Source organism: Sporichthya polymorpha DSM 43042, from assembly GCF_000384115.1.
GTDB lineage: Bacteria > Actinomycetota > Actinomycetes > Sporichthyales > Sporichthyaceae > Sporichthya > Sporichthya polymorpha.
This window is the reverse complement of the sequence record NZ_KB913029.1, coordinates 2800574-2915129: the sequence shown is the minus strand read 5'-3', so window position 1 is coordinate 2915129 and position 114556 is coordinate 2800574. Positions and strand designations below refer to the sequence as shown.

Below are 114556 nucleotides of genomic sequence, written 5' to 3'. Positions count from 1 at the left end.
GCCCGCTCACCCCCGCGGACCTGCCGGCCACCGTGAACCTGGTCGTGCTCGCGGCCGACGCGCCCTGGAGCCTCGAGGCCGCGGCCGGCGCCGGCCGCTCGGTGCTGGTCGAGGTCGGCTCCGTCGCCGCCGCCCGCACCGCCGTCGCCGCCGGCGCGACCCGCCTGCTCGCCCGCGGCTCCGAGTCCGGGGTCAGCGGCGAGGCCAGCGCCTTCGTCCTGCTCCAGCTCCTGCTCGCCGCCGACCTGCGCACGGCGTCCGGCGCGGCGCCCGAGATCTGGCTGGCCGGCGGGATCGGCCCACACACCGCGGCCGCCACGATCGCCGGTGGGGCCACCGGGGTCGTCCTCGACTCCCAGCTCGCGCTCGCCCGCGAGTGCGAGCTGCCGCGCGAGGTCGCGGCCGCCGTCCGCGCGATGGACGGCACCGAGACCGCGGTGGTCGGTGGGCACCGCATCTACACCCGTCCCGACCTGACGCGGCCCGACGCGGAGGGCTTGGCGAGCCGGCTCGGCGCGACGCTGGCCGCCCTCCCCGTCGGCCAGGACGGTGCGCTGGCGCGGCCGCTGGCCGACAAGCACGTCACCGCCGGCGGGATCGTCGCCGCCGTCGCCGCCCAGATCGAGTCCTCGATCCCCGCCGCCGTGGCCACCACCAAGCGCGCGGACTGGGCCCCCCGGGTCGTCCAGGGCCCGATGACCCGCGTGTCCGACCAGGCCGCCTTCGCGCAGGCCGTCGCCGAGCAGGGCGGGCTCCCCTTCCTCGCCCTCGCGCTCATGACCGGCGAGGACGCCCGGGCCCTGCTGGTCGAGACCGCCGAGCTGCTCGGCGACCTCCCCTGGGGCGTCGGCATCCTCGGTTTCGTCCCGGACGAGGTCCGGGGCGCCCAGCTCGAGGCCGTCCACGAGGTGGGCCCGAAGTACGCGCTGATCGCCGGTGGCCGGCCGGCGCAGGCCGCCCCGCTGGAGGCGGCCGGGATCACCACGTTCCTCCACGTCCCCTCCCCCGCGCTCCTCGATCGCTTCCTCGCCGAGGGCGCGCGCCGCTTCGTGTTCGAGGGCTCGGAGTGCGGCGGCCACGTGGGGCCGCGTGCGAGCTTCCCGCTCTGGGACGACCAGATCCGCCACCTGCTCGCGTACGGCGAGCAGCACCACTGCCTCGAGGAACTCGACGTCCTGTTCGCCGGCGGCATCCATGACGCCCGCTCGGCGGCGATGGTGGCCGCGGCCGCCGCACCGATCACCGCCGCGGGTGGCCGCGTCGGCGTTCTCATGGGCACCGCATACCTGTTCACCGCCGAGGCGGTCAGCGCGGGCGCGATCGGCCCGGCGTTCCAGCGGGCCGCGATCGCGTGCGACTCGACCGTCCTGCTCGAGACCGCCCCCGGGCACGCCACCCGCTGCGCGCCCACGGCGTTCGTCGACACCTTCGCCTCGATGCGCGAGGCGATGCTCGCCGCCGGCACGCCGCGCGAGCAGGTCTGGGCCGAGCTGGAGAAGCTCAACGTCGGCCGGCTCCGGATCGCGAGCAAGGGCATCCGACGTGAGGGCAACGCGCTCATCCCCGTCGACGAGAACACCCAGGCCCGTGACGGCATGGTGATGATCGGCGACGTCGCGCGGCTGCGGTCGTCGGTGACCACGGTGGCCGAGCTGCACGCGTCGGTGACGAGCGGCGCGGCGGAGTTCCTGGCCGCCCGGGCCGCCGAGCTCGACCTCACCCCGGGCAGCGACGGCGACGCCGGGCTCGACATCGCGATCGTCGGCATGGCGGGCGTCTTCCCGCAGGCCGCCGAGCTCGCCGAGTTCTGGGCGCACGTGCTCGCGAACCACGACGCGATCACCGAGGTGCCGGCCGAGCGCTGGGACCCGAAGACCTTTTACGAGGGCGACGGCGGCACGGGCTCCACCTCCAAGTGGGGCGGCTTCCTGCCCGACGTCCCGTTCGACGCGCTCACGTACGGCATCCCGCCGCAGGCGCTCGCCTCGATCGAGCCGGTGCAGCTGCTGGCCCTCGAAGTCGCCGCCCGCGCGCTGCGCGACGCCGGCTACGCCACCGCGAACGCCGCGGGTCGCGAGTTCGACCGCGAGCGGACCGGCGTCATCTTCGGCGCCGAGCCCGGCACCGACCTGTCGGCCGCCTACAGCTTCCGTGCGCTGTACCCGCAGTTCCACGGTGAGATGCCGGCCGAGCTCGACGCGCTGCTGCCGAAGCTGACCGAGGACTCGTTCCCCGGCGCGCTGGCCAACGTCATTTCCGGCCGCATCGCCAACCGCCTGGACCTCGGCGGCGCCAACTACACCGTCGACGCCGCGTGCGCCTCGGCGCTGGCCGCGCTCGAGGTCGCGTGCATGCAGCTGCGCGGCGGCGGCGCGGACATGGTGTTGGCCGGCGGCGCGGACATCCACAACGGCATCCAGGACTACCTGCAGTTCGCCTCGGTCGGCGCGCTGTCGAAGACCGGGCACTGCAAGCCCTTCGACGCGAACGCCGACGGCATCGCGCTCGGTGAGGGCGTGGCCGCCGTCGTGCTCAAGCGCCGCGTCGACGCCGAGCGCGACGGCGACCGGATCTACGCGGTCATCTCCGGCATCGGCTCCTCCTCCGACGGCAAGTCGCTCGGCCTGACCGCCCCGCGGCCCGAGGGCCAGCGCCGTGCGCTGGAGCGGGCGTACGCGCAGGCGGGCGTCTCCCCGGCCGACGTCGGCCTGGTCGAGGCCCACGGCACCGGCACCGTCGTCGGCGACCGCACCGAGCTCACCGTCCTGTCCGAGGTCTTTTCCGAGGCCGGCGCCGCGCCGGCGTCGTGCGCGCTCGGGTCGGTGAAGTCCCAGATCGGGCACACCAAGTGCACCGCGGGCCTCGCCGGTGTGATCAAGGCCTCGCTCGCGCTGCACACCGGCGTCCTCCCGCCGACCGGGCAGCTCACCACCCCGAACCCCGCCTGGGTCGCGGGCGAGAACCCGTTCGTCTTCGACACGAAGCCGCGCCCGTGGCCGGCCGACCGGCCGCGCGTCGCCGGCGTCAGCGCCTTCGGCTTCGGCGGGACGAACTTCCACACGGTCCTGTCCGGGTACACGAACGGACCGGCGCCGCGATCGGGTCTGGACCAGTGGCCGGCCGAGCTGTTCGTCGCCCGCGGCGCAACCCGGGCCGAGGCCGTCGCGGCGCTCGACGAGCTCGTCGCCCTCTGCGCGGCCAACGACGGCGCGGGCCGCCCGTGGCGCCTGCGTGACCTGGCCCGGACCTTCGACGACTCCTCCGCCGGCGCGGTGCAGGTCGCGTTCGTCGCCACCGACCTCGACGACCTCGCGGCGAAGATCCCCGCCGCGAAGGCGTTCACCGCCGGCCCCGCGGTCTTCGTCGCCGACGGCGAGAAGGCCGGGGAGCCCGCCGGCGAGGTCGCCTTCCTCTTCCCGGGGCAGGGCAGCCAGCGCCCGGGCATGCTCGCCGACCTGTTCACCGCGTTCCCGCGCCTGCAGGACCTGCTCGAGATCGGCGCCCGCTGGGTGCCGACGATGTTCCCGCCCGCCGCGTTCGACGACGCGACCCGGGACGCCCAGCGCGCGGCGCTGACCGACACCCGCGTCGCGCAGCCGGCGCTCGGCATCGCGGACCTCGCGATGTTCCGGACGCTGCGCGCGCTCGGCCTGACGCCGGATCACCTCGCCGGCCACTCCTACGGTGAGCTCGTCGCCCTCTGCGTGGCCGGCGCCATCAGCCCGGCCGACCTGCTGGAGATCTCCGCCGCGCGCGGCGAGGCGATCCTCGCCGCGGCCGGGGGCGACCCCGGCACGATGGCCGCGGTCTCCGCCGGCGAGGCGGCCATCCGCGCCACGCTCAACGGGCAGATGAGCTCGGGCGGCCCTCACGGCGGAGTCGTCGTCGCGAACCTGAACTCCCCCGACCAGACGGTGATCTCCGGCCCGACGGCTGCGGTCGACTCCGCGGTGACCGCGCTGAAGGACGGCGGCATCACCGCGCAGCGGATCCCGGTCGCGTGCGCGTTCCACTCCCCGCTCGTCGCCGACGCCTCGCGGACGCTCGAGGCTGAGCTGATGCGTCGTTCGATCGGTTCGCCGCACCTGCCGGTGTGGGCCAACGCGACCGCCGCCCCGTACCCGCTCGGGTCGTCCGCGGTGCGCGAACTGCTCGCGGAGCAGGTCGCCTCGCCGGTCCGCTTTACCGAGCAGATCGAGGCGATGTACGCCGCCGGCGCCCGCGTCTTCGTCGAGTGCGGCCCGGGCCGCGTGCTGACCGGCCTGGTGGGCGCGATCCTCGGCGACCGCCCGCACGTCGCGATCGCGACCGACGCTCCCGGCAAGCACGGCGTGACCGCCCTGCTCACCGCGCTGGGCCGCCTGTCCGCCGCCGGTGTCACCGTCGACACCACGGCCCTGTACGCCGGACGCGATACCGCCGTCGTGTCCGCCCAGGACGTCCCGCGCCGGCCCGGGTGGGTCGTCAACGGACACCTGGTCCGCACCGCCGAAGGGAAGCCCGTGGCCAACGGCCTCCAGCCGGCTCAGCGCGTCGAGATCTCGGCCGCCACCCCGGTTACGCCCGCCCAGGGGACGCCCGCGCCCGCCGCGCCGGTCTCTCCCGCTGCTGTTGCCGCCCCCGCCGACGGCCGCGAGGCCGTCGTGCTCGAATTCCTCCGCGCCGGCCGCGAGATGATCGCGGCCCAGCGTGACGTCGTGCTCGGTTTCCTCGGTTCGGCCCCCGCCCCCGTGGCGCCGGCCGTTCCGGGGGCCCAGCCGGCTCCGGTTGCGCAGCCGGTGGCTGCGACGGCTCCCACCGTGGAGACCGTCGCCCCCGCGCCGATCGTCGAGCCGGCTCCGGTCGTCGCTCCGGCTCCGGCACCCGCCGAGCCGGTCGTCGTCGCCGAGCCGGCCCCCGCGCCGGTCGCCGCGCCCGCGGACCTCAGCACCGAGCTCACGGCCGACCGGGTCCTCGCCGTCCTGACCGAGCTGATTGCCGAGCGCACCGGCTACCCCGCCGAGATGCTCGGCGCCGACCTCGACCTCGAGGCCGACCTGTCGATCGCCTCCCTCAAGCGCACTGAGATCCTCGGTCTCCTCGCCGACCGCCTCCCCGAGGCCGGCCTCGACGAGGACGCCCAGGCCAAGCTCTCCCGCATCCGCACGATGGCCGGGATGGTCGCCGCGATCGTCGAGACCGCCCCGGCTGCACCCGCGGCGGCGCCGGCTCCGGTTGCTCCGGCCGCGCCGGCTCCCACGCCGGCTCCGGCCGCGGTGGTCGCCCCCGCCGCGGGCCTCACCGCCGAGCGCGTGCAGAGCGTCCTCACCGACCTGATCGCCGAGCGGACCGGGTACCCGACCGAGATGCTCGACGTCGACCTCGACCTCGAGGCCGACCTGTCGATCGCCTCCCTCAAGCGCACCGAGATCCTGGGGCTCCTCGCCGACCGCCTCCCCGAGGCCGGCCTCGACGAGGACGCCCAGGCCAAGCTCTCCCGGCTACGCACCATGCGCGCGATGGTCGACGCGATCGTCGGCGACGCGGCTCCGGTGGCGCCTCCGACCGCGGCTCCGGTCGTGGTGGCCGCGCCGGTCACTCCCGACACCCCGGCCGACGCCCCGGCCGAGCGCGAGCCCGTCCGGCGCTACCGGCTGGAGCTCGTCCCCACGACGCCGCTGACGGCGGACGGCACCCTGCACGGCCGTCACGTCACGATGGTCGGTGGTGGGCTCGGCATCGGCATCGAGCTGGCCGACGCGCTGACCGCACGGGGCGCGACCGTCCGGACCGTCTCCACGGACCCGGACACCGAGCTCGGGGACGTCGACATCCTCGTCCACCTCGGGGCCGCCGGACCGAGCGAGCCGCCGTCGCTGCCGGACGCGTTCGCGGTCCTGCGCCACGCCGTCCTCGGCGGTGCGCGCCAGCTGCTCGTCGTCACCGGCACCGGTGGCCGCATGGGCCACCGCACCGCCACCGACGCCCCGCCGCGCTCGGACGCCCCGGCGGGCATGGGTCTGGCCGGCCTGGTCCGCACGATCGCCCGCGAGTACCCGCACGTCTCGTGTCGGGCGCTCGACATCGACCCGAAGGAGACGGCGGAGCTGCTGACCTCCCGCCTCGTCGCCGAGCTGGTGCACCCGGCCGGCCCCGAGGTCGTCGGGTACGCCGAGGGTGTCCGCTCGACGCTGTCGCTGACGGCGGCGCCGCTGGAGGTCGAGGCCCTGCCGTCCGCCGCCCAGCTCGGGCTCACGCCCGGCGCGGTCGTCCTGCTGACCGGCGGCGCGCGCGGCATCACGGCGCGGACCGCGGCCGGTTTGGCCGGCGTCGCCGGGTGCCACATCGTGCTCTGGGGCCGCAGCCCGCTGCCGGCCGCGGAGGAGGGCCCGGCGACCGCGGGTGCGACCGACGAGGCCGCGTTGCGCCGGGCGCTGATCGCGTCGGGCGTCACCGTCCCGGCGCAGGTCGAGCGTGAGGTCGCCCGCGTGCTGGCGGAGCGCGAGATCCGCGCGACGATGACGGCGCTGCAGTCGGTGGCCGCGTCGGTGACGTACTCCGCGGTCGACGTCCGCGACGCCGCCGCCGTTTCGGACGGCATCGCCGAGGTGATGGCCCGTCACGGCCGCATCGACGGGGTCGTGCACGGGGCCGGCGTCCTCGACGACCGCCTGATCGCCGACAAGTCCGCGGACGGGTTCGCCCGCGTCTGGGAGACCAAGGTCGACGGCGCCCGCGCGCTGGCGTCCGCCCTCCCGGCCGAGCTGAAGTTCCTGGTGCTCTTCGGCAGCGTCTCGGGTGTCTTCGGCAACCGCGGTCAGTGCGACTACGCCGCGGCGAACGACGCGCTGGACTGCCTGGCTCGCGCGTGGGAGACCCGCTTCACCGGACGGGTCGTCAGCGTCGACTGGGGCCCCTGGCTCCCGACCGGCACCGCCGGCGACGGCATGGTGTCGGCGGAACTGCTGCGCAGCTACGCCCGGCAGGGCGTCGGCGCGATCCACCCGGAGGACGGCGTGAACGCGCTGCTCCGTGAGCTCGCGCACGGCGAGGGCCCCCAGGTGGTGTACGTGTGTGCCGAACCGGCGGCTTTCGACGTAGCGTTCAGTGGTGGGCTCGGGGGCTAGCACGACGATGCGTCAGTCGACGACTGACAGCACAGGGGGGACCGCGGTAGCCATCGTCGGGATGGCGGCCGTGCTGCCCGGCGCGCCCGACCTCGCCACCTACCGCGAGAACCTCCGCGCGGGGGTGGACGCGATCTCCGACGTCCCCGCCTCGCGGTGGGACCCGGAGTTCTACGACCCGGGCGCGGCCAAGACGCGCCCCGGCGACCGGATGTACTGCCGACGGGGCGGCTTCGTCGGCGAGGTGACGATCGACCCGATGCGCTTCGGCATCATGCCGATGGCCGTCGGGGACATCGAGGCCGAGCAACTGGTCGCGCTCGCGACCGCCGCCGCTGCGATCGACGACGCCGGCGGGCCCGACACGCTCGGCGACCGGCGCAAGGTCGGGATCGTGCTCGGCCGGGGCGGCTACTTCAACGCGGGCATGGCGCGGTTCGTCGACCGCGTCCGGACGGCGAACCAGCTCGTGGCCACCCTGCGCGAACTGATGCCGGGGATCTCCGACGATCAGCTCGAAGCGGTGCGGGCCTCGTTCTCCGCCCGCGCCGGCGACCTGCGCGAGGAGTCCGGCATCGACCTGATGGTGCCGAACCTCGTCGCGTCGCGGACCGCGAACCGGCTCGACCTCGCCGGCCCGGCGTACACGGTGGACGCCGCCTGCGCCTCGTCGCTGATCGCCGTCGACCACGCGGTTCGGGACCTGGCGTCCGGCCGGTGCGACGTCGTCCTCGCCGGCGGCGTGCACCACTGCCACGACATCACCTTCTGGTCCGGCTTCAACCTGCTCGGCGCGCTGTCGCCGAGCGAGCGGATCCGACCCTTCCACCGGGGCGCGGACGGGATCCTCATCGGTGAGGGCACCGCGATCGTGGTGCTCAAGCGCCTCGCCGACGTGCGCGACGACGAGCGCGTCTACGCCGTCATCCGCGGCACCGGCGTCGCCGGCGACGGCCGCGCCGCAAGTCTGATGGCCCCTCAGTCGAGTGGCCAGGTGGCGGCGATGAACGCCGCTTGGGCGGCGGCGGGCATCGACCCGCGGACCCCCGGTTCCGTCGGCCTGATCGAGGCTCACGGGACCGCGACGGTCGCCGGCGACGCGACCGAGCTCGCCTCCCTCACCGAGGTGTTCGGTCCGGCGTCGGGCGGCGCCGACATCGGCATCGGCTCGGTGAAGTCGATGATCGGGCACGCCATGCCGGCCGCCGGTGCCGCCGGGTTGATCAAGGCCGCGCTCGCCGTGTCCGAGGGCTTCCTGCCCCCCACTCTGCACTGCGACGACCCACACCCGGCGCTGGAGGGGACCCGCTTCGCCCCCGTCACCGCCCGGCGGGAGTGGGAGACCGACGGCCCCCGTCGCGCCGGCGTCAACGCCTTCGGCTTCGGCGGCATCAACGCTCACGTCGTCCTCGAGGATCTCCGCAGCAGCGACTCTTCTGTTTATCTCGTTGCGTCCGAAGATGTGGCTGCAATTGCGACCACATCGTCGGACGCAAAGCCGGAGGCGGCGGCGGAGAAGGTGCTGCTGTTCACCGGAGCGGACGCGGCGGCGATCGCGGCGCAGCTCGACGCCGACGACGACACCCTGCTCGCCCGCGACGACACCTGGGCGCCCCCGGTGGGGGGACCGGCCCGGCTGGCGATCGTCAACCCGGACGCAAAGCGGCTGGCGCTCGCGCGCAAGGTCGTGGCGCAGGGGAAGCCGTGGCGCGGCCGCAACGACGTGTGGTTCTCGACCTCGCCGTTGCTCGGCCCCGGTGGCGGCCGGGTCGCGTTCCTGTTTCCCGGGCTGGAGGAGGTCTTCTCCCCGCGCGTGGACGACGTCGCCGCGCACTTCGGGCTGCCGCCGGTCCGCAGCGCGGCGGACGCCGGGCTCGGCCGGCGCGGGCTCGAGCTCGCCGGCGTCGGGCGGCTGCTGGACCGCGCGCTGCGGGCGATGGACATCCGGCCCGACGTCGTCGCCGGCCACAGCATCGGGGAGTGGAGCGCGCTCATCGCCGCGGGCGGGGCCCCGTTCGAGGAGTTCGCGGACTCGACCCGCGCGTTCGACTCCGGGCCGGGCGTCCCCGACCTGGTGTTCGCGGTGCTCGGCTGCGGAGCCTCGGTCGCAGTCGAGGCGATCGCCGGACTGGAGCGCGTCGTGCTCTCGCACGACAACTGCCCGCACCAGTCGATCATCTGCGGCGAGCAGGCCCAGGTGGACGTCGCGCTCGACCGGCTGCGCGAGCGCGGAGTCGCCGGGTCGCTGCTGCCTTTCAAGTCCGGCTTTCACACCCCGTACCTGGAGCCGTATCTCGGCCCGACGCGCGAGTTCATCGCCGGCCTGACGCTACGTCAGGTCTCGGTGCCGCTGTGGTCGGCGACGACCGTCGCGCCGTACCCGGCCGAGGACGCCGAGGTCCGGTCCCTGCTGCTGCGCAATCTCGTCGAACCCGTGCGGTTCGGCCCGCTGATCCAGCGGCTGTACGCCGAGGGCGTGCGCGCGTTCGTCCAGGTCGGGACCGGCAGCCTCCCCGGGTTCGTCGAGGACACCCTCGACAACCCCGCGACCCCGCACCTGGTGATCAGCGCGAACATCCCGAAGCGAACCGGCCTCGAGCAGCTGCGCCGCGTCGCCGCCGCGCTGTGGACCGAGGGCGCCGCCCCGCGCTTCTCCCGCCTCGCCGCCGAGCAGCCCACCGAGGACCCCGCCCCCGCCGCGCCCGCCCCGCGCCGTCCGGGCCTCGCCGTCCCGCTGCAGCTCGGGTCCCCGCTGCTCCGCCTCGTCGACCCCCCGACCCTCACCACCCCGACACCAACCCCCACTGGAGATGTCATCTCCAGTGGGATCGGCCCGATCGGTGGAGATGTCATCTCCAGTGGGGGTGGGGCGGTCGCGGAGGAGTTCCGCGCCTTCGTCGGCGAGGCGAACGCCGCCGCGGCCGACGTCCTCGCCGCCGCGTCCCCCGAAAGCGCAGCACAGCACCGTCGGCCTTCTCCCGAAAGCGCAGCACAGCACCCCGGAACGCAAAATCGCGGTGCTGGAGTGCGCTTTCGGGGAGAGGGCAGCCGGGGCGAGGGCGGGCCGCGGAGCGCGGTGACGGAGCGGCGGATGTCGCTGCGGAGCGACCCGTACCTCGCGGACCACGCGCTGCTGCAGGCGCCCGCGGAGGCGCCGGCGGAAGCGCGGTACCCGATCGTCCCGATGACGGGGACGATCGCGCTCATCGTCGAGGCCGCGGCGTCACTGGTCCCGGAGCGGCTCGTGACCGGCGTCCGCGGGGTGCGGGCGCTGCGGCCACTGGCCGTCGAGCCCGAGATCGCGCTGCGCATCACCGCGACCGAGCAGCCGCGGGAGGACGGCGGGGCGGACCTGACGGTCGTCTCCGTCGTCGTGGACGGCTCGGTCGGCAACGGCCCCGTCGAGACCTACGCGCGGGCCACGGTCCTGCTCGCCGACGAGTATCCCGCCCCTCCGGCGTTGCGGGACGCCCCGCTGACCGGGGAGCGCGCCCCCGCCACCGACGCCCGCGGGCTGTACTCCGAGCGGTGGATGTTCCACGGGCCGGAGTTCCAGGGCGTCCGGGAGCTGACGGCGATCGCCGACGACGGCGTGCGGGGCGTCGTGGCCGAGCTGCCGGCGCCGGGGTCCCTGCTCGACGCCGCGGGCCAGCTCCTCGGCTACTGGGTCGCGATCCACCCCGAGAACGCCCTCGTGCTGCCCGCGACGATCGGCTCGGTCAGCTTCTTCGGCCCGCCCCCGGCGGTGGGCGCCACGTACGCGACGGTTGTTCGGGTTCGTTCGGCCACCGACGTCGAGGTCGTCGCCGACCTGGAGCTGCGGGACGGGGCCGGGAACCTGTGGTGCCACGTCACCGGCTGGACGGACCGTCGGCTGGAGGGCGACCCGGTCACCGTCGAGGCGTTCCGCCGCCCGGCGAGCTCCACGCTCGCGCAGGAGCAGCCGGGCGGATGGTTTCTGCTCGTCGAACCGTGGACCGACCCGGTCGCCCGGGACCTGGCTCGCCGTCAGTACCTCGCCCCTGCCGAGGAGAGCGAGCTCGCCGGACGGACGCCGCGCGCCGCGCGGCACTGGCTGCTCGGCCGCATCGCCGCGAAGGACGCCGTGCGCGCCCACCGCTGGGCGGAGGGGCACGGCCCGATCTACCCGGCCGAGGTCGGGATCGCGAACGACAGCCTCGGCGCGCCGTACGCGACCGGCCCCGGCGAGGGCGTCCGCCTCTCGCTCGCCCACTCGGGTCCCTTCGCGGTCGCCCTGGCCGGGTCGGGCGACGGCGGGGTGGGGATCGACCTCGAGCTGGTGGCCGACGCCCCGGCCGAGGCTGCCCTGCTCACCGAGTCCGAGCGCGAGCTGCTGGAGACCGTCGCGCCGGCCGGCGGCGACCCGGCCCTCCGGGCGCAGTGGGTCACCCGGTTCTGGACCGCTAAGGAGGCGGTGGCGAAAGCGGCGGGTACGGGCCTCGGTGGGCGTCCGGCCCGGTTCGTGGTGACCCGTGCCGAAAACGACCGGTTGCTGGTCGTTGTCGACGGGAACGGACGCTGGGTGAGCACCCGTTCCGGCGAACTTCCGGTCCCGTACGCCGTCGGGTGGACGAGAGAATCCGACATCCTGGGAACGAACCTGGGATCATGAACTGCCCGCACTTCGAGGAGACGCCATGACAGTCGACGCACGCACCACCGCCGAGGCGGAGGTTCTCGATGTCGTGCGCCGGCTCATCACCGAGACCATCGGCGAGGAGTACCTGCTCGACCTCGAGATCGGCCTGGACACCTCGTTCGAGGACGATCTCGAGATGGAGTCGATCGAGTTCGTGAAGTTCGGCGCCAAGCTGACCGAGCACTACGGCGGCGACGTCGACTTCGCCGGCTTCCTCGCCGACAAGGACCTGGACGAGATCATCGAGATGCGCGTGGGCACCGTCGTCGAGTACGTGCTCAGCGTTCGCAGCTGACGAGCCGAGTTCCCTCCATGCCCGAAGTGATCGCGAACGGGGTGCGGTTCCACGTCCAGCACCTCAACCGCCCGGCCGGCGGTCCGACCGAGCGCACGGCGCCCCCGGTCGTGTTCCTGCACGGCCTCGGCATGGACAACATGGCCAGCTTCTACTACACGGTCGCGGGGGCGGTCGGGAAGACCGGCGCCGAGTGCGTGCTCTACGACCTGCGCGGCCACGGCGACACCGAGCGCCCGCGCACCGGTTACACGATGGAGGACTCCATCGCGGATCTGACCGGGGTGCTCGACGCCCTGGAGATCTCCACCCCGGTACACCTGGTCGGCAACAGCTACGGCGGGACGATCGCGCTCGACTTCGCCGTGGAGCATCCCGAGCGGGTCGCGAGCCTGGTTCTGATCGAGGCTCACTTCAACGTCGACGGGTGGGCCGAGCAGATCGCCGCCGAGCGCCAGCGCGTCGAGGCCGTCGTCGCGGAGATGGGCGAGGAGAACCTTCAGGCCTGGATCCGCCGGTTCGGCCGCAAGGTCGTCAAGATGATGGACGCCCTCACCGACCTCGCGAACCACACGAGCTTCTACCCGGACCTGACCAAGGCCCGCCCGATCGAACGTGACCGGCTCCGGTCCCTGCGCATGCCGATCCGCGCGATCTACGGCGAGAAGTCCGACGTCCCGGACTACCAGCGCCAGCTCGAGGACCTGCTGCCGCACGCCACCCTCACCGTCGTCGAGGGCGTGGGGCACTCCGTGCTGATGGACGCGACGCCGCAGGTGCGGGAGATCGTCGTGGAGTGGTTGGCCGCCCGCGCGGCCGACCCGTGCCTGCGGTAGCGCGCGATGGCTCGCTTCCTCGTCGTCGTCCCTCCGCTGACCGGGCACATCCTGCCGCTGGTCGCGGTGTCCGCGGAGCTGTCCGCGCGCGGGCACGACGTCGCGTGGGCGGGCAACTCGGTCTACCTGGCCTCGGTGCTGCCGCCCGGCGCGCGTGTGTTCGCGGTCGACGACGAGTTCCCCGGTGAGCCGTTGTCCTCCCGCCTCGAGCGCTGGCGCGGCCTGCGCGCGGCGACGGCGTTCCGGTTCTTCTGGGAGGACTTCCTCATCCCGCTCGCGCAGTCGATGGTCCGTGGGGTCCGCGCGGCCGTCGACGAGTTCGGCCCGGACGTGATGCTCGTCGACCAGCAGGCCCTGGCCGGCGCGATCGTCGCGCGCGAACGGGGCCTGCCGTGGGCGACGTCGGCGTCGACGACCGCGGAGCTCACCGGCCAGTACGAGACGATGCCGAAGCTCACGGAGTGGGCCGACGAGCGCATGGCCGACCTGCAGGCGGAGTTCGGCCTGGCCCCGGCGATCGACCTGCGCTTCTCCCCCGAGCTCATCCTCTGCTACTCGACCGAGGGGCTGCTCCGCCCGCCGAACCCGCTGGGCGCGCACATCGCGATGGTCGGGCCTGCGTTCGGCGGCCGCGGCCCCGGGCCCGCGTTCGACTTCTCGTGGTTCGACCCCGCGCGCAAGCACCTGCTGATCTCGCTGGGCACGGTGAACCGCGACTCCGGCGACCGGTTCTTCGCGGTCGCGATGGAGGCGCTCGGGACGCTCGTCGACGAGGTCCAGGCCGTCGTCGTCGCCCCGCCCGCCGGGCTGAACCCGCCGCCGAACGTGCTCGTCGCCGAGCGGGTGCCGCAGCTCGAGCTGCTCCCCCACCTGGACGCCGTCGTCTGCCACGCCGGCCACAACACGACCTGCGAGGCGCTCGCGCACCGGCTGCCGCTGGTGGTCGCGCCGATCCGCGACGACCAGCCGGCCGTCGCGTCGCAGGTGACCGAGTGCGGCGCGGGGATCCGCGTGAAGTTCGGCCGGGTCTCCGCCGCCGAGCTGCGCGACGCGATCGTCGCCGTGCTCACCGACACGTCCTACCGCACCGCCGCCGCGGCGATCGCGGAGGAGTTCGAGGCCGCCGGAGGCGCTCCGGCCGCGGCCGACCGACTGGAGAAGCTGACATGACGCAGACGGCTGACAACACCGTCGACGACCGCGCCTGGTACGCCGCGCAGCTCGCGGCCGGGACGGCGCGGTTCTTCGAGCCGCGGCGTCACGACTGCCCGTGGTGCGGGTCGACGCGACTGACCGTCGAGGTCCGCTCGAAGGAGCTGTACCAGCGCAAGCCCGGCGTCTTCACGCTCTCCAAGTGCCGGACGTGCAACTTCGTCTTCCAGAACCCGCGCCTGACCGGTGAGGGGCTGAACTTCTACTACCGCGACTTCTACGACGGCCGCGGCGCCGCGCAGGCCGACGAGATGTCCTCCTACGGCGCGCCCGCGAACCACGCGCGCGCCCAGCTCGTGCAGCGGCACGCCGGCCCGGACGGCCCGCGCTCGTGGCTGGACGTCGGCACCGGCTGGGGCTACTTCGCCAAGCACGCGGCGGAGATCCTGCCGAACACGGTCTTCGACGGCCTCGACCAGGGCAGCGGCGTCGACCGCGCACTGGAGCGCGGCTGGCTGGCCCACGCCTACCGCGAGAACGCGTTCCCCGAGCTCGCCGACGAGCTCCGCGGCCGCTACGACGTCATCTCCATGCACCACTACCTGGAGCACACGCTCGACCCGCGGGCCGAGCTCGCCGCCGCCGCCCGCGCGCTGGAGCCCGGTGGGCTGCTCGAGATCGAGATGCCCGACGCGGAGTGCGTGCTGCGCCACGTGTTCCGGTCGTGGTGGGTGCCCTACTTCCAGCCGCAGCACCTCAACTTCCCACCGGTCGGCAACCTGCTGCAGGCCCTCGTCGAGCACGGCTTCCGCCCGCTCGAGGTCCAGCAGGCCGAGGCCCACCAGCCGGTCGAGGTGCTGATGGCGCTGGTATTCGCGATGACGAAGATCGGGCCGGACCCGGACCACCCGTGGCGCACGACCGAGGCGTCGGACTTCTCGCGCAAGGTCAACCAGGTCGCGTGGACCAAGGTCTTCCCGAAACTGATCAACCCGGCACTGAAGGTCGACATCCTCGTCAACAAGGCACTGATCTCGCGGTTGTCGCACGGGAATGCGTACCGGATCGTCGCGGTGCGCGAAGGGGGTAAGTGACGATGCCTCAGGTGAGCGAGGCCGAGCGCGCCCGGTACCAGGAGGAGATCGCGCGGGGCTGGAGCCGCTTCTTCGAACCGCGCCGGTACGACTGCCCGTGGTGCGGGTCTCACGACCTCACGCAGCGGCTGCGGACGACCGACATCATGCAGCGCAAGCCCGGCGTGTTCTACATGGACCGCTGCAAGACCTGCAACCACGTCTTCCAGAACCCGCGCCTGAACATCGAGGGCCTGGAGTTCTACTACCGCGACTTCTACGACGGCTTCGGCCGCGAGTTCATCGACGGCGTCTTCTCCTCGCAGGGCTGGCTGTACGAGCCGCGCGCGAAGATCGTCGAGGGTTTCTTCTCACCGGAGGGGCCGAAGAACTGGCTCGACGTCGGCACCGGTTACGGGCACTTCGCCAACGACGCCCGCAAGATCTGGCCGAACACCACGTTCGACGGCCTCGACATGGGCTCCTCGCTGTTCACCGGCAAGGAGCGCGGCTGGCTCGACACGATCTACCCGGGCGAGATCGACGACCACGTCGAGGCGATCCGGCACCGCTACGACGTCATCTCCATGCACCACTACCTGGAGCACGTCCGCGATCCGCGGCACGACCTCGACGTCGTCGCGGACGTGCTGCGCGAGGGCGCGTTCGTCTCGATCGAGGTGCCGGACGCACAGTCCTGGCTGGGCAAGGCGTTCGGTCGTTGGTGGGCCCCCTGGTACCAGCCGCAGCACCAGCACATGCTGCCGCTGCCGAACCTGCTCTCGGCCCTCAAGGAGCGTGGTCTGAACCCGGTGCGGGTGCAGCACCGCGAGGCGCACATCGCCGGCGAGCTGTCGTGCGCGGTGATCTTCTTCCTCACGCACGTCTCGCCGAACCCGGACTCCCCGTGGCTCCCGGAGCGCACGCCGGCCCAGCGCAAGCTGCATGAGGGCATCTGGAAGGTGGCACCGAAGGTGCTGCAGCAGACCTTCAAGGCCGACTTCAAGTACCTCGGCCCGGCCGTCATGAAGTTCGGCGGTTCCAACGCGTTCCGGGTGCTGGCCCGTAAGGAGGGCTGACCCTCCTCATGTGCGACACCTGCGCCCCGCCCGCCCCACCGACCAGCACCGCCGACTACGAGGCGATGTTCGACGCCGCCCGGCCGTACTACCAGGCCGAGATCGCGAGGGGCATCGAGCGGTTCTGGTACCCGCGGCGCCCCGACTGCCCCTGGTGCGCGTCGAAGAACCTCAAGCGCATGTTCGCCGCGCGTGACACCACCCAAGGCAAGCCCGGCCGTTTCGAGCTCAACCGGTGCCGCACGTGCGGGCACGTCTTTCAGAACCCGATGCTCAACCCGGACGGGCTGAACTTCTACTACAAGGACTTCTACGACGGCATCGGCCGGGCGACGATGGAGGCCGTCTTCGACCCGCGCACCGAGATATACCAGTCCCGGGCGCGGATGCTCTCCCCGTTCTTCGGCCCCGGCGAGGGTCCGCGCAACTGGCTCGACATCGGCGCGGGGTACGGCCACTTCTGCCGGGACGCCGCCACTGTCTTCCCGGACACCACCTTCCACGGTCTCGACCAGGGTCAGGGTGTCCTCGACGCGGTCGAGAAGGGGTGGATCTCCCACGCCCACCACTCGTGGTTCCCGGACCTCGAGGCGGAACTGACGGGGCGTTACGACGTCATCTCGATGTTCCACTACCTCGAGCACGTGATGGACATCCGGACCGAGCTCGACCTGACCCACCGGGTGATGCCCGACGGCGGCTACCTGCTGATCGAGGTCCCGAACCCGGAGTCGATCCTGCGTGTGCTCGGCCGCTGGTGGATCCAGTGGTTCCAGCCCCAGCACCTGCACATGCCGCCGCTGGGCAACCTGCTCGCGGCGCTGACCGAGCGGAACCTCAGGCCGGTCGCGGTGCAGCTCGACGAGGCGCACATCCCCGTCGATCTCATCTGCGCCGCCGGCGCCCCGTTCATGGCCTACGCGCCCCACCCGGGGGCCCCGTGGCTCACCCAGCCCCGCACGAAGTGGCGGGAGAAGCGCCACGAGCTCGTGTGGACGAAGGTGTCCCCGCCGTTCCTGAAGTTCGCCTACCGCGCGGACAACTGGCTGGACCCGATCATCCGCAGGACCGGCCAGGCGAACCTCTACCGCGTGCTGTGCCGCAAGGAGGGCCCGAACCCGCTTGCGCGGTGACGCGAGCCACATTCCCGGGCTCGTGAGGCAGCTGGGGCCAGAGATGTGACGCAGGTGCTGGCCCCGTTCGCCCGATTTGTTCTAGATTCCAGCCGAACGACCGCCTATCCGCCCTCCGATCGGAGAACCGTCGGCGACGCTGCTGCGTCAAAGCTGGTGATCATGAGCGAGCACGAGACACCCGCGCGTACCGCGCCGACGCCCCTGCGGGCGGCGGTGATGGTGGTCCTCGTCGGCGTCCTGCTGTTCGCGCTGATCTCCGCGATCGGCGTCGCCGCGACCGTTCTGCTGGCGGGCGTCGTCGGGTCGTTCACCTTCGTGGTCCTCACCGTCGCCCGTCGCCGCCCGATCGAGAACAACTGACCGTTGCGTCAGGCGATCGCGCGGCCCTTCCAGGTGACCGCGTCGCGCTTGCGACGCCGGACCGAGTCGACGTAGAGGCCGACCGACAGGGCTGAGGACGCCGGGTGGAACAGGGCGTCGGGAACGAGGCGGTCGCGGGACGAGATGCCCGAGATCACCCGGCCGGTGACGCCGGCGGCGTAGCCGATCATCCCGAGCTTCGAACCGCGCAGCGCGGCGAGCAGTGGCAGGACGTCGGAGGCGATCACCTTCGCGCAGGTGCTGACCAGCACCCGGTTGTTCGGGAACAGCACCCACAGCCAGCGGGTGTACCCGTCGCGGAGCTCGGCGAAGTTCTCGTACATCCGGCACGACGCGATCCCCGACCCGCGGACCGCGACGCCGCGCGACCCAGTGGCCTTGAGCGTGGCGGCGAGCCAGACGTCGTCGATCATCGCGTCCTGAATCGCCTCGTGCCCGCCGGAGCGCTTGTACGCCGCGGCGTCGACGACGATGAACTGCCCGTTGGCGAGCAGCGAGCCGGGCTCGTGGGAGTCCTCCGCGTGACGCATGTCGACGACGGAGAGTCGAACCCAGCCGTTGACGGGCTGCATCAACCGTTCACCGAAGCTGCCGACGATCTGACGCGGGAACGGCGAGAGGTAGTCGAGGTACTTCTCGCGCAGCAGCGTCACTGCGGAGGCCATGGCGTGCGGCTCGAACTCGACGTCGGCGTCGACGAACACGAGCACGGACCCGGTCGCCGCCGCGGCCAACTGGGCGCAGGCGTGCGGCTTGCCGCGCCAGCCCTCCGGCAGTGGCTTGCCGGTCAGGATCCGCACGCAGGGATCCCCACCGGCCGCCTCGCGGATGACGTCGGAGGTGCCGTCGGTGGAGTTGTCGTCGAGCACGAGTATCTCGAGGTCCTCGCAGCCGGTCTGCGCCACCAGCGAGCGGATCGGCGGCCCGATGCGGTGCGCCTCGTTCCGAGCCGGCATCAGGACCGAGACGCGTTCGGTCACCGTCGGCGGGGCGGGCGACGGGACGTGCTCGAGCCGGGAGTTGCGTGCGATCCGGTAGGCGGTGCGCACCGCCCGCGCCGTCCCCGCGGCGAGGACCGCGGTCCCGACCACCCTGCCCAGCGTCACAGCTCGCGCCCCCTCGAGAAGATGCATCGGCAGGCTACCGGGCCCGGTGCCGCCCTATCCTGATCTTCATGACCGCTGAGGCCAACGCTCCGGAGATGACCCCCGAGCTGGCCGCGCAGATCGCCGCGATCCGGGCCAAGTACGCCGCGGATGTCGCCGGCGGTCTGGACCGATTCTTCGAGGCGCCGCGCACGACGTGTCCCTGGTGCTTCTCGTCGCGGCTGCGCAAGCATCTGACCTCCGGCGACCAGATCCAGCACAAGCCCGGACGATTCACCCTGATGGCCTGCTGTTCCTGCGGCCACATCTTCCAGAACCCGAGGCTGAGCCTCGAAGGCCTCGAGTACTACTACCGGGACTTCTACGACGGCATCGGCGGCGCCCAGGTCGAGGCCGGGTTCGAGCTCGGCCGGGACGGCAACCTCGCTCGGGCCCGACACCTCAAGCAGTTCTTCCCCGCCGATCCGCCGCGCCGGTGGGTGGACGTCGGCACCGGCTACGGCCACTTCTGCCGGGACGCCCGGGAGCTGTGGCCGGACACCCGGTTCGAGGGCCTCGACATGGGTGTCAGCGTCGAGGAGGGCAAGGCACGGGGCTGGCTCGACGAGGCCCACCGCGGCTTCCTGCCCGATCTCGCGCCCAGCCTGGCCGGCCAGTTCGACGTGGTGAGCATGCATCACTACCTCGAGCACACCCGGGATCCGCGCCTGGAGCTCGACAGCGCCGCGATGCTGTTGCGCGAGGGCGGCATCCTCATGATCGAGGTGCCGAACCCGGAGAGCATCTTCGGCCGGGTCGTCGGTCGCTGGTGGTTCCCGTGGCTGCAGCCGCAGCACCTCAACTTCGTTCCGCGCGCGAACCTTCTGCAGGCCTTCAAGCACCGCGGGCTGACGCCGGTGCTGGAGGTCCGCGGGGAGTCGCACATCCCCGTCGACTTCACGTTCCTCGTCGCGCTGCCGATGCTCTGGTTCGCCCCGTACCCCGGCATGCCGTGGATGAGCGAGGACATCGACCCCGACCAGCAGAAGCGCTTCGAGCGGGTGCTGAAGATCGGGCCGAAGCTGCACCGGGCGGTCCAGCCGCTGGAGAAGGCCCGGACCCGGCTCGCCCATCTCACCGACCGGGGCAACACGTATCGGGTGCTGGCGCGCAAACAGGCCTGAGCCGCGACCGCCGCGGATCGCGGTTTGGGGTTCTCAGGACATCTTGCGGTCGCGACGGCCGCCGGCGTTGGGTGACCGGTAGGTCGAAGAAGTACTGCTTGGGGGCGGGGCGGGGCGGGGCGGTTCGGCCTTCGGTGTCGCCTGCCATGCCGCCCAGAGCGTGACGCGGCCCGGGACGCCCTCCTGGGGTGCTCGGTGTTGTAGATCAGGGCGAACGCGTCGACCTGGGCCTGCAGCTCGCCCGCTGTGGCGTCATCGGGCCACTGTGAGATCGGAAGTGCCACCGATGTCCGGAGGCAGAAGCGACACCGACGTCCCGCGACATGCACTTGCGCGTGTCGGCACCAACCTTTATACTCGAACATACGTTCGAACCGATGGGGGTTCCGTGCTGGTCGAGTTGGCGGACCGGGCCGACGAGGGGTGCGAGCCCCCGTGGGTCGATGGTGGCCGCCCGCCCGCGCCCGGGGATCCGGATTACGCCTCCTACCTGGACTTCCTGGCCTACGAGGCGCGGCGGGATGCGTTCTGGTCCGCCCACGCCGCGGGCCCGGTCCTGCCGGTGGATGCGCCGATCGACATGACCGCGGCCCGTTCCGACGCCGAACTGGTCTGGGAGGTCGCGGACGCGGACCGGCTGGAGAACGCCGCCTACGGGGCCAAGTGCCGGGCGGTGTCGAACCTGGCGCTGCGCAAGCTGCGCGACCCGGACTCCGACTACGACCCCGAGTATCTGCGTCGTTCGATCGAGGCCGAACTCGGGTGCCTGCTCAAGCTCTCCCCGGCGGCGGTGCAGAACCTGTGCCACGTGGCGATGGAGCTGACCCGCCGCTACCGGAAGACCTTCGCCGCCCTCGAACGCGGCGAGGTCAACCGCGTGCAGGTGCAGGCCATCGTGGACGAGGGCGCCGATTTGGATGTCGCCCAGGCCGCCCGGCTCGAAGAGGCGGTGTTGCCGGAGGCGCGCGAGCGGGGCGGGCGTTCGTTCCGGGACCGGGTCCGCCGCGAGGTCAAGGCCATCGACGCCGACGCGGTGCGGAAGCGGGAGCAGCGGGCCCGCGAGGAACGCTGCGTCTACATCCGGCCGGAGTATGACGGCATGGCCACTCTGTGCCTGTTCATGCCCGAGGACGAAGCCAAGCGCATCTTCAAAGCTTTGAAGGAACGCGTCCACCACGACCGGGCGGTCCAGAAAGAGCAGGCGGCCGAGGCGCCGTTGGTGATCGCCCGCCGGGACGAGCGCACCATGGCCGCCCAGGAACTGGACACCATCCAGGCCATCCTGGGTGAGGCGCTCGGGCTCGACCCGACCGAGCCGGAGATCCCGGCCTCCTCCGCGCTGTCGGCCGAGGCGATCGCCGAACTGGACCGGCACGCCGACACCTACGCGCCCACCCCGGCGATGAAGACCGCGGTGCGGAACCGGGACAAGCACTGTAGGTTCCCCGGCTGCCGGCACCCGGCCCGCCAGTGCGACATCGACCACTCGATCCCGTTCAAGAAGATCAAGGGCAAAGTCGTCCAGGGCTGGACCCGGTACTGGAACCTCGGCTGCCTGTGCCGGTTCCACCACCAGGTCAAACAGATGCCCGGCTGGCACCTCGAACAAGACCGCGGCCGGTTCATCTGGACCACCCCCACAGGCCTGAGGTTCATCACCTATCCCGGTGCGGACGACCCGGACGCCGAACTACCGGACTTCATCAAAGACCTGACCGCCCCGGTCCCGTTCTGACCTGACGCCGTGTCATCCCGCAGCCCGACGGGGGCTGCGGGGCGGCGGAGTTCGGGGTGTCCTCAAGGAGCGTCAAGCCGACCCGCGTGGCCGAAGGACACGCGAGCAGGACGCGCGGCCGCCGACCGTCACCATGCACCCACACGGCCCGCGCGGCCGGGAGGTCAGCGACGGAGGACATCCCGAACGGAGCCGCGCCGCCTCGCCCCTGGCCCCGCCCTGTCCTGACGGCTCGTCAGCGACTGCGTCGTGTCCGGCGCCCGGGGTGAGTCGATGCTGGTCGTCTGCTTGGATCTCCTATGGCCACCCACGCGTCGATCGCTCCACTGCCGACCAGCCCGCCGGCGCTGCCCGGGGTCGAGCACCGCTGGATCACTACGCCCGGGGGAATCCGGATTCACGTCGCGGTGGCGGGGCCGGAAACCGGTCCCCCGGTACTGCTCGTCCACGGCTTCCCCCAGCACTGGTGGGAGTGGCGGCACCAGATTCCGGCGCTCGCCGCCGACGGGTACCACGTGATCGTGCCCGACCTGCGCGGTGCTGGATGGAGCGACGCCCCGCGCGGGCCGTACCGCAAGGCCGAGATGGGCGGGGACCTCGCGGCGGTCCTCAACGCCCTCGGCGTCGGACCGGTGAAGGTCGTCGCGCACGACTGGGGCGGGCCGGTGGCCTTCTGCCTGCTGCTCGAGCACCCCGAGAAGGTCAGCGGCTTCCTCGGCTTCAACACGCTCGCGCCGGTGCTCACGGTCGACACCGGCCTGCTGCGGCACGCCTGGGCGTTCTGGTACCAGTTCCCGATGCTGACGCCCGGGCTCGGCCCGCGGATCCTGGGTCAGCGCGACGGACGTTACCTGCGGATGCTCGCCCGGTGGGTCGGCGGCGACTTCGACTGGAGCGAGGAGGACACCCAGATCTTCCTCGGCCAGATGCAGGACCCGGCGAAGGCCTACGCGGGGTCCCAGTGGTACCGGACGTTCCAGGCCCGCGAGTTCGCCCCGTGGGTCCGCGGTCGCTACGCGGGGCGGCGGGTTCGGGTGCCCGTCCGGTGGGTGACAGGCCTCGACGATCCCGTCGTGACGCCCGTGCTCCACCGCTGGTACGGCGACCTGCTCACCGACGTCGAGTACGAGCACATCGCCGGCCGCGGTCACTGGATCGTGGAGGAGGACCCCGGTCTGTGCCTGGACCGGATCCGTGGCCTCATGAAGCTGTAGACGGGACCCAGGTCTGCGGGTCGGCGGGGCCCTGCTCCCCCGAGGCCATGTCCTTGACCTCGTGCGGCTTCCCGTCCTCGAACGGCGGGAACCAGAGGTACGGGATCTGCTTGCGGGAGCCGTAGGTCAACTGCTTCTTGAGCTTGTCCGCGGCGTGGTAGGTCTCGACCCGGAAGCCGCGCGACCGCAGGGTCGCCGCGGTCGCGATCGCCTCGCTGCGCCGGTCGTCGGACGGGACGATCACGAGCACCTGGGCCGGCGAGAGCGGTCCGCCGGTGATCGTGCCGTCGCCGACGAGCTTGGCGAAGATGCGCGTCAAGCCGATCGACATGCCGATGCCCGGCAGGTCTCGGCGGATGAACGAGCCCGCGAGATTGTCGTAGCGGCCACCCGAGCAGATGCTGCCGAACCCCGGGGCGTCGGTCAGCGTGCCCTCGTAGACCGTGCCCGTGTAGTAGTCCAGGCCGCGCGCGATCGAGAGGTCCGCGACGACGGAGCCGGCGGGCAGGTCGGCCAGCTCGCGCATCACGAAGGACAGCTCGGCCAAGCCCTCGTCGAGGAGCTCCCCGCCGGAGCCGAGTCGCGCGATCTCGTCGACGACCTCAGCGCCGCCGCGCACCTGGGCGAGGTCCAGCACCGCCTTGACCTGAGTGTCCGTCAGGCTCAGTTCCTCGACGAGCAGCTTGCCGACGGCGTCGGGGCCGATCTTGGCGAGCTTGTCGGCGATCCGGATCACGCCGATCGGGTCGCCGATGCCGATGCCCTCGTAGAAGCCCTGGAGCACCTTGCGGTTGTTGATCCCGAGGGTGAAGCCGCCGATCTCCAGGTCGGTCAGCACCTCGTGGATGATCCGCGGCAGCTCCGCGTCGAACGAGAGCGGCACGGAGTCGACGTTGATGACGTCGATGTCGCACTGAGTGAACTCGCGGAACCGGCCCTCCTGCGGACGCTCACCGCGCCAGACCCGCTGAATCTGGTAGCGCTTGAACGGGAAGACCAGGTCGTTGAAGTGCTGCGCCACGTACCGGGCGAGCGGGACCGTCAGGTCGAAGTGCAGCCCGAGCCGGGCGTCGTTCGCGTCCCCGCCCTGCAGCCGGTTGAGGGTGTAGACCTCCTGCGAGGTTTCCCCCTTCGCCATCAGGACCTCGAGAGCCTCCACCGACGGCGTCTCGACCGAGCAGAACCCGTAGCGCTCGTAGGTCGCGCGGATCCGGTCGAGCCACTGCTGCTCGACGAGGCGGATCTGCGGCAGCCACTCGGGGAAGCCGGAGATCGCGGCGGGCTTGACGATGCGGTCGGAGGACATGGCCTCCGATCCTAGGTCGCGGCCCCGCTACAGCTTCCGGTACATCACGTGCAGGCCCACCGGGCCGTGCTTGGGGTGCTCGAACGCGTCCGGGATCGTCGCGAGGATCTGAAAGCCGAGGCCGAGCCAGAGCGTGACGGCGGTGACGTTCGTCTCCACCACCGCGTTGAACTGCATGGCCCGGAACCCGGCGTCCTTCGCCGCGGCGAGGACGTGCTCCCCGAGCGCCCGGCCCACCCCACGACCGGCGAACCCGGGATCGACGAGGAAGCTCGCGTTCGCGACGGAGGAGGCCGGCCCGTCGAAGTTCCGGGTGAGCTTCGCCGACCCGACGATGCGGCCCTGCGCGATCGCGACGAACACCCGGGCCTCCGGGCGCATCCACCAGGCGCGGGCCGTCTCCTCGTCGAGGTCGCGATCGACGGTGTACGTCTCCCCCGCCGCCACGATCAGCCAGAGGAACGGCCAGATCGCGGGCCAGTCCTCCTCGGTGGCGGGGCGGATCAGAACCGGTGGATCGACGATCAAGCCGGCACCCTCGCGGTCCCCTTGCCACCGGGGTGGGTGGTCACCGGAGGACGTCGCGCGGTGGTGAACCAGGCGCGGGAGCGGTGAATCAGCGACCCGTCCGCCTCGCGGTGCTCGGAGAGCATCGCGTAGACGTCGGCCCGGGCGGCCGGCAGGTGCTCCGGGCGGACCTGGTCGATCATGATCCGCCCGCCGTGCGAGCCGACCCACGCCCAGTACCCGTCGAGGTCGGAGAACACGATGTCGTGCTGCAGCTCGGTGATCTCGATGTCGACGAACCCGGAGTCGGCGAGCATCGCCGTGATCGTCTCGTGCGTGGTGAAGGGCTTGTCGGGGTTGTCCTCCCACGGCGGGCCGATGCGGTGCCGGTAGAGGATGCCCATCGTCTCGTCGAACTTCGGGTCCGACGGGCCGAACGAACTCATCGCGAAGCGGCCCCCCGGGCGCAGCAGCGCGGCCACGCGCGGCAGCGCCTTGCGCGGCTCCGGGACGAAGAACATGACCATGCCGGCGGTGATCAGGTCGAAGTTCCCCGCGGGGAAGGCCGGCTCGGAGGCGTCGCCCAACTCGACGTGCACGTGCGCGAGCCCCCGCCGGGCCGCCTCCGCGGCGCAGAGCTGGACCATGCGCGGCGAGAGGTCGGTGCCGGTCACCGAACCCCGGCTGCCCACCGCCTCGGCGGCCGGGAACAGGCAGTGCCCGCGGCCGCACCCGAGGTCGAGGACGTGCTCCCCCGGCTGCGGGGCGGCTCGGCGGACCAGTTCGGCCCCGAGCGGCGCGAAGAACTCCACGCCGACCTGCTCGTAGGTGTCGGCCGAGTTGTCGAACGCCGCGGCGATGATCGCCTTGGTCTCGGCGTGCTCGGTGTCCGTGCCCGCGGGAGTGTCGGCCGGAGAGGTGTCCGGTCCGGACAACTGCGTTGCGTGACCGCCACCGGTGTCCGTCACTGCTCTCCTCCTCGCCCGACCGACCCGTGCGACGGGTTCCGGGGGTCCGACGCTATCGCCGATTGCGGTCCGGATCGGGGTGATCGCAGACAGTCGGAATTAAGGGTCAAGATCCGGTTTTTGTTACTTCTGGTCATGATCGAATTACTGAGTGCGAGTTTTTTTCACTGCCTTTGTCGCTTTTGACCGCCTACTTGTCGGTCGGTAACCGTTTATGTATTCACAGTCCCGGAGAAGGCGGCAGTCTTAGACGCGCAGTAACCGATTGGTCGCAGAGATGGTTTCACCCGAAACCGATCAAGATCAAATTCGGCCAAAGCAGTCGCTTCGGCGGCTACGAAAGAAATACGAGGAGTGACGCACGGTGGTGCGGCCGGTAATCCCGGCCGAGACCACCGGCGGATCTCCACCCACCCTCACAACAAGGAGAAATGTCATGGGTCTTCTCGGTGGTCTTCTCGGCTCTGTTGGCGCCCTGCTCGGCACGCTGCGCATCCGCATCGGCCTGGGCTGAGCCACGCCTTGAGCTCCTGTCCCTGAGGGGACGGGCGCCGAAATGAAGGATCCCGTGCGGGCGTTTGGAGGTCGCCCGCACGGGATCCCTCACATTATCTCCCCTTCACCGGCAAACCGGGCCAAAAGCTTGGGTTGCTGTCGTCGTCGTGCCCTTCTCGCGGGCCCCACGCCGGGCCCTTTCGCTGACGTCTCGTCTGTTCCGACCGTTCCTGAGGTGACGCGGTGGCCGAAACCGAGCGATTGATCCGGACCGGAGTCCGCTCCGTCCGTGGATCTCTGCTCGTGCTGGTCCTCGCCTCGGTCGCCGTCGCCGGCGCCTCCCTCGTCCTCCCCCACGCGATCGGCAAGGCGCTCGACGCCGCCCTGGTCGACGCCCCCGCGGAGGGCCCGCTCGGCCTGACCTGGACGCAGATCGCGGTCGGTCTCCTGCTCGGGGTCGGCGTCGCCGAGTCGCTGCTCGCCCTGTCCGGCGGGGCCGTGACCGCCGGCGCCACCGCGCGCATCCGGCACCGTCTCCTCAGCCACGCCACCACTGCCGGCCCGCGCCTGACGCGCGCGATCCCGGCGGGCGACCTGGTCAGCCGCACCAGCGCGCACGCCGAGCAGACCGGCGCCGCGCCCGTCCGCCTCGTCGGCGCGTTCGCCGCCGGCATCCCCGCCGTCGGCGCGATGGTGATGCTCTTCCGCATCGACGTCTGGTGCGGCGTCGCGTTCCTCGCCGGCCTGCTGGCGCTGAGCGTCCTGCTCGGCCTGCTGGTCCGGACCGTCACCGACGTGACCGAGCAGTACTCCGCCGCGCAGGGCGAGGTCGCCGGACGCCTGACCGAGGCCCTCGCCGGTGCGCGCACCGTGGCCGCCGCCGGCACCCTCGATTCCGAGCGCGCCCGCGTCCTCGAGCCGGTCGAGGACCTGCGCCGGCACGGGGCGAGCCTGTGGACCGCGCACGCGAGCGCCGTCGGTCAGAGCGCCGCGCTGCTGCCGATGCTCGAGGTCGTCGTCCTCGGCGTCGCCGGGTGGCAGCTCTCGGCCGGCCGGATCAGCGTCGGCGACATGGTGGCCGCCGGCGCGTACGTCGCGCTCGGGGTGGAGGTCGTGAACGCGCTCGCGAAGCTGCTCGCCTACGGCCAGTCCCGCGGCGCGGCCCGTCGGTGCGTGGACGCGCTCGAGGTGCCCCCCACCGAGTACGGCACCGTCGAGGAACTGACCGGGCCCGGCGCGCTGACGCTGGTCGACGTCCGGGTGGGCTCCGGCGAGAACGCGGCACTGCGCGGCGTCACCCTGCACATCCCGGCCGGGGCGTCCGTGGCGGTCGTGGGCCGCTCGGGCTCGGGCAAGTCGACGCTCGCCGCGTTGTTCGGCCGGCTCGTCGAACCGGACTCCGGGCTCGTGTGCATCGACGGCCAGCTGCTGCGCGACCTCAGCCCGGCCGCGCTGCACACCGCGGTCACGTACGCCTTCCCGCGCCCGGCGCTGCTCGGCGGCACGGTCGGCGGGACGATCGCCTTCGGGCACCACCGTCCCGGGCCGGAGACCGTGACCGCGGCGGCGGAGGCCGCGGCCGCCGACGGCTTCATCCGTCGCCTGCCCCTCGGGTACGCGACACCCCTGCCGCAGGCCCCGATGTCCGGTGGCGAGGCCCAGCGGCTCGGCCTGGCCCGCGCTCTCGCGCACTCCGGCCGGGTTCTCGTCCTCGACGACGCGACATCGAGCCTGGACACCGTGACGGAGCTTCAGGTGACGGCGGCTCTGCAGCGCAGCGGCACCGGGCAGACGCAGGTGATCGTCGCGCACCGCGCGTCCACCGCCGCCCGCGCGGATTACGTCGTCTGGCTGGAAGCCGGCCGCGTCCGCGGCTACGCGCCCCACGCCACGCTCTGGGCCGACCCCGAGTACCGCGCGATCTTCGGCACCGGCGCGACCGACCCGTTCGCGATCGAGTCCCTGTACCGCACCGAGCCGACGCCCGACCCGCTGGACGGTCCCGGCACCGTCTCCCGCGTCCCGTGGGGAACGTCGTGAGCACCCCGACGGTGGAGACGGGGACGACCAAGGCGGCCGGCACCCCGACCTCGGCGGTGTGGCACGCCCTGGTCGGTGCGTGCCGCGCGAACCCGCGCGCCGCGGTGATGACCGTCCTCTGGACGGCACTCGCCTCGGTGCCCGCGTTCCTGCACGGCAAGGTCGTGGCCCGTGCCCTCGACGACGGCTTCCTCGTCGGCGACCGCCGCACCGGCCTGACCTGGCTCGCCCTGCTGGCCGCCACCGCACTGGTCGCGGCCGTCGGAGCGGGCAAGGCGGTGAAGTCGGTCGCCGGGCTCGTCGAACCGTTCCGCGACCACCTCGTCGAGTTCGTCGTCGCCGAGACGCTGCAGTCCGCGACGGCCCCGGACGGCCGGCCCGATGCGGGCGCGGTCGCCCGGCTCTCGCAGCAGATCGAGACGGTCCGCGGCACGCTCGGCATGGGCATCCTCGGCATCCTCGCGTTCGTCGCCGGCATCGGCAGCTCGATGGCCGGGCAGAGCACGCTCTCCACCGACGTGCTGATCTTCGTCGTCCCGCCGGTCGTCCTGTCGCTGGTGATCTTCGGCTGTTCGCTGCCGGTGGTCGTGCGACGCGAACGGGCGTTCATCCTCTCCGGCGAGCACGTCGCGGCGAGCGTGACCGGGACGATGGAGGGCCTGCGCGACATCCAGGCCGCGGGCGCCGCGGAGCACATCCGGACCGGCGTCGGCGACCGCATCGACGAGAACGCGCGGCTCGGGCGGGCCGTCGCCGCGGTCACCGCGTGGCGCCTGCTCGTCGTCGGGCTCGGGGCGCGCGTGCCGATCGTCCTCATCGTCCTCGGCATCCCGTGGCTGCTGGACCGCGGCACCAGCCCGGGCGAGATCGCCGGGTCGGTGACCTACGCGGCCGCGGCGATCGCGCCGGCGATGACCGCGCTGACCGCGTGCGTCAGCGACTCGATCATCCCGCTGTGGGTGACGCTCGGGCGCATCCTCGGCGCGGGTCCGACCCGCCCGGCGCCACTCCCGGTGGCGCCGGGCGGCACCACCTGGCGGCCCCACCCGGCGTTGGTGGAGGTCCGGCTGCGGAAGGTCGGGTTCGCCTACGGCCCGCACGCCGAGCCCGTGCTGCGCAACCTCTCGCTGACCGTCGTCCCCGGCGAGCACCTGGCCGTCGTCGGGCCCAGCGGCATCGGCAAGTCGACGCTGGTGAACCTGATCTGCGGGATGCTCCAGCCCGGGACGGGGACGGTGACCGTCGCCGGCACCGACATCGGGGCGCTCGACCCCCAGACCCGGGCGCGCGTGCGCGTGCTGATCCCCCAGGAGGCGTTCGTCTTCAGCGGGACGCTCGGCGAGAACGTCCGCTACCTCCGGCCGGACGCGACGCCCGAGATGGTCGAGTGGGCCTGTTACGCCGTCGGTCTGACGGCCCTGCGGGACCGACTCGGCGGCCTCGACGCCCGCATCGACCCGACCACGCTGTCCGCCGGTGAGCGCCAGCTGATCGCGCTGACGCGGGCCTATCTCTCCGCCGCACCCCTCGCCGTCCTCGACGAAGCGACCTGCCACCTCGACCCGTCCGCGGAGATGATGGCCGAGCAGGCCTTCGCCGCCCGCGGGGGCACGCTCATCGTCGTCGCCCACCGGATGAGCTCGGCCCTGCGCGCCGACCGCATCCTCGTCCTCGACGGCGCCACCGCCGCGCTCGGCACCCACGACGACCTGCTCGCGAGCTCCGCCCTCTACCGCGACCTCGTCGGCCACTGGCAGGGGGCCCCCGCCTGACCGCGGCCCGCCGGACTGTCAGAAAAGGGTGACACCCCTTACTGCGGAGTAAGGGGTGTCACCCTTTTCTGACGACAGCGGGGGCTACAGCCAGCCGGAGTCCCTCACGATGCGGATGGCGTCGATGCGGTTGCGGGCGCCGAGCTTGCCGATGATCTTCGACAGGTAGTTCCGGACGGTGCCGTCGGAGAGGCAGAGCCGGGCGGCGATCTCGCGGACGGACTCCCCCTGGGCGGCGCGGCGGAGGACCTCGAGCTCGCGCTGGGTCAGGGTGTGGGTGTCGGTCTCGAGGGCCGCGATCGCGAGCTTCGGGTCGACGACGCGCTCGCCGCCGGCGACGCGGCGGATGCTCTCCGCGAGCCAGGAGGCGGGGGCGTCCTTGTCGACCAGACCCTGGGCGTGGGCCTCGAGAGCGCGGCGCAGGGTGCCGGGCGTGACGCTGCTGGTGAGCACGAGGACCTTGCAGCGGGGCGCGGCTTCGTGAAGCTTGCGCGAGAGCGCGAACCCGTCGCGGCCGGCGGCGTCGACGTCGACGATCGCGACGTCGGCGCGGGTCCGGGTGACGGCGGCGACGGCGTCGCCGTCGGAGCGGACGGCGGCCACGACCTGGATGTCACGCTCGAACGAGAGCAGTGCGACGAGAGCGCCGCCGTAGAGCGCGAGGCTCTCGGCGAGCACCACGCGGATGACGCCCTGCCGGCGGAGCGCCTCGGCGCGGGCGGCGTTGGCCTCGGCGGCGGAGACCGTGGCGGCCGCGGGCTGGGGCACCACGGCGTACCCGGTGGCGACCTGGGCGCGGGCCGGTACCGAGGCCTGCATCGGAGCACGCATCTGTGCCCCCTCGGACTGGGTCCGGTAGCTCATCGAATCCAACGCTCTTCAGTCCCCCCGTGGCCCACGGAACCAGCGAGCAAGCAGGTCGTTCTTTCGCTTCGAAGATCACGGTACTGAGGCTGGTGTTACTGCAGTTCTGCTTTGCAAATTCCGGCTTCTTCTTTGTGTGGGATCACCCGAATGGGGGAACGCCCCCGGACGTGCCGGAGCGGATTTCCCCGAACTTTCCGGGCAAATCCGCTCTTATCACCTCGACGTGCGCCGCCCCCTGACGCAGCGTCAGACCCTAGCGGTCGGGGCGTTGGTCAAGACGTAGGTACGTCCGTCCGAGTGTCGGAGGGGACGGCTGCCCCGTCCGCCTCGACGGGCGGTAGTTGGCCGACGGGGATTCGCACCGTGAAGACCGTATTGCCCGGAACGCTCTGCACCGAGACGGTGCCGTGGTGCGCGGCCACGACGGCGGCCACGATCGCCAGCCCGAGCCCGGTGCTCCCGGCCGCGCGGGACCGTGACGAGTCGCCCCGGGCGAACCGTTCGAAGACCTCCGGCAGCAGCTCGGGCGCAATGCCCGGGCCGTTGTCGCTGACGGCGACGACCGCCTGCTGCGCCGGCCCCGTCCCCTCGACGCGGAGGCTGACGGTCACCTCGGTCTGCGGCGGGGTGTGGGCGCGCGCGTTGCCGAGCAGGTTCGTGACGACCTGGGTGAGCCGGGCGTTCTCGCCGATGACGGTGACCGGCTCCTCGGGGACGTCCAGCCGCCACACGTGGGTCGGTCCGGCCGCGTGGGCGTCGCCGATGGCGCCGATCAGCAACTGCGTCAGGTCGACGGGCTCGCGGACCAGCGGCCGCCCGGAGTCCAGGCTGGCGAGCAGCAACAGGTCCTCGACGAGCCCGGTCATGCGCACGGCCTGCGACTCGACCCGGCTCATGGCGTGCGCGACGTCCTCGGGCACCGGCTCCTGGCTCCGCCGGCTCAGCTCGGCGTAGCCGCGGATCGCGGCGAGCGGTGTCCGCAGCTCGTGGCTCGCGTCGGCGACGAAGCGCCGCACCCGCGTCTCGCTCGCCTGACGGGCATTCAGCGCAGCGCCGACGTGGCCGAGCATGTTGTTGATGGCCGCGCCGACCTGGCCGACCTCGGTGCGCGGATCGGTGTCCTCCTCGGGGACCCGAACCGCGAGCGCGACCTCACCACGGTCGAGCGGCATCGTCGCAACCTGCGTCGCCGTCGCGGCCACCCGGCGCAACGGACGCAGCGTCAGACGAACGATGGCGGCGCCGGCCGCGGCCGCGAGCGCCAGCCCGGCGAGGGTGACCGCGGTGATGATCGCGGCCAGCCGGAACACCGTGTCGCTCACGTTCGCCATCGGCAGGCCGGTGACGGCGATCGTCCCGTCCGACACCCACTCCGCGCGGACGCGGTACTTCCCGAGGTCGCCGCCGAGGTCGCGCGTGTGCGCGCCGGTCTCGGGCTCGACGGTGAGCAGCACCGACGGGTTGCCGGCGACCTGCCCGGTCTCGCCGCTGGTGGTCAGCACCCGCGGGACCGTCACGAGCTGCCCGTTGCGGACGCGCGCGATCACCGTCCCTTCGATCTGACCCGGGCCGAACAGGCCGAACTGGGCGTTGATCGGAGACTCGATCGAGCGCGTGGTGCGGTCGGCGGCGGCGTCGAGCCGCTCGTCGAGCTGGTCGATGAGGTAGCTGCGCAGCGCGACCACGCTGACCACGCCGATGACGAGGCTGACGACGGACAGCAGCGCCAGGAGCACCGCGATCAGCCGGGTGCGCAGGCTCCACCCGCGCGGGCCCCAGGTGAGCCAGGCGCGGTGCAACCGTGTCATCGACCGGTCACTGCTCGGCCGGCTTGAGGACGTACCCGGCCCCGCGCAGCGTGTGGATCATGGGCGCCCGGCCCGCGTCGATCTTCTTGCGCAGGTAGGAGATGTACAGCTCGACGACGTTCGCCTGTCCGCCGAAGTCGTAGTTCCAGACCCGGTCGAGGATCTGCGCCTTCGACAGCACCCGGCGCGGGTTGCGCATCAGGTAGCGCAGCAGTTCGTACTCGGTGGCGGTCAGATTGATCTCCTCGCCACCGCGACGGACCTCGTGGCTGTCCTCGTCGAGCGTGAGGTCGCCGACCACCAGGAGCGCCTCGTTGCGGGCGTCGGCCGCGCGCGTCCGGCGGATCAGCCCCCGCAGCCGCGCGACGACCTCCTCCAGGCTGAACGGCTTGGTGACGTAGTCGTCGCCGCCCGCGGTCAGGCCCGCGATGCGGTCCTCGACGGCGTCGCGCGCGGTCAGGAACAGCACCGGGATGTCCGGGGTGTCCGCGCGCAGCCGGCGCAGCAGCTCCAGGCCGTCGACGTCGGGCAGCATCACATCGAGCACGACCGCGTCGGGCCGGAACTCGCGGGCGGCCTTCATCGCCGTCGCCCCGTCCCCCGCCGTCCGAATCTCCCAGCCCTCGTAGCGCAGCGCCATCGAGAGCAGATCGGTCAGGCTCGGCTCGTCGTCGACGACGAGCACGCGGACCGGCGACCCGTCCGCACGCCGGAGCTGAGGGCGGGAGTCCGTGCTGCTGTCGGAGGTCGGCATGATCATCATTCTGCCCATCGCTCTGTTCCGAGTCTGTGGCATTTCTGTGCCGCTCCTGTGGAACCCGCCACCCCCGGCGCCGAGCTCATCTGCGCAGCCCAGCCACGCACAAGGTCGCTCCAAGTTTCGTCGCGACTCTGGAGGCATGCCGGGTCCACGCCTGGATCCACACCTCGACCACACCGTCCCGTCCCCCTTCCTGGAGTCCTGATGAAGATCCCGACCACCCTGACCGTCGGCCTCGCCGCGGTCGCCCTCGTCGCCGGCGGCGGCGCCGCCATCGCGGCCGGCCAGCCGAGCACCGACACCGACGCGACCGGCTCGCCGAGCCCCGGCGCCAGTGCCAGTGCCAGCGCCGAGGCCACGGCCACGCCCGGCCAGCGCGCCCACGGTTTCGGCGGGCTGCTGCACAGCGAGTCCGTCGTCTCCGACGGCAAGGGCGGCTTCCTCACGCGCCTGACCCAGATCGGCACGATCGAATCCGTCGACGCCGACCGCCTCACCGTCGTCAGCGAGGACGGCTACCGGCGCTCCTGGACCCGGAGCTCCGACACCGCCGTCGGCGGCGCGGGCTGGAGCGTGACGAAGAACGACGACGGCACCTGGACCGTTCGGAAGGACACCGCCGACCTCGCGACCGGCGACGAGGTGATGGTGGCCGGGACCCTCGCGAAGGGCAGCGACACCGCCGCGGCCGACCGGATCACGACCGTGCCCACGGCGGCCGAGATCCCCGGGACGATCCTGAAGCGTCTCGACGGCGACCTCGGCGGCGACCTCGGTGGCCGCCCCGGCGGGCGGCTCGAGCTGCGCGACCGGCTGAAGCAGCGGTTCGAGGGCGGACCCGGTCCGGAGCTGCGTCGCTTCGAGCTCCGGATGCCGGACCGCGCGGACGCCGTTCCGGCGCAACCGAGCCTGTCCACTTCGCCCGCTTCGTTCACGTAGGCCCCGATTCCGCGCTTAGCATGCGCGCATGCGGACTCACCTCGCGCTCCGGCGCGGCCTGGCCCTCACGCTCTGCCTCGCCGCGGCCGGCGCGGGTCTCGCAACCCCGGCGGCCGCGGCCGCCCGGGCCACCGCGCCGGCGGACGCCGTGGTGCTCTCGATCTTCGGCGAGCCCGGCGACCCGATCACCGGCGGCACCCCGCACGTGTGGCGGTCCGGCGCGGACTCGGTGCGGGTCACGTGGTCCGGCGACGGACTGCGGATCACCACGCAGAACCCGGGGGGCGAGCGGTTCGTCTTCGACCTGATCCCGCCGGCCGGCGAGCCGATGACGGTGGGCACGCACCACGACCCGACGGCGAGGCCGACGCCCGGGCGCGCGGTGCTGAACGTGACCGGCGGGGACCGCTCCTGCACCGCAGGGCAGTCCGGGCGCTTCGAGGTCCTCGACTTCGCCGCGGAGACGGACCGGTTCTGGGCGCTGTTCGAGCAGCGCTGCGCCGGCGCCGGCGGCTCCTACTTCGGGGAGATCCGCATCAACGCCCGGCCGACCCGGGGGCCCCTGATCGCGCCCTCCCGGTTGCAGTTCCCGGCGCGGGCGTTCGGGTCCGGCGCTCTCAGCGTGCCGATCACGGTGGTCAACACCGCGACGGAGCCGCTGGCGTTCGGCACTCCGATGATCGAGGGTCGGCCGGCGAAGTCCACCGCCTCCCGCCTCGGCGACGACGACATCGGCATCGCCGGGACGGTCAGCTTCGCGGTGCGTGAGAGCACCTGCGCGGCCGTCCCCGCCGGGGAGTCGTGCACGGTGTGGGTGACCTACTCACCGCTGTTCCCCGGGCCGGTCGAGGCCTACCTGGTGCTCCCGGACCCGAACACCGGGGAGCGGTACCGGTCCTCCCTCGCGGGCTTCGTCGACTGAGCGCCCTCAGGCCCCGCGGCTGAAGTCGGCGTCGGCGAGGGCCTGCTTGCGGGCCCGCTTCGGCAGCCGGTCGACGTAGACGGTGCCCTCGAGGTGGTCGCACTCGTGCTGGAGGCAGCGCGCGACCAGGCCGGTGCCGGAGATCTCGATCGGCTCCCAGTTCGCGTCGAAGCCGGTGACGCGGGCCTCGCTGACCCGGGCCAGCACCGCCGTCGCCCCGGGCACCGACAGGCAGCCCTCGGTGCGCTCGACCAGCTCGCGGTGGCCGTCGGGCAGGTGCAGCACCGGGTTGATCACGGTGCCGACGACGCTGTGCCCGGTCGGGCGGCCCTCGTCGTCCTGCTCCGGGCAGTCGATGACGAAGATCCGCAGGCCGACGCCGATCTGGTTGGCGGCCAGGCCGACACCCTCGGCGGCGTACATGCTGGCGAACATGTCGGCGATCAGCTGGTCGAGGTCGGGGGTGTCCCGGGTGACCTCGGCGCACGGCCGGTGGAGCACGTCCTCGCCGTAGTAGGTGATGGGTCGGACCTGGCCGACCGGCCCGCCTGCAGTCTCCGCCGTCATGCCCGCGATGTTATTCGGCGGCAGTTGGCAAGATGGGGTCATGGCAGGGATCACCAGACTCGGGTCCGGCGTCGTCGGCATGGCCGGCCGCACCGCGATACCGCCGCAGCCCGTCGACCGTGTGCTGCGCCTCGGCGGGGTGCGCCTGCCGATGCTCTCGCCGGGACGGCTGTACGTCTGCGGGATCACCCCCTACGACGTCACCCACCTCGGTCACGCGGCCACGTTCGTCTGGGCCGACGTCTGCGCGACCGTGATGGGCCTGACCGGGGTCGACGTCGAGGTCTGCCGCAACGTCACCGACGTCGACGACGTCCTCACCGCCGCCGCGGCGACGCGGGGCCGGAACTACGACGAGTTCGCGCTCTCCCAGCAGTTCCTGTTCGAGCAGGACATGAACGCCCTGCGCGTCGCGAAGCCGACGTTCGACCCGCGCGCCCGCCACCACGTCGCGCACGTGATCGCGCTGGCCGCGGCCCTGCTGCACAACAAGAAGGCCTACCACCGCGAGGGCTTCGTGTACTTCCGCGGGGCGCACGTGCCGGAGGAGTTCGGCATCGACCGCGACCAGGCGGTCACGCTGTTCCGCGAGTTCGGCAACGACCCGGACGCCCCGCTCAAGGACGACCCGTTCGACGTCGCCGTCTGGCGACCCTCCGACGAGAACCACCCCGCGTGGCCGAGCCCGTGGGGCTGGGGCCGACCGGGCTGGCACGCCGAGTGCGCCGCGATGGCGCACGCCCACCTGGGCCCGGGCTTCGACGTCCTCGCCGGCGGCGCCGACCTCGTGTTCCCGCACCACGCCTACCAGATCGCGATCGGGGAGGCCGCCTCCCGCATCGGCCACCTCGCGCGGGGCCGTCTCGCCGTCGGGACGGTCAACATCCACGGCGAGAAGATGGCCAAGTCGACCGGCAACCTCGTCCTGGTCGCGGACCTGCTGACGAAGTACCGCGCGGCCGGCATCCGGCTGTACCTGCTCGACCGGCCGTGGGCGAACCCGTGGGAGTTCTCGCACGACGACCTCGCCGCTGCCGACGCCCGGCTCGACCAGCTCTACTCCGCCGCCGGGAAGCCCGGCGGCAACGGCGCGGCCGGTGAGGCGGCGGTCGCCGCGCTGCTCGACGACCTCGACGTCCCCACGGCGCTGAACATCGCCGAGGAGACGGGCGGCGAGACCGCGCGTCAGGTGCTGCGGACCCTGCGCCTCGACGGCGGCGACAGCTAGTCAATCACCGACCGGGCCCGGGACTCAGGCCGGCCCGATCCGGACGCAGCACATCGGCGGCTCCGGGTCGAGCCGCGGCGCGAGGCGGTCGGAAGCCTCAAGCCCGTCGGCGAGCCCGGTGAGCAGGTCGAGGTTCATGCCGCAGATCAACAGGGTGTGACGTTCCATCAGACGATGGAACGGGCAGTTGGCGAGCGCGATCTCGCCCCGGTGCTCGCGGGGTTCGAAGCCCAACTCCCGCAGCGCGGACATCGCCGCGTCGCGCAGCGCGCGCCCCGACGGGCGGCGTGGCAGCTCGGCCCGCGCCGCGGTTCCCACCTCACTGCCCTTCTCCCGGGCGACGCGGGTCAGCGCCTCCCGGACCGGGCATCCCGTCTCGGCGGCCTCGTGAACGGCGTCGGCGAGGATCTCGCCGGCCAACTCGTACTGCCGCTCGGGCACCGAGACCGTGAGCTCGGAACGTGCGCGGCGGTACAGCTTCGCCGGCCGTCCCGCCCCCGGACCGGCCTTGCCCGGCGGACGCTCGTAGCGCACCTCCAGCAGACCGACCTCGGTCAGCTTGTCGAGGTGGAAGGCCGCGACCGACCGCGGCACCGACAGCCGCTCGGCGGCCTCGTCCCGGCCGACCCAGGTGTCGAGCTCGGCGATCAGCGCATAGAGGTCGCGGCGCAGCGGCTGGTCCAGCGCCGCGACGCCGGCGATCTGGGCGTCGCGCGCCGACGAGGTCATGGCCCCACTCTAAAACGAACTCCAGTTGTCGCAAGGAAACCGTTGACCGGCTCCCGGGCCGCCTTCTATCGTCAAAACAAGACACTTTTAGAAGGTGACCCCGATGACCGTGCCCCTCTACGCCGTTCGCGGCGGCCCGACCGTGGACGTGGACGCCGCCGAGCGGGCCGTCGCCGATCTGCTGCGCGCCCTGGGTCAGGACCCGACGTCCGAGCACACCCGCGACACCCCGCGCCGGGTCGCCGCGGCCTACGCCGAACTCCTGACGCCCCGCTCGTTCAACCCCACGACGTTCCCCAACGACGAGGGCTACGACGAGCTCGTCCTCGCCCGCGACATCCCGGTCCACTCCCTCTGCCAGCACCACCTGCTGCCGTTCCTGGGCCGCGCCCACGTGGCCTACCTGCCCGGCGAACGGATCCTCGGGCTCTCCAAGCTCGCCCGGGTCGTCGAGCTGTTCGCCCGCGACCTCCAGGTGCAGGAACGGCTCACCCAGCAGGTCGCCGACTGGCTCGCCGAGCACCTCCGCCCGAAGGGCGTGGCCGTGGTGATCGAGGCCGAGCACCTGTGCATGTCACTCCGCGGCGTCCAGGCCCGTGGCTCCACCACCGTGACCTCCGCCCTCCACGGGCTCCTCCGCGACCAACCCAGCTCACGGGCCGAGTTCTTCGCGCTCGCCGGCATCCGCCCCTGACCGAAGGAGACCGCCATGTCCATCCGGAAGACCCTCGTCGTCGTCGGTGCCGGACTGGCCGGTGCGAAGGCCGCCGAGGGCGCGCGCGAGTACGGGTTCGACGGGCGGATCGTGCTCGTCGGCGAGGAGGCCCGGCACCCCTACGAGCGGCCGTCGCTGTCGAAGCAGGGACTGCGCGGCGAGGAGGACGTCCCCCACTACGTCCACGAGGACCGCTACTACGCCGAGCACGACATCGAGCTCGTCACCTGGAAGCGGGCGGTCTCGCTGGACGTGGCGGCGCACCGGATCCACCTCGACGGCGACGCCCCGCTCGACTACGACGCCGCCGTCCTGGCGACCGGCGCCACGCCGCGCGTTCTCAGCGTCCCCGGGCACGACCTCGAGGGCGTGCACCGGTTGCGCACCGTCGAGGACGCCGTTGCCCTCGGCGAGGCCGTGCGCGGTGCCGTCCGCGACGGGCGGCGCGTGGCCGTCGTCGGCGCCGGCTGGATCGGCACCGAGGTGGCCGCCTCGGCCCGCCAGCTGGGCGCCGAGGTCGTGCTGATCGATCCCCTCGACGTGCCGCTCCAGCGCGTCCTCGGACCGACCGTCGGCACGGTCTTCCGGGACCTGCACGCCGACCACGGCGTCGAGCTCCGCCTGGGGACCGGTGTCGCCGCGGTGCGCGGCGCCGGCCGGGTCGAGGCCGTCGAGCTGACGGACGGCCGGGTCGAGCCTGCGGACGTCGTCGTCGTGGGCATCGGCGTCCGGCCGCGGCTCGAGCTGGCGGCCGACGCCGGCCTGGCCCTCGACGACGGCATCGCGGTCGACGCCCACCTGCGGACCTCGGCCCCGGACGTCTACGCCGCCGGTGACGTCGCCGCGGCCGAGCACCCGCGCCTGCGCCGCCGTGTCCGCGTGGAGCACTGGGCCAACGCGCTGAACCAGGGCCGAACCGCCGGTCGCAACGCCGCGGGCGCCCAGGAGGTCTACGACCGGCTGCCGTACTTCTTCTCCGACCAGTTCGACCTCGGTCTGGAGTACGTCGGCCTCGGCGACCCCACCGACGACGTCGTGCTCTCCGGCGACGTCGCGGCGCGGAAGTTCGTCGCGCTCTGGGTCCGGGCCGGCCGGGTCAGCGCCGCGATGGCCGTGAACACCTGGGACCTGATCGAGGGACTGAAGGAGACCATCGGTCTAAAAGCGGACGACGTTGACGTAACAGCCCTGCGGACCTAGGGTCCGCACCATCTGGCGTTTTCGAAACTGGGCCTCCCCAGCCCCGTGCATTAGCGTCAGGCCGACATTCCTCGTGATGCGCTGGTCCCGGCGCGGCATCGGAGGTTCTACGACGCATGCACCTGTCGCTGCTCGACACGGTCCTGATCGCGGGGTTCGTCAACGCCGGCCTGTACGGCTTCCTGCCGATCTCGATCATCCTGAGCTACCGGATCTCGCGCACGATCGCGTTCGTGCACGGCGGGATCGCCGCGGCCGCCGCGCTCTGCTACTGGCTGCTGTGCTTCCGCTCCCCCGAGTTCCTGCCGGGTGAGGACGTCGTCCCGAACTTCATCGTCCAGTTCGGGTCGGACGCCGACGGCGCGCACCGGTACGGCAGCCGCCCCGAACTCGACCCGTTCGTGGCGCTGCTGCTCGTCATCGTGATGGGCGCGGCGATCGGCGCCGCCTACGGCTGGATCGTCATGTCGCGCCGCATCGCGAGCCTGAACATCATGACGCTGACGATCGTCTCGCTCGGCGGGATGATGGCGCTGATCGGCTTCTTCCAGTACCTCAACGTCCAGCCGGACTCGCTCCCGGACAGCCCCTTCGGCACCCACACCTACGTCTTCCACGACGTCCCGCTGACACGGCACCGGCTGGTGACGCTCGCCATCGTCGCGGTGCTCTCGATGATCCTGGGCGTCCTGCTCACGCGCACCCACACCGGCCTGGTGATCCGGGCGCTCGCGGACGACCAGGAGGCGGGGGTCTGGTGCGGGGTCAAGCTGCGCGCGGTCGGCACGCTGGTCTACGCCGGCTCCGGCGCCCTCGCCGCCCTGGCCGGCGTGCTGATCGCCGTGACCGCCGGGCCGAACCCGGCCGAGATGCTCCTGCTCTTCCTCAACGGCCTGGCCATCGCCGCGGTCGGCGGCATGCGCTCGATCCCCCTGGCCTTCCTCGGCGCGCTGGTGTTCTCGTTCCTGGAGACCGCACTGATCATCGGGGTCTTCGGCACGGTCGACCGGGCCGTCCAGACCCTGGTGCTCTACGGCTCGCTGCTCGCGATCATCGTCGCGGTCGCCCGGTTCCGACGAGAGAACGTCTTCCTCCTGGAGAGGCAGTCCCTGTGAGCGCGCGGGCCGTACTGACGGTGCATCAGTTGGTGGCCGGCTACTCCGGCCAGGCCGTGCTCCACCGGGTCGACATGGAGGTCCGGGGCGGCGAGGTGATCAGCCTGCTCGGCGCGAACGGTGCCGGGAAGTCGACGTTGCTCAAGACCGTCATGGGCACCGTGCCGGTGATCGCCGGTTCGATTCGATTGGGCGAGCAGGACATCACCCGGTGGCCGGCCCACCAGCGCGTCGCGGCCGGGATCGGCTTCTCCCCCGAGGGCCGACGAATCTTCGCCAACCTGACCGTCGAGGAGAACCTCCTGATCGGCGCGACCTCGATGCGCAAGGCGCACCGCCGCGACCAGATGTTCTACGCCGCCGAGTTGTTCCCGATCCTGGGAGAGCGCATCGGCCAGCGGGCAGGCACGCTCTCCGGCGGTGAGCAGCAGATGCTCGCGGTGGCGCGGGCGATGATGACCAAGCCGCAACTGCTGCTCGTCGAGGAACCGTCGCAGGGCCTGGCCCCGATGGTCGTCGACCGCATCTACGAGACGCTGCGCGGCATCGCGGCCGACTCGGGCGTCGCCGTTCTGATCGCGGAACAGTTCCAGCAGGTCCGCGAGGAGTTCAGCGACCGGATCCTCGTCATCGACAAGGGGCAGATCGTGCCGGATGAGGAACTCGCGACCGTCATCACCGGGGAGGCCTCGGCATGAGCCGCGTCCCCCACCTGAACCGCCCGGACGTCCGACGCACCACGTCCCGCCCCGTCCTCACGGCCATGTCCGCCCCCGGCTCGCTGGTGGCGCTCGCGGTGGTGGTCCTCTACGCCGTCACCGCACCGTCCTACAAGGTCTTCACCGTCGCCGGCGCCGTGCCGATCGCACTGACCGGTCTCGGTCTGCTCGTCCTCATCGGCTGGGCCCGTGAGATCTCGCTGGCCACCGCGGGGATCTACGGGTCGGCGATCTACCTGATGGGGTATCTGACCCGGAATCCCGACGACGGCCCCGGCGCCAACGGCCTCGGCGGCGTCGACGGCGGGGACCTGCCCTGGGTGATCGCGGCCGTCGCCGTGATCGCGGGCGGCGCGCTGGCGCTCGCGCTCGTCGCGCTCTCGTCCGCGCGGCTGCCCGGCATCTACCTCGTGGTCCTGACGCTCGGCCTGCAGATCATCATCGAGCGCACGATCTACACCTACGGCGACCTGGCCGGCGGTCTGTCCGGCGGCGACATCCGCGGCAACATCCTGACGATCGAACGACCCGGGTTCTTCGGCCTCGACATCCAGGGCGACACGGCCTTCTACTTCTTCGCCTGGGGCTGGCTCGCGCTCGCCCTCGTGCTTCTGGTGCGGCTGCGCCGCTCGCCCATGGGCCTGGCCTTCCATCTCGTGGGGGCCGACCGCCAGGCCGCGGCCGCCGTCGGCATCAGCCCGCTGAAGTTCCGCGTGCTCGCCTTCGCCGTCTCCGGCGCACTGGCGGGTGCCGGCGGCATCGTGGCCGCCTGGCACCTGGAGTCACCGCCGCCGTTCCCGAACCTGCTCTCGCCGTACTCCCTGGTGCTGCTGGCGATCCCGGTGCTGGCCGGACTGGACTCGATCGCGTTCGTCGTCCTGGTCGCGGTGTCCTTCCAGCTGACCCCGGTCGAGCTCGAGGAACTGCGGATCAGCCCGTTTCTCCTCGCCGCGGTCGGTCTGCTCGCCGGGGCCGTCTTCGGCTCCCGCGGGATGGGTGGCCGGGCCGCCGACGCCTACCGCTACCTCCTCCACGGCGGCCGGCGCACGCGCACCGCCCGGGAGCGCCTGGACGCCGCGATCCTGCGCGGGTCCGAGGGTCTCGGCGCCGAGGGCGACGAGGCCCCGATCGGCATGCTGACCCCGGACGAGCGCGCCGCCGCCCTGGCCGTGCTCGAAGCCTGGCTGCCCCCGCGGCCGGAGATCGCGAACGCGGCCGAGGCCCACGACGTCGTCGTCAGTTTCGGGGCGGTGCACGCCCTCGACGGGGCGACGATCCGGATCCCCAACGAGTCGATGGTCGGCCTGCTCGGCCCGAACGGCGCCGGCAAGTCGACGCTGTTCGACGTGATCTCCGGGGTGCGCCGGCCGGACCAGGGGACGGTGTCGCTGTTCGGGACCGACGTCTCGACCCTGCCGGCCTGGGACCGCGCCAAGCTCGGGGTCGCCCGGACGTTCCAGACCACGCGGGTGATGCCCGACCTCTCCGTCGGCGACAACCTGCTGGCCGGGGCGTACCAGCGCATCGGGATCAACCCCCTGCGGTTCCTCGCGGGCGACCCCCGCGCCGCGGCCCGGCTCCGCGAGGCCGAGGACGCCGCGTGGGCGGCCGCACGCCTGCTCGACATCGACCGCTACTGGAACGAGCGCTGCGGGACGCTGGAGTTCTCCGCCCGGCGGCGCGCGGAGATCGGGCGCTGTCTGCTCTCCGGGCCGCGCCTGCTGCTGCTCGACGAACCGGCGGCCGGCCTGGACCCGGCCTCCAGCGTCGCGCTGTTCAGCCTGCTCAAGCGACTGCACGCCGACCTCGGCCTGACGGTGCTCCTGGTCGAGCACTACGTGAAGGCCGTCCTCGACTCCTGCGACCTGGTCTACGTCCTCGCCGAGGGCCGGATCCTCGCCGAGGGCACGCCGGCCGAGGTCGCGGCCGACCCCGAGGTGCAGGCCCGCTACCTCGGCACCCGGATGCGGTACGTGCCGAAGATCGTCGCCGCGACCGACGCGGCGGCCGCGGCCGCGCGGCCCGAGGACCTCGCGGAGGCGAGCGAGGTCAGTCCGTGAACGCCTCGGTGCCCGGCACCAGGCGCAGACCCTGAATACCGGAGTGCTGCTGGGCGTAGGCCAGCGCCTTCGCCAGGTTGACCACGCCGTTGCTCGCCGGGTGCGGGACGAAGATCAGGCTGGACGCGACGCCGAGCGCCCGGCCGCTCTCGTCGAGCACGCCGCTGCCCGAGTCGCCCGGGATCACCGGGGTGAGGAAGTAGACCAGGTAGGTCCAGTCGTCGTCGGAGCGCTCGACGATCACCCCGCGCTTCGGCGCGAGCAGCCCGATGCCCTGCCGGATGGGCGCGTTGCCGTAGGCGTAGGCGAAGTCGCCGGTGCTCTCCGACCCCGAGCTCAGACCGACCGGGCCGCCGAACCACGGCACGGACGGGTTGAGGACGCGCACCGCGTCCGCGGGCAGCCGCACCAGCGCGAAGTCGTTCGCCCGGCAGGTGACGTGGTCGGACTCCGCGACCCGCTGCATCGTGTTCCACGAGCTGTACGCGAGGACCCCGGTGACGTCCGCCCCGGCCACCCGAACCTCGGTCCCGAGCGGGAGCACCGGGTCGACGCACCCGTTGAAGTTGTCGGGCTCGCCGCGGCTCGCGCAGTGGGCGGCCTGGCCGAGGTAGTAGCGCCCCGCCGCGTCGGTGAAGACGAAGTTCGCGGTGCAGCCCTTGCCGTCGGTCACCAGCACGACGCCGGGGTGGACGGTCGCCGAGCGGATCGGCGCGAAGTCCGGCGGTCCGGCCGGCGGTCCGGCTGACCCGGCCGCCCGCGCCGGCACCGGGACGGCCGCGGCCACGCCGAGGGCCAGCGCGGCGGCCGTGACGGCACGCCGCACCCGGGCGGTACGGCGGAACTGGGGCACGCGCACTCCTCGGGGCTCATCTGGACAACGCCGCGATCGCCCCTTTCGTTACGTGCGCGCCCGGCGGGGGGCGCTGAGGCCTTTGTCACGCACGCGAGAAAAGTAAAACCTTGGGACTAGTGTTACTGGCGTGATTCGAGAGGTATGTCCGGCTTTGCCCCGTCCCGCCGAGCGCGGAGCGGCCGAAATCGCCCCGATCCGTAATCACGGCATCACCCGGCGTGTCGATTCCGGCCCGACACGCCCAAACCCTGTACAACCCGCGCAGCGCCCCTCCAAGCTGACCAATCTGCGAGATTTGGTGACGAGTTGTTGGGGATTGGAAGGGGAATTCCGGGTGATCACGGCACAGAACGGTGCGTGGTCTGGTAGCCCGTTTACCTGGCCCGGGGACGCGCTCGCCCTCCCCACGGTCCCGGAGCGGCCCTGATGGCCAGTTCCGTGCTCTCCCGCCGCCGCTCCGCAGCGTCATCGGTCCGCCGGACCGAGGGTCACGGGCGGTCACGATCCCGGCGCGCCCGGCACCGCGGGGCCTGGTCCCGCTCCGGCTACGGCGCGGTCGCGGTCCTCGTCCTCGTCACCGCCGCCTGCGCCTCCGCGCTGACCTCGTTCTACCTGCTGACGCTGGTCAACTACTGACCTGAGTCGCCCGGCTCCGTGGTCGGCGCCGTGGTCGGCTCCGGGCTCGGGACCGGCGTGGCGGTCGGTGCCGGCGTCGGGACCGGGGTCGCCGGCGGCGGGGCCGCGGGCGCCGGGGCGGAACGCTTGGCCGCGGCCGGCGTCGGGGTCGGGGTCGGCGTGGCCGGCGGGGTCAGGGTGGGCGTCGGAGTCGGGGTCGGGCTGGGGCTCGGGGTCGGCGTCGGGATCGGCGCGAGGGCGCTGTTCCACCACGAGTGCCGCAGGCCCATCCGCGAGGCGAAGCTGGTCCCGGCGACGAGCACGGTGCGGGTCGAGCCGATCAGCCGGACCTGCACCACGCGGCCGCCCCACTCCCCCCGGCCGTCGCGCTTGGTCACGCGCATCGCCCGGAGCTTGCCGATCTCGGGGTACGCGCTCGAGATCGAGGACGCCTTCAGCGTCGCCTTCCACGAGCTCGCGGTGTTGGCGACGACGCCGTCCCACGGGTCGGGCTTCGCGATCAGGTACGGCTTGTCGCCCGGGGTGGAGAACCCGCCGTTGGACGCGGAGAACTCGGTGAGCGCGGGCGCGTCGTTGTAGGTCAGGTAGCGGCCGGCCGTCGCCTTGATCGCCGCGTTGGTGCTCTTGTACTCCCAGTTGCGGGTGACGGTTCCCTTGCCGTTGGCGGTCCGCGCTCCGTGGTAGACCTGGCACATCGTCGTGTCGCAGATGTCCGCGAAGCCGAGGGGCACGTACCGCTTCCGCCACAGCGCATAGGTCCGCGCCGCCACCGACTGCGCCTCCAGCGCCGCCGGCGCCCAGCTCGGGTACGACTCGCTGGGGACGACCGAGCGCAGGTAGTCGCGCATCTTGACCTGGTTGACGACTCGCACGGTGCCGCCGGAGGACATCGCGACGAGCTGGCCGCGGTAGTCGCGCTGCTCGGCGGAGTTCAGGACCAGGCGGATCACGTTCGAGGACGTCGGCCCGACGAAGCGGACCGGGCCGGGGTGCTGGCCCTTGCCGGAGAACGTCAGCGTCCGCCACGTGCCGCCCGCGAGCCCGCGGACGCGCAGCTTGCCGCCCTTGACGCGCTCGACCCGCCAGAGCGTGACGGTCTTGCCGTTCAGCTTCGTGGGCGCCGTCCTCCACGTCGAACCGACCCGAACCCGCAGGCCCTTGCGCGGCCGGACCTCGAGGTTGCCGTTGCGGTCGTCGGTGACGTGGACCTTGATGGCCGAGGTGTCGGAGATCGTGGCCGGGGTGGTCCCCGGGTAGTAGAAGGCGAGAATCTCGGGGTGGCCGATGCCCAGCGTGGCGGCCCCCTGCGCGCCCCATTGGGACATGCCGCGGCCGTGGCCATAGCCCTTGCCCACGAGCTCGAAGACGCCGTTCACCGGCCGAATCTCCGGCTCCTGGGCCCCCTCGGCCCCGGCCAGCAGCGCCGGCGGCACCACCAGTCCGAGGCCCAGCACCACTGCCGCCGCCGTGCGGACGCGTCGCATGTCCCCGCTCCTTGTCCGCTCGACGTCTACCGGTCCGGTCCGGACCCCGATCTCGTCCCGACCCGGGCGCCCGGCCTCCCCTGCCGAATGCGAGCGCCCCCCAGATCTCGAATGTAACAGGAGTGACGTGAGTGACAAGCGAGGTTGATGATTTCGAAATTCAGCATCCTCCCCGGTATCGGTACCCCTCGCCGGGAACTGAACCCGCCGTCGGCGCGACCGGTCAGGGGGAACCGTTGCGCCCGACGGACGTCCCCGAACTGCCCCCGCACCACGACAGGACCCCGATGAACCGCATTCCGGCCGCTGCGGCGGCCCTGCTGCTGACCCTGACCCTCACCGCCTGCGGCGGTGACGACGACTCCGCCGACCACTCCGCTCACGCTGCTCGGACCGCGGGCGGCCACAACATGGCCGACATGAACGGCACAAGCATGGACATGAGCAAGGTCGGTGACGGCACGGCCGCGTCCCTGGGCGGGTACCGGCTCGCCGGTGTGAAGACTCCGACCGAGCCCGGCCGGTCCGGAAAGCTCACCTTCACGATCGAGGGTCCGAACGGTGTCCAGAAGGACTACACCCGGCAGCAGACCAAGCTCATGCACACGTACCTGGTCCGGGAAGATCTGACGAACTATCAGCACATCCACCCGTCGCTGGACGCGAAGAGCGGCGAGTGGAGCATCGACATCACCGTCCCCGAGCCCGGCCCGTACCACCTCGTGACGGAGTTCCAGGCGCTGACGCCCGACGGCGAGTTCGACGACCGCATCCTCGGCACCAAGTTCACCGTGAAGGGGAAGTACCAGCCCGCCACCACCGCCCCGGCCACCCTGAGCACGGCGAGCGTCGACGGCTACGAGCTTCAGATCAACGGGCAGCCCAAGGTGAACGGCGACAAGCTGATGCTCTCGATCACCAAGGACGGCGAGGGCGTGTCGGCGCTGCAGCCGTACCTCGCGTCGTTCGCCCACATCACCGGGTTCCGCGAGGGCGACCTGTCCGCGGTCCACGTCCACCCGGAGGAGACCCCGAACCCCGACGACGCGAACGTCACCGGCGGGCCGGAGCTGACCCTCGCACCGATGTTCACCAAGCCCGGGCGCTACCGGATGTTCATCCAGTTCCAGACCGACGACAAGGTGCACCTCGTGCCGATGGACCTCGAGGTCGCGGCCTGACCGGGCTGACCTGACTGACCTGACTGGGCGTCAGGCCAGCCCGTCGATCTCGGACGTGGCGGCGGTCCGGCGCAGGCCGCGGTAGGCCTGCACCGGGCTGCGGCCGAGGTGCAGCACGCCGTGCACCTCCTGGCAGATCGGGACCGGGACGCCGTGCTCCTCGGCGAGCTCGACCACGACCGAGGAGGTCTTGATGCCCTCGGCAACCATGTTCATCTCGGCGACGATCTGCTCGGTCGTCATGCCGAGCGCAAGCTTCTCCCCCACCATGCGGTTTCGGCTGTAGGGGCTCACGCACGTGGCCATCAGATCACCGAGGCCGGTGAGGCCGGCGAAGGTGCGCGGGTCGCCGCCTAGCGCCTCGCCGAGCCGGGTCAGCTCGGCCAGCCCGCGGGTGATGACCATCGCCCGGGTGTTGTCCCCGACGCCGAGGCCCGTGCCCATGCCGGCGGCGATCGCGATGACGTTCTTCAACGCACCGCCGAGCTCGCAGCCCACGACGTCGGTGTTCGTGTACACGCGGAAGCGGGGGCTTGCGAACACCGTCTGCAGCGACGCGGCGACCTGCTCGTCCGGCAGCGCGATGACGGCGGCCGCGGCGTAACCGGCCATGATCTCCGCGGCGAGGTTCGGCCCGGCGAGCAGACCCGTCGGGTGGCCGGGCAGCAGCTCGTCGATGACCTGGGTCATCCGCAGGCGCGTGCCCTGCTCCAGGCCCTTGGTCAGGCTGATGATCGGGATCCAGGGCCTAACGAAGTCCGCGCAGTCGCTGAGCACCTGGCGCATGCCGTGCGAGGGGATGCCGGTGACGAGCACGTCCGCGTTGTAGACCGCCTCCTCCAGCGAGGTGGTCGCGCGCAGCCGCCGCGGGAGGGCGAACCCCGCGAGGTAGCGGCTGTTCTGGTGCTTCTCGCGAATCTCCTCGACCACCGCCGCGTCCCGGGCCCACAGGACCGTGTCGACGTTGCGGGCGGCGAGGGAGGCGACCGTGGTCCCCCACGAGCCGGCCCCGAGCACCGCGACCTTCACCTGACGCACGGCGCCCATCCTTGCACCGCCTGCGGTACATGTCCCGCAGGCTCCGGGCCCCGGTGCGGCACGTAACCTTCCGGCGCATGGGGGGCGACCGACGCGGCTGGCGTCGCCACGCGATCGACCTGAGCCCCCTGGAGCATCGCGACTACCGCCGGCTGTGGGCGGGCAACGCGATCGCGTTCGTCGGATTCCAGGTCACGGCGGTGGCCGTGCCGGTCGAGATCTACGACATCACCGGCTCGTCGTTCTGGGTCGGGATGATGGGCGCGGTCGGCCTCGTGCCGCTGATCGTGTTCGGTCTGTGGGGCGGGGCCGTCGCGGACGCGCTCGACCGACGGCGGGTGCTGCTCGTCGGCTCGGTGACGATGTGGCTGACGACGCTGGGCCTGCTCGCGCACTCGCTGCTCGACGGCGACAGCGTCACCGTCCTGCTCGCCCTGGTCGCGCTGCAGTCGGCGGCGTTCGCGGTGGTCGGGTCGACGCGCGGCGCGATCATCCCCCGCGTCGTGCCGCCCGAGCAGATCGCGGCCGCCAACACCCTCGGCTTCACGACCAGCAACGTGAGCATGATGGCCGGCCCGCTGCTGGCGGCGCTGATCATCACCCAGGTCTCGCTCTCGGCCGCGTACGCGCTCGACGCCGTGCTGTACCTGGCCGCGCTCTACGCCGCCGTGCGGCTGCCGAGCCTGCCGCCGTTGGGCGAGATCAGCGCGCCGGGGCTGCGGTCGGTGATCGACGGCCTCGCCTTCATCGCCACCCGGCCGGTGCTGCTGGTGTCGTTCGCCGTCGACATCGTCGCGATGGTCTTCGCCATGCCGCGCGCGTTGTTCCCCGCCCGCGCCGAGGAGCTCGGCGGCGACGCCGCGGTCGGTTGGTTGTTCGCGGCACTGGCGATCGGGGCGGTGGTCGCCGGCGCGACCTCGGGCTGGGTCGGGCGCGTGCAGCGGCAGGGCGTCGCGCTCGTCGTGGCGATCGTCGTGTGGGGCCTGGCGGTCGCGGGAGCGGGACTCGCGGGCAACCTCTGGCTGGCCGTTTTCCTGCTCGCCGTCGGCGGGGCCGCGGACCTCGTCTCGGCCGTGTACCGGCAGACGATGCTGCAGACCTACGCCCCCGACGAGATGCGCGGGCGGATGCAGGGCGTCTTCATCGTCGTCGTCGCCGGCGGCCCCCGCCTCGGCGACGTCCGGGCCGGCACCACGGCCGCCGCGGTCGGCGTCCAGGCCTCGTGGGTCGGCGGCGGGCTGCTCTGCGCGGCCGTCGTCCTGCTCGCGCTCGCCGTCCCGGTGTTCCGGCGCTACCGGGCACCCACCGCAACCGATCCGCGACCCTCCGACGATCCGACGTGACAGACCACCCGCTCGCTCGTTAACTCCCGGTACGGCCCTGCGTGGAAGGAACCGCCCCCATGACGCGTGTGTGGACTGCCGGCCTCGTGGTCGCCGCCCTGGTGCTAAGCCCGATGACCGGTGACGGCGGGGCTCAGGCGGCTAGCCCGGACACGGCCGCGGCCGCGGCCGCGCCGGGAATCCTCCCCGCGGCGGTGTCGCACTACGAGCCGTCGACGGAGAAGCTGCCGCTGGCCCCGGACACGGCCGAGACCGTCGCCCGGTGGCTCGGGACCCCCGCCGGGCAGGCGCAGGCGGTCCGGCCGGGGCAGACCACGGCCGGGAAGACCCCGCCGGTCGGCACCAAGCGGATGTGGCCGTCCGTCGACTTCGTCACCGGCCTGCAGTACATGAAGGAGTTCACCCTCCGCGGGGTCGGCGACGCCATCGAGGTCTGGATCGCGTCGGGCTCCGACGGGGTGTCGACGGGCATCGAGCCGCGACCGGGCGACTGCCGCGCGAAGCTGCCGGGCTACACGACGATCACCGACGAGCAGGTCCGGTACCTGATCCGCGAGTACGACCAGAACATCCTCCCGCGGGAGTCCGAGGCCTTCAGCGTCGCGCCGGACCGCGACGGGTCGCAAGCCCAGCAGGACCTGACGACGACGGGCATGGACTTCTCCGGCGACGGCAACAAGGTCGTGACGCTGATCGACAACATCCGGGACGCGTCGTTCTACAACTGGCCCAAGGACCGGTCCGGCGTCGCGGGGTTCTTCAACCCGGCCGCGAACGAGCTGACCGACCGCAACATCATGACGATCGATGCGGAGGACTGGGCCCACAGCCTCGGCCCGAACCCGCCGCACCAGCCGAGCGAGGACCCCTGCCGGAACCGCGACGGCAGCCCGTACTTCTACGAGTCCGTCTTCGCGCACGAGTACCAGCACCTGCTCATGTACTACATCGACGTCGACGAGGTCGACTGGGTCAACGAGGGCCTGTCGATGTACGCCGAGCACGTCACCGGCTACATGGACTCGCGCCTGAGCGTGAACGAGTTCGGTTACAACGCCTACGTCGCGTGCTTCCAGGGCTTCCGGACGCTGGTGACGAAGTACAACCCGGCCCCGGTCCCCTGCGGTGGGCCGGCGAACTCCCTGACGCGCTGGGGTGACCAGGGCACCGCGAAGGAACTGCTCGCCGACTACGGCAACGCCGAGGCGTTCCTGCTCTACCTCGCCGACCGCTTCGGTCCCGAGGTGCTCTCCGAGCTCCACCGCGAAAACGCCCGACGGGGCCTGAGCTCGCTGCGGAACGTCCTGAGCCGCCTGGAGAGCCAACCCAAGGTTCCCCAGCTCCTGCGCGACTACCAGCTGATGAACCTGCTCGACCGTCTGCTCGAGCAGAGGGGCATGCGCCTGTCGGGCGTGAACCGCAAGCTCGTCACGACTCCGAGCCTGCGGGCGGCGGTGAACCTGCTCAACCCGGCGGCGATGAGTGCCGTGGGCGCCGCGTCGAACGGGGCGGACTACGTGGCCCTGCGCGGCCTCGGCGTCGGCCCGCTCGACGGCGCGCAGCTGAAGTCGCTGAGCTTCGCCGGCGACCGGTCGCTGCCGCCGCTGCCGGTGCAGTGGACCGTCCAGAACTCCTACCCGCTGCCGGCGGTCTCGCTGCCGCCGGTGCCGAACGTCCCGTCCCTGCCGACGATCGCGGCCCCGCCGCTGCCGTCGACCCCGCTCGACAACCCGGTCTTGTTCTCCGGCAACACACCCGACACCGACGCGAGCATCGTCTTCCCGGCGAAGGTCCCCGCGGCCAACCCGCTGCTGACGTTCACCACCGTCTACAACCTCGAGCAGGACTACGACTTCGCATACGTCCTGATCTCCACCGACGGCGGGAAGACGTACTCGACGCTGGAGAACGCGTTCACCACCAAGAGCGAGTTCGGCTACGGGTTCACCGGCAGCGTCCCGGTCCCGACGCCCCAGGTGTTCGACCTGTCGGAGTACGCCGGGAAGGACGTTCTGCTCGGGTTCCGCTTCAAGTCGGATCCGCTGATCAACATGGGCGGCTGGGCCGTCGACGACATCGCCGTCGGCGGGCAGCTGATCAGCGACGGGTCCAGCACCGACCTGTTCCGGACGATGACCCAGATCTCCCCGATCCCGGTGAAGGACTGGTCGCTCCAGATCGTCGGCATCGACGAGGTCGGTCGCCGGATTCAGGTCTTCCGCTTCGCGGGCAAGCACTCGGTGACCCTGACGCCGGCTCAGCTCAAGGCCCTGCGCCGGTACCCCCTCCTCGTCGCCGTCGTTGGCTGGGACGACCCCACCGAGAAGGCCACCTTGGAGGCTCCGTACACCCTCCGCGTCAACGGCATCGGCCAGGCCGGCGGCCGCTGATCCCTGACCCGCCGCCCGCGCGCCGACCTGCACCCGGTGCGCAGTTGAGCACCGCCAAACCGCCCGGCACCGGGGCCGATCTGCGCACTGGGTGGAGTTGGGCCCGCGGACGCCCGGCGGATGGCGCTTCGAGGCACCGATCTGACAGATTGCCAGTGTGCCGAGAGCCGAGGGAGGGGAACCTCCGGTCTCGGCCGCCGGCCTGGTTCGCCGCATCGCAGCCCGACTGATCGACACCGCTCTGTGCGCCGGGGCAATCGGACTCGCGGTGCTCGCCGGCGCGGACACCACCGAGTGGACAGTTGTTGGGATCTTGTTGGGAGCGGTGTTCGCCTATGAGGTGGTGGCCGTCGCGCGCTGGGGGACGACTGTCGGAAAGCTGTTGCTCGGACTTCGCGTGCTCCGATTCCACGGCGGGTCCAACCCCGTTCAGGGCGCGCCACGGGGCGGGTCGGTGCTTACTGGCTGATCGGCGCGATCCCCTGCGGGATCGGACCGCTGATTCTGTTGGTGACCACGGCGACGGATCAGTCGGGTTGGCGGCGGGGTTGGCACGACCGGGCGGCCGGCACTGTCGTTGTCGAGCTCGCGCGGCAACGCCCAGAGATCGATGGGTGAGAGGCACTATGACCGTTCCCCCGTGGGAGCAGCAGGGCATGAGCCTCGCCCAGGCGTGGGAGGTCTTCGAGTTCCCGCCCGGCGTAGAGCCCGGTGGCCTGCGCCGCCGTTGGCTGGCCCGACTCGTGGATCTGCTGCTCCTGGCACCGTTCGTCCTTCTCGTCCTGCTCGGCACCGACAGCGACTCCACCGCACAACGAGTCGCCGGGGTGTGCCTGTTGGCGGTCTGGGGCGCCTACGAGATCGGCTCCCTGACGCGGTCCGGCGCCACTTTGGGCAAGCGGCTGCTGCGAATCCGCGTCGCCCGAATGGACACCCTCGCGAACCCTGGGCTCAGCTCCGCCGGGTTGCGATGGCTGTTCCTGGTCTTCTCGCTCGGCGGCTTGCCGCGCCTGCTGCTCACTGCGTTATCGCCACACAGCGACGGCGACGGACGGCAGCGCAGCTGGGCCGACCAGCTGACCGGGACGATCGTCATCAGAGCGCGGTGAGGCGTCGCGCGAGCGAACCCCGCGTCAGGTCAGCAGCAGGTGGACCTGGAGCTCGCCGATGAGGAAGCCGAGGACGCCGCCGACGGCGATGAGCTTCCACTCGTCCTGTTTGAACGCGGGGCGGAGGAGGTTCTCGTACTCCTCGTCGGTCATCGCGGACATCTTGGTGATGATCGTGCCCTGGACGTCGAGGGCCTCCATCGCGTAGGCGCCGACGTCGTCGATGCTGCCCCGCATGCGGGTGACGGCGGCGGCGACGATCTCGGAGCGGAGCTCCTGGTACTTGCGGCCGCCGACGGCGAGGACGACGAGCGGCTTGGCCGGGCCGACCTGGGCGTTGACGGCGGTGTCGACCTCGCGGGCGACGAGCGCGAAGAGGCGGTCGGCCTGCGGGCCGGTGAGCATGGCGTCGATCAGGTTCGTCGGGGTGAGGATCTCCTCACCGAGGACCTTCGCGTAGTCCTCGATGACCTGGGCACGACGACGGTGGAACAGGCCCTGCCAGCGGAAGATCGCGAAGCGGCGGGGCTGGACCGGGCGGAAGATCAGCTGCAGCGCGGCCCAGTCGGAGAGGAAGCCGACGAGGCCGCCGAAGATCGGCACGACCCACTCGTTGTGCGTGGCCGCCCAGACGCCGGCTTGGACGCAACCGAGGACGAACCCGAACGGCGCGCCCACGCGGATGATGAAGTTGAACTCGTTCTTGCCGATCCGCCGGATCAGCGAGACGAGCAGGGCCTTGTCGCGGACCAGCGCGTCGACCGCGACGGCCCGCAGGTCGATGACCGACTCGGGGTCGCGCTTGAGGTCGTCGACGAGGCGTTCGACCATCTTCGGCGCCTGCCGTTGGACGGCCCAGATGACCGCCTTGCGGCCGACCTCGGGCATCGCCTCCCAAACCAGCGGCTGATGGCGCGCCATGATCTCGCGCGTCATCTCGTCGATGGTGGCGCGCATCGGTTCCTGCAACCGAGCGGCCATCTCGCGGCCATCGATGCGGTCGAAGAGCTCCCGTGTCGTCAGCAGTCGGGAGAGCATCAGGTCGGTGGCGATCGCCGCCATGCGCGGCGCGAAGCGCGGGATGACGCCCTGCCACCCGAGGTACGGCGGGATGCCCTTGAACTCAAGCGGCCGCATCATCATCTCGACGGCGACCAGCTTGGTGACGTACCCGATGATGGCGGCGATCAGCGGCATCGAGACGTAGATGGCCCACGTCGGCAGCTCGATGTGCACGCACCCTCCTGATTCGCTGCCCGAAGGGTACGGGTCGGCCCTACTCGCAGGTAGCGCAATCCGCCGCCCGGCCGTCAGGGGCCGTTGTGAGACCTCGCAGGCCCGGATGCTTAGCTGGGATCGTGGCCGCGCCCGACTCGACGTCCGACCAGGACCACCCGCTGCCGCCGGGTCAGAAGGCGCGACCGGACCTGCCGGTCCGCCACTACGGCCCCGTCCCTCGTCGCAAACCTGACCCGTGGCCGATCGCGGTCGGTGGTCAGCTCGCCGACCGCGCCGTGACGACTTCCGTCGCGGAACTGCTCGATGCCCCGGCCACCGGCGTCACCGCCGACCTGCACTGCGCCAGCGGCTGGAGCTGCCTCGACCTGGAGTGGGAGGGCGTGCCGGCCGCGACGCTGCTCGAGGTGGCCCCGCCGCCGCCCGGCGTCACCGACGTCCTCGTCTACGGCGAGTACGGCTACTCGGCGAACGTCACCGTCGAGGACCTGCGATCCCCGCAGGCACTGATTGCCACGACGCTCAACGGCGTCCCGCTCTCGGCGGAGCACGGCGCGCCGGTCCGGCTCGTGCTGCCCCACCTGTACTGCTGGAAGGGTCCGAAGTGGTTCCGCGGCTGGGACTACGTCACGCCGGACACCCTCGGCTTCTGGGAGGCCCGGGGTTACCACCGCGTCGGCAACTGCTGGCTGGAGCAGCGCCACACGCTTCCCGGGCCTCCCAAGGAAGACCTGATCTGAGCGGGTCCTGCCGAGCGGCTCAGCTGACCGTCTGACCGACCGGCTGCTCGGCGCCCAGCGGCGTCAGCACGACCTTCTGCGCGACCCCGTTCGGCGGAGCGATGCGCCCGGCGTGCGGGGCGTAGCCCGGGGCGGACGCAATCACCGCGTACGCCTCGGCGCCGGCGGCCGAGGGCAGGTACGACCCGGTCTCGTCCGCCGTGCCGACCTCGAGCTCACGACCCGACCGACTCAGCAGCGTCACCGACGCCCCCGGAACCGGAGCCCCGTCGACGCCGCGGACCACCAGGCCCGGGCCCACCGGTCGCACGGTGAGCGTCGACGCCTCGGTCGCGGCGGCGGTCGCCTTGCTCATCGTCTCCGGGGAAACGGGAGCCGGCGCGGCCGGCGCGGCCGGCGCCGGCGCCGAGCCCGGCCCGCCGCGGAGCGGGACGTGCTTGATCGCGAGCGCCGCCGGGATCGCGAGGGCCGCGAGGATCGCGGACACCACGAAGACCGGCGAGAGGCCGTCGACGATGCCGTGCTGGATCGCGTCGACGACCTGCTCGGGCATGGTCCGGACGACCTCGGGCGAGAGCTCGGTGCCGTCGCCGACCGGGTTGTTTGGCCCGAGGCGGTCGGTGATGGTGCCGGTGAGCTGGTGCGCGTAGATCGCGCCCAGCGCGCTGACACCCAGCGAGCCGCCCATGCTGCGGACGAAGGTCGCGGTCGCGGTGGCCGCGCCGATGTCCTTCATCTCGACGCTGTTCTGCGCGATCAGCATCGTCGACTGGAACAGCAGGCCCATGCCGGAGCCCATGATGAACATGTAGATGCCGGTCTCGACCTCGCCGGTCCCGGTGCCCATGGTCGCCATCAGCGCGAGGCCGACGGCCATCGCCACGGTGCCGAGAATCGGGTAGATCCGGTACGACCCGGTCTTGGTGATCAGCTGGCCCGAGGTGACGCTGGTGAACAGCGAGCCCACCATCATCGGCATCAGCAGCAGACCGGAGTTGGTGGCGGACTGCCCCTGCACGTACTGCTGGAACTGCGGCAGGAAGGTCATGCCGCCGAACATCACGAACCCGACCGCGAAGCTGAGCACCGCGACGTAGGTGAAGTTCGAGTTGCGGAAGACCCCGAGCGGCAGGACCGGCTCGGCCGCCCTGCGCTCGACGCCGAGGAAGGCGACGAACCCGATCACGCTGACCGCGACCAGCCCGAGGATCGTCGGGGAGCCCCAGCCGTACTCGGTGCCGCCCCAGCTGGTGACGAGGATGATCGCGGTGACCCAGGTGACCATCAGGCCGGTGCCCCACCAGTCGATGGAGACCTTCTTCTTCGGCGGCTTCGGCAGGTGCATGGTCGCCATGACCACGAACAGCGCGAGGCCACCGACAGGCACGTTCACGTAGAACGCCCAGCGCCACGAGGCGTGGTCGGTGATCCAGCCGCCGATGAGCGGACCGGCGATCATCGACACCGGCATGATCGCCATGAAGTAGCCGGCGTACTTGCCCCGCTCGCGGGGCGGCACGATCACGGCCATCACCGCCATGACGCCCACGATCAGACCGCCCGCGCCCAGACCCTGGAAGGCGCGGAACAGGATCAGTTCGGTCATGCTCTGAGCCATGCCGCACAGCGCGGAGCCGACCAGGAACATCACGATCGAGCCGACGAAGATCAGCTTCCGGTCGAAGAGATCCATCAGCTTGCCCCACACGGGGGTCGCGACGGCGACGCCGAGGATGTAGGCCGTGGTCACCCAGGCCAGGTGCTCGAGCCCCCCGAGCTCACCGACGATCGTCGGCAACGCCGGCGCGACGATCATGTTGTCGAGCATCGCGAGCATCATCGCGATCATCAGACCCGACATCACGAGAAGAATTTCGCGATGTGATCGCTGCTCGTACCCGAATTCGTCGACCGGGCGCGAGGCAGGCGGGGCGGCCGGCGCTGCCGGTGCCTCCTGGGACATGCGTGGACTCCTGCCGTTCGGCTGTGCGTTCCCCTCCGGCCACCTAAGCTAACTGACCGGTCGGTAAGCTCGCAACGCATTTGCCGGCGCGCACATTCCGTTCGAGGCAGAACTGGCCGAACGGATGAGGTCTACACCCCCTAGATTTACTCGCAGCCCGCGCGGATGCGACTGGATTTTCGCGACGAACGTTTTCCCAGGAGGCCCGATGAGTGCCGAGCCGGCGCCGCAGGCGCCGACCCCGGGTACCCGTGCCCGCGCGCTCTCGACGGCGCTCGACCTGTTCAGCCGCGACGGCTACGACGGGGTCTCCATGCGCCAGGTCGCCGAGGAGCTCGGCGTCACCAAGGCCGCGCTGTACCACCACTTCACGAGCAAGGAAGAGATCGCCCGCGAGCTCGTCGGGAGCTACCTCGACGCCGTCGAGGAGATCGTGACCTGGGCCGAGCAGACCCGCCCCGACCTCGACGAGCTGCTCGCCCGGTGGGCGGACCTGGTCCGCGCCCAGGGCCTGCAGATCGGCAAGTTCATCAACGCCAACCAGCGCCTGATGCGCGAGCTCGGCCTGGTCTCCGGGGAAGGTCCGCGGCGGGCCGTCGACCGGATCGCGGCGACCGTCGTCGGCCCCGAGGCTCGCCCCGAGCTGCGGCTGCAGGTGCGGATGGCGCTGCTCGCGATGCACATGGCCGCGATCGCGTCCGAGGGTCTGCCGCTCGAGCCGGACGTGGTCTTCCGCATCGCGCGGGACGTCGCCGCCTCGATCGTGCGCAACGCGCAGTCCTGACGCGTCGGTTCAATTCCCGCCATTCACCCGCCAACACCGTCAAGTCGCGGCGCCCACGGACCGACAAACAGGTCACGACGCTGCCGACCGGAGGACGGGACATTGTGCGTGCGCGCTGGTGGCCCGGGTCGGGCTCGGTGTCGAACGGCGGCCCGGCCGAGGTGATCGGCGTCCTCGGCCGTGCCGCCGGTCTGGTCACGATCGGCGCGGACATCTCCCCCGTCGAGGTCGTCGACGAACTCGTCTCGCACGCGCTGACCGACCGCGCGTCGGACATCCACATCGAGCCGCAGGAGTACCGCGTCCGCGTCCGGTACCGGGTTGACGGGGTGCTGCACGAGGTCCTGCAGATGCCGCTCGAGCTCGCCGCCGGCGTGGTCAGCCGCATCAAGGTCCTCGCCGGCATGGACATCGTCGAGAAGCGCCGTCCCCAGGACGGCCAGTTCATCTTCCGGACCGCTGATGCGCGCGGCGAACGCGCGGTGGATGTCCGGGTGTCGACCACCCTCGGGGTCAACGGCGAGAAGGTCGTGCTGCGGCTGCTCGAGTCCGAGCGCCGTCGCGTCCGCTACGCCGAGCTCGGCATGCACCCCGAGACCGCCCGCGCCTGGGCCGCCGCGGCCGCGAACACCTCCGGCATGCTGCTGTGCTCCGGCCCGACCGGCAGCGGCAAGACCACGACGCTCTACGCGACCCTCGGCGAGCTCGACTCCGTCGGCGCGAACCTCTGCTCGATCGAGGACCCCGTCGAGTACGTCGTCGACACCATCACGCAGATCCAGATCAACCCTGCGATCGGAACCACGTTCGCGACCGGCCTGCGCTCGCTGCTGCGCCAGGACCCGGACGTCATCCTCGTCGGCGAGATCCGCGACCCGGAGACCGCGAAGATCGCCGTGCAGGCCGCGCTCACCGGGCACCTCGTCCTCTCGACCGTCCACGCCCGCGACTCGGTCTCCGCGCTGTACCGGTTCCTGGAGATGGGCGTCGAGCCGTACCTCGTGACGTCCTCGGTCCTGACCGTGATGGCGCAGCGACTGCTGCGGCGGACCTGCCCGACGTGCGCCCGCCCCGCCGAGCCCACCCCCGAGCAACGCGCGATCTACCTCCGGCACGGCGGTACCCCGAAGGCCGAGTTCCTCGTCGGCACCGGCTGTTCCGCCTGCGGCGGCACCGGCTACCACGACCGCGTCGGCGTCTACGAGATGCTCCGCATGACCCCCTCGATCCGCGCCCTCGTCGCCGACGGCGCCAACGCCGACGTCGTCCGCTTCGAAGCCATCGCCGAGGGCATGCCCACCCTGATCACCGAAGCCGTCCGCCTCGTCTCCGAGGACCTCACCACCCTCGACGAGGTCCTCCGCGTCATCGCCGCGGAGTGATCATCCCCTGACCCCGTTACGTCCGTGAAAACGGTCGCCCCGACGACCACTTTCCCGGACGCAAGCCAGGTTCAGCGGATCCGGGCCGGCGGGGGCGCGACGTAGGCGTGGCCGAGCTCGGTCGCCAGCCGGGCCAGCAGGGCGTCGCGGGCGGGTTCGAGTTCCGCGACCGCGCGGCGCCACGACCCGAGGTGGGCCTCATCCCGGGCGGCGCGGACGGCGGCGACCTCCTCCTCGGTCTTCGCGGCGTCGACGTAGGTGACGGTGAACCCCGACGGTTGCGCTTGCAACGTCTCGGAACGACGTTGAGCCTCCGCGTCGGCCGCAGTGGCCCAGTCCTCGAAGCGGTCACGCCAGGCTTGGAGGTCGGCGAGCAGCTCGTCCGACAGGCCGAGGGTCGCGGGGTCGACGGGGCGCCGGTCGATCGTCACCTCGACGGTCCGCACCCCGACCCAGAGCCCGACGACCGAGCGCCCGGACGGTTCCGCCCGCGGCCCGGGTGGCTCCGTGTCCATCCCCCGAAGCTGACCCCAGCCGAAACGCGTCTCACAGATCCAGTCGTTGAGGTCGGACACCAACCGTTCCACGATGTCGTCGACGTCGTGGAGGTAGAACCCGAGTGTTCCGAGCCAGGCGGTGTGTTCCTCGCCCTCGATCGCCCGGATCACCAGGTAGAGCGAGTCCGGCTCGTCCCCCGGCCGGGCGGCGTTCGGGTTGTTCGGCCACCGCTTCCAGGCCCAGCGGGTCTCGTCGGTGTCGGGCCAGTCGTCGGCGACGACGAGGTCGGCGGAGACCAGCTCCCCCGGCCGCAGCATCGCGCTCAGCACCGGATCCACGACCCGGCGCCGAACCTCGTCGAGGTCGTTCAGATCGAGGTCCGCGCGCACGCCCCCATCCAACCGCGTTGCGTCCGACGATGTGGTTGCTATTGCAGCCACATCGTCGGACGCACGATCCCCCGCGCCGCCGTCTGACCCGAAGAAGGCGGACAGGTCAGGCGGCGGCAGCTCAGGCGGCGGGTTTCAGCACGTAGCCGGCGCCGCGGAGGGTGTGGATCATCGGCTCGCGGCCGGCATCGATCTTCTTGCGCAGGTAGCAGATGTAGATCTCGACGACGTTCGCCTGGCCGCCGAAGTCGTACTTCCAGACGCGGTCGAGGATCTGGGCCTTCGAGAGCACCCGCTTCGGGTTGCGCATCAGGTAGCGGAGCAGCTCGAACTCGGTCGCGGTCAGCTTGATCTCCTCGCCCCCGCGGCGGACCTCGTGGCTGTCCTCGTCCATGACGAGGTCGCCGACGACGAGGCGGTTCGCGTTGGCGTTGCCGGCCGCGAGCGAGCGGCGGACGAGGCTGCGCAGGCGCGCCACGACCTCCTCGAGGCTGAACGGCTTGGTGACGTAGTCGTCGCCCCCGGCGGTCAGGCCGGCGACGCGGTCGGCGACGGCGTCCTTCGCGGTCAGGAACAGCACCGGGGTGTCGGCCTCGGCGCGCAGCTTGTGCAGAACGGTCAGACCGTCCATGTCGGGCAGCATGATGTCGAGCACGACCGCGTCGGGCCGGAACTCGCGGGCGACGCGGAGGGCGTCCGAGCCGTTGGCGGCGGTCCGGATCTCCCAGCCCTCGTAGCGCAGTGCCATCTGCAACAACTCGGACAGGCTCTGCTCGTCGTCGACGACCAGGACGCGCACCGGGCTGCCGTCGGGGTGGCGCACGATCGGGCGCTCGGCGGGCTCGACGGGGCTGGACGGGTTCGGGATCAACGTCGTCATGCCGATTACTGTCGGTCGGGGGTCTGTCGCAGCTCTGTGCCGACCTTGTGGGTGCGCTGTGACCCCATCAACCGTTGGTGCCGCGGGCCCCCGGCCTGGCAAAAACCGCAGGTCGGAGAGATCCTCGTAGGGAGAACACGCTGTCCCCGGCACGTCTGTGTGACCGCAAAGGAGCTCGACTGATGTCTGCCCCCGCCCCGTCCTACGCCTCCGGCACGTCCGACGTCCCGCTGCTCGGCGAGACGATCGGCGCGGTTCTGACCCGCCGGGCCCGGGACAACGGCGACCTCGAGGCCCTGGTCGACGTCCAGGCCGGCAAGCGCTGGACGTTCGCCGAGCTCGACGCGGACGTCTCCCGCCTGGCCGCCGGGCTGCTCGCCAAGGGCATTCAGGCCGGCGACCGGGTGGCGCTGTGGGCGCCGAACCTCGGCGAGTGGGTCATCACCCAGTACGCGGCCGCGCGCGTCGGCGCGATCCTGGTCGTCGTCAACCCGGCGTACCGGACCCACGAGCTCAAGTACGTGCTCAACCAGTCGGGCAGCCGGATGCTGATCACGGTCCCGTCCTTCAAGACCAGCGACTACCGCGCGATGGTCGGCGAGGTCGCGCCCGAGTGCCCCGAGCTTGCGGACATCGTCTTCATCGGCGACCCGGAGTGGACCCAGCTCTCGACCGGCACCGAGCCCGGCCCCGAGGTGATGGAGCGTCAGGACTCACTGAGCTTCGACGACCCGATCAACATCCAGTACACCTCGGGCACGACGGGCTTCCCCAAGGGCGCGACGCTGACCCACCACAACATCCTGAACAACGGCTACTTCGTCGGTGCCGTCTGCAGATACACGTCCGATGACCGGGTCTGCGTGCCGGTGCCCTTCTACCACTGCTTCGGCATGGTCATGGGCAACCTCGCGGGCCTCTCCCACGGCGCGACGGTCGTCATCCCCGCCCCCGCGTTCGACCCGGCCGCGACGCTGAAGGCCGTGGCGCAGGAGCGCTGCACCTCGCTCTACGGGGTCCCGACGATGTTCATCGCGATGCTCGCCGACCCGTCGATCGGCGACCTCGACCTCACCAGCCTGCGGACCGGCATCATGGCCGGCTCCCCCTGCCCGGTCGAGGTCATGAAGCGCGTCGTGTCGGAGATGGGCATGTCCGAGGTGACGATCGCCTACGGGATGACCGAGACCTCGCCGGTCTCGTGCCACACCCGTACCGACGACGACCTCGAGCGTCGCGTCTCCACGATCGGCCGCGTGCACCCGCACCTGGAGATCGCGATCGTCGACCCCGAGACCAACAAGATCGTCCCCCGCGGCACTCGCGGCGAGTTCCGCACCCGCGGCTACTCGGTGATGCGCGGCTACTGGAACGACCCCGAGAAGACCGCCGAGGCCATCGACGAGGCCGGCTGGATGCGCACCGGCGACCTCGCCGAGATGGACGCTGACGGCTACGTCAAGATCGTCGGCCGCATCAAGGACACCGTCATCCGCGGCGGGGAGAACATCGCCCCCCGCGAGATCGAGGAGTTCCTCTACACACACCCGGACATCGTCGACGTCCAGGTCGTCGGCGTCCCCGACGAGAGGTTCGGCGAGGAGCTCTGCGCCTGCGTCAAGGTCGCCGAGGGCAAGACCCTCGACGCCGCGGCGGTCCGCGAGTTCTGCACCGGCAAGATCTCCCACCACAAGATCCCGAAGTACGTCGTGATCGTCGACGACTACCCGATGACCGTCACCGGCAAGATCCAGAAGAACATCCTCCGCGAGCGCATGGCCCAGCAGCTCGACCTCGCCCCTGGCGAGGACGGCTCGAAGCCGGTCTGACAGCCCGTCTGACCTGTGTCAAGAAAGGGTGACACCCCTTACTGCGGAGTAAGGGGTGTCACCCTTTTCTGACGGGGTCAGGCGAAGGCGGGGCGGACCTCGGCGGCGATCAGTTCGACGTGGTCGAGGTCGGCGAGGTCCAGGGTCTGGAGGTAGACCCGGACGATGCCGGTCGCCTCGAGGAGACGGCCGATCTTGTCGACGACCTCCGCGGGGGTGCCGGCGAGGCCGTTCTCCTTGAGCTCGTCGACCTCGCGGCCGATCGCGGCAGCGCGGCGGGCGACCTCGGCGTCGTCGCGGCCGACGCAGACGACCTGGGCGAGCGAGCGGCGCATCGTCGCCGGGTCGCGGCCGATCGCGCGGCAGGCGTCGTCGACGCGGGCGAACTGCGTCGTCGCGGTCTCCAGCGGCTGGAACGCGACGTTGAACTCGGCGGCGAACTGCGCGGCCAGGGCCGGGGTCCGCTTGGCGCCGACACCGCCGATGACGACCGGCGGGCCGGGCCGCTGGGTCGGCTTCGGCAGGCCGGGCGAGTCGAGCACCTCGTAGTGCTTGCCCGAGAACGTGAAGCCGCCTTCGGTCGCCCACAGGCCGGTGATGACCTCGAGCTGCTCGGCGAAGCGGTCGAACCGCTCACCGGTGTCCGGGAAGCGGAGCCCGTAGGCCTGGTGTTCGCGCTCGTACCACCCGGCCCCGAGGCCGAACTCGACGCGGCCGCCGGACATTCCGTCGACCTGCGCGACCGCGATCGCGAGCGGGCCGGGCTCACGGAACGTCGCGGCGGTGACGAGCGTCCCGAGCCGGACGCGGGAGGTCTCACGCGCCAGGCCGGCCAGCGTGATCCAGGCGTCGGTCGGGCCGGGCAGGCCCTCCCCGTCCCCCATCACGAGGTAGTGGTCGGACCGGAAGAAGGCGGCGTAGCCCGCGTCCTCGGCGGTCCGGGCGACGGCGAGCAGATCGTCGTAGGAAGCGCCCTGCTGCGGTTCGGTGAACACGGCGAATTCGAGAGCAGTCACGCAACGACCTTAGGCCGATCGGGCGAATCGGGACGGACCGGGAACTCGAGGCACCGGGCCGTCGACCTGTTGCAGTAGCGCCTGACACCGATCGCACCAACGACGCCGCGGCGAGTGGACGGGCATCCCGCACCAGGAGGACGCCGATGGCGCTCGACGTCGCGCCCGTCCGGACCGAGACCGGCGGACCCACGCCCCCGCCACCCGTCCTGCCCGGCCCCGGCCCACGCCGGCGCCGCCCGGAGACGACGCGCCTGCTGGTGCGTCTGCACTTCCTCTCCGGCTTCCTCGCTGCACCGATCATCCTGTCGCTCGCGGTCACGGGGATCCTGTTCGCCTGGAACCCGCAGATCGAGTCGGCGCTGCACGACAAGACTCTTAGCGCGTCGTCGGTCGACTGGGCCGAACCCAAACCGCTCTCGGAACAGGTCGAGGCGGCACGTGCCGAACACCCGGGCTGGACGGTCACGGCGGTGACCCCGGCCGCACCGGACGCGTTCGAGGGCCGGGAGACGACCGCCGTCGCGCTGGCGCCGCCCGGCGGCACCGCGAGCGGATTCGGGCACGCGCCCGGCGCCGTGAGTGTCTACGTGGATCCCGTGACCGGCGAGGTCACCGGCGAGATCGTCGAGGACGAACGACCCGGCGAGTGGCTGCGCAACATGCACTCGAGCTGGCGGCTCGGCGACAACATCGCACCGCTGTCCGAGCTCGCCGCGAGCTGGCTGCTGGTCTCGATCCTCACCGGCATCTACCTGAAGTGGCCGACGATCCGCCGCTCGTTCGTCCGCGCCTTCTCCTTTCGCGGCGCCCGGACGCCCTACGCGCGGGCGAACGCGCTGCACACCACACTCGGGCTCTGGCTCACCGTCGCGCTGCTCTCGCTCGTCGGCACCGGCCTGACGTGGACGAACTTCGCCGGCTCCCGCGTCGACGACCTGCGTGCGACGTTCAGCAACTCCGGGCCGTCGCTCGACGCGAGCCTGCCCGGCGGTGCGCCGCTGTCCGCCCCGATCGGCGGGGCGCACAATGAGCACGCCGAGCACAACGGCGGATCTGACGTCCCGTCGGACGCCTCCGGCTTCGACGCCGCGGCCGTCCTGCCGCAGATCGACACCGTCGCCCGCTCGGCCGAGTCGGCGGGACTCGACGGCCTCGTGAAGTACACACCGCCCACCGCTGAGGGCAAGGGCTGGAAGGCCGAGCTCCGGGACACCAAGTGGCCGCTGGAACCGACGACGATCGCCGTCGACGGCAACACCGGCACGGTGCTCGACCGCGTCGACTGGGACGAAAAGCCCTGGATGGACCGCGCGACCTCGGCGGGCATCTACTTCCACCAGGCGACGCTCTTCGGAATCTGGACGCAGCTGTTCCTCACCGCACTGTCGATCGGCGTGATCGTGCTGATCGTCGCGGGCTACCGGATGTGGTGGATCCGCCGTCCGCGCGGCACCCTCGGCGTCCCGCCGCGGGTGTCGGGGCCGCTCTGGAAGACCGTGCCGGTGCCGATGATGGTCGTCTTCGGCCTGCTCGCCTACGCGCTGCCGACGCTGGCGGTGTCGTTCCTGCTCTACCTCGTGATCGAACGCATCTGGCGCTCGGTGCGCCGGGGAAGGGCGGCCACCCATGCATGACCACCACGGCGCCGGCGGCATGAACCTCATGCCGCTGTGGGTGCAGGTGCTCGGGACGCTGGTCCTCACCGTCATCACCGCGACGCACGTCGTCCACGTGCTGACGCTCGGCCCGGACCGGCCGCAGATCCGCGGGTGGCACTTCACCCACCTCGCGATGAACCTCGGCATGGTCTGGATGTTCGCCCCGTGGGCGTCGATGCCCGGCCAGGCGCGTGCGTGGCAGTACATCTTCGGCGCGCTGTCGATCGCGGTCGCGGCGTGGATGCTCGCGCAGTTCCAGCGCGGGGTGCCGGTGAACCTGCTCTGGGTCCCAGCGCTGATCGGCATGGTCGCGATGACGTACATGTGGCTGCAGCACCGCGGGCACGGCGTCGCCGTCGTGACCTACGCGCTGATCGCCTACTACCTGCTCGAGGCCGCGGCCTGGGCGCAGGGCTGGTTCACCGAGCGGTGCGGACGCCGCTCCTCGGCGCTGCCGTACGCGGTCGGTCCGCGCACCGGGACCGCCGCCGAGCTCGCCGGCGCCTGCGGACCCGACGTCCGCATCTCGCAGACCGCGTCGGCGCTGGTGATGGGCTACATGTTCCTCGCGATGGACGGTGGCGCGTCCGAGTTCGTCGAGCAGGCCTTCGGCACCGGCGCCGTGACCGAGCAGACGGTGTGGGCCGTCTCCGGGATCGCCCTGGTGGTGCTCGCCTGCGTCCCGCGCCCGGTCGCCGCCCGCGAGCGGGAGTCGGTCGCGGCCTGACGGTACGTCAGCCCGGCCGTCAGTCGGTGAGGCCCAGCCGCTTCGCCGCCAGCCCGGCGAGGATTTCCGACGTCCCGCCGCCGATGCCGAGGATCCGCATGTCGCGGTACTGGCGCTCGACCTCGGCCTCGCGCATGTAGCCGAGCCCGCCGTGGAGCTGGACGGCCTGGTCGACGACCCACTCGCCGGCCTCGACGGCGGTGTTCTTCGCGAAGCAGACCTCGGTCACGCAGTCCTCGCCCTCGGTGTACCGGACCGCAAGGTTGCGCGTGTAGGTGCGGGCGACGTCGATCCGCCGGGCCATCTCGACCAGGGTGTGCTGCACCAGCTGACGGCTGATCAACTTCTCGCCGAACGTCGCTCGCAACCGGCACCACTCGACGGTCAGGTCCAGGCACCGCTGGGCCGCGGCGTAGGCCTGAACCGCGAGCATCAGCCGCTCGGTGACGAAGTGCTGCGCGATCTGGACGAAGCCGGTGTTCTCGGCTCCGACGAGGTTGGTTACCGGGACGCGACAGTCGGTGAACGCGAGCTCGGCGGTGTCCGAGCACAGCCAGCCCATCTTCTCCAGCTTCCGGGAGACGGTGAACCCCGGCGTCCCGCGCTCGATCACCAGCAGGGAGACCCCGCGGGCCCCGGGGCCGCCCGTCCGCACCGCCGTCACGACGAAGTCGGCCCGACACCCGGAGGTGATGTAGGTCTTGGCCCCGTTGACCACGTAGGAGTCGCCGTCCCGGACCGCGGTGGTCCGGAGCCCCGCGACGTCCGAGCCGCCGTCGGGTTCGGTGATCGCCAGGGCCCCGATCGCGGTCCCGGCCAGCGCGGGCCGGACCCAGCGCTCGATCTGGCCCGGGTCACCGGCCGCGATCAGGTGCGGCACCGAGATCCCGGTGGTGAACAGGCTCGCGATCAGCCCGCCCGCGGCGCCCGCGTAAAGAGCCTCCTCGGTCAGCGTGACCAGGTCGATCGCGTCCCCGCCGCCTCCCCCGGCCGATTCCGGGTACTGCAACCCCAGCAGCCCCACGCGCGCCGCGGCGAGGTGCAGATCACTCGGCAGTTCACCGGCGCGTTCCCAGGAATCCTGGTGGGGCAGTACCTCGTTGACCACGAATGCCCGCACCAGCTGGCGCAGCGCGAGCCGTTCGGGGGTCCGGTACGGATCCATGGAGCTCAAGGTTCCTCCGACATCGCTCGTACGATGGAGGTGCTGCGCTGCCGGGCCAGGCCCGGAAAACGCCCGAGTTAGGACCGAACAATGGCAGATCTGCGTTCCCGCACCAGCACGCACGGCCGGAACATGGCCGGAGCGCGCGCCCTCTGGCGCGCGACCGGCATGACCGACAGTGACTTCGGGAAGCCGATCATTGCGGTAGCGAATTCGTTCACGCAGTTCGTCCCGGGCCACGTCCATCTCAAGGACCTCGGCCAGCTCGTCTGCGCCGAGATCGCCGCCGCGGGCGGCGTCGGGCGCGAGTTCAACACGATCGCGGTCGACGACGGCATCGCCATGGGCCACGGCGGCATGCTCTACAGCCTCCCGAGCCGTGAGCTGATCGCGGACTCGGTCGAGTACATGGTCCAGGCCCACCAGGCCGACGCCCTCGTCTGCATCTCGAACTGCGACAAGATCACCCCGGGCATGCTCATCGCCGCCATGCGGCTGAACATCCCGACGGTCTTCGTCTCCGGCGGGGCGATGGAGGCCGGGAAGGTGGTCGTCAGCGACGGGGTGGCCCGTCCCAAGCTCGACCTGATCTCCGCGATGACGGCGTCCGCCGACGAGAGCGTCTCCGACGCCGAACTCCTCGACGTCGAGCGCTCCGCCTGCCCGACCTGCGGGTCGTGCTCGGGCATGTTCACCGCGAACTCGATGAACTGCCTCACCGAGGCTCTCGGCCTGTCGCTGCCGGGCAACGGCTCGACGCTCGCGACGTCCGCCGCCCGCAAGGAGCTGTTCCTCGAAGCCGGCCGCATCGTCGTCGACCTGTGCCGCCGCTACTACGGCGAGGACGACGCCTCGGTGCTGCCGCGCAACATCGCGACCCGCGAGGCGTTCGCCAACGCGATGCGCCTCGACATCGCGATGGGCGGTTCGACGAACACCGTCCTGCACCTGCTCGCCGCGGCGCGCGAGGGAGAGGTCGACTTCGACCTCTCCGAGATCGACCGGCTCTCGCGCTCCACCCCGTGCCTGAGCAAGGTCGCGCCGAACACGCCGAAGTACCACATGGAGGACGTCCACCGGGCCGGCGGCATCCCCGCCCTGCTCGGCGAGCTCGAGCGCGCGGGTCTGCTCGAGCGCAACGTCCACACGATCCACTCGCCGGACCTGGAGTCCTGGCTCGCGGCCTGGGACATCCGCCGCGAGAACGCGAACCCGAAGGCGTTGGAGCTGTTCTCCGCCGCCCCCGGTGGTGTGCGCACCACCGAGGCGTTCTCCTCGACGGCACGCTGGGACAGCCTCGACACCGACGCCGCTGACGGCTGCATCCGCGACGTCGAGCACGCCTACTCCGCCGACGGCGGCCTCGCCGTCCTCTACGGCAACCTCGCCGAGAACGGCTGCGTCGTGAAGACCGCCGGCATCGCCGCGGACCAGCTGTACTTCAAGGGTCCGGCCAAGGTGACGGAGTCTCAGGAGGACGCGGTCTCCGCGATCCTCGGCGGGAAGATCGTCGCCGGTGACGTGGTCGTCGTCCGGTACGAGGGTCCCAAGGGCGGGCCGGGCATGCAGGAGATGCTCTACCCGACCTCGTTCCTCAAGGGCCGCGGCCTCGGCCCGTCCTGCGCGCTGATCACCGACGGCCGCTTCTCCGGCGGGACGTCGGGTCTCTCGATCGGCCACGTCTCCCCTGAGGCGGCCGCGGGCGGCACGATCGGTCTCGTCGAGGAGGGCGACCTCATCGAGATCGACATCCCGACCCGGTCGATCCAGCTGCTCGTCTCCCCCGAGGAGCTGGCCGCGCGCCGGGCCGCCCGGGAGAAGACCGGCTGGCAGCCCGTGAACCGGGAGCGTCCAGTCTCCGCGGCGCTGCGCGCCTACGCCTCGATGGCCCTGTCGGCCGACCAGGGCGCCGCCCGGCTCGTTCCCTGACCCTGCCTCTGCGGGATGACGTCCCGCACAGGGCCCTGTCGGCCCGTACGAGGGCTGACACCCGGGTCGTGTGGGACGTCATCCCGCCTGGGGTGGGCGGTCAGGCGGCTTTCGCCACCAGAAAGGGTGACACCCCCAGTGAAACTGCCGAGGCGGGAGAGGAGGTAGGGACGGATGAGGACGCCGACCCGACCCCCCTCGTCCTCGCGGTGCTCGCGCCCCTGCCGGGCGGACTCCTGCTGACGGTCCGCCGGGACCGCACTCCCGCCGAGGGCGCACGTAACACCGCGATCGACCACATCGCCGGGTTCGCCGCCGACATTTCCGGCGCGCGCGCGTAAGAATGACCGGCGTGACGACGCAACCCTCGGCCGAGGGAACCACCGAGAGTACCGACAGCGCTGCCGATCGCCCCGTCATCCTGACCATCGACGACGACCCGTCAGTTTCGCGTGCCGTCGCCCGCGACCTGCGCCGGAAGTACGGGGAGCGGCACCGGATCGTGCGGGCCGAGTCCGGCGCGGACGCGCTCGCGGCATTACGCGAGCTGAAGCTTCGCGGCGGCCGCGTGGCCGTCCTGCTCGCCGACTACCGGATGCCGGAGATGAGCGGCATCGAGTTCCTGGAACAGGCGATGGACCTGTTCCCCCGCGCCCGGCGTGCCCTGCTCACCGCATACGCCGACACCGACGCCGCGATCGCGGCGATCAACGTCGTCGACGTCGACCACTACCTGCTCAAGCCGTGGGACCCGCCGGAGGAGAAGCTCTACCCGGTCCTCGACGCGATGCTGGAGAGCTACTCCCGCGAGCCGGACGCGCCGGCCACCGAGGTGAAGGTCGTCGGCCACCGCTGGTCGCAGCCGTCGTTCACCGCGCGCGACTTCTTGGCCCGCAACGCGGTCCCCTACCGGTGGTACTCCGCCGACTCCCCCGAGGGTGAGCGGATCCTCGCCGCCGCCGGACAGGACGGCGCGACCCTGCCCGTCGTGGTGACGCCGGACGGACGGGCGCTGGTCGAGCCCGCGATGGCCGACCTGGCGAGCGCGGTCGGCCTCGCGACCGCACCGGTCGACGAGTTCTACGACCTCGTCGTCATCGGCGGCGGTCCGGCCGGGCTGGGGGCCGCCGTCTACGGCGCGAGCGAGGGCCTCCGGACCCTGCTGGTGGAAAAGCGCGCGACGGGCGGACAGGCCGGCCAGTCCTCGCGGATCGAGAACTACCTGGGCTTCCCTGACGGAGTGTCAGGTGCGCAGCTCGCGGATCGGGCCCGGCGGCAGGCCGTGAAGTTCGGGACCGAGATCCTGACCGCGCGGCACGCCGCAAGTCTGGCCCCGCGGGGCTCGGCGCTGTCCATCGGCCTCAGCGACGGGGTCGAGGTCGGCGCCCACACCGTCATTCTCGCCACCGGCGTCTACTACCGCGAACTCGACTGCCCCGGTGCGCGCGAGCTGACCGGCCGCGGCGTCTACTACGGCTCGGCCTCCACCGAGGCCGCGAGCTGCGAGGGCCGCGACGTGTACATCGTCGGGGGCGCCAACTCCGCGGGGCAGGCGGCGGTCTTCTTCTCCGCCCGCGCGAAGTCCGTCACGCTCGTCGTCCGTGGAGCCGGGCTCGAGGCGAGCATGTCGCACTACCTGATCGAGCAACTCCGGGCGATCGAGAACGTCAGCGTCCGGACGCACACCGTCGTCGAGCAGGTCCACGGCGAGGGCCACCTGGAGTCCCTCACCCTGCGCTGCACCGAGAGCGGCGTCGCCGAGGAGGTCGAGGCCAGCCACTGCTTCGTCTTCATCGGCGCGCAGCCGCGCACGGACTGGCTCGACGGGACCATCGCCCGCGATCCCCGCGGTTTCCTCCTCACCGGGCCGGACCTCCTCGTCGACGGTCAGCGTCCCGCCGGCTGGTCGCTCGACCGCGACCCGTGGCACCTCGAGTCCAGCGTCCCCGGCGTCTTCGTCGCGGGCGACGTCCGCAGCGAGTCGGTGAAACGCGTCGCCTCCGCCGTCGGCGAGGGCGCGATGGCAGTCACCCTCGCCCATCGATTTCTGGCGGGACCATGACCGACATCGTGATCGACACGGGTGTCCGCCTGACGCCCGATCAGGTGGGCGACCTGTTCCTCTTCGAGCACCTCACCGAGGAACAGCTCGCCTGGGTCACCGAACGCGCCTGGGTGGCCGAGGCGTCCGCGGGCGAGACCCTGCTGCGCGAGGGCGACCCCGCCGAGGTCTTCCTCCTCCTGCTCGACGGCGAGATCCGCCTGTGCCAGCGCGTCGGCCGCGACGAGGTCGAGGTGAACCGCAGCAGCACGGTCGGCGCGTACGCCGGCGCGATGCGCGCCTTCGTCCGGGACGAGACCGCCCAGCGGTACACGGTGTCGGTCCACGTGGTCCAGGACGCCCGCGTCCTCGTGATGCGCGCCGCGACGCTGGTCGAACTGATGCAGACCTGGTTTCCCATGGCGCTGCACCTGCTCGACGGCATGTTCATCGGGATGCGCAACAGCCAGGAGCGGGTCGGACGACGCGAGCAACTGCTCGCGCTCGGCGCTCTCTCCGCCGGCCTCACGCACGAGCTCAACAACCCCGCCGCGGCCGCGGTCCGCGCGACGGCCGGGCTGCGCGAGCGCGTCGGCACGATGAGGCACAAGCTGGCCAAGCTCGCGGACGACCAGATCGACCGCGACGTGCTGCGGCTGCTCGTCGAGACCCAGGAGGAGGCCGTCACCCTCGCCGCGAAGGCGCCGGACCTCACGGCGCTGGAGGCGTCCGAACGCGAGGACGAACTCTCCGACTGGATGGACGAGCGTGGCGTCACCAGCGGCTGGCAGCTCGCGCCGATCTTCGCCGCCGCCGGCACGTCCAACTCCTGTCTGGCTCGGATCCAGGGCGGTGTGCCGGCCGAGATGCTCGAACCGGCCCTGCACTGGCTCGCCTCCGCGCTGGAGACCGAGACGCTGCTGACCGAGATCACCGACTCCGTCACGCGCATCTCCACCCTCGTCGGCGCCGCCAAGCAGTACTCGCACATGGACCGCACCCCCTACGAGCGCGTCGACATCCATCTCGGGCTGAAGAGCACCCTGATGCTGATGGCCGGCAAGGCCGAGGGCATCCAGATCGTCAAGGAGCTCGACCGCGACCTCCCCCCGGTGCCGGTCTACCCGGCCGAGGTCAATCAGGTCTGGACGAACCTGATCGACAACGCGCTGCAGGCGATGAACGGCGAGGGGACCCTGACGGTCCGCAGCTGTCGGGACAACGACTTCGTCAAGGTGGAGATCTGCGACACCGGCCCCGGCGTCCCGCCCGAACTCCAGCTCAAGATCTTCCAGCCGTTCTTCACCACCAAGCCCGTCGGTCAGGGCAGCGGGCTCGGCCTCGACATCTCCTACCGCATCGTCGTCGAACGCCACGGCGGCGATCTCACCGTCTCCTCCGTCCCCGGCGACACCCGCTTCATCGTCCGGCTTCCGTTGACGGAGCGCGGGCCGTAACGTCAGCGAGATCGCGCGCTATAGCGCTCGATTCCGCTGACGTTACGGTCAGTGGAAGACGACGGTCTTGTTCCCGTGGACGAGGACGCGGTCCTCCAGGTGCCAGCGGAGGCCGCGGGCGAGGACGACCTTCTCGATGTCACGGCCCTTGAGGACCATGTCGGCGACGGCGTCGGAGTGGTCGACGCGGATGACGTCCTGCTCGATGATCGGGCCCGCGTCGAGCTCGGCGGTGACGTAGTGGCAGGTCGCGCCGACCAGCTTGACGCCGCGCTCGGCGGCCTGGTGGTACGGCCGGCCGCCGACGAACGACGGCAGAAAGCTGTGGTGGATGTTGATCGCCCGTCCGGCCCAGCGCTCGCACAGCCAGTCCGGGACGATCTGCATGAACTTCGCGAGCACGATCGCGTCCGGGTCCTCGGCGTCGACCAGCCGGCGGACCTCCTCGAACGAGGCGGTCTTGTCCTCGCCCGGGCCGGGGAACGGCACGTAGTGGAACGGGATGCCGTGCGCGGCGGTGATCGACTCCAGGTCCTTGTGGTTGCCGATGACGGCCCGCACCTCCATCGGGAGGTCGTTGCCCGCGTAGCGACCCAGCAGGTCGTACAGGCAGTGGCCCTCCTTGGAGACCAGGATCACGACCCGGCCCGGCTGCGTGGTGTCGCTGACGCGCCAGTCGGCGTCGGCGCCGAGCTCGGCGGCGAGGGTCGCGAAGCGGTCGCGCAGCTCCTCCAGACCGAAGGACAGAGAGTCTGCGCGCACCACCTGGCGGGTGAAGAACCAGTTCGTGTCGGGGTCGGCGTGGTAGGCCGCCTCGGTGATCCAACCGCCCGCATCGGAGAGGAACGAGGCAATTCGGGCGACGATGCCGGTGCGGTCGGGGCAGCCGAGAGTAAGGACGTAGTGCGCGCTCATCCGAGCATGATCCCTCAGAGGGCCTTCGCGAACAGCGCAGTGGTCCGTTCGAAGCTCACCGTGGCGGCCTGCTCGTGGTAACTGGGGTGGTCGGGCCAGGTGTAGCCGTGGTCGGCGCCGTCGAAGACGACAAGGTCGACCAGACCGGTCGGGAGCGCCGCGTCGAGGAACGGCTGCTGCTTCTCCTGCGGCTGGATCTGGTCCGCGCCGCCGATCCCGATGTACAGCGGACGGGTCAGCTCGGCGCCGCGCCGGTGCGGGGAGGTATCGGCGTCGTCCGCCAGGAACGACGGGTGCCACAGCGCCCCGGCGACGTACCGCTCGGGCCGGGTCAGCACCGCACGGGTGGCCGCGCGAGCGCCGAGGCAGAACCCGATGGTCACCACGGGCTGCGCCGGGTCGACACCGGCTGCGGCGAGCGCGGCGTCCATGTCGGCCTGGATCCCGTCGTCGGTGAGGCTGCGGACCATGCCCATCATCCGCTCGCCGATCGACGGGTCGGCGGCGCGCTGGGCCGGCTCGAAACCGATCAGACGGCCGTGGCGGTGGAAGAGGTCGGGCACCACGACCTGGTATCCCGCGCCGGCGAGCTTCTCGGAGAAGACGTGCGTCGCGGTCCGGATGCCGGGCCCGTCGTGGAACATCGCGACGGTCGGGAACTCCCCCGCGGCCGGGCGCTTGACCAGCACCGCCATCGGGCCGTCGGGCGTTTCGGTGTCCAGGATTGCGCTCGGAATCTCCACGAGAGCACGCTAGAACACCCACCGACGGGAGATCACCGTGACCACTGCCCCGCTCGACCGCGCCCACGAGGTCGCGGACGCCCTGCTCGAGAAGAACGCGGGGACGTTCGGTCCGACGCTGCCGATCTACCGCGGGCACGTGCACCGCGTCATCGGGCTCGTCGGTCTGCAGACCGAGGTCCGTCCGGACACCGCCGACGCCCTCGGCGTCGCGGCGTTCTTCCACGACGCCGGAATCTGGTTCGACCGGACCTGGGACTACCTCCCGCCGTCGGCCGCGCGCGCCGTCGAGGAGCTCGGCGGCCCCGGCGCACCCCAGGCCGACCTCGTCGCCGCGATGATCACCGAGCACCACCGCATCCGGAAGGCCCGGCACGACGACCCGCTGGTCGAGGCCTTCCGTCGCGCCGACCTGACCGACGTCGCCGCCGGGCTCATCAACGTCCCCGGCGCCCGCCGGTCCGACTACCGGGCGCTGACCGCCACCTATCCCGCCCGCGGTTTCCGACCACTCCTCGTCCGCGCCGCCGCCCGCGGGATCCGCGAGAACCCCCTGCGCCCCGCCCCGATGCTGAAGTTCTGATCTGCCGTCAGTCCAAACTTCGAGGCCGTCACACGGAGGCTTCGTCGTCCAAAGTGACCGTTCGGTCCTCGAAGTCGGCGACAACCCGCAGCTTGCCGCCGAGCGCCTCCACGTAGGCCTTCAACGTCCCGATCTCGGTCCGAGAGAGCTCACCACGTTCGATGGCGGAAATACGGGGCTGGGAGACCTTCATCTGAGTGGCCAAGGTCTCCTGAGTCACGGCGCGCAACCTGCGGACCTCGCGCAACGCGTATGCCTTCTCCAGCGCAACGTGCACGTCGCGGGCCCGGGCGACGCCTTCCTCCGTGATCTGACCTCGGCGCAGGGCCTCCTCTCGCACGGCAGACCACGCGCGAGCCGGGCGCTTCTTGCCGCTCGTGTCACTCATCGTCGTCTCCGTACTCTCCAGCGAGCCAAGCTGCGTGACGTCGTTCAGCCGTCGGGATCGCGTCCCGATACCACTTGCTCCAATTGTTGACCTTGTCTCCGGCGACCAACAGGACGGCTCGTCGCGCCGGATCGAAAGCGAACAGGATCCGCAGCGCGCTCCGCCTTCCGGTGACCGGACGCAACTCCTTCAAGTTGTGAACCTTGGAACCCTTGATGCTGTCAACCGTCGGCCGCCCGCACCCGGGCCCCTCTTCCGCCAACCGCGCGATTGCACCGGCCACCCGATCGGCGAGATCCGGCTCCAACTGCTCGAACCAGTCCTCGACCTCGGGCAACAGACGAACTTCCCACCGCTCCACCCAGCATAACCCCAGCGTTCTATAGTGTCTATGTTCTACATAGTGTGCTCCAATCGCATTCTGGGCGGCGCCACCCACAACCCAGCTCACCCGCGCGGCGGGGCGCCGCGTTCAGCGCTCAGGCCCTGAGCTGACGCTTGATCAGAAGGGGCACCACGAGCCAGGCGGTGCCGAAGAACGCGAGGGCGAGGCAGCCCGCGGTGATGCCCCAGGCGGTGCCGGCGACGATGCCGAAGGTCAGGGTGAGGACGGCACAGACAGCCGCGCCGAGGAGGGCGATGCCGGCGAGGGCGAACTTCTGGGCGACGTTGACGAGCTGGGGTCGGGCGCCCTGGCGGAAGAGCAGCCGGTGCATGGCGACCGGTGTGATCAGGCAGCCGGTGGACGTCACCGACAGCGCGACCGCGACGAGGTAGAGCCCCCGGGACCGGTCGCTGAGCTCCCAGAACCGGTCCTGGAACGGGAGGATCAGCAGGAACGCCGTCAGCAGTTGGACGCCGGTCTGGACGACCCGCACCTCCTGCAGCAGTTCGGCCCAGTGCCGATCGAGGCGCTGCAGCGGGGTCTCGTTCCGATCGAAGACCGGGCCCTCGATGCTCACCCGGTCAAACTACCCAGCCGACGCGCTGACCCTCATCGCGGCGCCTTGCCCAGGACGGTGAGGTCGACGCGCTGCTTCATCGCCTCGGCCAGGGCCGCGAGCGAACGCAACGGACGGATCATCACCTCGAACCGCTCGATGAGACCGTCGGCGTCGTAGCCGATGAGGTCGACGCCCTTGAGCTCCAGTTCGCCCACCTTCGCGGAGAACTCGAGCGTGATGTGGTGACCGTCCTCGGTGGCGAACTGCCGATGGTAGGTGAAGTCGGAGAAGACCGAGATCGCGGTCTGCAGCACGTGCGTCACCGCGGCCGAACCGGTGTAGGGGCTCCAGTAAGCGGGCGAGGAGAAGGTCGCGTTCGGGTGGATCAGCGACTCCAGGCCGGACAGGTCCTTGGTCGCGACCATGTGGTGCCAGGCCGCCAGGCCCTTCGCCACCGCCGGGGGGAGATTCAGGAGTTCGCTCACAGCGCCGCCGCCAACGTCGTGCCCTGCGCGATCGCGCGCTTGGCGTCCAGTTCGGCGGCGACGTCGGCCCCGCCGATCAGGTGCACCGACACCCCCGCCCCGACGAGGTCGTCGTACAGGTCGCGTCGCGGCACCTGTCCTGCACAGATCACCACGTGGTCCACCTCCAGAGTGAGCGGTCCGTTGCCGGTCTCGATGTGCAAACCCTCGTCGTCGACGCGGCGGTAGGTCACGCCGGCGACCATACGCACGCCGCGGCGCGCGAGCTCGGTGCGATGGATCCACCCGGTGGTGAGACCGAGCCCCTCCCCCGGCTTGCTGCTCCTGCGCTGCAGGAGGTGGACCGTCCGCGCGGAGTGCGCCGGGCCAGCGTCGACCAGGCCGCCGGGGGCGAGGAAGTCGGGGTCGACGCCCCAGTGCTGGAAGAACAGTTCGACGTCGGTGCTGACCGACGGTCCGTCCTGGGTCAGGAAGGCCGCGACGTCGAAGCCGACCCCGCCCGCGCCCACGATCGCCACGCGCGCGCCGACGGTCACCTCGCCGCGCAGGACCTCCAGATACCCGACGACCTTGGGGTGGTCGATGCCCTCGAGCTCGGGGACGCGCGGGTCGACCCCGGTGGCGAGGACGACCTCGTCGAACCCGGTGAGGTCCGCCGCCAGCACGCGCCGGCCCAGCTCCAACCGGACGCCGGCTGCGACCAGCTCGGCCGCGAAGTAGCGCAGGGTCTCGGCGAACTCCTCCTTGCCCGGGATCCGCCGGGCGAGATCGAACTGACCACCGATCACGTCAGCCGCGTCGTGCAGGACGACCTCGTGCCCACGCCGGGCCGCCGTGAGCGCGGCGGACATCCCGGCCGGACCGGCCCCGACGACCGCGACGCGCTTGCGCAGCCGGGTCGGGGAGAGGTCGAGCAGCGTCTCGTGGCAGGCACGCGGATTGACCAGACACGAGGTGATCCGGCCGTCGAGCGTGTGGTCGATGCAGGCCTGGTTGCACCCGATGCAGGTGTTGATCCGCTCGGCCTGACCGGCCTGGGCCTTGACGACGAAGTCCGGGTCGGCGAGCAGCGGCCGGGCCATCGACACCAGGTCGGCCACCCCGTCGGCGAGGAGGAACTCGGCGACCTCGGGAGTGTTGATGCGATTGCTCGCGGCGACCGGGATGCCGACGCCGGTGCGCAGCCGCCGGGTCACCTCGGCGAACGCGGCCCGCGGGACCGGGGTCGCGATCGTCGGCACCCGCGCCTCGTGCCAGCCGATGCCGGTGTTGAGGATGTCGACCCCCGCGGCCTCGAGCTCCTTGGCGAGCTCAAGGGTCTCCGCCAGCGTCGATCCCCCCGGGACGAGGTCGAGCATCGACAGCCGGAACAGGAGCAGGAAGTCGGACCCGACCCGATCACGGGTGCGGCGCACGATCTCCAGCGGGAAGCGCATGCGGGCCCGGGCGTCGCCGCCCCACTCGTCGGTGCGCCGGTTGGTGCAGCCGGCGAGGAAGGTGTTGATCAGGTAGCCCTCGGAACCCATGATCTCGACGCCGTCGTACCCCGCCTCGCGGGCGAGCTCGGCGGCCCGGGCGAAGTCGTCGACCGTGCGGTCGACCTCGTCGGTCGTCATCTCACGCGGCGTCAGGTGGTTGATGGGCGCGCGGATCGCGCTCGGTGCGACGAGGCCCTCGTGCTTGGCGTACCGCCCGAAGTGCAGCACCTGCATGACGATCCGGCCGCCGGCGGCGTGGACGGCTTCGGTGACTATGCGGTGGTCAAGCACGTCCGCGGCGGAGGTCATCGTGGCGCCGCGTTCCATCGGCCGGCCGACCTCGCTGGGCGCGATGCCGCCGGTGACCATCAGCGCCACGCCGCCCCGCGCACGCTCGGCGTAGAACGCCGCCATGCGCTCGAAACCACCGGGGGCCTCCTCCAGCCCGAGGTGCATCGAGCCCATCAGGACCCGGTTGGGCAACGTCAGGTGTCCCAGCGCGAGGGGGGTGAACAGGTGGGGGTAGTTCACGGGTGCTCCGTCTCCATGCGGTCCGGCGTGCGCCCCGAGTCCAGGACGCCGCAGCGGCCGGCGAGCGCGGCGGCCTGCACACGGTTCGCCACGCCGACCCGCTGCAGCAGCCGGGCGACCATCCGCTTCGCGGTGCGCTCGGAGACGCACAGCCGACGGGCGATGACGACGGTCTCGTGGCCCTCGGCGACCATCCGCCACAGCTCGAGGTCGGCCCGGCGCAACTGGGAGAGCACCGCGTCGGCGGGTCGGCGGCGCAGCAGGCTCGCCAGCACCGCGGGGGGTGCCACGGTGCCGCCACTGGCGATCGCGAGCAACTGGGTCGCGACCGCCTCGGGGTCGGCGTCACGCAGCAGCACGCCGTCGGCCCCGGCCGCGAGGGCGGAGACGGCGACGTCGGTGGCCTCGGCCTCGGGCGCCATGGCCGCGAAGCGGACGCTCGGGTACCGGCGCCGCGCCGTCGACAGCGCGGTGAGCGCGTCGGGCAGGCCGAGGTCGACGATGACGACCCGCGGGCGGTGACGCCGGATCAGATCGCACACGCGCGGCACGGTGTCGCCGGTGCCGAGCACCGAGACCCGCCCGAACGAGGCGTCCTCCAGCGCGGCCTCCATCCCCCGGGCGAACAGCCGGTGTCGGTCGATGATGACGACCCCGACCGTCGTGGTGGTTACGGGCGGCGGCGAGAGTTCGGTGACCGTCACGGCGCCACCTCCGTCAACCGGGCGCGCAGTTCGCGCTTGAGGACCTTGCCGGTGGGCCCGAGCGGGAGCGCCTCCACGACCTCGACCCGATCCGGGACCCACCAGCGCGGCAGGTGGGCCCCGAGGTGCGCCAGGACCGCCGCAACGTCGGGCTCGACCCCGGGCGGCGGCTGGACGAACAGGACGGGGCGTTCGCCCCACTGGCTGTCGGGCACGCCGACCACCGCCGCCTGCGCGACGTGGGCGTGGTCCATCGCGACGTTCTCCAGCTCGACCGAGGAGATCCACTCACCGCCGGACTTGATGACGTCCTTCACCCGGTCGGTGATGCGCAGGTAGCCCTCGGGGTCGATGGACGCGATGTCGCCGGTGGGGAACCAGCCGTCGCGCAACACCTCGGCGTCGTGGTCGAGGTACCCGCTCGCGACCCAGTGGCCGCGGACCAACAGCTCACCCGCGGCGATGCCGTCCCACGGCAGGGCCTCGCCCGCCGGGTCGGCGATCTTCCACTCCAGACCGAACAACGCGCGACCCTGCGCGGCCTGAATCCGCGTGCGCTCCGCACGGTCGAGGTTCTCCATGCCCGGCTTCAGGGCGCCGACCGCACCGAGCGGGCTGGTCTCGGTCATGCCCCAGCCCTGACACATCGTGACGCCGTGGCCGACCTCGAACGCCTCGATCATCGACGGCGGCACCGCCGAGCCACCGCAGGCGACCCGCCGCAGGGCCGGGAGCTTCCGACCGGTCTGATCCAGGTGCGTCAGCAGGTTGTGCCAGATCGTCGGGACCCCGGCGGTGAACGTGACGCCCTCGGCGTCGAGCAGGTCCGCGAGCCGGGCACCGTCGAGGCGGTCGGCGGGCAGGACCAGCTTCGCTCCGACCAGCGCGGTCGTGAACGGGAGGCCCCAGGCATTGACGTGGAACATCGGGACGACCGGCAGGACCGTGTCGGCGGCGCCGAGCCCGAACGCGTCCGGCAGTGCGCCCGCCATCGCGTGCAGCACCGAGGAGCGGTGGGAGTACAGGACGCCCTTGGGTCGCCCCGTCGTGCCGGACGTGTAGCAGAGCCCGCTCGCGGTGCGCTCGTCGAACTCGGGCCAGTCGAAGGAGTCCGACCCGCCCGCGAGCAGTTCCTCGTAGCTCAGCTCCCCCGCGACCGCGCCCGCCGGGGCGAGCACGACCCGGTGCTTGATACCGGGCAGCCGGTCGGCCAGGGGGCCGATCAGCGGGAGGAAGGGCGGGTCCAGGAGCAGGACGCCGACGCCGGCGTGCTCGAGGACGTAGACCAGCTGCTCGGGATCCAGCCGCGGGTTGACGGTGTGAGCGATCGCGCCGAGGCCGGCGATCGCGTAGGTCGCCTCGAGATGGCGGTGGGTGTTCAGCGCCAGCGTCGCGACGCGGTCGCCGGGGCGGACTCCGAGCTCGGTGAGCGCGGTGGCGAGCCGGCGGGCGCGGTGCCCGACCTCGCCCCAGCTGGTGCGGCGCTCCCCACCGCCGAACTCGGCCGAGACGACCTCCCGCTCCGGGTGGTGCCGCTCGGCGTGCTCCAGCACGGCGGACAGCAGGAGCGGCCGCTCCATCATGAGGGCGTGCATGGAAGATCCCGTTCGCTCGAGGGGGACGTCAGATGCGGCGCATCAGCCGCAGCAGGAGCGAGGCGACCCGCCCGTAGGGCGGGTACAGCAGCTTCGTCCCGGTGAACCCGAGCGCCCCGCGCTGGGTGAAGACCGCCTTGTGGTGCGAGAACGTCTTGAACCCCTCGCGGCCGTGGTAGGAACCCATACCGCTCTCGCCGCTGCCGCCGAAGGGCAGGCCGTCCTGCAGGTAGTGCAGCAGGGTGTCGTTCACCGTGACGCCGCCGCTGGTCGTGCGCTGAAGCAGCGCGCGCTTGCGCCGACCGCTGTGGGTGAACAGATACATCGCGAGCGGCCGCGGCCGGTCGTTGATGTACCCGATCGCCTCGTCGAGCTTGCGGTACCCGACGACCGGCAGCACCGGGCCGAAGATCTCCTCGCGAGCCAGGCGCATCGAGTCGCTGACGCCGGTGACGACGTGCAGCGGGAGCTTCCGGGTCGCGGGGTCCCCGATGTCCTGACCGGTGTCGCCGTGCTCGGCGACCGTCACGGAAGCGCCCTGGGCCCGGGCGTCCTCGATCAGCGAGCGGAGCCGCTCGTAGTGGCCGGAGTTGATGATCGCGGTCGCGTCCTCGTTGGACGTCAGCGTCGGGTAGAGCGAACGCGCGGCCGCGGTGGCGGCGCGCACGAAGCGGTCCTCGGTGCCCGCGGGAACAAGGACGTAGTCGGGCGCCACGCAGGTCTGGCCGGCGTTGAACAGCTTGCCCCAGACGATGCGCTGCGCAGCCTCCTCGATCGAGTACCGCTCGTCGACCACGACCGGGCTCTTCCCGCCGAGCTCCAGCGTCACCGGGGTCAGGTTCTCCGCGGCCGCGCGCATGACGGCCCGGCCGTTCTGCGTCGACCCGGTGAAGAGCAGGTGGTCCAGCGGCAGCGAGCAGAACTCACGCGCGACGTCGGCGTCGCCACCGGTCACGTAGACCTGCTCGACCGGGAAGGCCTCGCCGAGCAGACGCGTCAGCAGAGCGGTCGTGTTCGGCGTGAACTCGCTCATCTTGACCATCGCGCGGTTGCCGGCCGCCAGGGCCGCCGCGAGCGGGGCCATCGTCAGGTGGACCGGGTAGTTCCACGGCGCGACGATGCCGATGACGCCCTTGGGCTGGGCCACGACGCGGTTGCTGCCCGGCAGGAACCAGATCGACGTGCCGCGCAGCCGCGGGAGCATCCAGATCCCGACGTGGCGTCGCGCGTACCGCAGCGAGTGCGCGGAGCCGACGATCTCGGCGATCTCGGTCTCGGTGCGCGAGCGGTGACCGAAGTCCTCGCGCAGTGCCTCGGCGAGCGGGACGCGGTTGCGCAGGACGAGGTCCTCCAGCTTGCGCAGGTCCTTCCGGCGCCGCAGCAGCGACGGCGGGCCCGCTGCCGAGAAGTCGGCGCGCTGCCGGTCCAGGACCGCCTTGAGCTCGGCCGCCGCCGCCGGAGCGGCGGGCACCAGCTGATGCTCCGTCAGCTGTGCGGAGGGCGGAGTGAGAACGTCGGTCACGACAGGAGCCTCCTCAGGCCCGGCTGGCCCAGTGGTTGAGGGAGTACGAGTGCGGATAGGCCATCGCGATCCGCGTGGTGAGGCGGGACGTGCCGATCGCGAGGTCGACGAGCTTCGGGATGCGGGCGGTCTCGAACCACCACAGGTCGTTGAACCAGCGGATCGGCTTGAGCGCCTTCACGACGGCGTCGTGCGGGTCGTGCCCGCGGATCAGCGCCTCGGCCGCGACGACGCCGCCGATCGCGCCGCCGAGGATGCCGTCCGCGTAGTAGGCGATGGCCCCGGGCGTCGCGAGCCGGCGCAACTCCAGCGTCCCCGGCGCCGAGCGGTTCGGTGCCCCGAACGCGGGCGCCGGGGCGAGGCCGCCGAAGCAGGTCTCCTCGACGTCGACGGGCTCGAGTCCGACGGCCTCGGCGATGCCCAGGACCTCCTCCCGCAGGGCGGCGACCTCGCGCGCCTTGTCGATCTTCTCCGGGCCCGACCGGACCGGACGGACCATCAGCCCGTACCAGGTCGCGTCCGGGGAGAGCGGGTCCGCGAACGGGGTGAAATACCCGACGTTGACGGCCCCGTCGCGGTGAACGAGCGGCGCGAAGGCCGTCGTGCCCGTCAGCGGGTGGCGCAGGCCGCCCGACCCGGCCCGCAACGCGCACTGCCAGGCGAGCGTGACGCGCTGAATCGGCGGGGCGGAGGCCCCGAACAGCTTGGGGTTCTTCGTCAGATTGACGAACAGCGGCTTGCGGCCGGGCGCGAGAGCGCGGGCGTCGTCGAGCGAACGGATCGGGTCGTCGACGTCGACGATCGCCCCCGCGTCGAGCATCTCGCGCATGGCGCCGGCCATCCGCGAGTTGCGGCCGCCGTACATGACCGGGCGGTTCGAACCGCGCCGGCCACCCTGCCAGGCAGCGGCGGGCCCGATCTCCCAGTGACCGTCGATGCCGGGACGTGCCATCGCGGTCAACTGACGGGTCGCCACCGGCTGCCCGGCGAAAGCGGGTCCGGCGATCCGGCGGATGAGTTCCGCCTGCGGACGCCGCACGGCGTAGGACAACCAGTCCGCCGACGCGCCGCGCATCGAGCACCCGTTGGCGATCTGCCGGGTCTCCGCCACCGGTTCACCGGCGACGACGACCTTGCCCGCGAACTGCTCGCTGCGCGCCAGTCGCGCCGCCAGCGTCCACGCCGTGATGCCCTTCCCGCCGGCGATGACGACCGAGTCGTACACGGGCTTGCCGCCGCGCGGCAGCAGCGCGTCGAGCTGCGCGTCGATGTGCGCGAAACGGATCTCGTCGGCACCGGTCAGGGGCAAGGACGCACCGGTGGCCGAGGACGGGCGCTCGGGGGCGACGGTCATGACTCCTCCTCGGGGGCTCGGCCCAATGATTCAACCTGGACCATGCAGAGTCAATCGTTTCGTTGGCCCCCGCGGGCCACCCCCGGCCCGCTCGTCAGCGCTTGCGGCGCTCCCCCTTGCTCGCCGATCGGCGGCCCGGCTTCTCCTCGAACAGCGGCGGGATCCGGGGGTCGAGGGACGGCGGGTTCTCGAGGATCGAGGTCCAGAAGGTGATGAAGGCTTCCTCGAACAGGTAACCCATCCGGATCGGGATCTGGTGCAGGTACAACGTCTCGAAGCGGGCCATGTCCGCCGCGATCGCGTCGTACTCGCGCAGCCGCTCCTGGTGCAGCGCGATCTGCTCCTCGGCCATCTCCTTCACGCGCTCCGGGGAGGTGAGGTCGGCGAAGTAGAGCTTGAGCAGGCCGAGGTCGCGCGTCTCGGTCTGCGTGGCGCTCGGCGACTCGAGCCACTCGCGCAGGGCCTCGCGGCCCGCGTCGGTGATGGAGAACAGGCGCCGGCGGCGGCCGTGCTCCTCCTGCTCCTCGCTCAGCAGCCCGAGCTTCGCGAGCCGCTCGGGCTCGACGTAGAGCTGCGAGTGCGGGAACGACCAGAAGTACGCGATCGAGCGCGCGACCGCGCGCTTGAGGTCGTACGGCGTCGAGGGCCCGAGCTCGGCGATGAACCCGAGCACGAGATAGGCGCTGGGGCCGAGTCGTGCTTTCTCGGCCCCAGCGCCCTTGTCCGACGTGGATCGTTCATTCTGGACCGTCATGGTCCGATGGTAGCGGCCTTACTTGTGCGTGTAGATGACGAACTGGTCCGGGTCGGGCTGGAAGCCCGAGGGAGCGCCGTTCGGGTCGGCCACGGTGTTCGTGGACGTGTACTTGTACATGTACTCCCGGCCCTGGCCCATCTCCTTGCTCCAGGTCTGGTTGTCGTACGAGCCACCCCGTTCGGCCTTGCTCCACGAGAACCGCTGATCGAGCGAGGCGTCGGAGGCGTAGACGTCGCCGTTGCCGAGCTGGGCCATCAGCCGCTCACGCGTCAGGTTCGGACCGACGGCCTTCGCGGCCCGCTCGAAGATCAGGCTGCCGACGTAGTTCGCCTGGACGATGTGGTGGTTCAGACCCTTGTTGCCGCGGGCGTACTTCGCCATCGTCGCCATGAACTCCGGACCCCAGAGCTTGTAGGTGGTGTTGGTCCAGTAGCGGTTCACGGGGTGCTTGCCGAACAGCGAGCCGAGCACCTCGGCCGCCAGGTGGTTCCCCGAGATCCCCTTGGGCGGGTAGTAGTTCTGCTGCGTCGCCTCGACCATGAACTTCGCCATCGTCGCCGGGTTGATGACGTAGTGCACGACGTGCTCGGGCTGCGCGGCCCGCAGCGACAGGATCTGCGCCGACATCGACGTCTCGGTGATCGCGACGTCGAGCTTCTTCACCATCTTCGAGCCCGAGGCGTCGAGGACGCGCTGCACCTCGTTGCAGGAGAGCTGCATCTCCGGGCTGGTCAGACACACCAGGCCGTACGTCTTCGGCTGAATGACGTTCTTCACCCAGTGGGCGTTCGCCATCGCCTCGTGAATCATCGACATGTGGGTCGGGAACATGTACGGGTCCTGCCACTCGGTCTGCGAGTAGGCCCACGTCCCGACGGCCGGCAGCTTGTACTGCGCGAGGTCCGAGTGGATCGACGCCGACGCCCAGCTCGAGTAGCTGAGCAGCGCGAAGATCTTGTCCTGGCCGGCGAGCTTCTTCAGACACGCCTTCGACCGTGAGACCTCACCGGGGCCGTCGTCGCAGTCGACGAGCGAGAGCCGCCGGCCGAGGACGCCCCCGCGGTCGTTGATCGAGGCGAAGGCGGCCTTGATGCCGTTCACCATCGGGGTGACGAGCAGGTTCCCGAGCGCGATGCCGTGCGCGGAGACCGTGCCGAGCTTGATCGAGTCCTTCGTGACGCCGATGTCGGTCGCGCCGTTCTTGGCCGCCGCGATTCGCTCGTTCTCCGCGGCCTGGGCGGCGTTGTCGATGCTCGTGACGCCGGAGACGGTCGAGGCCTTGCCGACCGCAGCCGCCCCGCCGGCGCCCTTCGCTGCCTTGCCCTTCTTCGCCGTCGGCGCCGCGGCTCCCCCGGCGACCGGGGCCGCGCCGTCCACCGGGGCGGCACCCACCGGAGCGGTTCCGGCCGGTGCCTCTCCGGGCGCTCCCACCGGGGCCGCACCCTCGACCGGGGCGGCCGCCGCACCCGCGGGCGCCCCGGCCGCGTCGGCGACCGCGGCCGGGTCCGTCTGCGCCGTCGCGTCCCCGCTGTCGCTGCCACCACCGCACGCGGTCAGCACCAAAGCCGCGCTGACGGCGATCGGCAGGACGGCGAACCGCGGACGCCTGCTCCTTCTGGACACGGTCTCTCCTCTGGTCCGGGGGCTGTACTCCGCAGAGTTCCCCGGGTGAGAGGAGCCTGAGAACCGGACGCGTGTGCCAGGGGTGGCCCGTGAGGGTCAGGCCGCCGGGCGCAGATACAGCACGGCGTCCGCGTCGACGATCAGCACGACCTCGCCGGACGCCTCGTCGACCAGCTCGGCCCGCCACGCCAGGATCCCGTCACCCTTCTCGGGGCGCAGGGTCACCTCGGTGATCATCGCCTTGCCGGTCAGCACCATGCCGGGACGGACGGGCCGGCGCAGCCGTGCGTTGACGTTGCGGCCGGCCTTGCCGACGACATCGGCCCAGACCGCCTCGACGACCAGCGCCTGGTACACCGCCATCGTGTGCAGGCCACTCGCGATGACGCCGCCCCACTGCCCGGCTGACGCCGCCTCAGGATCGGTGTGCATCGGCTGCGGGTCGAAGGTCTTCGCGAACGCGACGATGTCGTCCTCGGTCATCGGCCAGCGGCCGAACCGGTACTCCGTCCCCACGACGAAGTCCTCGGCGTAACGCACACTCACTCCGGAAGGTCGAACAGTTCGGCGTCCGGGTCCTCGGCCCAGCTCGCGGCGGCGAGCTCGCGGGCCTGGTGGACCAGGTCGTCGGTCGACCGGCCCGGCCACCCGTGCAGGACGTCGGCCCAGTCCTGGGGGATCGCACCCATCCCGTGGCAGGCGCCGAGCAGGCCCCCGGCGATCGCGGCGACCGTGTCGGTGTCCCCGCCCGCCCGGACGCAGTTCTCCAGGGCGTCGACGAGGTGCTGGTCGGGGTCGTAGGGCAGCACCGGCGTCTGCAGAATGCACGCCCAGGCCGCCTGCAGCGCGTGGACGACCCAACCGTTGTCGCGGAAGGTGGTCGCCGGCTCGCGCTCGGCCTCGTTCAGCCGCCGCAGCCACTTCTCCCGCGCCTCGACGGGCAGCCCGAGCAGCCCCACGCGGGCGTCGAGCTCGCCGGTCAGGACGGTGTGCCGGATCGCGAGCGACCACAGCACGCACGCCTCGCCGGCCTCGGGGTCGGCATGGGTCAGGCTGCTCAGGCCGAACGCCGCCTCCGCACACGCCTCGGCGTCCCCGAGGTAGGCCAGCGCCACCGGCGCCGTACGCATCAGCGACCCGTTGCCCGCGGTGCGCGAGGTGCCGGCGTGCAGCTCCGTCGCGGCCGCGCGGAGGTGCTTCGCGGTCGGGACGCCGCCGGCAGCCGCGGCCGCGGCGGTGAGGACCTTCTTCGTCTGGACGCCGACGTCGGTCGCGTCGCGCGCCCACTCGGCCCACCCGGCGGCGATGCGGTCCTGGACCGCCTCGTCGCGCAGGTCGCCGGTCGCCGCGGCGTCGGCGATCACGAGCGCCATCGCGGTGTCGTCGGTCCATTCCCCCGGCGCCCAACCAAAGCCGCCGCCCCCGCGCATCTCGACGGGGGCGTCGGCCGCCATCGGCTCGCCGAACTCGTAGCCGGCGCCGAGGGCGTCACCGGCCGCCGTGCCGAGCAGGGCCCCCGCGGCGCGGTTGCGCACCGCGGCCGGGGCGATCGGCTCCGCCACGTTCACTCCTCCCCCGACAAGCGGATCGTGCGCAGGCGGTGGCCGGCGTACCAGGTGGCCCCGATGGTGACGATCACGAGCATCGGGATGCCGACACCCAGGCTGACCGCGGACTCGAGGCCGAGGCTGTCGGCGACGTCCGGCCCGACGATCTCCTCGGTGATCGAGCTCGCCCACTGCGAGATGCTCAGCGTCCGCGCGCCGGGGATGAAGCTGCCGACCAGCGTCTCCCACACCAGCGCGTAGAGCAGACCCACGAGCACCGCGCTGCGGGTGAGAACTCCCAGCAGCAGAAACACGGCCCCGTAGGCGATCCCGGCGACACTGCCCCCGACCAGGAACCCGAGCGCGAGGTCGTTGTCGGTGCCCGACATCAGGAAGGCCGCGAGGCCCGCGGGGACGCCGGAGAAGAGCACGATCGTTCCCATCGCGACGATCGCCTTCGTTGTCGCCATCGTGTGGCGCGAAAGCGGTTTCGCGAGCAGGTAGACGATCGAGCCGTCGTCGATCTCGGGCGCGATCGCACCGGTGCCGGCGATGACGCCCATCAGCGGGACGAAGACCGCGAGGCCGAGGCCCCCGGCGACGCCGGCGGTCACCTCGTCGTCCTGACCGGCGAGCGCACGGATCAGGATCGCAAGGCTGAGCAGCAGCGCCGGCAGCGCAAGCAGGAAGATGATGCGACGGCGGCCGAGCAGGCCACGCATGGTCAGCTGAGCGACCGTCATGTTGAACGGCCCGCCGATGGTGGGCGCGTGTCCGGTGTGCGTGCTCATCGGTTCACCAGGTACGCGAACACCGACTCCAGCGACTCGTCGGCGGGGCTGACCTCGTAGAGGCGGATCCCCCGTTGATGCGCGATCCGTGGCAGCACGCGTACGAACTCCCCCACGTCGGTGGCCTGGACCTGCAGGTTCGCGTCGGCGTTCACACCCGGGGCGACCCGCGCGTTGTTCGGGACCACGAGCTCGACGGCGGACGCGCACCGCTCGGCGATGATCGCCGCCGCGAGGGCGCGGTCGTCGCCGGACCGGATCGTGTACCGGTGCGGGCGCTCGGTCATCAGGCGGCGGATCTCGCGGAAGCCACCGGAGGCGGCGTGACGGCCGGAGACCATGACCTCGATCCGGTCGGCGAGCTCCTCCACCTCCTCGAGGATGTGCGAGCTGACGATGACCGTGCGGCCGTCGGACGCCATCCGCTTGAGCAGGTCCATCAGGTGGAGCCGCTGGCGCGGGTCGAGCCCGTTGAACGGCTCGTCGAGCAGCAGCACCTGAGGGTCGTGGACCAGCGCGGTCGCGAGTTTCGCGCGCTGGCGCATGCCCTTGGAGTACGTGGAGATCGGCCGGGTCTGGGCGTCGACGAGGTCGACGATCTCGATCGCCCGTCGCGTCGCGGCCGCGGGGTCCGGCAGGCCGTGCAGCCGGGCGTTCGCGAGCACGAAGTCGTAACCGCTGACGACGTCGTACATCGCCTCGCGCTCGGGGACGAGGCCGAGGCGGCGGTAGATGCCCTCGTTCCGCCACACCGACTGCCCGTCGAGGGTGACCGCACCCGAGGAGGGCGGCAGGAAGCCGCCCATCATGTTGATCAGCGTCGACTTGCCCGCTCCGTTCGGGCCGAGCAGACCGGTGACCCCCGGGCCGAACTCCATCGTCACGTCGTTGACGGCGACGACGTTGCCGAACCAGCGGGAGACGCCGTCGATGCGCAGGGTCGCCATCAGATCGACACCTTCCGGTACCGCGCCATCAGCAGCGCGAGGCACGCGGCGACGAGGGCGACCGCGACCAGCACGAAGATCGCACCCCCGGTCGCGCCCGGCGGCGGGACGGTCGCCTCGCTGGGCCCGCCGAACACCGAGTGCTGGACCCCGTGGGCGAGCGCGTAGGGCGAGATCAGTTCGCCGTAGGCGGCGGTGGTCTCGGCGCCGTTCTCGTCCGCGACACCGGTGACGGTGCCGCTGACGCCGGCCAGGACGATCAGCGACACGATGATCGCCGCGACGCCGACACCGCGGCGCGGGGTCATCGCGGCGATCGTCACCGCGATGCCGGCGACGAGGACGGCCGTCACGGCCGCGCCGCCCAGACCGCGCAGGAAGTTCGGGGTCTGCGAACCGATCGAGAGCTTGGCGAGCAGGGCGCCGGCGTACATGACGATCAGCGGGATCGCCATCATCAGGAACAGTGCACTCGCGAGCGCGGCGTACTTCGCGAGGACGTACTCGACCCGCTGCAGCGGCCGCGAGAAGTACAGGGCGACGACCCGGAACCGCAGGTCGCGCGAGACGTTCGCGGGCGCGGCGCCGGCGATGAACAGGCTCGTCAGCGCTGAGGTCGCGAGGACGTACTCGGTGTAGTCCGCGGGCATCGTCAGGCGGTTGTCGATGCCGACGATCAGCGCCATGATCACCGCCGGCAGCACCAGCGCGAACAGCAGGATCGCGGGCAGAATCTTCGACTTCGCCGTCCGGCCGAGGCCGAACGCGCCGCGCAGGGTGTCGACGTAGAGGGCGAGCGCGATCGCGCGCGAACCCGCACGCGGGCCCTCGTAATGGCGGAACCCGAGATCGTGGATGACCCCGCCGCGGGGCCCTTGGGTGGGGACGCTCATGCGGCACCGCCCGCGGGCGTCGCGAACAGTTCGGCCATCCGGTGCCGCGGCCGCTCGAGGCGGACCAGGCCGAGGTCGAGGCCCGTCACGACCGAGAGCACGGCGTCGTAGGTGCTGTCGTCGACGAGCCCGATCTGGACGACGTCGCCGTTCGCGGTCGCCTCCAGGCCCTGCGCCCGCAGCGCCCCGGCGACCTCCTCGCCGCGCTCGGTCACCTCCACCACCAGCACGGCCCCCTTCGCGGTGATCTCCGCCGTCGACGACGAGCGCAGCAGCTTCCCGCCGTCGATCACGACGACGTGGTCGCAGGTGCGCTCGAGTTCACCGAGCAGGTGCGAGGAGACCAGGACGGAGATGCCGAACTCCGTGCCGACCCGGCGGATCAGGGCGAGCATCTCGTCGCGCCCGGTCGGGTCGAGGCCGTTGGTCGGCTCGTCGAGGAAGACCAGCTGCGGGTCGTGCACGAGCGCCTGGGCCAGCTTGACCCGCTGCTTCATGCCGGTGGAGTAGCCACCGATCGGGCGGTAGCGCTCCTCGTAGAGACCCACGTGCCGGAGCGTGTCGGCCGTGCGCTCGCGGGCGGCCGCGCGCGGCAGGCCGGACATGCGCGCCATGTGCACCACGAGTTCGGTCGCAGACATGTCCGGCGGCAGGCAGTCGTGCTCCGGCATGTAGCCGACCCGCTCCCGGATCGCGACCCCCTCGGTGCGGATGTCGTGCCCGAGCACCTTCGCGGTGCCGGCCGAGGGTGGGAGCAGACCGAGGAGCATCTTGATCAGCGTCGACTTGCCCGCGCCGTTGGCGCCGATCAGCCCGGTGATGCCCGGGGGGATGTCGACCGAGAGGTCCGCGACCGCCGTGACCGACGTTCCGAACCGCCGCGTGAGGGCGGCCGTCGTGATCATCACCGGCCGAGCCTACAAAGATCGCTGGGGCCGTGGGGCGGGGCCGCTGATCGCGTCGAGGGCGGAGGCGAGCCGGCCCCGGAGCCCGCGCCGGGGCAGCGGCTGTCCCGCCGCCGCGCTCACCAGGTGCGAGGCGACCTCGAACCCGTCCCCGACGGGCACGATCAGCCCGTCCGCGACCAGCCCGTCCGGGCCGATGCTGAGCCGGTCGTGCGCGAGCCCGGCGAGGTCGCGGTCCCCGGCGTCGAGCGCGAAGACCGTCGCCCCGGCGCGGCGGGCGTCGGCGACCCGCTCCAGCGTCGCCTCGCCCGGGGTGTCGGAGGCCGCGACGAGGAGGGTCTCCCCGCGGCGCACGGCCTCCAGGCGCCGCAGGTCGACCGCGAGGTGCGGCGGCGCACCGGCCGGCACCGCGTGGCGGACGAGCACCGGCGCGAGCTCCGCCAGACCGGCGAGCTCGGCCTCGGTGTCCAGGTGCGCGGCGAGGTGCCAGGGCTCCGCCGTCGGGGTCCCGACGAGGAGCAGCCCACCGGGCGGGTGCTTGGCCCGGCGCAGCGACCGGGCGAACTCCGTGGTCCGCCGCGTCCAGTCCGTTCCGGCCAGCAGCTCGCGCAGCAGAGTCGTGCGCTCGAGGTCCACGGACTAATCAGGCCACACCGCGTGCCGCTTCTCCAGGAACGCGGCCATGCCTTCCTTCGCGGCGGCCGACTGCGACAGGGCGGCCATGACCGGGATCGCGATGTTGTAGGCATCCGCCTCGGGCCGGTCGAGCTGGGCGTAGAGGGTCTGCTTGCCGATGCCCTTGCCGGAGCGGCTGCCGCGCGTGGCGCGCGCGAGCAGGTCGTCGACGGCCCGGTCGAGCTGGTCGTCCGGGACGGCGTAGTTGATCAGGCCCCACTCGGCGGCGGTGGTGGCGTCCACGATGTCACCCGTCAGGGCGAGTTCCATCAGCCGCTTGCGGCCGATGTTGCGCGCCACCGGGACGGCCGGGGTGTGGCAGAACCAGCCGCCCTTGCCGCCGGGGAGCGCGAAGCCGGCGGACTCGGCGGCCACCGCGAGGTCGCAGGTCGCCACGAGTTGACAGCCGGCCGCCGTCGCGAGGGCGTGGACGCGCGCGATCACGACCTGGGGCACGGACTGGATGGTCTGCATCAGGTTCGTGCAGATGTTGAGCAGGTCTCGCACGCCGTTGACGTCGCGGGCGGCCACGTCGCCGAAGTCGTGCCCGGCGCTGAACACCGGCCCGTTGGCGCCCAGGACGATGCCGGTGGCGTCACTCTCCCCCGCCTCGGAAAAGGCGGCGGTGAGCTCGCGGAGGTGGTCCTCCGACAGCGAGTTCCGGCGGCTCGGCCGGTTCATCGTGATGCGGACCGTCTCCGCGTCCCGCTTCACCGAAATGTGCTGGTAGGCGTCCATACCCCCACGCTAAGAGCGATCGCCCCCGGTGGAAACCACCGGGGGCGATCTTCACAGGCAGGTGACCTGGCCTCCGTCCCGGTGAGGCCGGTCACCGGCAACAGCGCCGAGGTCCTGACATCCCCGCGGCGCGTGCCTGGCCCGTACATCCACGGTAAACCGTGCGGGCCGGTGGTTCATTCCCTGAACAGGGTGATGATGCCCACCCAGCCCGCCGGGAACCCACGCCAATCCGCCGGCGCGGCGGTCCCGAAGAGGACGCAAGACGTCGATCCGGCGTCCGGCCCAGCCCCCTCACACCCCGGGACACTCCCATGCGCACACCAGCACGTTCCCTCGTCGCGGCCGCGTTGTCCGCGGCGCTCCTCGGCGGCGGCCTCGCCGCCTGCGGCAGCGACGACGACACCGCGAGCGCGACCGGCGACCAGCAGAACTCACAGGGCTCCGAGGGCACCAGCGGCGGCACGACCACCGCGGCGCTCACCGCGCAGGGGACGGGCAACCCGTTCGCCGACGCGATCACCGCCGCGGGCCACATGCCGATGACCGCCAAGGCCCTGGCCGGCGGCATCGCCACCGCCACGAAGATGAAGGGCTCCGCCGAGTCCCCCGCCGCCGAGCTGCGCGCCGGTCTCACGCACCTGCTCACCGAGCACGTGTACCTGGCCGGCATGGCGGTCGCGACGGCGTACCACGCCGGCGCCGACTCCCCCGAGTTCAAGCTCGCCGCCGAGGCCGTCGACGACAACTCCCAGCGCGTCGCCAAGGCGATCGGTTCGGTCGCCCCCGACGAGGAGGAAGGCTTCCTCACCCGGTGGCGCAGCCACGTCACCGACTTCGTGAACTACGCCGTGGCCGCCAAGACGAAGGACGAGGCCGGCAAGAAGAAGGCCGTCGCGAACCTCGGCGCCTACGCGAAGTCCTCCGGCACGTTCTTCGCCAAGATCTCCGGCGGGACGATGAAGGCCGCCGACGTCGAGTCCGCCTTCAACGAGCACATCGGCATGCTGGCCGTGGCCGTCGACGCCTTCGCCGCCGGCGAGACCAAGGCGTACAAGCTGCTCAAGTCCGCCGCCGGGCACATGCCGATGATGGCCGAGTACCTGGCCGACGGCGTCGACAAGGCGACCAAGGGCGAGGGCGACCCGAACGACGAGGCGTCCACCCTCCGGGCGAATCTGACGGACTATCTGACCTCGCACGTGTACCTCGCGGGCGTCGCCGTCTTCACCGCGTACACCGCGGGCGCGGACAGCGCGGCCTTCACCGCCGCCGCGGCCGCCCTCGACAGCAACTCGAAGGACATCTCCAAGGCCGTCGGCAGCATCGCCGGCAAGGACAAGGGCGACGCGTTCTACGACTCGTGGAGCAAGCACGTGTCCGACTTCGTCGACTACGCCGTCGCGGCCGCGGGTTCGGACCAGGCCAAGATGGACTCCGCCCTCGCGAACCTGAACGCCTACCGCAGCTCGGCGGGCGCGTTCTTCGAGACCATCACGAACGGGACGATTCCCTCCTCCGCCGTCGAGGAGGAACTGAAGATGCACATCGAGACCGTCGCCGGTGTGATCGACTCCCTCAAGGCCGCTCTGGTCAAGTAGCTCACGCACAAACTCCGCCCGTCCGGACCAATCCGGACAAGGTGACGCGGCCCCAGTTCCCAAATCGGGCACTGGGGCCGTTTGCCTTGCCCCGCAAGGAAATTCCGGCCGCTCGGGCCCTCAAGCCGAGCACCTGACGCTCCGACACCTCAGCCAGTTCGAGACACCTGAGGAGTTCGCGTGCCCGCTAAGAGCAAGCCCCGTCACAAGCGGCAGATCCCGAGCCGCACCCGCCAGGGCGTTGCCCTCGGCGTCACCACGGTCATGTCGGCCGGCGCCGTGGTCGCCGGTTCCGGCGTCGCTTCCGCCGCCGAGAAGCCCGTTTCGCAGTCGAAGGGCGTCTTCCTGTCCGGGTCCGCCCTGGGCATCAACCTGGACCAGCTGGTCAAGCTGGACAACGCCGCGGCGTCCAACAAGGGCGACCAGAACGTCGTCAAGGCGCTCAACCCGCTCGGCGTGAGCCTGCTGAACTCGCTCGACGTCCCGCTCGGGCCGATCAACCTGCTCAAGGGCAACGGGCTGCTCAAGCTCGGCGCCGTGAACCAGGCCGCCATCGCCAAGAAGGACGGCAGCGCCGTCGGCGCCTCCGGCGCGGTCACCGACTCCGGTGCGATCGCGGTGTCCGGCAAGGACGACGTCCCGGCCTCCAACGCCGACCTCGACCTCGGCGCCCTGCTCGGCTCCACCCTCGGTGAGGACCTCATCGGCGGCCTCGTCGACCTCGACCTCTCCGTCGGCGCGATCTCCGCCAGCGCCACCCAGGGCAAGGGCGAGAAGGGCAAGCAGACCGGCGACTACAACATCGCCGACCTCAAGCTCACCCTCCAGAGCCCGATCCTCTCCGGTCTGCTCGGTGGTCTGGACCTGTCGGACAGCCAGAGCGCGCTCGCCGGTCTGGACGGCGTGCTGAACGGGCTGAACCTGACGACGCTGCTCAGCGACCTGCTCGACGGCCTGCTCGGAGGTCTGCTCGGCGACCTGACCGGGGTCGACCTGGACGTCGCCAACCTGCCGGTGCTCTCCGACATCGTCTCCGGCCAGGACCTCACGGTCGCCAAGGGCGCGATCGCGATCGATCTGTCGAACGGCAAGATCACCGTCGACGTCGAGGCGCTGCTCAAGCAGCTCGGCCTGGACCTGAACAACCTGCCACCGAACACCGAGCTCGTCCGTCTGATCCTCAACGCGGTCGTCGAGAACGTCGGCAACCTCGTCCAGGGCGTCGTCGACGACCTCCTCGACGACATCACCGCGGCGTTCGAGGACATCTCGATCACCGGTGAGGCGTCGCTGCTCGGCGGCCTGACCGAGGCGCTGCCGGTCGACGACCTGCTCGCGGCCCTGCGTCCGACGCTCAACCAGGTGCTCTCCACCGTCCTGCAGCCGGTGCAGCAGCTGCTGACCCAGGTCGGCGGCACGCTGCTCGACCCGATCTTCGACGTCCTCGAGGACGTCCTCTCGATCCGGGTCAACGTGCAGAGCAAGTCGGGCGGCGCGTTCACGCAGCGCGCGCTGCAGATCCGTGTGCTCCCCGACGGCGCCGGCATCACCAAGGCGGCGGCGGGCGACGGCCTGGCCACGGTCAACCTCGCCTCGGCGACGGTCGGCCCCGGCTCCGGCGTCGTGGCCGGCGAGGAGACCGAGGACGAGGACGACGGCGACTCGACCGGCGACGGCACGCCGCTGCCGGACACCGGCGCCGGTGACTCCGCCCCGCTCGCGGCGGCCGGCCTCGGCCTGCTGCTCGCCGGCGCGGCCGCCACCGCCGGGTCGAACCGGATGGGCACCCGCACCGCCGGTGCGCACGCCGCCCCGCGCGGTCGTGCCCGCAGCGGTGGGGGACGGCACGCCCGCCGCTAGGGAGAGACCGACACCGCCAGCACCACCTGCTTCACCCCGATACGGCCGCGAAGGTGTCCGCGGCCCGGGCGGCTTCCTTCAGTGTGAAGCCGCCCTGGACGGCCCGCTCGCTCCCCGTGCGAGCGGGCCGTCCCCTTTAAGGCCGGGGCGTACGCCAGGATGTGGCCATGGCTGATCGCGATGTCGAACGCAACTACACGGTCCCGGAGTTCGCGGCGAAGCTCCGCCGCCTGGCGGACGCGCTGGAGTCGGGCAAGCCCTTCCGCATCCAGGTCGCGGGCGAACGGTTCACCGTCCCCCGCTCCGCGGAGATCAGCGTCGAGCATGAGCGGGAGGGTGACGAGGAGGAGGTCGAGTTCCAGCTGAAGTGGAAGCTCGCCGACGTCGAGGAACCCGACTCCGACGACGCCGTCTGACCTCACCCGCCCCGTCGACCCCTGTCAAAAAAGGGTGACACCCCTTACTCCGCAGTAAGGGGTGTCACCCTTTCTTGACGTCGGCCCGGGCCGACCCGGAGATCAGGCCTCCGCGGCCCAGGACTCCAGGATCGCGAGCTCGGGGAGTTCGCGGGCGAGGGCGGCCTCGCCCGCGGCCGCGGCGTCACCGTCGGCGTCACCGTCGGCGCAGGAATCCGTGTCGGTGTGGCGGCCGAGCCAGACCTCGCCGGTCTTGCCGTCGATGGTGATGACGTCGCCGGCGCGGAACAGGACGTTGCCGTCGGGGCCGAGCGCGGCGTCCTCGGTGACGGTCAGGTCGCCGGCGCCGACGACGGCGGGGATGCCCCAGCCGCGGGCGACGACGGCGGCGTGGGAGACCAGACCGCCGTGGCTGGTGAGGATGCCGGCGGAGACGCCCATGCCGTGGACGTCCTCGGGGCTGGTCTCCTCGCGGACGAGGATGATCGGCTCGTCGGAGGCGTCGGCGGCGTCCGCGGCCTCGTCCGCGCTGAAGATCGCCTTGCCGTGCACACACCCCGGGGAAGCGCCCAGGCCGGTCGCGACGGGCGGACCGCCGGAGGCGCCGGCGGCGACGCCCGCGAGGATCTCGGCGCGAGCGGCCTCGCGCTGCTCAGGGGTGACGCGGGCGACGGCCTCGGCCTTCGTCAGCGCGATGACCGGGTCGTCGACCATCTGCACCGCGGCGCGGACGGCCGCGACGGCGCCGCGCTTGGCGACGCGGGTCTGCAGGATCCAGACGTTCCCGCGCTCGATCGTGAACTCGACGTCGCACATGTCGCGGTAGTGCTTCTCGAGCTCGGCGAGGTGCTGCGCGAGCACGGTGTCGGTGCCGGGCAGGTGGGTGCCGAGCTCGGAGATGTCGAGGGTACGGGCGATGCCGGCGACGACGTCCTCGCCCTGCGCACGCGGGAGGAAGTCGCCGTAGGCCTTGTTCTCGCCGGTGTTCGGGTTGCGGGTGAACACCACGCCGGTGCCGGAGGTGTCGCCGTAGTTGCCGAACACCATCGCCTGCACGTTGACGCCGGTGCCGAGGTTCTCGTCGATGTTCTCCCGGGCCCGGTAGGCCTTGGCCCGCGGTGAGTCCCAGGACTTGAACACGGCCTCGACCGCGCCGCGCAGCTGCTCGCGCGGGTCGGACGGGACGAGCACGTTCGCGCCGGCCAGCAGCGCCTTGACCGCGTCGAGCTTCGCCGCGGCCGAGGCGTTCGCGTCGTGGGCCTCGGCCGGCTCCTTGAGCTCGGCGCCGAGGACGGTGTTCGCGTAGCTCATCAGGAAGCGGCGGTAGGAGTCGAAGGCGAACTCGGAGTCGCCCGAGGCCGCCGCGAGGCCGGCGACGGTCTCGTCGTTCAGGCCCAGGTTCAGGACGGTGTCCATCATCCCGGGCATCGAGAACGCCGCGCCGGAGCGGACGGCGAGCAGCAGCGGGTCGGCCGGGTCGCCGAACGTGCGGCCCAGCGTCGCCTCCAGCTTCGCCAGGTGCTCGGCGATCGCGTCGGTCAGCCCGTCGGGCCAGCCGCCGGCGCGGTACGCCCGGCAGACCGGCACCGCGATGGTGAACCCGGGCGGCACCGGCATCTTCAGCACCGACGTCATCTCCGCCAGGCCCGCACCCTTGCCGCCGAGCAGGTCCTTGAGCGTGCGCGGCGGGGCCTCGTGCGGGTGGTCGAACGCGTAGACCTCCGGCGCTGCGGCCATGCGGAAACTCCTGTCAAGGAAGAGAAACGTGGACGTGCCGTCGGCAGACGGCCGGCTCAATCTGTCAGACAGTATGTCCAGACAGAACGATCGAGCAACTAGTGACCGTCAGCAGCGGTGCGCTCACGGGCGAGCGTGCTGAGCAGGTCCTGGTGCAGCTCCATCCAGGCGTCGTGGTAGCTCTCGTTCATCGGAGCGGCGAACGCCTTGAGCTCCCCGGCCTGGACGCGCGCGAGCGCCGCGTCGAAGTCCCGGGCGTAGCGGCCGAAGCGGGGCAGCGCCGCGGTGAGCTCGCCGCACAGCTCGATCACGCCGGGGTGGGCGGCGGCGAGGTCGGCGATGACGGCCTGGTCGTAGGCGGCGTCGGAGTGGTCGTTCGGCGTCCCGGTCTCGGGGTCGCCGATGATCTGCCACCGCGTGCACAGGGTTTTGAACGGCTCGTTGAGCGCGACGAACTTCTCGTCGAGCCGCTCGATCTCGGCCTTGGCCCCGGAGGCGGCGAGCTCCTCGGCCAGCAGCGCGGCGTGCGCCTCACGGCCGGCGGGCATCAGCATCCAGCCGCTGATGCGACCGGTGCGCTCCTTGACCTCCTCGGCGGCGGCCGCCGCCGTCAGGACCTCGGTGACCTGGTCCTCGGTGAGACCGGTGCGGTGAACGAGCTTCTCCACCGACAGAAAGCCGGAGAGACGCAGTGCGTGCAGGACGAGCAGGCGGGGGGAGGAAGTGTCCATCCGGGTATTTTGCCGCACGACCATTTGCGCGGTATGTCGGGCGTCACAAACGCGGCGATCGGGCCCCGATCCGGGGTTCAGAGGCGGTAGAGCTTCGCGCACGGAAGCTGGAAGCGGCGCCGCTCCCCCTCGCGGAAGGTGACGACGACGCTGGTGGGTTCCACGGCGGAGACGACACCGAGCCCGTGCTGGTCGTGCGAGACCTGGTCGTCGAGCTCGAAGACCTGAGGCTCGGGGGCGACCTCCGGGGCCCGGTCGAGCGGGCTGGAGAACGACCGGGGTGCGGCGGCGCGACGAGGCTTCATGACTCCAGTGTCTCTCGGAAGTCTCACTCATTCGCCGCCTCCCGCCCAAGTGGGGACGAAATCGGGCGGAAATCACCCCTCATCGGCCCCTGATAGGACTGTCGGCGTGCCGACCCCACCGCCGATCCGCGTCGCGACCGCCGCGGACGTCCCGGGCCTCCAGCGTCTGATCCACTCCGCGTACCGGGGCGAGGACAGCCGCGCCGGCTGGACCCACGAGGCGGACCTGCTCGACGGCAACCGCATCGACGAGGACATGCTCCGCGCCGAACTCGCCGATCCGGGGACGACGCTGTTCCTCACCGAGGACGACGCCGGCCCGCTCGGCTGCTGCGTCGTCACCGACCGCGGGGACGGGACCGCGTACTTCGGCACCTTCGCCGTCCGTCCCACCGCGCAGGGGGCTGGCCTCGGCGACGCCCTGCTCCGCCACGCCGAGTCCCACGCCCGCGGTCTCGGCGCGACGCGGATGGAGCTCACGGTCGTCGCCCAGCGTTCGGACCTGATCGCCTGGTACGCCCGCCGCGGCTACACCCCGACCGGCGAGACCCGCCCGTTTCCCTACGGCGACGAGCGATTCGGCCTCCCCCGCCGCGACGACCTCGCCTTCGCGGTCCTGGTCAAATCCCTTCCGTAACAGTGGGGGTGACACCCCTTCTGGAGGCAGGCCGGCCGCTAACCCCGGGACGTAGGGCGTTTCGGGGCCGGGCCCGAGACGGCGCGGTGGGTCTCGGTCCCGTTCTCGTCGAGGAGGACGAGGGTCGAGCCGTCGAACCCGGCGAGGACGGCGTCGCCGAGCAGGTTGACGTTCTCGCAGCCGATCAGCGTCTGCGCGAAGTCGACGAGCAGCAGAGCGCCGTCGGCGAACGCCCAGCGCGAGCCGAGCCCGTTGCACCCGTCGGAGCCGGTCCACCGGCCGTCGGCCTGGAAGGTGACGAACGGCCAGTTGTCGCCGTCGGCCGACTCCCCCGGCCGAACCCAGGTGCCGAGCAGCTCGGACCGTTCAGCGGGACGGATTCCGGCCGGGAACGCGGGCGGCATCCGGTCGAGCTTCGCTCGCTCGGCGTCGGTGAGCACCGGCGGGTCGCCATGACTCTCAATAACGTTGCTCGGGACGTTCGGGCGCCGGCTGGCGGGCTCGAGGGAGGCGAGCAGCGCGCCCGCGGAGTCGCGGAGCTCCCGGTCGTCGCCGTCGAGGGCGAACTCGGTCGCGCCCTCCAGCCAGGCCGGGGTGAAGTTGTTGTTCGTCGGCCGGCAGCCGCCGGACGCGCTGTAGGCATCGGCGAGGAACGCCCCGCCGACGAGGGCCTTCCACGACCCGTCGAGCAGCCCGCACTCCACGAAGACGCGGACCTCGGAGGCGGTGAACATCAGCATCGTCCCCGGCTCGACGCCGGCGCCCTCGACCTCCCACGTCCCGACCAGCTGGGAGGGGAGAACCTCGGCCGCGGCGGGTGGCGACGACGTCGCCCCGGGCTCCTCGGCCACGGTGTCGTCGTCGCCGGCACAGCCGGCCAGGACGGCGAGAGCCAGGCTCAGCCCGGCGGCGATCGCGGTACGGCGCTTCATGTCCTCCCCTTCGTCAGGGAGAGGACGGACGAGCGCCGCGGTTCGTTCACTCCTCGGCAGCGGCGATGTACGGCAACGGGACCCGGTCGCCGACCTCGCCGGAGGAGTCCCGCAAAGTCGGGGCCGCGATGCCCTCCCGGAGCAGCCAGCGGGCGAGCTCCAGGGTCTCGGTGATCTCGTCCTCGGACAGGCGGAGCCCGTCGGGCTGCAACCCGAGGCTGATGACGCCGTTCCAGGCGCCCCAGAGGAAGCGGGTCATCCGGACGCTGTCGACGGGGCGGGCCTCCCCGGCCTCGATCGCGGCGTCGATCTGCTGGGCGAAGCGGTCGAGCAGGAGCCCGACGCGGTCGCGCACGCGCGCCTCGAGGGCGTCGTCCTCGGCGAGCGCGTCGTCGCCCGGCGCGCGGTAGGCGAGGAACTGGAACGCGCCGGGGTGGTCGCGGTGGAAGCGCAGGTAGGCGTCCCCGCCGGCGAGGACGCGCTGCAACGGTGTGAAGGCCGGGTCCTCGCTGCGCGCCATGTAGGCGGTGAAGAGCTCCAGCGCCCGGTCGACCAGTGTCAGGTAGAGCCCGCGCTTGCCCTCGAAGTGCTGGTAGATCGAGCCGACGGACATGTCGGCCCGCTCGGCGATCTCCTCCACGCGGGCGGCGTCGTACCCGCGGCCCCGGAAGACCTCCTCCGCCGCGTCGAGGATCGCCGTCCGCGTGCGGGCCCGGCGCCGCTCACCACGGGCGGCGGCGCTGGTGTCGCGCACGACGGGCTCGGCGGTCATCCCGGAAGTCTAAGTGATTTTTAGACAGATTCATTCACTGAACGGTCTTGCAAAACACTCCCCGGACCGGGCAGTCTGTCGCCCATGAGCGAACGCACCGAGGTCGTGGTCGTCGGCGCCCGCTGCGCCGGGTCGGCCGCGTCGATCGCCCTCGCCCGTCGGGGCCGGTCGGTGATCGCGCTGGACGTCGCGGCGTTCCCGTCCGACACGCTGTCGACGCACCTGTTCTTCCCGAACCACTGGGCCGAGGTCGCGGCGCTCGGCGCGCTCGACCGCGTGATGGCGCTCGATCCCCCGCTGCACCCGATCGCGGGCATCGGCACGGCGCGCACCGAGGTCCTCGGCCCGTACACCGACTACGAGGGCTTCGCCTTCGGGTCCTGCGTGCGACGGCCGGGCCTGGATCTGGCGCTGATCGAGACCGCCCGCGAGGCCGGCGCCGAGGTGCGCGAGCGCACCCGCGTGACGGGCCTCCTGCGCGACGGGACCGGCCGCGTGACCGGCGTCGAGTGGACCGACCACGACGGACGCACCGGCACCATCGAGGCTCAGCTCGTGATCGGCGCCGACGGCCGGCGCTCCACGGTCGGGCGACTGGTGGGCACGACCGAGCACCACCAGTGGCCCAACGGCCGGATGATGGCCTACGCCTACTACCGCGACCCGCGCACCGAGTTGCGCGACCGCGCGATGCAGTGGCGGCAGGACGACGACCTGGTCACGGTTTTCCCCTGCGACGGCGGGCAGTCGGTCGTACTGCTCATGCCGCCCACGTCCCGGGCGCAGGAGTTCCGTGAGCGGTCCGTCGAGACCTACGAGAAGACGGTGGCGAGCATCGAGCAGCTGCGCGAGCGGCTGGTCGGCTGCGAGCGCGAGAGCAACGTCCGCTGCTCGTTCGAGCACCCGTCCTACTTCCGCCACTCGACCGGCCCGGGCTGGGCCCTGGCCGGCGACGCCGGGCACTTCAAGGATCCCGTCACCGCCCAGGGCATCCGCGACGCCCTGCGGTTCGGGCGCCTGCTCGGCGAGCGCGTCGCCCCGGTGCTCGACCACCCGGTGCAGCTGGCCTCGGCCCTGCAGGCCTGGGAGCACGACCGTGACCAGCAGTGCCTGCCGATGTACCAGTGGGCCAACGGGCTCGGGCTTCCGGACCACGTCTCCCCCATCGAGCACGCCGCCTACGCCTGGTTCGCCGACCGCCCCGGCGGCCCCAGCGAGGTGCTCGACGTCTTCTCCCGCAAACGGAACGCCGACGAAGTCTTCACGCCGTCGCGGCTCGCCCGCTGGATCGCGATCGCGTTGCGTGACCCCACCACGTCCCGGGGTGGGGTCGCGCGCACCTTGCGTCGCGACATCGGCCGCGAGGTGGCGCGGCGCAAGGAGCTGGCACTCTTCGAGCGTCGGCGTACCGCCTCCGCGAGAAACCGCGCCACCTCGCTCTGACCCTTGCGTCCGAAGATGTGGCTGCAATAGCAGCCACATCTTCGGACGTTCGCGACGCGCTTGACTTGAAGTTCACTTCAGCTTCTACCGTCGCGACACATGGAGAGATTTCGTCCGGCTGTCGTCGGCGGCAACACTCGCGAGGGCCGGTTCGGCCCCACCGTCGCGCATTGGGAGACCGTCAGCTTCGCGGGCGCGAGCGCGGCATGAGGGCGGCGACGGCCACTGAGCCGGCCACCCTGACGATCGGTCAGCGGAGCGCGCTGACCGTCCTGCTCCTCGCCTCGACGCTGACGGTGATGGCGACAACCGTGATCTCGCCGGTGATCGCGGTCATCCGTGACGACCTCGGCCTGAGCGGGACGCAGGCCGGCCTGCTGCTCACCGCGCACTGTCTGGTGATCGCGCTCGTGAGCCCGGTGGCGGGCGCACTCATCGACCGGCACGGAGTGCGGCGGACCCTTGGCGATCGGCCTCGCGGTCTACGGCCTCGCCGGAGGCGCTGGTCTGTTCACCGACAGCTACCCCGCGCTGCTGGCGTCGCGGGTGCTGTTCGGGCTCGGGGCCGCACTGGTGTTCACCGGCAGCACGGTCGGTCTGCTCAACCTCTTCCGCGGCGCGGCCCAGGACCGGGTCATGGGCTGGCGCACCAGCGCCACCGCGGTCGGGGCGCTGAGCTGGCCGCTGATCGGCGGCGCCCTCGGCACGCTGTCGTGGCACGCCCCGTTCGGGGTGTACCTGGTCGGCGTGGGCGTCGGCGCCGCCGCGCTCCGCGCACTGCCGGACGACCGCCCCGCTCACCGCCCCGCCGCCGGGATCCGCACGGCGCTGGGCGTCGCCCGCCGCCACCGGGCACTGCTCGGCTACTAGGGGCTGTTCGCGAGCACAAGTGTCCTGCTCTACGCGCAAGTGGTGTTCCTGCCGCTGCGGATCGACGAGCTCGGCGTCTCCGACAGCTTCTCCATCGCCGTCCTGGGCCTCGGAGTCTCGGTCACGATGATCGCAATGGGGTTCGTCTACGGCCGGATCCGGCAGCAGCTCACCCACCGTCAGGTCCTGCGGTCGACGTTCGCGATCTGGACCGCCTCGTTCCTGCTCCTCGCCGGCACCGACCACGTCGCGTTCGTCGTCGTCGCGTCCGCTCTTTTCGGCGTCGGGATGGGTATGTCGATGCCGACCCTGACAGTGCTCATCGGCGACGCCTCTCCCCCGGAGCTCCGCGGCACCCTGACCGCACTGAGCGGCACCGCCGTCTTCCTCGGGCAGTTCGCCTCGCCCCTGCTCCTCGGCCCGATCTCCGACCGGACCTCCCTCACCACCGGGTTTCTCGGCGCCGCCACCCTCGCCGCGGCGATCCTGCTCGCCTTGCACCGGACTAGCGTGCGGTCATGAGCCTTTCGACCGCCGGTGTCACGATCGACTGCCCGGACCCCCGCGCCCTCGCGACCTTCTGGACCGCGGCGCTGGACTACGAAATCGGCCAGGACTACGACGGGGAGTTCGTGTCGCTCCAGCCCGCCGGCGGGGGGACGTACCTCGGTCTCCAGCGGGTCGCGGAGCCGCGGACGGGGAAGAACCGCGTCCACCTCGATTTCCACTGCACCGACCGGGCCGCGGAGGTGGAGCGACTCGTCGGGCTCGGGGCGACCGTCCTCGGCGAGCACGAGTTCCCCGGGTTCGCGTGGACCGTCCTCGCCGACCCCGCCGGGAACGAGTTCTGCGTCGCCGCTCCGACGGATTAGCCGGGTCGCCCCGGCTCGTTCGTTCGGTCGCTCATCTACTCCCGCAGGAGTACACGGCGCCTCTTGAGGGTGGACGCGGCCGCCGCCGGCCGACGCCACCGTGGTGGGACACCACCCACTCATCGGAGCCGTCGTGTACCCACCGCCACCTTCCGCCGCCCTCGACCGATCGTTCGGGACAGCGCCGTCCCCCACCACTGACGGCGCTGCCGCCATGCTCGTCGGCGCCACCAAGCACTACGGGTCCGGACCCGCGACTGTCGCCGCGCTCGACGACGTCACTCTCGCGTTCCCCGCGGGGAAGTTCACGGCGGTGATGGGCCCGTCCGGCTCGGGCAAGTCGACGATGATGCACTGCGCCGCCGGGCTGGATCGGCTGACGTCGGGCCGCGCGTTCATCGGCGACACCGATCTCTCGACGCTCAACGACCGCGAGCTGACCGTCCTACGGCGTGAGCGGATCGGGTTCGTGTTCCAGTCGTTCAACCTGGTCCCGACGCTCACGGCCAGAGACAACATCTGCCTGCCGATGACGCTGTCGGGCATCCGGCCGAACCCCGCTGTGCTCGATCAGGTGGTGTCGCTGCTGCGTCTCGGCGATCGGCTGCACCACCGGCCGATGGAGCTCTCGGGCGGGCAGCAGCAGCGCGTCGCCGTCGCCCGCGCGCTGGTCGCCCAGCCGCAGGTGGTCTTCGCCGACGAACCCACCGGCAACCTCGACACGCGGACCGGCCAGGAGATCCTCGGCTTCCTCCGGTCAGCGGTCGATCAGCATCACCAGTCGATCGTGATGGTCACTCACGACCCCAACGCCGCGGCCTGGGCGGACCACGTCGTGCTCGTCGTCGACGGCCGGGTGCACGACGTGGTGGATCGCCCGTCGGCCGACGCGGTGCTCGACGTGATGAAGGGCCTGGGCCGATGATCCGGATGGCGCGCAGCGCGGCCCGCAGCGTGCTCGCGAGCCGGAGCCGGTTCGTGCTCACGGGCACGGCGATCGCGCTGTCGGTGGCGTTCCTCCTCGCGACGCTGGTGCTGTCCGACTCGATGCGTGGCCGAGCGGCGAGCGACATCGCCGATGCGTTCGCCGGTACGGACGCCGTGGTGCAGGGCGTCGTCCTCGGCGAGTCCGACGGAGGGACCGGAGAACTCGGGGGGTCGCTCCGGCGATCGCTGAGTCCCGACATCACCGGCCAGGTGGACGCCGTCGACGGCGTCGCCGAAGCCGCCCCGCAGTGGACCGGCTTCGCGAAGCTCGTCGTCGACGGGTCGTCCGTCGGAACCGGCACCGCGAGCGACGTCGGCCGCAGTTGGGTTTCCGTGTCGGCGCTCAATCCGTTCCGGCTCGCGGACGGACGGGCACCGACCGAGGTCGGCGAGATCGCGATCGACCGCGCGCTCGCCCGCGACGCCGGCGTGACGCCCGGCGACGTGGTGCAGGTCCTGACCGCGACCGGGATGCACGACGCGACCGTCACCGGTATCGCGACGTTCGCCGCCGCGGACGCGGCACCGCTGCAGCGCACGGTGCTGCTGCCGGACGGCGCGGCGTCCGAGTGGCTCGGCCTCGACGCACCGACCGAGGTCCTGGTCGACGTCGCGGACGACACCGACCGGGCCGCGGTGCTCGACCGGCTGGCCGCCCTGCCCGACGCCGAGGTCGCGGACGCACCGGAGTACGTCCGGACGATGCAGGACGCCGCGACCTCACCGCTGCAGTTCCTGAACGTGGTCCTGCTGGCCTTCGCCGTGGTCGCCGTGCTGATCGGCGTCACGATCATCTTCAACACGTTCGCGCTCACCGTCGCCCGCCGCCGGCGGGAATCGGGGCTGCTGCGGGCGATCGGTGCGCACCGACGTCAGGTGCTCGGTGGCGTGGTGGTCGAGGCAGCGCTGATCGGCACCGTCGCCACGCTGGTCGGCCTGGCGGGCGGCATCGCCGGCGTGAGCCTGCTGCGGTGGCTCGTCGGCCTGTCCGGAGTCAGCCTGCTCACCGGGCCGGCGGTCGTGAGCCCGGCCTCGATCGCGATCGCCGCGGCGGTCGGGGTGGGCGCGACGCTGGTCTCGGCGTGGATCCCGGCTCGCCGCGCGGCGGCGACGCCGCCGATCGAGGCGCTGCGTGAGAGCGCGGCGGAGGCCCGGGGCGTGAGCCGCCCGCGGACGGCGATCGGACTCGTGCTCGCCACCGCTTCGATCGCCGGCGGAGCGGTCGCGGTGGCACGGACGAGCGCGCTGTGGCTCGTGCTCGCCGCTGCCATCGTCCCGGCGCTCGTCCTGTGCGGCCCGGCGATCGTCACCGCCGCCGCGCGCTGGAGCGCTCCGGTGGCGCGACGCACCGCCGGTGTGTGCGGGTCGATCGCCGCCGGCAACCTGGCTGCGAGCCCCCGTCGATCGGCGTCGACGGCGCTCGCGCTCATGCTCGGCACCGCGATGGTGACGATGTTCGCGATCGTCGCGAGCTCGCTGACGAGCGCGCTCGGGACGGACGTGCGGGAGGGGCTGCGGGCCGACCTGGTCGTCACGTCGGCGACCGCCGACTTCCCGACGATCGACCCCACCCTGGCCGGCCGGATCGCCGAGGAACCCGACGTCGACGCCGTCGCCGCGCTCTCGATCGCGGAGGGGATCGTCGCCGGAGAACCCGAGGCGGTCGGCGGCATCGACCCGGAGGCGCTGCCCACCCTGTTCGACCTCGACCCGATCGCCGGCGACCTCGCCGCCCTGCGCACGCCGGGTGGCGCGGCCGAGCGCGGTGGCGTGGGTGGCGTGGCCGTGGTCAGCGGCGACCCCACGCGGCTCGGCGACACCGTGGTCATCGAGTTCGAACGCTCGACGCTGGAGGCGCCGATCGTCGCTGTGCTCGCGCGGAGCACCGGCGGCTTCGACGCCCCGGCCTACTTCGTCGACGCGGCGACGCTCGACGCCGCGGTCGGTGGCCTGCTCGACGCGCTGGTGTTCGTCGACCTCGCGGACGGGGCGCAGGCGGCGGAGAACGTGCGGACGCTGGTCCGGGCCACCCCCGGGTCGTTCCTCGAGACCCGGGCGGAACACATCGCCAACAGCGGCGGCGAGATCGACGCGTTCCGCAATTTCATCAACGGGATGCTCCTGCTGGCGAGCGTCATCGCCCTGCTCGGGGTCGCGAACACCACGGCGCTCGCGATCAGCGAACGGGCCGGGGAGATCGGGCTGTTGCGAGCGGTGGGCGCGACCCGCCGGGAGCTGCGGCGCATCGTGCGGCTGGAGGTGGCCCTGCTGTCGTTCGTCGCGGCAACGATCGGCATCGCGGTCGCGGTCGGTTTCGGCTGGGCACTGCTCGACGTCGTCGGCGGGGCGGACATCCCGTCCGTCGTCGTGCCGTGGACCCAGCTCGTCGGGACGCTCGTGGTCGCGGTCGCCGCCAGCGTCGCCGCGGCGGCGTGGCCCGCGTTCCGCGTCTCCCGGGTGCCCACCCTGGAGCTGGTCAGCCGGGCCCGCTGATGCGCAGACACCTCCCGCGGGAGTACGCGCCCGCCCTCGGTCCCGACGACAATCGAGCCGTGACGTCGACGGAGCACCGCATCGGTCGCGGCGAGCTCGTTGCGCTCCTCGCCGCGGCGGCGGTGTCGATCCTCGCGTTGGTCGGCGATCCGGACGTCGAGGCCGAGGTCGGCGGCGTCGCGATCACGGCCGGCGCCGCGGGGCTGCTGCTCGCCCTCCGCGGGCCGTTCGGGCGGGCCGCGGTGGTGACGGTCGGCGCGCTGGACGTCGTCACGCTGGCGTGGACGGCCGGCCCCATCGCGCTGCGGCCGCTGCTGGCCGTGGCGCTGTTCGGTCTGGTGCGTCGCAGCGACGACCGCTCGGTGCTCTGGTTCGGATCGGCCGTCGCGGTCGTCGTCGCCGGCTGCGGGGCGGCGGTCGGGGACGACCCGTTCTGGTTCGACTGGGCCACGGACGCCGCGGTTCTCCTGCTCCCGATCGCCGCCGCCGACGCCCATCGGTCCAACCAGCGGCGCCGGGCCGACGCCGTGGAGCGCGAGGTCGCCGAGCGGCTGCAGGCCGAACGCCTGCGCATCGCGTACGACCTGCACGACATCGTCGCCCACTCGCTGTCGGCGATCACCGTGCAGTCGGGCATGGCCGCCCACGTGTTCGAGCGCGACCCCGCCGCCGCTCACGCCGCGCTCGTCGACATCAACGACACCGGCCGGCGATCGCTCGACGAGCTGCGATCCCTGCTCGGGCTGCTCCGGTCGGACGACGCCGTGCCGCTCCGCCCGGTGCCCGCCGACGCCGACCTGCGCGAGGTCGTCGCCACGGCGGCCGGACGCTCGACGGGGATCGAGGTGGTCGAGGACGGGCACTACCCGGCGGGGATCGCGGAGAGCACCGTGGTGACGGTGAACCGCATCGTGCACGAGTGCCTGGTCAACGTCGCCCGGCACGCCGGTGACGTCCCCGCGGTCGTCCGGCTCCAGCACGCGGCCGACGGCGTCCACGTCACCGTCACGAACGACGCCCCGGCCACCGCACGCGTGCCGTCGCGGGGCACCGGGATCGGTCTGATCGCGATCCGCGAGCGCGCGGAGCTCCTCGGGGGCACCGTTTCGGCCGGACCCACCGCGGGCGGGTTCACGGTGCAGGCGTTCGTGCCCTACTCCCGGCCGGACGGGGGGCAGTCATGACCGGGCGGCGCGACATTCGGGTACTGCTCGCCGACGACCAGGAGTTGGTGCGGCGGGGGTTCGCGTCGCTGCTCGCGAACGAGCCCGGCATCGAGATCGTTGGTGAGGCCGCCGACGGCTCGGAGGCGATCGCCGAGACCCGGCGCACCCGTCCCGACGTCGTGCTGATGGACATTCGCATGCCGCGCATGGACGGGCTCGAGGCGACGCGCGCGATCTGCGGTGACCAACGGCTCAGCGGCACGAAGGTGCTCGTCCTCACCACCTTCGCCCTCGACGACTACGTCTACGAGGCGCTGAAGGCCGGTGCCTCCGGGTTCCTGCTCAAGGACACCCCGCCCCGGCTGCTGCTCGAGGCGATCGCCGCCGCGGCCGAGGGCGACGTCCTCATCTCCCCGGCGATGACCAAGCGGCTGGTCGCCGACCTCGTCCGCCGGCCGACCAGCCGGCCCGGGGAGGCCGGCCCCCTCGACGTCCTGAGCGAGCGCGAGCGCGAGGTGCTCGCCGAGGTCGCCCGCGGCAGGACGAACTCCGAGATCGGCGAGACGCTCTACATGTCCCCGCTCACCGCGAAGACCCATGTCAGCCGCATTCTCGGCAAACTGAACGCCCGCGACCGCGCCCAGCTCGTGATCATCGGCTACGAGACCGGACTCGTCAGCCCTGGGGAGTGACCGGCGGCCAGTACAGCCCCGGCAGAGGCTCGGGGTCCCCGGCGGCCCAGCTGTCCAGGAGTTCGGCGAGGTCGACAGCCATGGCCTTGACGCGCAGGCGAGACTTCAGGACACATGCGACCGCGATCTGCGGGGCCAGCGCGAAGTCCTGAACGTTCTCCGTCACCAGCACTCGCGATTCGGCCTTGGCCAACGCCACGAGTTCCGCGTCCGGGCGCGCACCCAGGCCACGCTCGATGACGTGCACGGCGTCATGGCCTTTCGACGTCAGCAGTTCCACGGTGGCGGCGGGGAACATCTCGTCGATGAGGAAACGCACGACGCTCAGGACGCCATGAGTTTGGCGCGCCCCTCACTGAGCAGGCGGACCTGCTCGGCCGCGGCGTCGTTGGCCGCAACCCGCTCGTCGATCTCGTCCCGGTGCATTGCTGCGAAGTCCAGGGCGATCCGGATCTGGGTGGGGTGCACGCCGAACTGCTCGGCGAGTTGCGCTATCCGCTGGGCCTCGCGACCTTTGGTGTGCCGCAGCGCCGAGACGATCTCCCACACGTCCGCGCCGGCAGCCAGCGCCGCACGCCGACCGCTCGGTCCGTCGCGGTAGACGATGCCGGGATGCCGGAGCGTGGCCAGACCCTCTCGGACCAGCCGCTCCAACAGAGCACGCTCGCTGATGCCCTCCGCGCGGGCCTGCGCCTCAAGCGCGTCCTTCACCTGCGGGTCCAACCGGTAGGACGTGGCGCGGGACGGGGGCACGGCAACTCCTTGCGATCGCAACGTACCGCAAGTGTAGTACGCCGTCGCCGAATCGGTCGTAGGTGTTGCGCTACATTGACTACATGGCGACGCCCCTGTCGATCCGGTTCGACGCTGAGGTGCTGGCCGCCCTGCGCCGGCACGCCGCCGCGATCCCCGGCGCGACCCCCTCCGGTCTGGCCCAGCGACTCGTCGATGAGGGCCTGCGGATGGCCGAGCACCCGGGCATCGTGTTCCGCGACGGGCCGGCCGGACGGCGTCCGGCGCTCCTCGTCGGCCCGGACGTGTGGGAGCTGGTGAAGTTCCTCCAGGAGATCGATGAACGCGGAGCCGCCGCGGTCAGCGCCGCCGCCGAGACCTTCGCGATCCCGGCGAACGCCGTGCAGGCCGGGATCGGCTACTGGAGCGCTTACCCCGACGAGATCGCCGCTTGGATCACTGACGCTGAGGCCGCTTCACTCGCCGCCGAGCAGGAATGGGAACGTCGCCAGGCCCTGCTCGCGTGAGCGCCACCTCCGGTAGGCCGCGCCGCCCCGCGAAGAAGCACGTTCCGGAAGCGCTGCTGCTGGACGAGATGTTCGCCCCCACGCTGGCGGAGGCCCTGACGAACGACGGGTTCGACGTCCTCGCCGTCGTGGCACATGCGTCGCTGGCGAGCGCCTCCGATCCGGAGCTCGCGCGCTGGGCGAGCGAGAACAACCGGCGGATCGTGACCGAGAACGTCCGCGACTTCGCTCCGCTCGTGCGACAGCAGACGGACCGAGAAGCTGCGCTCCGCGTGCTGTTCACCAGCGCCCGCCGCTTCCCCCGCTCCCGGCGCAACCCCACCCCGCTGCACCACGCCCTGCGGAACTGGCTCGCCGCTGACCTGCCCCGGACCGACGGGGAATGGCTGCGCTGAAGCGGGCGGGGCCCAGGAGCCTCGCACGAGCGAGCCCCCGACCCAATCGTGCAGGCCAGGGGCTCATCGGTCTTGCTGGTGGCAGATCCAGGATTCGAACCTGGGTAGCTTTCGCGACGGATTTACAGTCCGCTCCCATTGGCCGCTCGGGCAATCTGCCAGTGCCGCGACTGCCGGTCCGGTGAACCGGGCCCCCGCGGCGGTTTGGAAGGATACCTCAGGGCGTGCGGGGCCTGACCAGCCAGATACCCCGCCCGTCCCGCCGCCGGAGCAACACGAAAGAGGTACCGCCGTGGCCGACTCGTCGTTCGACGTCGTCAGCAAGGTCGACCGCCAGGAGGTCGACAACGCCCTCAACCAGGCGAGCCGTGAGCTGACCCAACGGTTCGACTTCAAGAACACCGGCGCCGAGATCAAGTGGTCCGGCGAGAAGATCGAGATGAAGGCCGAGTCCGAGGACCGTGTCAAGGCGATCCTCGACGTCTTCAAGGAGAAGCTGATTAAGCGTCAGATCTCCCTGAAGGCCCTCGACGCCGGGGAGCCGCAGCTCTCGGGCAAGGAGTACAAGATCTTCGCCACGATCCAGGAAGGCATCTCCCAGGACAACGCGAAGAAGGTCTCCAAGGTCATCCGCGACCAGGGCCCGAAGGGCGTGCAGGCGCAGATCCAGGGCGACCAGCTTCGGGTCACCTCCAAGAAGCGCGACGACCTCCAGACCGTCATCGCCCTGCTCAAGGAGCAGGACTTCGACTTCGCGCTGCAGTTCGTCAACTACCGGTGAGCTTCGGCAGCCGGTCGGGTCTGCAGGTCCTGCTGGACTGGATCGACGGCGACTACGAGCACTCGATGGCGAACACGCTCAGCTTCTGGCCGGTCGAGGCCGAGGTCGGGCGGGTGGTCTGGGAGGGCCGACCGGACGAGCGGCACCTCAGCTCCCGCGGGGCGGTGCACGGGGGCTACCTGGCCGCGTTCCTGGACTCGGTGACCGGAAGCGCGATCGCGAGCCACCTGGAGCAGGGCGTCGACTGCGTGACGCTCGACCTGGCCGTGAAGATGATCCGCCCCGTCGCGGCCGGGACCCTGCTGCGGGCGGAAGGACGCTCGCTGAGCGTCACCCGCCGCGTCGGGAGCTCGGCGGCGACGGTGACGGACCCCGACGGGCGCGTCATCGGCCACGGAACCGCCACCATGATCATCACCCGGCCGAGTTAGGTTTCGCCCTATGCCCACGTCCTCACGCCCCCCGCGCCGCCGCACCACGCGCCGCCGCGCCGCGCTGACCCTCGCCGCGGCCCTCACCGCGTTCGCCCTCGCCGGCTGCGGCGACGACGAGCCCGAGAAGTCGGCGCAGGAGATCGCGCGCGAGCAGAGCGAGCAGCTGCAGCAGGAGTCGATCGAGCGCGCGACCGTCGACGCCCTCTTCGGCGCCCTCTGCACGATCCGGTTCACCTGCGGCGGGATCAACGAGGATCTCGCGGCAGACCCGAAGCAGGCGACCGAGGACGCCCGCGCGGTCTGCGTCCAGATCAACCGCAAGGACGAGGAAGCGGCCAAGGCCGAGGTCCGCAAGCGGTTCAGCAACGAGAACTTCAAGGCCGAGGGCCAGGTCGCCGAGGACGCCGTGCGCATCCTCCGGTTGAAGATCTGTCCGCTGCTGACCCCCACCGCGGCACCGGAACCGGCCTAGGTCGCGGCTATGCGCACCCGACGCACCACCTCACGCCGCTCCGTCCCACGCCGCTCCGCGGTCACGCTGATCGCCGCCGCCCTCTGCGTCCTGCCCGGGTGCGGGGACGACGACGACCCGATCTCGCGGGCCCAGGACGCCGCCCGCAACGCGGGGGCGCAGGCCCAGCAGAAGGCGGTCGAGGCGGTCGCCGTCG

The 114556-nt window shown here is 71.8% G+C and carries 103 protein-coding genes, 1 tRNA gene and 1 pseudogene (2 of these 105 cut by a window edge); 58 read left to right on the top strand and 47 right to left on the bottom strand.

The genetic code is table 11. The annotated features are described in order from the left end of the window. From SPOPO_RS0114220 to SPOPO_RS0114180, 9 genes are all read left to right on the top strand, one after another. A protein-coding gene (locus tag SPOPO_RS0114220) for a type I polyketide synthase (protein ID WP_019875506.1) crosses the window boundary here: on the top strand, positions 1 to 7106 show its 3' portion. It extends 202 nt beyond the left edge of the window; only the last 7106 of its 7308 coding nucleotides appear in the window; its start codon lies off the left edge, out of view; the stop codon is at positions 7104 to 7106. Between the two features lie 7 nt (positions 7107 to 7113). Continuing rightward, on the top strand, positions 7114 to 11739 hold the full coding sequence (locus SPOPO_RS29645; protein ID WP_084671101.1) for a type I polyketide synthase: 4626 nt from the start codon (positions 7114 to 7116) through the stop codon (positions 11737 to 11739). 25 nt (positions 11740 to 11764) lie between these two features. Further along, complete coding sequence (locus SPOPO_RS0114210) at positions 11765 to 12061, top strand: phosphopantetheine-binding protein (protein ID WP_019875504.1); 297 nt, start codon at positions 11765 to 11767, stop codon at positions 12059 to 12061. 17 nt (positions 12062 to 12078) lie between these two features. Then, the gene (locus SPOPO_RS0114205) at positions 12079 to 12897 is read left to right on the top strand and encodes an alpha/beta fold hydrolase (RefSeq protein WP_019875503.1); all 819 of its coding nucleotides are present in this window, start codon (positions 12079 to 12081) and stop codon (positions 12895 to 12897) included. 6 nt (positions 12898 to 12903) lie between these two features. Further along, positions 12904 to 14067 (top strand): glycosyltransferase, encoded by a 1164-nt coding sequence (locus SPOPO_RS0114200; protein ID WP_019875502.1) that lies wholly within the window; start codon positions 12904 to 12906, stop codon positions 14065 to 14067. Further along, positions 14064 to 15143 carry a class I SAM-dependent methyltransferase gene (locus SPOPO_RS0114195; RefSeq protein ID WP_019875501.1) on the top strand — a complete coding sequence of 360 codons (1080 nt, stop codon included), beginning with the start codon at positions 14064 to 14066 and terminating at the stop codon, positions 15141 to 15143. Before SPOPO_RS0114200 ends, SPOPO_RS0114195 begins: the two co-directional genes overlap by 4 nt. A gap of 11 nt (positions 15144 to 15154) precedes the next feature. Beyond that, positions 15155 to 16201 carry a class I SAM-dependent methyltransferase gene (locus SPOPO_RS0114190; protein ID WP_156869895.1) on the top strand — a complete coding sequence of 349 codons (1047 nt, stop codon included), beginning with the start codon at positions 15155 to 15157 and terminating at the stop codon, positions 16199 to 16201. An 8-nt stretch (positions 16202 to 16209) separates the two neighbouring features. Next, positions 16210 to 17334: a class I SAM-dependent methyltransferase gene (locus tag SPOPO_RS0114185; RefSeq protein ID WP_019875499.1), complete on the top strand. Its 1125-nt coding sequence runs from the start codon at positions 16210 to 16212 to the stop codon at positions 17332 to 17334. A 162-nt stretch (positions 17335 to 17496) separates the two neighbouring features. Then, positions 17497 to 17697 (top strand): hypothetical protein, encoded by a 201-nt coding sequence (locus tag SPOPO_RS0114180; protein WP_156869893.1) that lies wholly within the window; start codon positions 17497 to 17499, stop codon positions 17695 to 17697. 8 nt (positions 17698 to 17705) lie between these two features. On the opposite strand, the gene SPOPO_RS0114175 is transcribed toward SPOPO_RS0114180, so the two are convergent. Continuing rightward, the gene (locus SPOPO_RS0114175) at positions 17706 to 18824 is read right to left on the bottom strand and encodes a glycosyltransferase family 2 protein (protein WP_211210902.1); all 1119 of its coding nucleotides are present in this window, start codon (positions 18822 to 18824) and stop codon (positions 17706 to 17708) included. A gap of 68 nt (positions 18825 to 18892) precedes the next feature. Here SPOPO_RS0114175 and SPOPO_RS29640 point away from each other — a divergent pair, with 68 nt between their 5' ends. The 3 genes from SPOPO_RS29640 to SPOPO_RS0114160 all read left to right on the top strand — a co-directional run bounded on the left by SPOPO_RS29640 (position 18893) and on the right by SPOPO_RS0114160 (position 22936). Next, entirely contained in the window at positions 18893 to 19987 is a 1095-nt protein-coding gene (locus SPOPO_RS29640) for a class I SAM-dependent methyltransferase (RefSeq protein WP_019875496.1), read from the top strand. Positions 19988 to 20375: 388 nt separating this feature from the next. After that, the gene (locus tag SPOPO_RS0114165; RefSeq protein WP_019875495.1) at positions 20376 to 21722 is read left to right on the top strand and encodes an HNH endonuclease signature motif containing protein; all 1347 of its coding nucleotides are present in this window, start codon (positions 20376 to 20378) and stop codon (positions 21720 to 21722) included. A gap of 299 nt (positions 21723 to 22021) precedes the next feature. After that, a complete protein-coding gene (locus SPOPO_RS0114160; protein WP_019875494.1) occupies positions 22022 to 22936 on the top strand; it encodes an alpha/beta fold hydrolase in 915 nt (304 codons plus the stop codon). Here the strand turns inward: SPOPO_RS0114160 and hisS are convergent. From hisS to SPOPO_RS29635, 3 genes are read right to left on the bottom strand one after another with little or no spacing between them, the layout of a single operon-like run. Further along, positions 22923 to 24242 carry a histidine--tRNA ligase gene (gene hisS / locus SPOPO_RS0114155; protein WP_019875493.1) on the bottom strand — a complete coding sequence of 440 codons (1320 nt, stop codon included), beginning with the start codon at positions 24240 to 24242 and terminating at the stop codon, positions 22923 to 22925. The two genes, SPOPO_RS0114160 and hisS, sit on opposite strands and share 14 nt — an antisense overlap. Before the next feature lie 27 nt (positions 24243 to 24269). Next, positions 24270 to 24770 carry a GNAT family N-acetyltransferase gene (locus tag SPOPO_RS0114150; RefSeq protein WP_019875491.1) on the bottom strand — a complete coding sequence of 167 codons (501 nt, stop codon included), beginning with the start codon at positions 24768 to 24770 and terminating at the stop codon, positions 24270 to 24272. Further along, positions 24767 to 25717, bottom strand: a complete 951-nt coding sequence (locus SPOPO_RS29635) for a class I SAM-dependent methyltransferase (RefSeq protein WP_019875490.1) — start codon at positions 25715 to 25717, stop codon at positions 24767 to 24769. The genes SPOPO_RS0114150 and SPOPO_RS29635 overlap by 4 nt, the downstream gene beginning before the upstream one ends. Before the next feature lie 738 nt (positions 25718 to 26455). Here SPOPO_RS29635 and SPOPO_RS29630 point away from each other — a divergent pair. Together SPOPO_RS29630 and SPOPO_RS29625 are read left to right on the top strand one after the other, a co-directional pair. Further along, a complete protein-coding gene (locus tag SPOPO_RS29630; protein ID WP_019875489.1) occupies positions 26456 to 28252 on the top strand; it encodes an ABC transporter ATP-binding protein in 1797 nt (598 codons plus the stop codon). Beyond that, a complete protein-coding gene (locus SPOPO_RS29625; RefSeq protein WP_156869889.1) occupies positions 28249 to 30024 on the top strand; it encodes an ATP-binding cassette domain-containing protein in 1776 nt (591 codons plus the stop codon). Before SPOPO_RS29630 ends, SPOPO_RS29625 begins: the two co-directional genes overlap by 4 nt. A gap of 84 nt (positions 30025 to 30108) precedes the next feature. On the opposite strand, the gene SPOPO_RS0114130 is transcribed toward SPOPO_RS29625, so the two are convergent. From SPOPO_RS0114130 to SPOPO_RS0114120, 3 genes are all read right to left on the bottom strand, one after another. Next, the gene (locus SPOPO_RS0114130) at positions 30109 to 30855 is read right to left on the bottom strand and encodes a response regulator transcription factor (RefSeq protein ID WP_019875487.1); all 747 of its coding nucleotides are present in this window, start codon (positions 30853 to 30855) and stop codon (positions 30109 to 30111) included. 308 nt (positions 30856 to 31163) lie between these two features. Next, on the bottom strand, positions 31164 to 32699 hold the full coding sequence (locus SPOPO_RS29620) for a sensor histidine kinase (protein WP_084671095.1): 1536 nt from the start codon (positions 32697 to 32699) through the stop codon (positions 31164 to 31166). Positions 32700 to 32706: 7 nt separating this feature from the next. Continuing rightward, a complete protein-coding gene (locus SPOPO_RS0114120; protein ID WP_019875485.1) occupies positions 32707 to 33462 on the bottom strand; it encodes a response regulator transcription factor in 756 nt (251 codons plus the stop codon). A gap of 201 nt (positions 33463 to 33663) precedes the next feature. Here SPOPO_RS0114120 and SPOPO_RS29615 point away from each other — a divergent pair, with 201 nt between their 5' ends. After that, entirely contained in the window at positions 33664 to 34398 is a 735-nt protein-coding gene (locus SPOPO_RS29615; RefSeq protein ID WP_019875484.1) for a hypothetical protein, read from the top strand. Positions 34399 to 34426: 28 nt separating this feature from the next. Continuing rightward, on the top strand, positions 34427 to 35320 hold the full coding sequence (locus SPOPO_RS0114110; RefSeq protein ID WP_019875483.1) for a hypothetical protein: 894 nt from the start codon (positions 34427 to 34429) through the stop codon (positions 35318 to 35320). A 6-nt stretch (positions 35321 to 35326) separates the two neighbouring features. Here SPOPO_RS0114110 and def read toward each other — a convergent pair whose 3' ends face one another. Continuing rightward, on the bottom strand, positions 35327 to 35887 hold the full coding sequence (gene def / locus SPOPO_RS0114105; RefSeq protein ID WP_019875482.1) for a peptide deformylase: 561 nt from the start codon (positions 35885 to 35887) through the stop codon (positions 35327 to 35329). A 40-nt stretch (positions 35888 to 35927) separates the two neighbouring features. Here def and SPOPO_RS0114100 point away from each other — a divergent pair, with 40 nt between their 5' ends. Then, the gene (locus SPOPO_RS0114100; RefSeq protein ID WP_019875481.1) at positions 35928 to 37115 is read left to right on the top strand and encodes a cysteine--tRNA ligase; all 1188 of its coding nucleotides are present in this window, start codon (positions 35928 to 35930) and stop codon (positions 37113 to 37115) included. A 24-nt stretch (positions 37116 to 37139) separates the two neighbouring features. On the opposite strand, the gene SPOPO_RS0114095 is transcribed toward SPOPO_RS0114100, so the two are convergent. Then, positions 37140 to 37844, bottom strand: a complete 705-nt coding sequence (locus SPOPO_RS0114095; RefSeq protein ID WP_019875480.1) for a helix-turn-helix transcriptional regulator — start codon at positions 37842 to 37844, stop codon at positions 37140 to 37142. 103 nt (positions 37845 to 37947) lie between these two features. Here SPOPO_RS0114095 and folE point away from each other — a divergent pair, with 103 nt between their 5' ends. The 5 genes from folE to SPOPO_RS0114070 all read left to right on the top strand — a co-directional run bounded on the left by folE (position 37948) and on the right by SPOPO_RS0114070 (position 43653). Continuing rightward, on the top strand, positions 37948 to 38538 hold the full coding sequence (folE, locus tag SPOPO_RS0114090; protein WP_019875478.1) for a GTP cyclohydrolase I FolE: 591 nt from the start codon (positions 37948 to 37950) through the stop codon (positions 38536 to 38538). 15 nt (positions 38539 to 38553) lie between these two features. Next, positions 38554 to 39759, top strand: coding sequence for an NAD(P)/FAD-dependent oxidoreductase (locus SPOPO_RS0114085; RefSeq protein WP_019875477.1), 1206 nt, complete (start codon positions 38554 to 38556; stop codon positions 39757 to 39759). Between the two features lie 116 nt (positions 39760 to 39875). Next, the gene (locus tag SPOPO_RS0114080) at positions 39876 to 40874 is read left to right on the top strand and encodes a branched-chain amino acid ABC transporter permease (protein ID WP_019875476.1); all 999 of its coding nucleotides are present in this window, start codon (positions 39876 to 39878) and stop codon (positions 40872 to 40874) included. Next, a complete protein-coding gene (locus SPOPO_RS0114075; RefSeq protein ID WP_019875475.1) occupies positions 40871 to 41572 on the top strand; it encodes an ABC transporter ATP-binding protein in 702 nt (233 codons plus the stop codon). Before SPOPO_RS0114080 ends, SPOPO_RS0114075 begins: the two co-directional genes overlap by 4 nt. Further along, on the top strand, positions 41569 to 43653 hold the full coding sequence (locus SPOPO_RS0114070; RefSeq protein WP_019875474.1) for an ABC transporter permease subunit: 2085 nt from the start codon (positions 41569 to 41571) through the stop codon (positions 43651 to 43653). Before SPOPO_RS0114075 ends, SPOPO_RS0114070 begins: the two co-directional genes overlap by 4 nt. Here SPOPO_RS0114070 and SPOPO_RS0114065 read toward each other — a convergent pair. After that, positions 43643 to 44506, bottom strand: coding sequence for a trypsin-like peptidase domain-containing protein (locus SPOPO_RS0114065; protein WP_019875473.1), 864 nt, complete (start codon positions 44504 to 44506; stop codon positions 43643 to 43645). The genes SPOPO_RS0114070 and SPOPO_RS0114065 overlap by 11 nt on opposite strands. Positions 44507 to 44935: 429 nt before the next feature. Here SPOPO_RS0114065 and SPOPO_RS0114060 point away from each other — a divergent pair, with 429 nt between their 5' ends. After that, a complete protein-coding gene (locus tag SPOPO_RS0114060) occupies positions 44936 to 45145 on the top strand; it encodes a hypothetical protein (protein ID WP_019875472.1) in 210 nt (69 codons plus the stop codon). Here the strand turns inward: SPOPO_RS0114060 and SPOPO_RS0114055 are convergent. Further along, entirely contained in the window at positions 45139 to 46629 is a 1491-nt protein-coding gene (locus tag SPOPO_RS0114055; protein WP_019875471.1) for a SpoIID/LytB domain-containing protein, read from the bottom strand. The two genes, SPOPO_RS0114060 and SPOPO_RS0114055, sit on opposite strands and share 7 nt — an antisense overlap. A 287-nt stretch (positions 46630 to 46916) precedes the next feature. On the opposite strand from SPOPO_RS0114055, the gene SPOPO_RS32865 reads away from it, so the two are divergent. Next, positions 46917 to 47810 carry a hypothetical protein gene (locus SPOPO_RS32865; protein ID WP_019875470.1) on the top strand — a complete coding sequence of 298 codons (894 nt, stop codon included), beginning with the start codon at positions 46917 to 46919 and terminating at the stop codon, positions 47808 to 47810. A 30-nt stretch (positions 47811 to 47840) separates the two neighbouring features. On the opposite strand, the gene SPOPO_RS0114045 is transcribed toward SPOPO_RS32865, so the two are convergent. Then, complete coding sequence (locus SPOPO_RS0114045) at positions 47841 to 48857, bottom strand: NAD(P)H-dependent glycerol-3-phosphate dehydrogenase (protein WP_033385045.1); 1017 nt, start codon at positions 48855 to 48857, stop codon at positions 47841 to 47843. A 68-nt stretch (positions 48858 to 48925) separates the two neighbouring features. Between SPOPO_RS0114045 and SPOPO_RS0114040 the strand changes: the two genes are divergently transcribed. The 4 genes from SPOPO_RS0114040 to SPOPO_RS34830 all read left to right on the top strand — a co-directional run bounded on the left by SPOPO_RS0114040 (position 48926) and on the right by SPOPO_RS34830 (position 53690). Next, entirely contained in the window at positions 48926 to 50191 is a 1266-nt protein-coding gene (locus SPOPO_RS0114040) for an MFS transporter (RefSeq protein WP_019875468.1), read from the top strand. Between the two features lie 59 nt (positions 50192 to 50250). Continuing rightward, on the top strand, positions 50251 to 52581 hold the full coding sequence (locus tag SPOPO_RS29605; protein ID WP_019875467.1) for a M6 family metallopeptidase: 2331 nt from the start codon (positions 50251 to 50253) through the stop codon (positions 52579 to 52581). 157 nt (positions 52582 to 52738) lie between these two features. Continuing rightward, positions 52739 to 53050, top strand: a complete 312-nt coding sequence (locus SPOPO_RS36170) for an RDD family protein (RefSeq protein ID WP_169577199.1) — start codon at positions 52739 to 52741, stop codon at positions 53048 to 53050. Between the two features lie 157 nt (positions 53051 to 53207). Beyond that, positions 53208 to 53690: an RDD family protein gene (locus SPOPO_RS34830; protein ID WP_019875465.1), complete on the top strand. Its 483-nt coding sequence runs from the start codon at positions 53208 to 53210 to the stop codon at positions 53688 to 53690. Positions 53691 to 53714: 24 nt separating this feature from the next. On the opposite strand, the gene SPOPO_RS0114020 is transcribed toward SPOPO_RS34830, so the two are convergent. Continuing rightward, positions 53715 to 54926: a DUF445 domain-containing protein gene (locus SPOPO_RS0114020; protein WP_019875463.1), complete on the bottom strand. Its 1212-nt coding sequence runs from the start codon at positions 54924 to 54926 to the stop codon at positions 53715 to 53717. Positions 54927 to 55048: 122 nt separating this feature from the next. Here SPOPO_RS0114020 and SPOPO_RS0114015 point away from each other — a divergent pair, with 122 nt between their 5' ends. Beyond that, complete coding sequence (locus tag SPOPO_RS0114015; protein ID WP_019875462.1) at positions 55049 to 55666, top strand: molybdopterin-dependent oxidoreductase; 618 nt, start codon at positions 55049 to 55051, stop codon at positions 55664 to 55666. A 19-nt stretch (positions 55667 to 55685) separates the two neighbouring features. On the opposite strand, the gene SPOPO_RS29590 is transcribed toward SPOPO_RS0114015, so the two are convergent. Next, entirely contained in the window at positions 55686 to 57629 is a 1944-nt protein-coding gene (locus SPOPO_RS29590) for an MFS transporter (protein ID WP_211210900.1), read from the bottom strand. Positions 57630 to 57837: 208 nt separating this feature from the next. On the opposite strand from SPOPO_RS29590, the gene SPOPO_RS32855 reads away from it, so the two are divergent. Continuing rightward, positions 57838 to 58413 (top strand): TetR/AcrR family transcriptional regulator, encoded by a 576-nt coding sequence (locus SPOPO_RS32855; RefSeq protein WP_019875460.1) that lies wholly within the window; start codon positions 57838 to 57840, stop codon positions 58411 to 58413. Positions 58414 to 58517: 104 nt separating this feature from the next. After that, positions 58518 to 59795, top strand: coding sequence for a GspE/PulE family protein (locus SPOPO_RS29580; protein WP_019875459.1), 1278 nt, complete (start codon positions 58518 to 58520; stop codon positions 59793 to 59795). A 71-nt stretch (positions 59796 to 59866) separates the two neighbouring features. On the opposite strand, the gene SPOPO_RS0113995 is transcribed toward SPOPO_RS29580, so the two are convergent. Then, positions 59867 to 60682 (bottom strand): hypothetical protein, encoded by an 816-nt coding sequence (locus tag SPOPO_RS0113995; RefSeq protein ID WP_019875458.1) that lies wholly within the window; start codon positions 60680 to 60682, stop codon positions 59867 to 59869. 121 nt (positions 60683 to 60803) lie between these two features. After that, entirely contained in the window at positions 60804 to 61562 is a 759-nt protein-coding gene (locus SPOPO_RS0113990) for a response regulator transcription factor (protein WP_019875457.1), read from the bottom strand. A gap of 182 nt (positions 61563 to 61744) precedes the next feature. On the opposite strand from SPOPO_RS0113990, the gene SPOPO_RS0113985 reads away from it, so the two are divergent. Further along, complete coding sequence (locus SPOPO_RS0113985; protein ID WP_019875456.1) at positions 61745 to 63391, top strand: AMP-binding protein; 1647 nt, start codon at positions 61745 to 61747, stop codon at positions 63389 to 63391. A 77-nt stretch (positions 63392 to 63468) separates the two neighbouring features. On the opposite strand, the gene SPOPO_RS0113980 is transcribed toward SPOPO_RS0113985, so the two are convergent. Continuing rightward, the gene (locus SPOPO_RS0113980; RefSeq protein WP_033385043.1) at positions 63469 to 64407 is read right to left on the bottom strand and encodes an LLM class F420-dependent oxidoreductase; all 939 of its coding nucleotides are present in this window, start codon (positions 64405 to 64407) and stop codon (positions 63469 to 63471) included. A gap of 146 nt (positions 64408 to 64553) precedes the next feature. On the opposite strand from SPOPO_RS0113980, the gene SPOPO_RS0113975 reads away from it, so the two are divergent. Next, positions 64554 to 66044 carry a PepSY-associated TM helix domain-containing protein gene (locus SPOPO_RS0113975; protein ID WP_019875454.1) on the top strand — a complete coding sequence of 497 codons (1491 nt, stop codon included), beginning with the start codon at positions 64554 to 64556 and terminating at the stop codon, positions 66042 to 66044. Next, positions 66037 to 66795 (top strand): DUF5134 domain-containing protein, encoded by a 759-nt coding sequence (locus SPOPO_RS0113970; RefSeq protein WP_019875453.1) that lies wholly within the window; start codon positions 66037 to 66039, stop codon positions 66793 to 66795. The genes SPOPO_RS0113975 and SPOPO_RS0113970 overlap by 8 nt, the downstream gene beginning before the upstream one ends. 19 nt (positions 66796 to 66814) lie before the next feature. Here SPOPO_RS0113970 and SPOPO_RS0113965 read toward each other — a convergent pair whose 3' ends face one another. Then, positions 66815 to 67960 carry an acyl-CoA dehydrogenase family protein gene (locus tag SPOPO_RS0113965; RefSeq protein ID WP_019875452.1) on the bottom strand — a complete coding sequence of 382 codons (1146 nt, stop codon included), beginning with the start codon at positions 67958 to 67960 and terminating at the stop codon, positions 66815 to 66817. Between the two features lie 90 nt (positions 67961 to 68050). Here SPOPO_RS0113965 and ilvD point away from each other — a divergent pair, with 90 nt between their 5' ends. From ilvD to SPOPO_RS0113945, 4 genes are all read left to right on the top strand, one after another. Beyond that, positions 68051 to 69889, top strand: a complete 1839-nt coding sequence (gene ilvD / locus SPOPO_RS0113960; protein ID WP_019875451.1) for a dihydroxy-acid dehydratase — start codon at positions 68051 to 68053, stop codon at positions 69887 to 69889. A 68-nt stretch (positions 69890 to 69957) separates the two neighbouring features. Next, positions 69958 to 70230 carry a hypothetical protein gene (locus SPOPO_RS0113955; RefSeq protein ID WP_019875449.1) on the top strand — a complete coding sequence of 91 codons (273 nt, stop codon included), beginning with the start codon at positions 69958 to 69960 and terminating at the stop codon, positions 70228 to 70230. A gap of 2 nt (positions 70231 to 70232) precedes the next feature. Continuing rightward, the gene (locus SPOPO_RS0113950; protein ID WP_019875447.1) at positions 70233 to 71951 is read left to right on the top strand and encodes an NAD(P)/FAD-dependent oxidoreductase; all 1719 of its coding nucleotides are present in this window, start codon (positions 70233 to 70235) and stop codon (positions 71949 to 71951) included. Beyond that, positions 71948 to 73387, top strand: coding sequence for a sensor histidine kinase (locus SPOPO_RS0113945; RefSeq protein ID WP_019875445.1), 1440 nt, complete (start codon positions 71948 to 71950; stop codon positions 73385 to 73387). The genes SPOPO_RS0113950 and SPOPO_RS0113945 overlap by 4 nt, the downstream gene beginning before the upstream one ends. 48 nt (positions 73388 to 73435) lie before the next feature. Here SPOPO_RS0113945 and purU read toward each other — a convergent pair whose 3' ends face one another. Next, on the bottom strand, positions 73436 to 74302 hold the full coding sequence (gene purU, locus SPOPO_RS0113940; RefSeq protein ID WP_019875444.1) for a formyltetrahydrofolate deformylase: 867 nt from the start codon (positions 74300 to 74302) through the stop codon (positions 73436 to 73438). Between the two features lie 14 nt (positions 74303 to 74316). Continuing rightward, positions 74317 to 75045 (bottom strand): dienelactone hydrolase family protein, encoded by a 729-nt coding sequence (locus SPOPO_RS0113935; protein WP_019875443.1) that lies wholly within the window; start codon positions 75043 to 75045, stop codon positions 74317 to 74319. Positions 75046 to 75082: 37 nt separating this feature from the next. Between SPOPO_RS0113935 and SPOPO_RS0113930 the strand changes: the two genes are divergently transcribed. Beyond that, positions 75083 to 75628, top strand: a complete 546-nt coding sequence (locus SPOPO_RS0113930) for a hypothetical protein (RefSeq protein WP_019875442.1) — start codon at positions 75083 to 75085, stop codon at positions 75626 to 75628. 28 nt (positions 75629 to 75656) lie between these two features. On the opposite strand, the gene SPOPO_RS0113925 is transcribed toward SPOPO_RS0113930, so the two are convergent. The 19 genes from SPOPO_RS0113925 to SPOPO_RS0113835 form a co-directional block, all read right to left on the bottom strand. After that, positions 75657 to 76016: a helix-turn-helix domain-containing protein gene (locus tag SPOPO_RS0113925; protein ID WP_019875441.1), complete on the bottom strand. Its 360-nt coding sequence runs from the start codon at positions 76014 to 76016 to the stop codon at positions 75657 to 75659. Then, positions 76009 to 76353, bottom strand: coding sequence for a type II toxin-antitoxin system RelE/ParE family toxin (locus tag SPOPO_RS0113920; protein WP_245541715.1), 345 nt, complete (start codon positions 76351 to 76353; stop codon positions 76009 to 76011). Before SPOPO_RS0113920 ends, SPOPO_RS0113925 begins: the two co-directional genes overlap by 8 nt. A gap of 142 nt (positions 76354 to 76495) precedes the next feature. Then, complete coding sequence (locus SPOPO_RS0113915) at positions 76496 to 76978, bottom strand: DUF6328 family protein (protein ID WP_019875439.1); 483 nt, start codon at positions 76976 to 76978, stop codon at positions 76496 to 76498. Between the two features lie 32 nt (positions 76979 to 77010). Beyond that, on the bottom strand, positions 77011 to 77445 hold the full coding sequence (locus SPOPO_RS0113910) for a nuclear transport factor 2 family protein (protein ID WP_019875438.1): 435 nt from the start codon (positions 77443 to 77445) through the stop codon (positions 77011 to 77013). Then, on the bottom strand, positions 77442 to 79454 hold the full coding sequence (locus tag SPOPO_RS0113905; RefSeq protein WP_019875437.1) for an NADPH-dependent 2,4-dienoyl-CoA reductase: 2013 nt from the start codon (positions 79452 to 79454) through the stop codon (positions 77442 to 77444). The genes SPOPO_RS0113910 and SPOPO_RS0113905 overlap by 4 nt, the downstream gene beginning before the upstream one ends. Further along, on the bottom strand, positions 79451 to 80158 hold the full coding sequence (locus SPOPO_RS29575; protein WP_019875436.1) for a response regulator: 708 nt from the start codon (positions 80156 to 80158) through the stop codon (positions 79451 to 79453). The genes SPOPO_RS0113905 and SPOPO_RS29575 overlap by 4 nt, the downstream gene beginning before the upstream one ends. Further along, entirely contained in the window at positions 80155 to 81753 is a 1599-nt protein-coding gene (locus SPOPO_RS0113895) for a long-chain fatty acid--CoA ligase (RefSeq protein ID WP_019875435.1), read from the bottom strand. The genes SPOPO_RS29575 and SPOPO_RS0113895 overlap by 4 nt, the downstream gene beginning before the upstream one ends. Before the next feature lie 28 nt (positions 81754 to 81781). Then, entirely contained in the window at positions 81782 to 83275 is a 1494-nt protein-coding gene (locus SPOPO_RS0113890; RefSeq protein ID WP_019875434.1) for a coniferyl aldehyde dehydrogenase, read from the bottom strand. Positions 83276 to 83288: 13 nt separating this feature from the next. Beyond that, entirely contained in the window at positions 83289 to 84629 is a 1341-nt protein-coding gene (locus tag SPOPO_RS0113885; RefSeq protein WP_019875433.1) for a hypothetical protein, read from the bottom strand. 94 nt (positions 84630 to 84723) lie between these two features. Beyond that, positions 84724 to 85383 (bottom strand): PadR family transcriptional regulator, encoded by a 660-nt coding sequence (locus SPOPO_RS29570; RefSeq protein ID WP_156869887.1) that lies wholly within the window; start codon positions 85381 to 85383, stop codon positions 84724 to 84726. A gap of 18 nt (positions 85384 to 85401) precedes the next feature. Further along, positions 85402 to 87009, bottom strand: a complete 1608-nt coding sequence (locus SPOPO_RS0113875; RefSeq protein ID WP_245541714.1) for an ABC transporter substrate-binding protein — start codon at positions 87007 to 87009, stop codon at positions 85402 to 85404. A gap of 96 nt (positions 87010 to 87105) precedes the next feature. Beyond that, positions 87106 to 87555, bottom strand: coding sequence for a MaoC/PaaZ C-terminal domain-containing protein (locus tag SPOPO_RS0113870; protein WP_019875429.1), 450 nt, complete (start codon positions 87553 to 87555; stop codon positions 87106 to 87108). Continuing rightward, the gene (locus SPOPO_RS0113865; protein WP_245541713.1) at positions 87552 to 88571 is read right to left on the bottom strand and encodes an ADP-ribosylglycohydrolase family protein; all 1020 of its coding nucleotides are present in this window, start codon (positions 88569 to 88571) and stop codon (positions 87552 to 87554) included. Before SPOPO_RS0113865 ends, SPOPO_RS0113870 begins: the two co-directional genes overlap by 4 nt. Before the next feature lie 2 nt (positions 88572 to 88573). Next, a complete protein-coding gene (locus SPOPO_RS0113860; RefSeq protein WP_019875427.1) occupies positions 88574 to 89347 on the bottom strand; it encodes an ABC transporter permease in 774 nt (257 codons plus the stop codon). Beyond that, positions 89344 to 90294 (bottom strand): ABC transporter ATP-binding protein, encoded by a 951-nt coding sequence (locus tag SPOPO_RS0113855; RefSeq protein ID WP_019875426.1) that lies wholly within the window; start codon positions 90292 to 90294, stop codon positions 89344 to 89346. The genes SPOPO_RS0113860 and SPOPO_RS0113855 overlap by 4 nt, the downstream gene beginning before the upstream one ends. After that, positions 90294 to 91187 (bottom strand): ABC transporter permease, encoded by an 894-nt coding sequence (locus SPOPO_RS0113850; protein WP_019875425.1) that lies wholly within the window; start codon positions 91185 to 91187, stop codon positions 90294 to 90296. Before SPOPO_RS0113850 ends, SPOPO_RS0113855 begins: the two co-directional genes overlap by 1 nt. After that, on the bottom strand, positions 91184 to 92092 hold the full coding sequence (locus tag SPOPO_RS0113845) for an ABC transporter ATP-binding protein (RefSeq protein WP_019875424.1): 909 nt from the start codon (positions 92090 to 92092) through the stop codon (positions 91184 to 91186). The genes SPOPO_RS0113850 and SPOPO_RS0113845 overlap by 4 nt, the downstream gene beginning before the upstream one ends. 12 nt (positions 92093 to 92104) lie before the next feature. Then, complete coding sequence (locus tag SPOPO_RS0113840; RefSeq protein WP_019875423.1) at positions 92105 to 92728, bottom strand: hypothetical protein; 624 nt, start codon at positions 92726 to 92728, stop codon at positions 92105 to 92107. Positions 92729 to 92731: 3 nt separating this feature from the next. After that, positions 92732 to 93505, bottom strand: a complete 774-nt coding sequence (locus SPOPO_RS0113835) for an enoyl-CoA hydratase-related protein (protein ID WP_019875422.1) — start codon at positions 93503 to 93505, stop codon at positions 92732 to 92734. A gap of 314 nt (positions 93506 to 93819) precedes the next feature. Between SPOPO_RS0113835 and SPOPO_RS0113830 the strand changes: the two genes are divergently transcribed. The 3 genes from SPOPO_RS0113830 to SPOPO_RS0113820 all read left to right on the top strand — a co-directional run bounded on the left by SPOPO_RS0113830 (position 93820) and on the right by SPOPO_RS0113820 (position 97382). Further along, complete coding sequence (locus tag SPOPO_RS0113830) at positions 93820 to 95106, top strand: hypothetical protein (protein ID WP_019875421.1); 1287 nt, start codon at positions 93820 to 93822, stop codon at positions 95104 to 95106. 180 nt (positions 95107 to 95286) lie between these two features. Beyond that, positions 95287 to 96966: a choice-of-anchor G family protein gene (locus tag SPOPO_RS0113825; RefSeq protein ID WP_019875420.1), complete on the top strand. Its 1680-nt coding sequence runs from the start codon at positions 95287 to 95289 to the stop codon at positions 96964 to 96966. Positions 96967 to 97133: 167 nt separating this feature from the next. Continuing rightward, positions 97134 to 97382 carry an amphi-Trp domain-containing protein gene (locus SPOPO_RS0113820; protein ID WP_019875418.1) on the top strand — a complete coding sequence of 83 codons (249 nt, stop codon included), beginning with the start codon at positions 97134 to 97136 and terminating at the stop codon, positions 97380 to 97382. A gap of 102 nt (positions 97383 to 97484) precedes the next feature. On the opposite strand, the gene SPOPO_RS0113815 is transcribed toward SPOPO_RS0113820, so the two are convergent. The 3 genes from SPOPO_RS0113815 to SPOPO_RS0113805 all read right to left on the bottom strand — a co-directional run bounded on the left by SPOPO_RS0113815 (position 97485) and on the right by SPOPO_RS0113805 (position 100155). Further along, positions 97485 to 99119, bottom strand: coding sequence for a pyruvate, phosphate dikinase (locus tag SPOPO_RS0113815; RefSeq protein ID WP_019875417.1), 1635 nt, complete (start codon positions 99117 to 99119; stop codon positions 97485 to 97487). A 98-nt stretch (positions 99120 to 99217) separates the two neighbouring features. Beyond that, a complete protein-coding gene (locus tag SPOPO_RS0113810; RefSeq protein WP_019875416.1) occupies positions 99218 to 99850 on the bottom strand; it encodes a hypothetical protein in 633 nt (210 codons plus the stop codon). Positions 99851 to 99927: 77 nt separating this feature from the next. Next, entirely contained in the window at positions 99928 to 100155 is a 228-nt protein-coding gene (locus tag SPOPO_RS0113805) for a hypothetical protein (protein WP_019875415.1), read from the bottom strand. A 106-nt stretch (positions 100156 to 100261) separates the two neighbouring features. On the opposite strand from SPOPO_RS0113805, the gene SPOPO_RS0113800 reads away from it, so the two are divergent. Next, positions 100262 to 100792 carry a GNAT family N-acetyltransferase gene (locus SPOPO_RS0113800; protein ID WP_019875414.1) on the top strand — a complete coding sequence of 177 codons (531 nt, stop codon included), beginning with the start codon at positions 100262 to 100264 and terminating at the stop codon, positions 100790 to 100792. A gap of 38 nt (positions 100793 to 100830) precedes the next feature. Here SPOPO_RS0113800 and SPOPO_RS0113795 read toward each other — a convergent pair whose 3' ends face one another. Further along, positions 100831 to 101724, bottom strand: a complete 894-nt coding sequence (locus SPOPO_RS0113795) for an META domain-containing protein (protein WP_019875413.1) — start codon at positions 101722 to 101724, stop codon at positions 100831 to 100833. A gap of 46 nt (positions 101725 to 101770) precedes the next feature. Then, entirely contained in the window at positions 101771 to 102496 is a 726-nt protein-coding gene (locus SPOPO_RS0113790) for a TetR/AcrR family transcriptional regulator (RefSeq protein WP_019875412.1), read from the bottom strand. An 84-nt stretch (positions 102497 to 102580) separates the two neighbouring features. Here SPOPO_RS0113790 and SPOPO_RS0113785 point away from each other — a divergent pair, with 84 nt between their 5' ends. The 9 genes and pseudogenes from SPOPO_RS0113785 (at position 102581) to SPOPO_RS0113755 (ending at position 111019) form a co-directional block, all read left to right on the top strand. Beyond that, on the top strand, positions 102581 to 103939 hold the full coding sequence (locus tag SPOPO_RS0113785; protein WP_019875411.1) for an NAD(P)/FAD-dependent oxidoreductase: 1359 nt from the start codon (positions 102581 to 102583) through the stop codon (positions 103937 to 103939). A gap of 206 nt (positions 103940 to 104145) precedes the next feature. Beyond that, positions 104146 to 104343 (top strand): annotated as a pseudogene (locus SPOPO_RS36060) (hypothetical protein); the annotation flags it as partial. A gap of 58 nt (positions 104344 to 104401) precedes the next feature. After that, the gene (locus SPOPO_RS35195; RefSeq protein ID WP_019875409.1) at positions 104402 to 104809 is read left to right on the top strand and encodes an MFS transporter; all 408 of its coding nucleotides are present in this window, start codon (positions 104402 to 104404) and stop codon (positions 104807 to 104809) included. A gap of 42 nt (positions 104810 to 104851) precedes the next feature. After that, positions 104852 to 105331 carry an MFS transporter gene (locus tag SPOPO_RS35190; protein WP_211210898.1) on the top strand — a complete coding sequence of 160 codons (480 nt, stop codon included), beginning with the start codon at positions 104852 to 104854 and terminating at the stop codon, positions 105329 to 105331. Beyond that, positions 105328 to 105681 (top strand): VOC family protein, encoded by a 354-nt coding sequence (locus SPOPO_RS0113775; RefSeq protein ID WP_019875407.1) that lies wholly within the window; start codon positions 105328 to 105330, stop codon positions 105679 to 105681. Before SPOPO_RS35190 ends, SPOPO_RS0113775 begins: the two co-directional genes overlap by 4 nt. Positions 105682 to 105895: 214 nt before the next feature. Further along, positions 105896 to 106606, top strand: coding sequence for an ABC transporter ATP-binding protein (locus SPOPO_RS0113770; RefSeq protein WP_019875406.1), 711 nt, complete (start codon positions 105896 to 105898; stop codon positions 106604 to 106606). Continuing rightward, complete coding sequence (locus tag SPOPO_RS0113765) at positions 106603 to 109161, top strand: ABC transporter permease (protein ID WP_019875405.1); 2559 nt, start codon at positions 106603 to 106605, stop codon at positions 109159 to 109161. Before SPOPO_RS0113770 ends, SPOPO_RS0113765 begins: the two co-directional genes overlap by 4 nt. Positions 109162 to 109220: 59 nt before the next feature. Further along, positions 109221 to 110345, top strand: a complete 1125-nt coding sequence (locus tag SPOPO_RS0113760; RefSeq protein ID WP_156869883.1) for a sensor histidine kinase — start codon at positions 109221 to 109223, stop codon at positions 110343 to 110345. Further along, complete coding sequence (locus SPOPO_RS0113755; protein WP_019875403.1) at positions 110342 to 111019, top strand: response regulator transcription factor; 678 nt, start codon at positions 110342 to 110344, stop codon at positions 111017 to 111019. Before SPOPO_RS0113760 ends, SPOPO_RS0113755 begins: the two co-directional genes overlap by 4 nt. On the opposite strand, the gene SPOPO_RS0113750 is transcribed toward SPOPO_RS0113755, so the two are convergent. Together SPOPO_RS0113750 and SPOPO_RS0113745 are read right to left on the bottom strand one after the other, a co-directional pair. Continuing rightward, positions 111003 to 111338 (bottom strand): DUF5615 family PIN-like protein, encoded by a 336-nt coding sequence (locus SPOPO_RS0113750; protein ID WP_019875401.1) that lies wholly within the window; start codon positions 111336 to 111338, stop codon positions 111003 to 111005. The genes SPOPO_RS0113755 and SPOPO_RS0113750 overlap by 17 nt on opposite strands. Positions 111339 to 111343: 5 nt before the next feature. Beyond that, complete coding sequence (locus SPOPO_RS0113745; protein WP_019875399.1) at positions 111344 to 111772, bottom strand: hypothetical protein; 429 nt, start codon at positions 111770 to 111772, stop codon at positions 111344 to 111346. Between the two features lie 83 nt (positions 111773 to 111855). Here SPOPO_RS0113745 and SPOPO_RS0113740 point away from each other — a divergent pair, with 83 nt between their 5' ends. Then, on the top strand, positions 111856 to 112278 hold the full coding sequence (locus SPOPO_RS0113740; protein WP_028984771.1) for a hypothetical protein: 423 nt from the start codon (positions 111856 to 111858) through the stop codon (positions 112276 to 112278). After that, positions 112275 to 112673 (top strand): DUF5615 family PIN-like protein, encoded by a 399-nt coding sequence (locus tag SPOPO_RS0113735; protein WP_019875397.1) that lies wholly within the window; start codon positions 112275 to 112277, stop codon positions 112671 to 112673. The genes SPOPO_RS0113740 and SPOPO_RS0113735 overlap by 4 nt, the downstream gene beginning before the upstream one ends. A 76-nt stretch (positions 112674 to 112749) precedes the next feature. Here SPOPO_RS0113735 and SPOPO_RS0113730 read toward each other — a convergent pair. Further along, a tRNA-Tyr gene (locus SPOPO_RS0113730) sits at positions 112750 to 112833 on the bottom strand. A 132-nt stretch (positions 112834 to 112965) separates the two neighbouring features. On the opposite strand from SPOPO_RS0113730, the gene SPOPO_RS0113725 reads away from it, so the two are divergent. The 4 genes in view from SPOPO_RS0113725 to SPOPO_RS0113710 are tightly spaced (at most 10 nt apart) and all read left to right on the top strand, a layout consistent with a single transcriptional unit that may run on beyond the window. Beyond that, positions 112966 to 113454: a YajQ family cyclic di-GMP-binding protein gene (locus SPOPO_RS0113725; protein WP_019875396.1), complete on the top strand. Its 489-nt coding sequence runs from the start codon at positions 112966 to 112968 to the stop codon at positions 113452 to 113454. Continuing rightward, complete coding sequence (locus SPOPO_RS0113720; RefSeq protein ID WP_019875395.1) at positions 113451 to 113885, top strand: PaaI family thioesterase; 435 nt, start codon at positions 113451 to 113453, stop codon at positions 113883 to 113885. The genes SPOPO_RS0113725 and SPOPO_RS0113720 overlap by 4 nt, the downstream gene beginning before the upstream one ends. Before the next feature lie 10 nt (positions 113886 to 113895). Beyond that, a complete protein-coding gene (locus tag SPOPO_RS0113715; protein ID WP_019875394.1) occupies positions 113896 to 114360 on the top strand; it encodes a hypothetical protein in 465 nt (154 codons plus the stop codon). Between the two features lie 9 nt (positions 114361 to 114369). Then, positions 114370 to 114556, top strand: partial view of a hypothetical protein gene (locus tag SPOPO_RS0113710; protein ID WP_019875393.1) — the beginning only. 215 nt of this gene lie beyond the right edge of the window; 187 of the gene's 402 nt are visible here — the first part of the coding sequence; its start codon is at positions 114370 to 114372; the stop codon falls past the right edge of the window.

Excerpts from the sequence above, each read along its gene's own strand:
- SPOPO_RS29645 (WP_084671101.1), top strand. The coding sequence starts at position 7,114 with ATGCGTCAGTCGACGACTGACAGCACAGGGGGGACCGCGGTAGCCATC.
- SPOPO_RS0114210 (WP_019875504.1), top strand. The coding sequence starts at position 11,765 with ATGACAGTCGACGCACGCACCACCGCCGAGGCGGAGGTTCTCGATGTC.
- SPOPO_RS0114205 (WP_019875503.1), top strand. The coding sequence starts at position 12,079 with ATGCCCGAAGTGATCGCGAACGGGGTGCGGTTCCACGTCCAGCACCTC.
- SPOPO_RS0114200 (WP_019875502.1), top strand. The coding sequence starts at position 12,904 with ATGGCTCGCTTCCTCGTCGTCGTCCCTCCGCTGACCGGGCACATCCTG.
- SPOPO_RS0114195 (WP_019875501.1), top strand. The coding sequence starts at position 14,064 with ATGACGCAGACGGCTGACAACACCGTCGACGACCGCGCCTGGTACGCC.
- SPOPO_RS0114185 (WP_019875499.1), top strand. The coding sequence starts at position 16,210 with ATGTGCGACACCTGCGCCCCGCCCGCCCCACCGACCAGCACCGCCGAC.
- SPOPO_RS0114180 (WP_156869893.1), top strand. The coding sequence starts at position 17,497 with ATGAGCGAGCACGAGACACCCGCGCGTACCGCGCCGACGCCCCTGCGG.
- SPOPO_RS29640 (WP_019875496.1), top strand. The coding sequence starts at position 18,893 with ATGACCGCTGAGGCCAACGCTCCGGAGATGACCCCCGAGCTGGCCGCG.
- SPOPO_RS0114160 (WP_019875494.1), top strand. The coding sequence starts at position 22,022 with ATGGCCACCCACGCGTCGATCGCTCCACTGCCGACCAGCCCGCCGGCG.
- hisS (WP_019875493.1), bottom strand. The coding sequence starts at position 24,242 with ATGTCCTCCGACCGCATCGTCAAGCCCGCCGCGATCTCCGGCTTCCCC.
- SPOPO_RS0114130 (WP_019875487.1), bottom strand. The coding sequence starts at position 30,855 with ATGCGTGCTCCGATGCAGGCCTCGGTACCGGCCCGCGCCCAGGTCGCC.
- SPOPO_RS29620 (WP_084671095.1), bottom strand. The coding sequence starts at position 32,699 with ATGACACGGTTGCACCGCGCCTGGCTCACCTGGGGCCCGCGCGGGTGG.
- SPOPO_RS0114120 (WP_019875485.1), bottom strand. The coding sequence starts at position 33,462 with ATGATGATCATGCCGACCTCCGACAGCAGCACGGACTCCCGCCCTCAG.
- SPOPO_RS29615 (WP_019875484.1), top strand. The coding sequence starts at position 33,664 with ATGAAGATCCCGACCACCCTGACCGTCGGCCTCGCCGCGGTCGCCCTC.
- SPOPO_RS0114110 (WP_019875483.1), top strand. The coding sequence starts at position 34,427 with ATGCGGACTCACCTCGCGCTCCGGCGCGGCCTGGCCCTCACGCTCTGC.
- def (WP_019875482.1), bottom strand. The coding sequence starts at position 35,887 with ATGACGGCGGAGACTGCAGGCGGGCCGGTCGGCCAGGTCCGACCCATC.
- SPOPO_RS0114100 (WP_019875481.1), top strand. The coding sequence starts at position 35,928 with ATGGCAGGGATCACCAGACTCGGGTCCGGCGTCGTCGGCATGGCCGGC.
- SPOPO_RS0114095 (WP_019875480.1), bottom strand. The coding sequence starts at position 37,844 with ATGACCTCGTCGGCGCGCGACGCCCAGATCGCCGGCGTCGCGGCGCTG.
- folE (WP_019875478.1), top strand. The coding sequence starts at position 37,948 with ATGACCGTGCCCCTCTACGCCGTTCGCGGCGGCCCGACCGTGGACGTG.
- SPOPO_RS0114085 (WP_019875477.1), top strand. The coding sequence starts at position 38,554 with ATGTCCATCCGGAAGACCCTCGTCGTCGTCGGTGCCGGACTGGCCGGT.
- SPOPO_RS0114080 (WP_019875476.1), top strand. The coding sequence starts at position 39,876 with ATGCACCTGTCGCTGCTCGACACGGTCCTGATCGCGGGGTTCGTCAAC.
- SPOPO_RS0114070 (WP_019875474.1), top strand. The coding sequence starts at position 41,569 with ATGAGCCGCGTCCCCCACCTGAACCGCCCGGACGTCCGACGCACCACG.
- SPOPO_RS0114060 (WP_019875472.1), top strand. The coding sequence starts at position 44,936 with ATGGCCAGTTCCGTGCTCTCCCGCCGCCGCTCCGCAGCGTCATCGGTC.
- SPOPO_RS0114055 (WP_019875471.1), bottom strand. The coding sequence starts at position 46,629 with ATGCGACGCGTCCGCACGGCGGCGGCAGTGGTGCTGGGCCTCGGACTG.
- SPOPO_RS32865 (WP_019875470.1), top strand. The coding sequence starts at position 46,917 with ATGAACCGCATTCCGGCCGCTGCGGCGGCCCTGCTGCTGACCCTGACC.
- SPOPO_RS0114045 (WP_033385045.1), bottom strand. The coding sequence starts at position 48,857 with ATGGGCGCCGTGCGTCAGGTGAAGGTCGCGGTGCTCGGGGCCGGCTCG.
- SPOPO_RS0114040 (WP_019875468.1), top strand. The coding sequence starts at position 48,926 with ATGGGGGGCGACCGACGCGGCTGGCGTCGCCACGCGATCGACCTGAGC.
- SPOPO_RS29605 (WP_019875467.1), top strand. The coding sequence starts at position 50,251 with ATGACGCGTGTGTGGACTGCCGGCCTCGTGGTCGCCGCCCTGGTGCTA.
- SPOPO_RS34830 (WP_019875465.1), top strand. The coding sequence starts at position 53,208 with ATGACCGTTCCCCCGTGGGAGCAGCAGGGCATGAGCCTCGCCCAGGCG.
- SPOPO_RS29590 (WP_211210900.1), bottom strand. The coding sequence starts at position 57,629 with ATGTCCCAGGAGGCACCGGCAGCGCCGGCCGCCCCGCCTGCCTCGCGC.
- SPOPO_RS32855 (WP_019875460.1), top strand. The coding sequence starts at position 57,838 with ATGAGTGCCGAGCCGGCGCCGCAGGCGCCGACCCCGGGTACCCGTGCC.
- SPOPO_RS0113990 (WP_019875457.1), bottom strand. The coding sequence starts at position 61,562 with ATGACGACGTTGATCCCGAACCCGTCCAGCCCCGTCGAGCCCGCCGAG.
- SPOPO_RS0113985 (WP_019875456.1), top strand. The coding sequence starts at position 61,745 with ATGTCTGCCCCCGCCCCGTCCTACGCCTCCGGCACGTCCGACGTCCCG.
- SPOPO_RS0113975 (WP_019875454.1), top strand. The coding sequence starts at position 64,554 with ATGGCGCTCGACGTCGCGCCCGTCCGGACCGAGACCGGCGGACCCACG.
- SPOPO_RS0113970 (WP_019875453.1), top strand. The coding sequence starts at position 66,037 with ATGCATGACCACCACGGCGCCGGCGGCATGAACCTCATGCCGCTGTGG.
- SPOPO_RS0113965 (WP_019875452.1), bottom strand. The coding sequence starts at position 67,960 with ATGGATCCGTACCGGACCCCCGAACGGCTCGCGCTGCGCCAGCTGGTG.
- ilvD (WP_019875451.1), top strand. The coding sequence starts at position 68,051 with ATGGCAGATCTGCGTTCCCGCACCAGCACGCACGGCCGGAACATGGCC.
- SPOPO_RS0113950 (WP_019875447.1), top strand. The coding sequence starts at position 70,233 with ATGACCGGCGTGACGACGCAACCCTCGGCCGAGGGAACCACCGAGAGT.
- SPOPO_RS0113945 (WP_019875445.1), top strand. The coding sequence starts at position 71,948 with ATGACCGACATCGTGATCGACACGGGTGTCCGCCTGACGCCCGATCAG.
- purU (WP_019875444.1), bottom strand. The coding sequence starts at position 74,302 with ATGAGCGCGCACTACGTCCTTACTCTCGGCTGCCCCGACCGCACCGGC.
- SPOPO_RS0113925 (WP_019875441.1), bottom strand. The coding sequence starts at position 76,016 with ATGAGTGACACGAGCGGCAAGAAGCGCCCGGCTCGCGCGTGGTCTGCC.
- SPOPO_RS0113895 (WP_019875435.1), bottom strand. The coding sequence starts at position 81,753 with ATGCACGCCCTCATGATGGAGCGGCCGCTCCTGCTGTCCGCCGTGCTG.
- SPOPO_RS0113885 (WP_019875433.1), bottom strand. The coding sequence starts at position 84,629 with ATGACCGTCGCCCCCGAGCGCCCGTCCTCGGCCACCGGTGCGTCCTTG.
- SPOPO_RS29570 (WP_156869887.1), bottom strand. The coding sequence starts at position 85,383 with ATGACGGTCCAGAATGAACGATCCACGTCGGACAAGGGCGCTGGGGCC.
- SPOPO_RS0113860 (WP_019875427.1), bottom strand. The coding sequence starts at position 89,347 with ATGAGCACGCACACCGGACACGCGCCCACCATCGGCGGGCCGTTCAAC.
- SPOPO_RS0113855 (WP_019875426.1), bottom strand. The coding sequence starts at position 90,294 with ATGGCGACCCTGCGCATCGACGGCGTCTCCCGCTGGTTCGGCAACGTC.
- SPOPO_RS0113850 (WP_019875425.1), bottom strand. The coding sequence starts at position 91,187 with ATGAGCGTCCCCACCCAAGGGCCCCGCGGCGGGGTCATCCACGATCTC.
- SPOPO_RS0113845 (WP_019875424.1), bottom strand. The coding sequence starts at position 92,092 with ATGATCACGACGGCCGCCCTCACGCGGCGGTTCGGAACGTCGGTCACG.
- SPOPO_RS0113835 (WP_019875422.1), bottom strand. The coding sequence starts at position 93,505 with ATGGACGCCTACCAGCACATTTCGGTGAAGCGGGACGCGGAGACGGTC.
- SPOPO_RS0113830 (WP_019875421.1), top strand. The coding sequence starts at position 93,820 with ATGCGCACACCAGCACGTTCCCTCGTCGCGGCCGCGTTGTCCGCGGCG.
- SPOPO_RS0113820 (WP_019875418.1), top strand. The coding sequence starts at position 97,134 with ATGGCTGATCGCGATGTCGAACGCAACTACACGGTCCCGGAGTTCGCG.
- SPOPO_RS0113815 (WP_019875417.1), bottom strand. The coding sequence starts at position 99,119 with ATGGCCGCAGCGCCGGAGGTCTACGCGTTCGACCACCCGCACGAGGCC.
- SPOPO_RS0113810 (WP_019875416.1), bottom strand. The coding sequence starts at position 99,850 with ATGGACACTTCCTCCCCCCGCCTGCTCGTCCTGCACGCACTGCGTCTC.
- SPOPO_RS0113805 (WP_019875415.1), bottom strand. The coding sequence starts at position 100,155 with ATGAAGCCTCGTCGCGCCGCCGCACCCCGGTCGTTCTCCAGCCCGCTC.
- SPOPO_RS0113795 (WP_019875413.1), bottom strand. The coding sequence starts at position 101,724 with ATGAAGCGCCGTACCGCGATCGCCGCCGGGCTGAGCCTGGCTCTCGCC.
- SPOPO_RS0113790 (WP_019875412.1), bottom strand. The coding sequence starts at position 102,496 with ATGACCGCCGAGCCCGTCGTGCGCGACACCAGCGCCGCCGCCCGTGGT.
- SPOPO_RS0113785 (WP_019875411.1), top strand. The coding sequence starts at position 102,581 with ATGAGCGAACGCACCGAGGTCGTGGTCGTCGGCGCCCGCTGCGCCGGG.
- SPOPO_RS0113775 (WP_019875407.1), top strand. The coding sequence starts at position 105,328 with ATGAGCCTTTCGACCGCCGGTGTCACGATCGACTGCCCGGACCCCCGC.
- SPOPO_RS0113770 (WP_019875406.1), top strand. The coding sequence starts at position 105,896 with ATGCTCGTCGGCGCCACCAAGCACTACGGGTCCGGACCCGCGACTGTC.
- SPOPO_RS0113765 (WP_019875405.1), top strand. The coding sequence starts at position 106,603 with ATGATCCGGATGGCGCGCAGCGCGGCCCGCAGCGTGCTCGCGAGCCGG.
- SPOPO_RS0113755 (WP_019875403.1), top strand. The coding sequence starts at position 110,342 with ATGACCGGGCGGCGCGACATTCGGGTACTGCTCGCCGACGACCAGGAG.
- SPOPO_RS0113740 (WP_028984771.1), top strand. The coding sequence starts at position 111,856 with ATGGCGACGCCCCTGTCGATCCGGTTCGACGCTGAGGTGCTGGCCGCC.
- SPOPO_RS0113715 (WP_019875394.1), top strand. The coding sequence starts at position 113,896 with ATGCCCACGTCCTCACGCCCCCCGCGCCGCCGCACCACGCGCCGCCGC.